Raw genomic sequence first — 113697 nt, 5'->3', positions numbered from 1 at the left:
TGACTGCGCTGGACAGCGCGGGCCACACGATCACCGTCGCGCCGGTGCGGGACGAACACGGCGAGGAACTGGTGCCCGAGCGCACCCTGCCCTTCGACGCCCTGGTGATCGCTGTGGGCAGCACCGCCAATCACTTCAATGTGCCCGGCGCGGCCGAACACACGCTCTCGCTCAACCGCCCGGCCGACGCCGAGCTGTTCCGCCGGCGCATGCTCAAGCTGCTCACCGCCGCCGAACTGCGCAAGAGCGCGGGCAACGAAGGCCAGGTGCGCATCGTCATCATCGGTGGCGGCGCCACCGGCGTGGAACTCGCGGCCGAGCTGCGCGAGGCCAGCGTGGTGCACTCGCGCTACGGATTCCGCCGGCTCGACCCGAACCGGGACGTGCAGATCACCCTGCTCGAAGGCGCCGCGCGCATCCTCGCGCCCCTGCCCGAGAAGGTTTCCACCGCCGCGGCGCAACTGCTCAGGGAACGCCACGTCACCATCGAGACGGACTGCCGCGTCGCGCGCATCACGCCGCAACAGGTGGAGGACGCGAGCGGCCGGGTGTTCGGCGCCGACCTGGTGGTCTGGGCCGCCGGCATCAAGGCACCCGACATGCTGGCCACGCTGGGCCTGCCCACCAACCGGTCGGGCCAGCTGGAGGTGCAGGGCAACCTGCAGGTGAGCGGCCAGGCCAACATCTTCGCCCTGGGCGATTGCGCGGCATGCCCCATGACCGGCGGTGGCTGGGTGCCACCCCGCGCCCAGGCCGCGCACCAGCAGGCCAGCTACCTCGTGACCACGCTGACGCGCCGCGCCATGGGCCAGCCCGCACGCGACAAGCCTTATGTCTACAAGGACCACGGCTCGCTGGTTTCGGTGGGCACGCAGACCTCGGTCGGCAACCTCATGGGCAACCTGTTCCGCTCGACCTGGTACGTGCAGGGCATGCTGGCGCGCACCATGTACGTGAGCCTGCACCTGATGCACCACCAGGCCGTGCTCGGCAGCCTGCGCACCGCCGTGCTGGCCGTGGCACGTTTCCTGGTGAAGCGTGCCACGCCCCTGGTGAAGCTGCACTGATCCTGCCGTCCGACCAGTGGCGGGGGGCCGCGCTCTCAAGAAGCGCGAAGGGATGCCGATACGCAGGTATCAACCCCCACCCCCTGGACCCATGGACGCCCTCAATACCTCCACGCCTGTCGCTTCTTCCCCCAGCGCGGCCACGCGCCGGCATGCCCCCGCCATCGCCAGCGCCGGTGAATTCCTGAGCTTTCGCCTCGGTGGCGAGGAGTACGGCATCGACATCCTGCGCGTGCAGGAGATCCGATCCTACGAGGAGCCCACCCGCATCGCCAACGCGCCCGACTTCATCAAGGGCGTGGTCAACCTGCGCGGCGTCATCGTCCCGGTGGTGGACATGCGCATCAAGCTCGGCTGCGAGAAGGTCGAATACAACGACTTCACCGTGGTGATCGTGCTCAGCGTGCACGGCCGCGTGGTCGGTCTGGTGGTGGACTCGGTCTGCGACGTGATCGAACTCGGCGCCGACCTGATCAAGGAAGCGCCGCAGATCACCACCACGCTGGACGCCGGTTTCATCACCGGCATCGCCAGCGTGGGCGAACGCATGCTGATCCTCGCCGACATCGAAGCCCTCATCGGCAGCGCCGAAATGGGCCTGGTGGCGCCGGCCGCATCTCTCCAGTAAATCCGTCTTCCAGGGTGCGGTGTGCCGGCCATGCCGAGCGCCGCCGTGCCGCCCGTTTCCGAAAAAAACCATGAACCTCTTTCGCAATCTCTCCGTGGGCGCCAAGCTGTGGGCTGGCGTCATCGCCATCATCCTCGCCCTGTTCGTTGTCGTGGGCACCGCCGGCGCCCGCTCGACCCAGCTCAACAAGGCGTCCGAGCAGGCCCTGGCCAAGCTGGCCGAGAAGACCGCCATCGCCACCGAATGGGCCGCGCTGACCGAGCTTGCGGTCACCCGCGTCCAGGCCGCCGTGGTCAGCAGCGACCCCGCCGTGGGCGAGATGTACAAGGACGTGATCCCCGCCGGCATTGCCGCCATTTCCGAACTGCAGAAGAAGCTGCAGGCCACGGAACTCAACGATGCGGAGAATGCGCAGCTGGGCAAGATCGCCGAACTGCGCAAGACCGTGCTGGCCTCGCATGCCGTGGCCAACGACCTGAAGAAGGCCGGCGACGCAGCCGGTGCGGCCGACGAAATCCGCGCCCGCTTCAACCCCGCCGTGGTGCCTTACGTGGCCGCGCTGCGCGAGTTTGCCCGCATGCAGTCCGACATCCGGGTCCAGGCCCAGCAAGAGTTCGACCAGCGGCGCGCCACCAGCCTGACCATTGCCACCGCCCAGGTCGTGGCCCTGATCGCGGGCATCGCCATCGGCGCCTTCTTCCTGATCCGCAACATCCGCAACCCGCTGCGCGAAACCATGGCGTTCGCCGAGCAGATCGCCGGCGGTGACCTCACCGCACAGATCCGCAATGACCGCAAGGACGAGTTCGGCGCCATGATCACCGCCCTGATCGGCATGCGAGACCGCCTCGTGAACGTGGTGGCCGACGTCAAGCGCGGCACCGAAAACATCACCGTCGCGGCCCGGGAAATCGCCACCGGCAACAACGACCTGTCCGCCCGCACCGAGCAGACCGCCTCCAACCTGCAGCAGACCGCGGCCAGCATGGAGCAGATGTCGGGCGCGATCCGCCAGTCGGCCGACTCGGCCCGGGTGGCCAACCAGCTCGCCGACGTGGCCGGCCAGAGCGCGCAAAAAGGTGGCGAGGTGGTCAGCCAGGTCGTCTCCACCATGGAAGACATCAACCAGTCCTCGCGCAAGATCAACGACATCATCGGCGTCATCGACGGCATCGCCTTCCAGACCAACATCCTGGCCCTGAACGCCGCGGTGGAAGCGGCACGCGCGGGCGAGCAGGGCCGCGGCTTTGCCGTCGTGGCCGGTGAGGTGCGCAACCTGGCGCAACGCAGCGCCCAGGCCGCCAAGGAAATCAAGGTGCTGATCGGCGCCAGCGTCGACAAGGTGGCCGCGGGCACCGACCTGGTCAACCAGGCCGGCAAGACCATGGGCGAGATCGTGGAGAACGTGGTGCGCGTGCGCGACATGATCGGCGAGATCGCCAGCGCCTCGGGCGAGCAGGCCGACGGTGTGAACCAGATCAACGCGGCCGTCTCCAACCTCGACCAGCTCACGCAGCAGAACGCGGCCCTGGTGGAAGAAAGCGCCGCCGCCGCCTCCAGCATGAACGACCAGGCCGAGCGCCTGGCCGAGGTGGTGCGCGTGTTCCGCGTGGACGCCAGCGCTGCCGCCCGCAGCAGCATCACCCAGATCCGTTCGGCCGACCTGCACAAGCCGGCGGCCAGCCGCCCCGCCGTCTCGACCGGCGCCGAGCGCAAGGAGCCCTCTCTGGCCCGGCCGACCCCCGCCGCAGCGGGCAAACCCGCGGCGCCCGTGGCCAGCAAGCCCGCGCCGGTCAAGCCCACCGCAGCCCCGGCGGCCGCCACGGCGCCCAGGCCCGTGGTGGCCAGCAAGGCCAGGGAAGTCGCCGGCGCTACGGACGAATGGGAATCCTTCTGAGGAAGCCGCCACCCGGGCGGTGATCCCCACCGCCTCCCCGGGGAACCTGCGCCGTCGCACAATGGCGCGATGACGACCCGTTACTGGCTGATGAAATCCGAGCCCGACGAGTGCTCGATCGACGACGCGCTGGCTGCCCCGCAAGCCACCGTGCCCTGGACCGGCGTGCGCAACTACCAGGCGCGCAACTTCATGCGCGACGCCATGCAGGTGGGCGACGGCGTGCTGTTCTATCACTCGAGCTGCCCGCAGCCGGGCATTGCCGGGATTGCACAGGTGGCTTCGGGCACACGGCCCGATCCCACGCAATTCGATGCGAAGTCGCCCTACTTCGACGCCGCGTCCAAACCCGATGCGCCACGCTGGCTGCTGCTGGACGTGCAGGCGCTGCGCAAGACGCGCCTGATCGGCCTGCCCGAACTGCGCGCCGCGCCCGAACTGGCCGACATGATCCTGCTCAAGCGCGGCAACCGGCTCTCGATCACGCCGGTGAGCGCCGAGCACTGGCATTTCATCACCCGTCAGTTGCTCGACGGCTGATCCCCCTCCGACAGCGCCTCGGCCACGCGCTGGCGCAGCAACGGGATCAGCTCGCGCTCGAACCACGGATGACGGGCCAGCCAGAGGTTGTTGCGCGGACTCGGATGGGGCAGCGGCATGAGCCGCGGGTCGGTTCCATGATCCCGCCAGCGGAGCAATGCTTCGGCGATTGAACCGCTCTCCTCAGGCAAGTGGTGTGCCATCGCGTAACGGCCCACGGCCACCGTCAGCCGCAACTGGCGCAACTGCGGCACCAGAATCGGTCGCCAGGTTTGTGCGCATTCGGGGCGCGGTGGCAGGTCGCCCGAGCGGCCCGTGCCGGGGTAGCAAAACCCCATCGGCAGTATCGCGATGCGCCGGAGGTCGTAGAACACCTCTTGCGACAAACCCAGCCAGTCGCGCAGGCGCGCGCCGCTGGCGTCATCGAACGGCACACCCGAGGCGTGGACCTTGCGGCCCGGCGCCTGGCCAGCAATGAGGATGCGCGCAGCGGGGTGAAACTGCAGCACCGGGCGCGGACCCAGCGGCAGGTGCCCGGCACACAGCGTGCAGGTCCGGACATCTTTGAGGATGGCAGCCACCGAAGCCATGGCCTCATTCTCTCCGTGCTTCAATGAAAATCCCGGCTCACCGTCGACAGGCCGTTGAGCAGTGGCGTGAGGTCTTCCAGGTGACCGGCGATCAGGTTCGTGGCCTCGCCCTCGCGTTGCCACACGCCGCGCACCGCCAGCAGGCGTGCCCCTGACAGCACCGCGCGCTGGCGTTCGCGGATGCGGCGCCACACGATGACCTGCACCACGCCGGTTTCGTCTTCCAGACTCACGAACACCACACCCGATGCGGTGCCCGGCTGCTGGCGCAAGGTGACGATGCCGCAGTGGCGCACGAGGCGGCCGTTGGGCGCGTCCCGGAGTTCCTCGGCGGTCATGAGCCGGCGCTTCTGCAATTCATCGCGCAGCAGGGCCAGCGGGTGGCGGCGCAGGGTGAGGCCGGTGCTGGCGTAGTCCCATACGATGGCTTCGCCTTCGGGTGCGGCGGGCAAGGCCAGCGGGGCTTCGTCCACGGGTGCGCCCTTGAGCAGCGCGGGCGCCGTTCGCAGTGCGGCGGCGTCCCACACCTGCTGGCGGCGGTGGCCGCTCAGGCCCATGAGTGCGTCGGCGGCGGCGAGTGCTTTCATCTGGGGTTGGTCCAGGCCGGCGCGGCTGGCGAGGTCCTGTGCGCCATGAAAGGGCTGTTGTTCGCGCGCGGCCATGATGCGTTGGGCCGCTTGCTTGCCGAGACCGCTGATCAGGTGCAGGCCCAGGCGGACAACAGGCTGGGTGGGCGCGCGGGCCCTCTCCCCGAGGCAGAGGGGGTCAGGCACTTCAATCGTGCTCTCCCATTGGCTGTGGAGCACGTCGACGGGGCGCACTTCCACACCATGGCGTTTGGCGTCCTGCACGAGCTGGCTCGGTGTGTAGAAACCCATGGGCTGGCTGTTGAGCAAGGCCACCAGAAATTCCGCCGGGTGGTGGCATTTGATCCACGCACTTACATAGACCAGCAGCGCGAAGCTGGCGGCGTGGCTTTCGGGGAAGCCGTAGCTGGAAAAGCCCTTGATCTGTTCGAACACGCCTTGCGCGAATTCCAGTTCGTAGCCGCGATCGGTCATGCCGTTGACGAGCCGTTCCTGGTACTTGTGCAGGTTGCCATGGCGCTTCCAGGCGGCCATGGCGCGGCGCAGGCCATCGGCCTCGCCGGGCGTGAAGCCGGCGGCGAGCACAGCGATCTGCATGCACTGCTCCTGAAAGATGGGGACACCCAGCGTTCGCCCCAATGCTTCCTCCAACTCCGGGCCGGGATAGCTCACTGGCACCTTGCCCTGCCGCCGGTTCAGGTAGGGATGCACCGCACCACCCTGGATGGGACCAGGCCGCACCAGCGCCACCTCGATCACGAGGTCGTAGTACGAACGCGGCTTCAGGCGCGGCAGCATGCTCATCTGCGCGCGGCTCTCGATCTGGAACACGCCCACGGTGTCGGCGGCGCAGATCATGTCGTAGGTGGGGTTGTCGCCTTCGGGGATCTCCTGCATCGCGAAGGGTCGCCCCCGGCGCTCACCGATGAGCGCCATGGCCTTGCGCAACGCGGTCAGCATGCCCAGCGCCAGCACGTCCACCTTGAGCAGACCCAGCGCGTCGAGATCGTCCTTGTCCCATTCGATGACGGTGCGGTCCTGCATGGTGGCGTTCTCGATCGGCACCAGGCGCGAGAGCGGCAACTGCGTGAGCACGAAGCCGCCGGTGTGCTGCGAGAGGTGGCGCGGAAAACCCATGAGCGTGGAGGTGTGTTCCAGCAACTGGCGCACCTGGAGCTGTTCCGGGTCGAGCCCGGCCTCCAGCAGCCGCTGCGGCGCGATGCCGTGGCCATCCCACCAGCGCGACTGCCTGGCCAGGACGTCCAGCGTACCTGCCTCGAACCCCAGCGCCTTGCCCACGTCCCGCAAGGCGCTGCGCGGGCGGTAGCTGATGACGGCGGCGGTGAGCGCGGCGCGTTCGCGGCCGTACTTTTTGTAGAGGTACTGGATGACCTCCTCACGCCGCTCGTGCTCGAAGTCCACGTCGATGTCGGGCGGCTCGTCGCGTTCGCGCGAGATGAAGCGCTCGAACAGCAGACCCGTGCGCCCCGGGTCCACCTCGGTGATGCCCAGGCAGTAGCAGACCACGCTGTTGGCCGCCGAACCACGGCCCTGGCAGAGGATGTTTTTCGAGCGCGCGAAGGCCACGATGTCGTACACCGTCAGGAAGTAGTGCTCGTAGGCCTTGTCGGCGATCAGTTCGAGCTCGTGTTCGATCTGCTTCGCGAATTTCGCGGGCGTGCCTTGCGGCCATCGCCTGCGGGCTCCCTCCTCGACCAGTCGACGCAGATGGCTCTGCGGCGTTTCCCCTTCGGGAATCACCTCGCTCGGGTACTGGTAGCGCAACTCGTCGAGCGAGAACCCGCAACGCGCGGCCACCGCGAGCGTCTCGGCCAGCAGTTCAGGGGGGTAGAGGCTGGCCAGCGTCGAACGCAAGCGCAGCCGCTGCTCGGCATTGGGCGCCAGCGCGAAGCCGCACTCGGTGAGCGGCTGGCCGATGCGAATGGCGGTAAGCACGTCGTGCAAGGGCTTGCGCGAACGCACGTGCATCTGCACGTCGCCCACGGCCACCAGCGGCACGGCCGTGAGTTCGCTGCTCTGGCGCAGGCGGTGCAGGCGCACCTCGTCGTCGAAGCGGCACAGCTGCTCCACGCCCAGCCAGCAACGGCCCAGGAAATGCTGCAGCAGCCAGCGCGCGATGGTGTCCACCTGGCCCTGATCGCAGGTGGCGCCGGGCACCGCGATCACCACGCAGTCGACCAGTGCCTCGGCATCGATGGCGCCCAGCGTCAGGCGGTAGGTGCCCTTTTTGGCCGAGGCGCGGCGCAGGCGCGTGATGAACTCGCACAGATTGCCGTAGCCGTTGAGGTTGCACGCCAGCACGACCAGGGTGAAGGGCGCGTCGCACCGCACCTGGAACTGGCTGCCGATCAGCAGCTTGAGTTCATGCTTCTTCGCGGCCACGTGCGCGCGCACCACGCCTGCCAGCGAGCACTCGTCCACCATGGCCAGTGCGCGGTAGCCCAGCACCGCCGCACGCTCCACCAGTTCCTCGGGGTGGCTGGCACCGCGCAGGAAGCTGAAGTTGGAGAGGCACCGCAGCTCGGCGCAGTCGGGCAGGACGGCGGGGGTGCTCATGCGAAATGCCCATGCAGGTACCACGCGGGCGCACCGTCCAGCCGGGTCTGGAACACCCACAGCACGCCCGCCTCGGCCGACAGCGCCACCCAGTAGTCGCGCGCCACGTTGCGGACGAGGCCGGTGTCCTCGACGCGGTCCCACCAGCCACCTTCCACACGCTGAGGCCCGAGCAGCAGCATCAGGCGGCCGTGGTAGACCGGGTGGTCGTCCTGCACCAGCAGGCGCAGCGGCAGCGGCAGCAGAAAGCCGGGCTGGGGCAGTTCGGTGCCCGGCGTCTCCTGGCGCGGCAGCGGCAGTGCCGCGTTCTGCCAGCGGCACATCCATTCGGGCCGGTGGTCTTCGCAGAGCACCGGACGCAGCACGCGCTGCGGCCCCAGCCGCGCAGACAACCGCTCCAGCACCAGGCCGAGCTTTTCGCCCTGGCGCACGGTGTCGGGCAGGAACGAGGCACTCACGTCGTGCAGCGGCCGCACCTCGGTCGCCACCAGCACCAGGTCGCCCACGGGCGCGAGCAGTTGCACCCGCGCCAGGTGCTCGGCCAGCAGGCGGCTGAGGTGTTCGATGTCGCGCGTGGGCTCGGCCGTGCGGATCGTGATCTCGCCACCCTCGCCCGCCGCGCGCGCGCGCATCGCGTCGTGCGCCCACCGCAGCGTGAAGGCGGTGACGCCCGCGCGCCGCGCCGCCAGCCAGCCGCCGAGCACGAGCAGCAGGCGCCGTGCGCCGAACACCAGGGCCGGCGCCTGCTCCACGCGCGCCATGAGCTCGAGCCGTTCCTCGAAAACTTCCGGTAACGCCACCCAGTCGTGCGCCTCGGGCGCAGCCCCATACACCTGATCGAGTGCCTGCAGCAGTTGCGCATCGAAGCGCCGGGCGATGCCACCGCGCGGCAGCGCGCGCACGTCGCCCAGCGTGCGGCAGCCGATGTGTTCGAGCGTGCGCCGGTGCGGGTGCACGGCGCTCAGCGTGTCCATGGGCAGGGTGTCGAGCAGTTCGTCGAGCGGGCGCTGGAAGCCGTTTCCGATGCCGGCGCGCGCCAGCGCGAGCGCGGCCAGGCCATTGGGTGCCCAGGCCAGCCGCGCCACGCCGACTTCGCGGCCTTCGCCCTGCACGCGCTCGCGCAGGGCGTGGCGGCCCCCGAACAGGCGCACGCTGGCCTCCACCTCCATGAGCACAGCCTCGTCGGCCAGGGCCACCCGGGGCGTGAACTGCAGGGCCCAGGTGGCCAGCGCGCGCTGCGGCGCGGGCTCAATGGACGGCGCTGTGCCGGCGCTCGGGCTGGGCAGAAGGGCGGACCACAGCATGGTCGATCGCTTCGCGGTAGAACCACCGGCTGGGCTGGCCCAGCCGGGGTGGAAGAACGGCGGCCAGCGCCCCGGGCACCGAAGCCAGGTGCAGGGCGTCGTCCAGCGGCGGGCCCTTGCGCTTGGCGATGCGCACCTGCAGCGCCCAGTCCAGGCCCACGGCGGCCTGCACACGCAGTGGCGCGGCCGACGACTCGCGCAAGGCGCGCGTGGGCCGGCACACGAACACCGGGGCATCAAAGCCGGCCGCGAGCACCTGCAAACGGCGGATCTGCTCCGCCCGCGCCTGCGGCAGCCAGGCCACGAGCGCCCCGCAGGCCTGGGCCTTGATGAGCTGCTCGGCCGCCCACAGGCGCTCGGCCGCCGTGTCGGCCCGCACCCAGACCAGCTGGCGCGCGGCGATGCCCTCGAAACGCAGGCCCGGCAGATGCGGCGGCAACGGCGGGCCGACCAGCACCACCGGCTGGCCGGCGGCGCAGACACTGCGCAGCGCCGGCCCGAGCAGGCGCCATTCCAGCGTGCCGCTGTGTGGCGTGAGGATTTCGGTCAGCCCATGGCCGGGCCAGCCGCCACCGGGCAACTGCGCGTCCAGCGCGGCAAAGCCGCTGGGCCACACGGCCGAGACCGGCGCACCGAGCTGGTCGGCCCGCCAGAGTGCCGCAGCCACGGCCGCCGGCAGGCCGCCCGCAGGTGGGCGTGGCGGGGGCAAAGGCGTGGAGGCGTGGTGCATGGCAGGAAACGATCGAAATACTGTATTCATGTACAGTATATGAAAGTCGATCTCCTGTCAGGATGAAAAATATTGTGGGGCTCTATCTTTTTCATACAATGTGACCATGGTGCCGACTCGAACAGCTCCCCACGCCACCCCCGCTCCCGGTGGTCCGGGTGTTCCTGCGTCCATGCTCTCGCCAGCCGAGTACGCCAGGGCCCACGGCATCAGCGCCGAGCGCGTGCGGCAGCTGTGCCGCGCGGGCCGAATCCAGGGGGCCACACAGCAGACCCTGGGGCCGATGACGATGTGGCTCATTCCCTCGGATGTGGCCGATCCCAGGTTGCCCAGGGGCAGGCCCACCAAACCCAGGCTCTCGCTCTACCAACCGGATGCGGATGCGCAACGCAAAGCCAGGGAACGTCTGCGCCTGGGCAGGCAAGAGGCGCGCGCGATCATCGCGGCCATGAAAAAGAAGGGGGTGAGGCTCAAGCTCTTCGGTTCGATGAAAACGGGCAAGACCACACCACATTCCGACATCGATCTGCTGATCACCGACCCCGGGCCGCTGGGGGTGATGCGCGCGATCTCCGAAACGCTGACCGAGCGCCTCACCTTGCCACTGGACGTGGTGGCCGAAGAAACCATCGGACGCGATGCCTTCGCCCGCATCCAGGAAAGCTTGCATGCTTAAACGGGATTTCGATGCCGAAATGGCCAAACTCGAAAAGGAACTCGGCGAGTTCGAACGATGGGAAGCGAACAACCCGGACGCTGGAGATTGGGCGTACGTGAAACTGGCGGGCGCCACGGTCAACAGCGTCTATACCGGCATGGAGACCATTCTGGAGGCGGTGCTCAAGCGAACGGACCCGCCCATGGAACAGGATGCGGCCTATCACGCCAGGTTGATCAAGACCGCAGCAGCGGCCACGCCGACACGCGACCCCTTGATCAGCGAGGAACTGCGCGAACTTCTGGATGACCTGCGAGGCTTTCGCCACGTGGGCAGGAAGCGCTACGGCAGCGAAATCGACCCGGGCCGCACCGGGCCCGTACTGAGCAACGCGAAGAAAGCCGCACCGATCTTTCGCAGGGAAATGACCATGGCCATCACGGCGCTGGAAGAAGCCCTGACCATTGCCGCGGCGGAACGGCTGGAAGTGAAAAAGGCCGAGGGCCACACCAAGAAACGGTCTGGCTGACGCCCTGCGGCCACCCGCAGCTCACACCGCCTGCCCCAACCGCCCCACCCCTTCCTCGATCTTCTCCAGCCCCACGGTGGCGAAGGACAGGCGCAGGGTGGACAGATCGGGGTTGCTGGCGAAGAACGGCGCACCGGGCACGAAGGCCACGCCTTTTTCGATCGCGCGTTTCGCGAGTTCGCCGCCGTCCTTCACCTTGCCGCCCGCGCCAGTGAGGCGCGCCCAGACAAACAGGCCACCCTGCGGCTGCACGAAGTCGATCGCGTCGCCGAGTTCGCGGCGCAAGGCGTTGCCCATGGTGGTGGCGCGCTCGGCATACACCTTGCGCACCCTGGCCAGCGTGGCCGGCATGCGGCCAGCCTTGAGGTACTGCGCGGCGGTGGCCTGCGCGAAGGTGCTGGTGTGCGCGTCGCTGAACTGCTTGCACATGGTGGCCTTGGCCAGCAGCTCGGCCGGGCCCACCATCCAGCCCACGCGCAGGCCGGGGCTGAGCACCTTGCTCAGGGAGCCGCAGTGCACCAGCCGCTCGCGGCTGCCGGGCACGGTGGCGCTGAGCGCGAGCAGGCTGGGCGGCGGCGCGGCGCCGAAGTACAGGTCGCCATACGGGTCGTCCTCCACGACCAGCGTGTCGTGCTTCACCGCCATCTGCAGCACGGCCTTGCGCCGCTCCAGGCTGAGCATGGCGCCGCTGGGGTTGCCGAAGGTGGGGATGAGGTAGACGAATTTCGGCTTGTGCTCGGCGATGAGCTTTTCCAGTTCGTCGGTCTTCACGCCGTCGCCGTCCACCGGCGCGCTGATGAGTTCGGCACCATAGAGGCGGAAGCACTGGATGGTGGCGAGAAAGGTCGGGCCTTCGACGATGACCTTGTCGCCGGGCGAGATCAGCGTCTTGCCCAGCAGGTCCAGCCCCTGCTGGCTGCCGGTGGTGACGATGAGGTCGTTCGCGCTCACGTCCTTCGCGCCCTTGCTGGTCATGAAGGCGGCAAGCTGCTCGCGCAGCGGCTGGTAGCCCTCGGTGGCACCGTACTGCAAGGCGCCGCCGGCTTCCTCGGTCAGCGCTGCGTTCACCGCTTCGCGGATGCCGTCCACATCGAACATCGCGCTGTCGGGGAAGCCGCCAGCAAAACTGATGATGCCGGGTTTGCCCAGCAGCTTGAAGAGTTCGCGGATGGCGGAGGTTTCGACGTTGCCGAGGCGGTCGGCGAATGGGATGGCAAAGGTCATGGCGGCGGTTTCCGTGAAGTCGTGATGAACAACGACCGCCATTCTCGCGCACCGGCCGGGCGGCCTCGGCGCCTCGCTCAGGCGCCGCAGGGCCCGGTCACGCAGCGACCGGTGTCGCGCCGCCTCGCGCGCCGCTGCCGCGCAAGCGCTGCGGCCACCAGCGCCAGCGTGGCGCTGGCGCGCGCCGCGTGCACACCACCGGCTCCAGCCGCAGCACCGAAGATTCCAGCGCGTAGGCGATCGCGCGTTGCTGCGGCCGTGTGGTGAAGTGCTCGCCTGGGTTCAGCACCACGTCGCGCTGTTCGTGGTCCAGCGTGATCCAGACGCTGCCTTCGCGGCAGACCAGGCGCAGAGCGCCCTGGGGGATGGACTGCATGGCCTTGTGGGGCATGTTGATGTCGACAGTCAGGGTATCGGTTTTCATGGAACGGTCCTTTCGCATCAGGGATGTGCATGACTGTACGTAGCCGCTCTATACTGCACAAACGTTGTTTTCGAATGCTTCGCATGCCATTCAAGAATGTGAAAACCGTGACCCAGCCGATCCCGCGCTCGCAGATGCTGCGGCTGGACCTGCTGCCCTGCTTCGACGCGGCGGCACGCACGCTGAGCTTCACCCTGGCCGCGCAGGAACTCAACCTCACGCAGTCGGCGGTGAGCCGGCAGATCCAGTTGCTGGAAGACAGCCTGGGCACGGCCCTGTTCGAGCGCGGACACCGATCGCTCTCGCTCACCGAAGCCGGCGAGGTCATGCAGCGCGCCACGCGCGATGCGCTGGAGCGCCTGCGCGACGCCTCGGCGCGCGTGCGCCCCGGCCCGCGCCTGCGCCAGGTCGCCATGACCTGCACGCAAGGCTTTGCCTCGCTCTGGCTCATCCCCCGGCTCGCACGCTTCGCGGCCAACCACCCGCAGGTGGACGTGCGCATCTCGGCTTCCATGGACATCATGGATCTGGAACGCCACCGGCTCGACGTCGCGGTGCGCTTCGTGCCCTCCAGCGTCGGGCGCGGTCAGGCGCTGTTCGAAGAAACCGTGCAACCCCTGTGCTCGCCCGCGCTGCTGCGCGACAAGGCCGCCCCGCTGCGCCAGCCCGCCGACCTCGCCCACCACACGCTGCTGACCGTGGAGAAGCCCGCAGGCTTCTCGCTCACCTCGGACTGGGACCCCTGGTTTCAGGTGATGGGGCTGCAGGACATGCGCATGAAGAACACCATGCATTTCAGCCAGTACGCCGACGCGGTGGCCGCCGCGGTGGCCGGGCAAGGCGTGGTGATCGGCCGGCTGCCGCTGCTGCAGTCACTGGTGAACGAAAAGAAGCTGGTCGCGCCGTTCCGCAGCGGCGCGGCGACACGCCGGGGCTACTACGTGGAGGTGGCGGACCACGCCCATGGCAACGCCGACGCGCTGGACTTCGCGAACTGGCTGCGCACCGAGGCCGAGCGGGGATGAGCGCATGGGACAATCCGCGCCCATGACGCCCGCCCAGATCGAAGCCTTCTTCGCCACCCTCAAGGCCGCCAACCCCAGCCCGCAGACCGAACTCGAATACACCAGCGTGTTCGAGCTGCTCACCGCGGTGCTGCTCTCGGCGCAGGCGACCGACGTGGGCGTGAACAAGGCCACGCGCAAGCTGTTCCCGGTGGCGAACACGCCGCAGGCCATCCTCGACCTCGGGCTCGAAGGGCTGGAGAGCCACATCAAGACCATCGGCCTGTACCGCAGCAAGGCGAAGCACCTGATGCAGACCTGTCGCATGCTGGTGGAGCAGCACGGCGGCGAGGTGCCCGGCACGCGCGAAGCGCTCGAAGCCCTGCCCGGCGTGGGCCGCAAGACCGCCAACGTGGTGCTCAACGTCGCCTTCGGCGAGCCCACCATGGCGGTGGACACGCACATCTTCCGCGTGAGCAACCGCACCGGCCTGGCGCCCGGCAAGAACCCGCTGGCGGTGGAGCTGCAGCTGATGAAGCGCGTGCCGCCTGCCTACGCGGTGGACTCGCACCACTGGCTGATCCTGCACGGGCGTTATGTGTGCCAGGCGCGCAAGCCGCTGTGCCCGAAGTGCGCTGTGGTGGCGTACTGCGATTTCAAGGACAAGACCGTCGCCTGAACGAAAGCGCCGTTTGCGACGGATCTGGCTGAAACCCTGTTTAGAAGGACTGCCGCCGTGACCTCCCATGACCATGACGAACGCCGCGAACTTGAAGCTGCTTGCCACTGTGGGGCCGTGCGCTTTCGTCTGGTGCTGACCAACGGGCTGCGAAGCGCGCGCCGATGCAACTGCTCGTACTGCAGCATGCGCGGCGCCGTGGCCGTCTCTGTCAACCTGGACGACTTGCACGTCACGCAAGGCACGGACAAGCTGACGCTCTACCAGTTCAACACCGGACAGGCGAAGCATTACTTTTGCTCGGTCTGCGGCATCTATACCTTTCACTCCCGACGCTCCGTCCCGGACCAATACGGTGTGAACGTGGCGTGCATGGCTGGCCTGAGCCCGTTTGACTTCGATGAAGTGCCTGTGCTGGAGGGGCGAAGCCACCCCAAGGACCGGAGCGACAGCAGGTCGATGACGGCTGGCTGGCTCAGCTATCGCGCCAACACGGACCCTGAGCGTTGAGGCGAGGTCACATGGCAGCCTACGGCCGAGGCTGAATCCGATTTGACCTGCCAGTTGCTCACCCGGTTCGCGTTGGCACACGGGTCATCCTGCAAGGCAGTGGCCTGTCCGAAGTTGTCGGCGTCTACAGACGCAGCCCGAACGGGGGCGGCAGATCGGGCAAAGAAGTTGAGCTCAGAACGAGAGCGTCAACCACCCACCCGGCGCGGGCGCGTCCTTCGGCCATTCGCTGGCCTCTCGGATGTGCACGCCGCCACTGGCGACGATGTGCTGCACCGCGCGGATCACGCCGGCGTGCGTCACCCAGACCACGTCGTTATGGGTGACCGGGCGCAGGTCGCCCAGGGCGGCGGCCACGCGGTAGAGCAGCATCTGCACACTTTCCACCCCGCCGAAGCGGTGGTGCGCGAAGTCGGCCATCCATTCGTCGAAGGCGTTGCGCGGCACCGCGTCCCAGCGCCGCATCTCCCAGTCGCCGAAGTCCATCTCGTTGAGTCGCGGATCGACGCGCGCGGCCCCCAGGTCGCTGCGCTCGGCCTGCAACGCGCCCGCCATCTGCTGCGCGCGCACCAGACCCGATACCCACACCGGTGTGCCCGAAGGCAGCAAAGGCGCGAAGGCGCGGGCCGCCTTGAGCGTGAGCGCGGCATCGGCCGGCGCGTCGCTGGCGCCGTAGCACAGCCCCGGGGGCAACAGCACCGGGGCATGGCGCAGCAGCCAGAGCTTCATGGCGACCCCATGGGCAGCGACAGGGCCAGGCCCAGGTAGAACAGCACTTCACTCACCTGCTGCGTGGCGCCCAGGCCGTCGCCGGTGAAACCCTGCAGCCGGCGCTGCAGCAGGCGCCACATCCAGGCCAGGCCGATCAACGCGCCCAGCACGGCCTGCGCCCACGGCGCATCAGGCATCAGCCACACCGCCAGCGCCATGGCCAGCGCCCACCACAGCAGGCCCGCGGCCAGGCCGCCGTTGCCGATGCTTTCGGCCAGGGGCTTGCTCTTGCTCTGCGGGGTATCTCCCACATGCGGCAGCGTGCGGATGACGAGCAGTGGCACGGTGCGCGAGCTGACGTGCGCCGCGAACAGCGCCACCACCGCGAGCCAGGCATCCGCCTGCGCGAGCAGCGCGAGCAGCGCCACCTTGCTCAGGAGTGCGAGCACAAGTGCGATGGCGCCGTAACTGCCGATGCGCGAGTCCTTCATGATCTCCAGCGCGCGTTCGCGCTGCGCGCTGCCGCCCAGGCCGTCGGCCAGGTCGGCCAGGCCGTCTTCGTGGAATGCGCCAGTGAGCAGCACGCCGAACACGGTGCTCGCGATGACCGCCACCCAGGGCGCGGCGGGTACCGCCGGCAGGAGCAGCAACAGGCCCCACAACACCACCGCCGTGAGCCCGCCCACGATCCAGCCCACCCCCGGAAAATGCGCCGCGCTCGCGCGCAGCATCGCCGGGCTGAAGCCCACCCAGCCGGCCAGGCGGCCCGTCACCGGGATGCGGGTGAAGAACTGCAGGGCCAGCAGGAGGTGGCGGAAGAACTGGTTCATGCGATCAGGTGTCCGTTCGGGCTGGGCCATCCAGTACCGTTCGGGCTGAGCCTGTCGAAGCCCTCGCCAACTCCGTGGGATGCCCTTCGACAGGCTCAGCACGAACGGTGTCGCGCGACACACCGGCAGCCTCGAAACTCGCCATCTCGCGCAGCAGCGCGCACGCGCTCACCAGCAGCGGCCAGGCCAGCGCCGCGCCCGAGCCTTCACCCAGGCGCAGGCCCAGGTCCAGCAGCGGCTCGGCCTTGAGGTGGGCGAGCATGAGCGCATGGCCGCGCTCGCCGGAGCGGTGCGCGAACACGCAGCGCTGCAGCACATGCGGCTGCAGATGCGCCGCCACCAGCACGGCCGAGGTGGCGATGAAACCATCCACCACGACCACGCGCCGCTCCTCGGCGGCCTGCAGCACCGCGCCGACCAGCGTGGCAATCTCGAAACCGCCGAAGGCCGCGAGCGCGTCCAGCGGGGTTTTCGCGCCCGCGTGGCGTGCCAGCACCTTGCGCAGGATACCGATCTTGCGCTGCACCGCGTCGGCATCGAGCCCGGTGCCCGCACCGGTGACCTCGGCCACGTCCAGCCCGGCCAGGCGCGCCAGCAGCATCGACGCGGCCGAGGTGTTGCCTATGCCCATCTCACCGAGCAGCAAGGCGTTGCCGGGCAGGCCCTGCAGCACCTCGCGGCCGTTGGCGATGGCCTGCGCGCACTGCGCCGCGCCCATGGCCGGGCCTTCGAGCGCGTCGGCTGTGCCGTGCGCAATCTTCTTGATGATCAGGCCGTCCCTGGCCGTGAAGTCGTGCTTCACACCGCAGTCCACCACCGTGAGGCCGATGCCGTGCTGGCGCGCGAGCACGCTCACCGCGGCGCCGCCGGCCAGGAAGTTCTCCACCATCTGCCAGGTCACGTCGCTCGGGTAGGCGGAGACGCCGCGTGAGGCCAGGCCGTGGTCGGCGGCGCACACCAGCATCTGCGGTGCCTGCAGCTCGGGCTGCGTGGTGCCCAGGATCAGGCCGATGCGCAACGCCAGCGCTTCCAGGCGGCCCAGCGAGCCCAGGGGTTTGGTCTTGTTGTCCAGTGCGCGCTGCAGGGCCTGGGCGAGTTCGGGCTGGGTGATCTCGGGGATGTTCGTGTTCGTCATGTTCATGGTGCGATGAGTTGGTCGAGCACGCCGGGCTCGAAATGGGTTTCGATGAAATCGGCCAGGCCGTCGAACACGGTCTCCAGCGTGGGCGCCGTGGCGCCGAACAGGGCGTGCAGCACGCACGGATCTTCAAACAGACCGTGCAGGTAGACGCCGAGCACGTTGCCCGCCGCGTTCTGCCAGCCCAGGCCCTGGGGCAGCACCTCGCGCGCCACGTCGCCACCCGCGGCCATGGCCGGGTGCTGCGCGGTCTGGCCGTGGTGGATCTCGTAGCCGGCGGCGGCCACGCCCGAGAGCGCGGCCCAGGCGCCGCGCAGCGTGCCGAAGGTGGTGTGCGTGTGTCGCACGGTTTTCTGCTCATCGAACTGCGTCACCAGCGGCAGCAGGCCCAGGCCGGGTGCATTCCCGTCGATCCCGTGCGTGTCGATCAGCGCCTCGCCCAGCATCTGCAGCCCGCCGCATACGCCCAGCACCGCCCCGCCCTGCGCGGCGTGCGCGGCAATCGCGCGGTCCAGCCCCTGCGTGCGCAGCCAGGCCAGGTCGGCCGCCGTGGCCTTGCTGCCAGGCAGCACGATCCAGTCCGCGCCGGCGCAGTCGGCCGGCGCGCGCGCCCAGACCAGGCGCACGCCGGGCACGTTCTTGAGCGGCTGGAATTCGTCGAGGTTGCTGATGCGCGGACAGGCGATGACGGCGATGGTCTTGTGCACGGCGCCGGCCGCACGCGTCCTGTCATCGAACACACCGTCTTCTTCGGGCAGGCCGTGTTGCCACCACATCGGCAGGGTCGCGACGGTTGGCACGCCGGTGAGGTCCTGCAACATCTGCGGCGCGGGCGCGAGCAGGCTGGCGTCGCCCCGGAACCGGTTGAGCACGAAGCCCTGGATCAGCGCGCGCTCCTCGGCGGGCAGCAGCGCCCAGGTGCCATACAGGTGGGCGAAGGCGCCGCCGCGGTCGATGTCGCTCACCAGCAGGCAACGCGCCTGCGCATGCAGCGCCACGCGCATGTTCACGATGTCGCTGGCGTGCAGGTTGATCTCGGCCGGCGAACCCGCGCCCTCGATCACCACCACGTCGTTCTCCTCGCGCAGGGCGTCGAGCGCGGCGGCGATCTGCGGCCACACCTGCAGGCTGCGGCCACGCCAGGGCATGCTCGACAAGGCCTGGCTCACCTGCCCCATCAGCACCACCTGGCTGCGCGTGTCGGCCTCGGGCTTGAGCAGCAGCGGGTTCATGCGGACTTCGGGCTCGGCTTGTGCTGCCAGAGCTTGAAAGTACTGCGCAGAACCGATCTCTCCCCCCTCGACGACGCGGGCGTTGTTGCTCATGTTCTGCGCCTTGAACGGCGCCACTTTCAGGCCCATGCGCGCGTAGTGACGGCACAGCGCGGTGGTCAACCAGCTCTTGCCGGCCCCGCTGGTGGTGCCCAGCACCATGACGCAGCGCGCGGTCATGGCGCGGTCTCCCGCTGGGCCAGCAGCGCGGCGCGCAGGGCCGCCTGCGCCTCGGGCGGTTGCGCGCTCAGCCGGAAGTGGCCCGGCAGGCCAAAGGACGTCGTGTCGCGCAGCTTGAGGCCGGCCGTGCGCAGTGCCGGCACGTCCAGCGCGCGCGGCGGTTCGGCGCAGAAGAACGGGGCGTCGCTGGTCAGCACGCGCCAGCCCAGGCTGGCCAGCCCGGCACGCTGCTCGCTGTTCCAGTGCTGCAGGGTGTCCAGGCTGCGCGCCAGCCAGTCCTGCGACGCGGGCGACACCCAGGCATCGAGCAGGGCCACGGCGTGCGCGCCCAGCGGCCAGGACGGCGCGAGCTGATGCAGCGCGCGCGCCGCGTGCTGCGCGCCCACCGGCGCAATGGCGTAGGCACCGCGCACACCGGTCAGGCCCAGCGCCTTGTTGGGCGTCCAGAGTTGCCACACCCGGTTCAGCGCCTGGGGTTCCAGGCTGCAACGCCCGACCAGACGCAGCGGCTCGTAGGCACGGTCGAGCACCACCTGCGCGCCCGAGGCGACAACGCGGCGTGCGAACGGCTCGGCCTCGCCCAGCGGGCTGGACGGCTCGCACAACCAGGCGAGATGGGCACGCGCCGGGTCGTGCACGCGCTCGAACTTCCAGGCCAGCGCGGCCTGCGCGTAGTCGCCGTAGGCCAGCGCCGGAAGCCAGACGCGCTGGCCACCATCGCGGGCCACCCAGGCGGTGAACCGGGCGATGAACTCGCTGGCGCTGCCGGCCAGCACGATGCGTTCAGCGTCCACTGCATGGAAAGCCGCGAGGTGTTCGCGCAAGGCGCTGTAGGCAGGGTCCGGGTAGTGGCGCGCGTCGGCGCGCTGCACGACGGCCAGCGCGCACGGACACGGGCCACAGGCATTGGCGTTGGTGGAGAAGTCCCAGGTGGGAATGCCAAGAGCGTCTGGGCCGCCGTGCAGGGTCATCGACGTTGTCGTTGTCGTCATGGCACCTCCCTCCACGCCAGTGCGGCCCACAGCAACGCGCAGATGGTCAGCGCCGCCACCACCCGCCCGGCCAGGCGCAAGGCCTGCGCGGTATCGGCCGCCTGCGGCGACCGGCCCGCGCCATGCAGTTCGTACACGCCGGGTTTGGCCAGCCGCACATCGAGCGCAAGCGCCATCGCGGCCATCGGCCAGCCGCTGTTGGGCGACGGCGTGCGCCGCGCCTGTGCAGCCAGGGTGCGCCAGCGCGGTGCCGCGCCCAGCAGGCCGAGCAGCGCGCCGGTGAGGCGCGCAGGCAGCCACGACAGCACGTCGTCGGCCCGCGCCGCCCATTTGCCGGCCCAGGTCCAGTCGCGCCCGTTGCGCTCGCCCCGGTAGCCCCACATCGCGTCGGCCGTGTTGGCGAAGCGGTAGAGCGCGGCACCGGGCAGGCCGGCAATGGCGAACCAGAACAGTGGCGCGACCACGGAATCGTTGAGGTTCTCGGCCAGCGATTCGATGGCACTCTCGCGCACCTGCGTGGCGTCCATCGCGCCCACCTCGCGGCTCACCAGCCAGGCCAGGCGCGCGCGCCCGGCGGCCAGCGAACCGCCCAGCGCGTCCTCGACTGCGGACACCTCGTCGCGCAGCATGCGCCAGGCCAGCAGCGGCTTGAGCAGCACACCGGCGGCCAGGGCCTGGATCCACCAGGGCCAGCCTGACATTGCCCACACCAGCGCCTGCGCAACCAGCACCACCAGAGCTGCACCCAGGCACCAGGCCAGCGCACCGCCGGCCAGCGCGCGCGCGGCGTTCGCACGGGTCGTGCCGGCTGGTGGCGCCACGCGCCGGCCCATGAACGACAGGCAGTGCCCGATCCACACCACCGGGTGCCAGCGCGCGGGCGGCTCGCCCAGCGCGCGGTCCAGCGCCAGCGCGACCAGCACCGCGAGCGGTGCAACCCAACCGGTGGACCACAGTTCGGGCATGGCAGGGCTCAGGCGCGGCGCGGCCGCAGGCCCAGTTTCGCGAGCATGTCCATGTCGGCCGCCACATCGGGGTTGCCGGTGGTGAGCAGCTTCTCGCCATAAAAGATGGAGTTGGCGCCAGCCAGGAAGCACAGGGCCTGCACCGCCTCGCTCATCTGCTGGCGACCGGCCGACAGGCGCACGCGGGCGCGCGGCATGGTGATGCGTGCCACGGCGATGGTGCGCACGAATTCGAGCGGATCCAGGTCGGGCTGATCGGCCAGCGGCGTGCCCTGTACCTTCACCAGGTGGTTGATCGGCACAGACTCCGGGTAGTCGGGCGCGAGGTTGGCGAGCTGGGCCACGAGGCCGGCGCGCTGGCGGCGCGACTCGCCCATGCCCACGATGCCGCCGCAGCAGACCTTCACGCCCGCGCCGCGCACGCGTTCCAGCGTGTCCAGCCGGTCCTGGTAGTCGCGCGTGGTGATGACTTCGCCGTAGAAGTCTGGAGCGCTGTCGAGGTTGTGGTTGTAGTAGTCCAGGCCCGCATCGCGCAAGGTCTCGGCGTGGCCTTCGGCGAGCATGCCCAGCGTGGCGCAGGCCTCCAGGCCCTCGGCCTTCACGGTGCGCACGAGTTCGGCCACGGCATCGACGTCGCGGTCTTTGGGCGCGCGCCAGGCCGCGCCCATGCAGAAGCGCGTGGCGCCGGCCTGCTTCGCGCGCTGGGCGGCCTCGCGCACGGCTTCCACACCCATCAGCTTGCCTGCGGTCAGGCCGGTGTCGAAATGCACCGACTGCGGGCAGTAGCCGCAGTCTTCGGGGCAGCCACCGGTCTTGACAGACAGCAGCGTCGCCAGCTCGACCTCGGCCGGGTCGTGGTGCTCGCGGTGCACGGTCTGCGCGCGGTGGATCAGATCGGAAAATGGCAGATCGAACAGCGCGGCCACGGCGTCGACCGACCAGCGCTCCGTGGTGGCCGCCGCAGGGGCAGGACGTGGCACGAGGCGCACGGCGTGTTCGGTCAGGGTGGTGGTTGTCATGGTTCTCCTCTCGCAAACAGGGTCAGTCTTCGATGCCGCGCTGAGCGGGAATACCCGCCTTGAACGCGTGTTTCACCAGGGTCATCTCGGTCACGGTGTCGGCCAGTTCGATGATCTCGGGCGGGCAGCGTCGCCCGGTGACGACCACATGCACGTGGCGTGGGCGATCGCGCAAGGTCTGCAACACGTCATCGAGTGGCAGCCAGCCGTAGATCAGCGGGTAGGTCAGCTCGTCAAGCGTGACCATGAAGTATTCACCACCCAGGATGGCCGCGCGTGCCTTCTGCCAGCCGTCGCGCGCGAGCTGCGCGGAGTGCTCCAGGTCCTGGCTCTTCCAGCTGAAGCCGTCGCCGAGCCCTTCAATGGGCACACCAAGTTGCTCGAAGATGCGGTGTTCCCCGAAACGGGCACTGGGCACCTTCATGAACTGGAAGATCTTCACCAGCTTGCCGTGCACGTGCGTGCGGCCGAAGGCGCGCAGCGCCAGGCCGAAGGCCGCCGTGCTCTTGCCCTTGCCGTCGCCGGTGTGCACGATGAGCAGCCCCCGGCGCTCGCCTTCGGGCTTCTCGTAGCGTTTTTCGGTGGGCGGGGATTCGATCTGCATGAAGATGTCCTTGTCGTCTAACGGGGCAACGCCACCCACTGGTCGCCCAGCGGGTGGATGGCGATGCGGTGGTCGAAGACTTCCTCCAGCGCCACGTGGGTGCGTGGGTCGTTGCACGCGCCCTGGTGGGCCACGCGCCCTTGCGCCATCACCACCATGTCGTCGGCGTGCAGCGCGACGCCGATCTCGTGCAGCACGCTGACCACGGTCTTGCCACGCGCCACGAGTTCGCGCACCAGCAGCAGCCAGTCGGCCTGGTGCGGCGGGTCGAGGTTGGCCAGGGGTTCGTCCATCAGCAGCACGTCGGCATTCACCGCCAGCAGGCGCGCGAGCAGCACGCGCTGGCGCTCACCACCCGAGAGAGCACCCAGCGGGCGTTCGCGCCAGTCCCAGGCCTGGGTGGCGCGCAGCGCCTGTTCGACCGCCGCGCGGTCCGCCTCGGTGGGGGCCGCCAGCCAGGCCTGGTGCGGCAGGCGCCCGAGCATGGCGACGTCCCACACGCTCAGGTCGTCCGCACCGGCTTCGCCCTGCCCCAGCCAGGCCAGACAACGCGCGCGCTCGCGGCCGCGCCATTGCGCCAGCGGCCGGTCCATCAGCCGCACCTCGCCGCTGTGCGGCAGCAGGCCGGCGAGCGCCTTGAGCAGGGTGGACTTGCCCGCGCCGTTGGGCCCGACCACGCTGGTCCAGCGCGCGGCGGGCAGCACCACGTCGATGCCATGCAGCACGGGCGTGCCACCCAGCGCCACGCCGATGCCCCGGGTCTGCAGCGCGGCGCTCACAGGAACCCCCCTGGCCGCCGCCGGTGCATCAGCCACAGGAGGTAGCTGCCGCCAAGCACCGCCGTGAGCACGCCCACAGGCAGTTCCTGCGGCGCGACGATCCAGCGCGCCAGCACGTCGGCGGTCATCAGCAGCAGGCCGCCCATGAGCGCGCTGAGCACGAGCAGGCGGCTGTGCGTGGTCTTCACGATGGAGCGCACCAGGTGCGGCGCGGCCAGGCCGACGAAGGCGATCAGGCCGGTCTGGGCCACGGCCGCGCCGGTGGCCAGCGCGAGCACCGCCACCAGCACCGCACGCACCGCCGCCAGCGGCAGGCCCAGGCTGATCGCGGTGGCCTCGCCCAATGCGAGGCCATCGAGCACACGGCCCAGCGAGGCGGCCACCGCCAGCGCGGCGACCAGCATCACCGCCATCACGCCACACGAAGCCCAGCCCACGAAGCCGGTGCTGCCGAGCATGAAGCCCTGCATGGCCTGCAAGGTGTCGGGCGAGGCGATGGTGATCAGGTCGCGCGCAGCACCCAGCACCACGCCCACGATCACGCCCGCGAGCAGCAGGCGCAGCGTGTGCTGCACGCCTTTGGCCATGGCCAGCGTGAGCACCACGCCGAGCACCGCGCCCGCGAAGGCCGCGCCGGTCAGGCCCAGGCGCACCAGCCATTGCGTGGCGAACGGCGTGGTGCCGAACAAAGCGAGTGCGAGCGCGACACCGAGCGCCGCGCCCGATGCGCTGCCGAGCAGATACGGGTCGGCCAGCGGGTTGCGGAACAGGCCTTGCGCCACGGCGCCCGCCAGGCCCAGCAGCGCGCCGGCCACCCAGGCGCCCAGCGTGCGCGGCAGGCGGATGTCCCACAGGATCTGCCACGCCACCGGGTCGTGCCGCGCGCGCAGCACGCCGTCGAAGCCGGTGCTGCCCACGCCGGCGCCCAGCAGCAGCACGGCCACCGCCGCCAGCAGCAAGGCCGCTCCCAGCCAGAGGCTGTGGCGCGCCCCGCTCATTGCGCACCTTTTTCGGTGATGCAGCGCGCCATGAGCCGCGCCGCCTCGGCCATGCGCGGACCCGGGCGCACCAGCACATCGGATTCGTCGGGCGTGAAGACGCACACGCGCTGCTCGCGCAAGGCGCGGATGCCCCGCCAGCCGGGCCGCAGCTCCATGCCCTGCACATTGCGCGAGCCGATCATGATCAGGTCGGGGTTGGCGCGCACCACGTACTCGGGGTTGACGCGCGGAAACGGCCCGAGCGCGGGCGGGACGATGTTCTGCACACCCAGGCGCGCCATGATCTCGCCGATGAAGGACTGCGTGCCGGCCGCATAGCCCCCGTTGCTGACCTCGTAGTACACGCGCAGCGAACGCGCGCTGGCCGGCAGCGACTGCGCGGCGGCCAGCACCCCGGCGTCGATGGCGCGCCAGATGCGCTGCACGTCGGGCACCTCGAGCAACTGGCCGAGCTTGCCCATCACGCGCTGCGCATCGGCCGAGCTTTTTGGCTCCATCGCCAGCACCTTGAGGCCGAGCGACTCGAGCCGCCGCACACCGCGCGACGAGGTGGCCATGAGCACCACGTCGGGCTTGAGGGCCACGATGGCCTCGATGTTGGGGTCGATGCCGCCACCAGTGACGGGCAGGCTGCGCACCGAGGCCGGGTGGTTGGAATAACGGTCCACCCCCACCAACCGGTGGCACTGGCCCAGTTCGCACACGGTCTCGGTCAGCGAGGGCAGCAGCGAGACGATGCGCTGCGGCGACCGCGCCAGCGTCACCACCACGCCGCGGTCGTCGGTCACACTCACCTCGGCCGCCTGCGGCGCGCCCAGGGTGGCCAGCAGCCAGAGCGCGCACCACCACCGGCCGATCGCCGCATGTCTTTTCATTCGGGGTCCTTCAAGCGCAGGGGCAGACCGGCCGCCATCAGGGTCACACGATCACAGGCCGCCGCCACGGCCTGGTTCAGGCCACCCAGCGCATCCACGAAAGCGCGTGTTTCGCGGCCCAGGGGAATCACCCCCAGGCCGATCTCGTTGCCCACGAGCACCACCGGGCCACGAGCGGCTCCGATGGCGTCGCACAGGGACTTGGTGGGTTCGGAAACGTCTGCCGCGACACCCTCTGCGGGCATCAGCAGATGGGTCAGCCACAGCGTGAGGCAGTCCACCACCACCAGCGTGTGCGGTGTGCCGTGTTCATGCAGCGCCTGCGCCAACGCCAGCGGCTCTTCCACCGTGGCCATGCCGGGCACGCGTTCGGCGCGCTCGCGCCGGTGGCGCGCGATGCGTTCGCACATCTCGTCGTCCAGCGCCTGGCCGGTGGCGATCAACACCGCGCGGTGCGTGCCGGGCGACGCATCCAGCCACTGGCGCGCGAGCCCTTCCGCACGGCGCGACTTGCCACTCTTCTGGCCGCCAAGGATGAATTCGCTGCGCGCCACGGTCTCAGCCATGCCGGGCCATCCAGTCGGTGACGATGCGGTGCATCTGATCCACGCCGTCGGTGAGCGCGGCCGGTCCAGGCTGCAGGATGTCGGCCGACTTGATCTCGAACAGCTGCCCGTTCTTCACGGCGTCCACCTCCTGCCAGCCCGGGCGCGCGGCCACTTTCTCGGGCCGGAACTTCTTCCCGCACCAGGAGCCGATGACGATGTCCGGGTTGCGGCGCACGATCTCGGCGCCCTCGGCAATGATGCGGTCCTTGCCCAGCGGCATGGCGGCCAATTCGGGGAACACGTCGTCGCCCCCCGCGATGCCCAGCAGCTCGGACACCCAGCGGATGCCGCTGATGTGCGGATCGTCCCACTCCTCGAAGAACACGCGCGGGCGGCGCTTGCCGGCGGCCTGCAGCGCCCGCACGGCGGCACGGATGCCGTCGAGCCGGGCGCGCGCGGCGTCTATCCAGGCCAGGCCCGCGTCCGCGCAGCCCACGGTTGCCGCGACCTGGTACAGCATGGACAGGATCTGTTCCACGCTGCGCTGGTTGAACACCGTCACCTGCACGCCCGCGCGGACCAGCTCGGCGGCGATGTCGGCCTGCAGATCGGAGAAGCCGAACACGCAGTCCGGCTCCAGCGCGAGGATCTTGTCGATCTTCGCGCTCAGAAAGGCACTGACCTTCGGCTTCTCCTCGCGCGCACGGCGCGGGCGCACCGTGTAGCCGGAGATGCCGACGATGCGGTGCTCCTGCCCCAGCAGGTAGAGCCACTCGGTGGTCTCTTCGGTGAGGCAGACGATGCGCTGCGGGCCGAGGGCGGTGGTCACGCGGGGCCCCCTGGCAGGAACAGCGACGCCGTGGCCGCGGGGCTGGATGGGAACCAGGCATGGAAGTAACTCGCCTGTATCGACCCCACTCGGTACACGGCTTCGCCGGCACCACGTTCTTTGCCACGCACCGATTCGGTGTGCCCCACCGGCACCAGGGTGGACTCGCAACGCGAATAGTGGAAGGTATGGCCGCGCAGCACACCGGCGGCCAGGGCGAGCTGCTGCGGGCCGAGCGCGGCCAGGCGCTTCTGCATCACGACGCGACCGGGAAACAGGCCCCAGGTGGCCTGGGCCTGTCCATCGGCGGACACAAGGGACTCGAAGAGCGGCATCATGCCGCCGCATTCTGCCCACACGGGGCGATGCGCCCGCACGTGGGCGCGCAGGCTGTCGCACGTGCGTGTGCCCGCCGCCAGCGCTGCGGCATGCAGCTCGGGGTAACCACCGGGCAGCCAGACCGCATCGCAGGACGGCAGCGGCTCATCGGCCAGTGGCGAAAAGAACACCAGCTCGGCGCCGAGCGCACCCAGCACGTCCAGGTTGGCCGGGTAGATGAAACAGAAGGCCGCGTCGCGCGCGACGGCGATGGTCCTGCCCTGGAGCAATGGCGGCTGGGCCGGCTCCGCGGCAGGGGCGTCAAACGACACGGACCAGCGCGCCAGCGCAGCGTCATCCATCCGGCCCAGCGGCGTGTCGGCCAGCGCATCGGCCGCGGCGTCGAGCCGAGCCAGGGCATCGGGCAACTCCGCAGCCACCGTCAGGCCCAGGTGGCGTTCGGGCAGCGAGAAGCCTTCGTCGCGCATCACCGCACCGAGCCAGTCGCCCCGCAAGCCGTCGCGCAACATCTGCGCGTGGCGCTCGCTGGCCACGCGGTTGGCCAGCACACCCGCCCACGGCAGGCCGGGCCGGAAATGCTGCAAGCCGAAGGCCAGCGCGCCGAAGGTGCCCGCCATGGCCGAGGCGTCGATCACCGCCAGCACCGGCAGGCCCAAGCGCTGCGCCAGGTCGGCCGCGCTGGGATCGCCGTCGAACAGGCCCATCACGCCCTCGACCACGATCAGGTCGGCCCGCCCGGCGGCCTCATGCAGCCGCGCTCGCGCATCCGCTTCGCCCGTCATCCACAGGTCGAGGTTGTGCACCGGGTGACCGGTGGCCAGCGCGAGCCAGTGCGGGTCCAGAAAATCGGGACCGCACTTGAACGCCCGCACCCGCCGGCCGGCGCGCGCATGCAGGCGCGCCAGTGCCGCAGCCACGGTGGTCTTGCCCTGGCCTGAAGCCGGGGCCGCCACCAGAATGGCCGGGCAGGTGTGCGTCATCGCTGCGGCGCCCAGTTGAGCGTGACGTAGGCCGCGCGACCCGGCTGGTTGTAGCCATAGGCGGTTTCGTAGAACTTGTCACCCACGTTGTTCAGGCGCAGGGCCAGCGACCAGTCCCTGTTCACGTCGTAGCGGGCATGCAGATCCACCGTGCCGAAACCCGGCAGACGCCGCGTGTTGGCCGCGTTGTCGAAGCGGTCGGACACGAGCTGCATTGAGGTGCCCCAGACCCAGGCGCCGGTCCGGTGATCCAGGCTGGCGGTCAGCACCTCGTCGGCGCGGCGCTGCAGCTTGAGGTTGTTGAGCTCGTTGCGCGCGTCCAGCAGCTCCAGGTTGGTGAACCAGCTCCAGGCGCCCGCCGAACCGGCGTAGGCCAACGACCAGCCATCGATACGCGCATAGGGCACGTTGGCGACCACGGGCTCCCGGGTGATGAACCCGCGCACGCGGTTGTCGAACCGCGTGAGCTTCACTTCATGCCGTCCCTGCGTGTAGGTCAGGCCCGCTTCGCGGTTCTTGCCCCGCTCGGGCTGCGTGCTCGGGTTTCCGTTAAAGAACGCCGACACGTAGTACAGCGTGTTGAACGACGGCATCTTGAACGAAGTACCGTAGGCCACATGCGGGCGCCAGTTGGGCGTGATCTGGAATCCGTAGCTGGCGAAACCGGTGGTGGCGTCGCCGAACTGCGAGTTCTGGTCGCGCCTCAGATTGGCCTGCCAGAGGTGCCGGCCGGCCTGGCCGGTCAGGCCCAGGAAGGCCGCATCGGTGGTGCGCGAGTGCACCGCGTACGCCTGCGTGCCCGACACCGCTTCCTTGATCGACTCCGCGCCCACCAGCAGATTGCCCATAGCGATGTTCCAGTCATGCTGCAGCGTGATCTGTGTCTGCGAGGTGTTGAACACGTCTGGCCGCACCGTCGTGCTGAAGGTGTCCGACATGTCATCGCTGCGCGACACACGCAGCCGCGTGCGCGAACCAGACAACCACTTGCGCTCCAGGCCCACGCCCGCCACGCGGGTGGTGCTCTCCGTGCGCGCGTTGAACGTGCCCGGCCCCTGGTCGAACTGGCTGGTGCCCTCCGCCTGGGTGAAGTTGACGTCGGTCGACCACCCGGGCGCGACGGCCCAGCGCAACGAAGCCGAAAGGCTGTCCTGGTCGAAACCGTCCCGGTCCGGATTGTGGTTGCCAAAGGCCACGTTGCGATTGGTCGACGAGAAGCCGTCTTCGCGCAATGAACCCACGCTCAGGTTGTAGGTGAGGGTGTCGCTGCCGCCACTCAGGCCGGCAGTAACCTCGCGGCGTCCGAAGCTGCCCAATGTCGTGCTGGCCTGCGGGTGCAAGCCCTTCACACCCCGCTTGGTGAAGATCTGCACCACGCCGCCGACCGCATCGCTGCCATACAGCGCCGATGCCGGCCCCTTGAGCACCTCGATGCGATCAATCGCGCTCAGCGGAACGTTGTCCCACACAGCCGCACCGGCGGTGCTGGAGCCGTAGCGCACGCCATCAATCAGCAACAGCACGTGGCGGGTTTCCGTCCCGCGGATGAACAGGCCCGACTGCTTGCCCAGGCCTCCGTTGGCGGACATCTGCAGCCCGGCGTGGCGCGCCAGTACCTCGGACAGCGAACGGCCCACGGACTGCTGGATCACCCTGGCGTCGATCACGACAACGTCGCTGAGCACAGCGTCGGTTCGGGTCTCGATCCGCGTGGCCGTGACCACCGTTTCCGGCAATGAGGATTCGGCTGAGGAAGACGACTGGGCATGGGCGGCTGACGTACCGAAGCCTGCCAGCAATGCCAGCGGAAGCGCGGCCAGTGGCGCACGCAAGATGCGATGTTTCATGATGAAGGAACAAGCGACAAAGCCCTCACCATCTTCCCCGACGGTGCATGGGCGTCACGGTGGCGCAGCCGTTGCCGGACGCACCACCACCTTGTTGGCCGGTATCCGGGCTGACAGAACGACCTCCATCGCCTTCCCAGATGACACGGCGTGTCGTCCAGTGGCTGCGTGATGAAAGCTGAGTGACCGTTCGCGCATGCGCTCATGGCCTCTCGTCTGCTTACCGTTGCGGGGGCAGCGCAGGTTAGGTCCGATCGGGGTGAACGGTCCCTCCTGCTTCCCGTTGAACTGCGGCATGTGAACCACACCGCGAGCACCAACAGCCGGCATTCTAAGCCGCACCGGTCTGGGGCAACCCTACAATGTGAAAACTGCGAACCCGAACATGGCCGATCCCAAGCACCTTGACCAGATCACCGAGCGCGTGGAGCGGCTGCTGCTGCGCCACGAGGAACTGCAACGCACCAACAGCCTGCTGGTGGAACAGGTGCATGCCCTGCAGGCCGAGCGCGATACGCTCAAGTCCCGACTGATGGCCGCGCGCGCGCGGATCGATTCGCTGCTGGAGCGTTTGCCACCGGGCATGGCCGACGCTGTCAACGAAACCCGCAAGGAGCGATCATGAGCAAGCCTGGCAGCAAGCAGATCGAAGTGCAGATCATGGGCCAGAGCTACCTGCTCTCGTGCCCCCCCGGCGGCGAAGCCTCGCTGCTCGACGCGGTCGAGCGCGTGGACACGGCCATGTGCCGCATCCGCGATGCCGGCAAGGTCAAGGCGCGCGACCGCATCGCCGTACTCGCCTCGCTCAACCTCGCCTTCGAACTCTCGCAGAAAGAAGCCGAGAGTTTTCAGGCATCCTCGTTCGCGCAGGCCGAGAACAGCGCCTTCGCCGAAGCCGGCGGCGGTTTCGACAACGACCCGCTGGACCCACAGACGCAGGCGCGCGTGGAAGAACTCATGCGCCGCCTGGACCAGACGCTGGACAAGGACGGCCGGCTGCTCTGATTCGCCGCCCGTCACTGCGCGGATATTTCTTGACCGGTGGTCCTCGTCGGCCGCGGCCAGCACCTACAATTCAAACCGTCTGCGGTGCGCGCCGGGCTTTATATTTCCTTGAACCAATGCTCATAGAGCCCGGGCTTGGTACATTGCGTGGCTGGTGCGAGCGTCTCGCGTCAGACGAACCCGAAGCCACGCTGCCCTCGCCCACCTGAACCCCGGTTCAGGATGCCGGTCCGGCGGCACTTGCAGACACCTTTCATGTCACTTGATCCCCTGTTGATCGCAGAGCTGGCCGCGCTCGGCCTCGGTACCGGTTTCCTCGCTGGCCTGCTGGGCATTGGCGGGGGCATGCTGATGGTGCCCTTCATCACCTTCATCCTTGCGGGGCGCGGGGTCGAAGCAGATCTCGCGGTCAAGATGGCCATCGCCACCTCCATGGCCACCATCATCTTCACGTCCATCTCCAGCGTGCGCGCGCACCACAAACGCGGTGCCGTGCGCTGGGACATCGTCAAGGGCCTGGCGCCTGGCATCGTGCTCGGCTCGGCCGTGGCCAGCCTGGGCATCTTCGCCCTGCTCAAGGGCTCCTGGCTCGCGCTGTTCTTCGCGGCCTTCGTCGGCTTCTCGGCGACACAGATGCTGCTGAACAAAAAACCCGCGGCCACGCGCACCCTGCCCGCCACACCGGGCCTGGTCGGCGCGGGAGGCGTCATCGGCATGCTCTCGGGGCTGGTGGGCGCGGGTGGCGGTTTTGTCAGCGTGCCCTTCATGACCTGGTGCAACGTGAGCATCCACAACGCCGTGGCGACCAGCGCGGCACTGGGCTTTCCCATCGCGCTGGCCAATGCCGTGGGCTACGTCATCGCCGGTCAGGGCCTGCAGAATCTGCCCAGTGGATCGGTGGGCTACATCTACCTGCCCGCGCTGGCCATCATTGCCAGCGTCAGCGTGCTGATGGCGCCGTTGGGCGTGAGGGCGGCGCACGCGCTGCCGGTGCATTCGCTCAAGCGCGTGTTCGCCGGCTTGCTGTACATGCTGGCCGCCTACATGCTCTACAAGGGCATCACGGCCTGATCCCGCCGGTCAGGCCAGCGCGTGGTCGGCGATGACGATGCCGTCCTCGTCGGCATAGAGCCAGTCGCCCGGGCGCACCCACACGCCCTGGATCTGCACCGCCACGTCGCGCTGGCCTTCGTTGCGCTTCTCGGTCGGCAGCGGCATGGATGCCAGTGCGCGGATGCCCACCTGGCACGCGGCGAGTTCGGCCACGTCGCGCACGCAGCCATCGATCACCACGCCCGCCCAGCCGTTGCGCGCGGCCGCGGCCCCCAGGTTGCCACCCAGCAGCGCGCGGCGCAGCGAGGCGGCGCCATCGACCACGAGCACACGGCCTTCGCCCGGGCTGTCCACCGCAGCCTTCACGAGCGAGTTGTCCTCGAAGCATTTGACTGTCACCACCGGTCCCGCGAAACGGCGCAGCGCGCCGAAATCGCGGAACACCGGCGGCAGCACGCGAAACGCACCAGTGCTGTCTCCTTTGTGCGCATCGCACAGATCGCAGGTGGCCAATAGATGGGTGCTTTTCATGGTGAACACTCGCAGAAAAAGCCTGGGGAAATCAGCGCTGGATTTGAGCAGAAACGCGCGGCACGGCAGGCGCTGGGCCGCTCGCAGCGGAGGAAGTGTTGTTTTCCCCGCCAAAAACCTGCATTCCCCCTGCGCAAAGCTTGAAAAAACAGCGCTGCCCACCTTGGATTGCGGGTGCAACTCCTTTAGCATCCGAGACACCCGTGAGAAAGCGCGTTTTCCACGGGGGATTCGTCAACTTCTAGAAGGAAATTCATCATGGCAACTGCGAAAAAAGCGCCCGCTAAAAAAGCGGCTCCGGCCAAAAAGGCCGCTGTGAAGAAGGCCGCTCCGGCCAAGAAGGTCGTCGCGAAGAAGGCCGCTCCGGCCAAGAAGGCGGCTCCAGCCAAGAAGGCCGCTCCGGCCAAGAAGGTCGCTGCGAAGAAGGCTCCTGCCAAGAAGCGCACGCCCAACGCCGCGTTCATGAAGGCACTGACCCCCAGCGCCGCCCTGGCCGCGATCGTGGGCAGCAATCCGCTGCCGCGCACCGAAGTCACCAAGAAGATCTGGGACTACATCAAGAAGAACAAGCTGCAGGACTCGGTCAACCGCCGCATGATCAACGCCGATGCCAAGCTGAAGGAAATCTTCAAGAAGGCCCAGGCGTCCATGTTCGAGATGACCAAGCTGGTCAACGCGCATCTGAAGTGATCCTGACGCTCACGTCCTCCGTGGACGTGGCAAGGAGTCCCGAGCAAGGCCGACGCAAGTCGGCCTTGCCGTTTTTGCGCTGCCCTGTGGCCCGGTTTCGCGCCAGACATGTGAAAATCTGCAACAACCTTTTGATACCCCCCCAGGCATGACCGTCAGCCCCCAACCGACCGACACCGCAGAACCTGCGCAGCAGGACGTCCTGTCGGCCATGCCGCTGCCCCAGCAGCGGCACAAGGTGGTGCTGGTGATCGACCTGGTCGAGTCCGTGCGGCTCATGGCCGCCAACGAAGCCGCCGTGGTCAACCAGTGGCGCGGCTTCATACACCACGCCACCTCGCAAGTCCTGCCCACGTGCCGCGGCCGCCTCGTCAAGAGCCTGGGCGACGGTCTGCTCGCCGAGTTCGACCAGCCCACCGAGGCCGTGCAAGCCGCGCTGGCCCTGCACAAGTACTTCGACCCGCTCAACCAGACCCTGCCCCCCGCACAGCAGCTCCACCTGCGCGCCGGGCTCAACGCCACGAACCTGTACGTGGACGAGAACGACGTGTACGGCCACGGCGTGAACCTGGCGGCGCGTGTGGCCGACCTTGCATCGCCCGGCGAGACCCTGGTCACCACCAGCGTGTTCGACGGCATCGTGGTCGGTGTCGACGCCGAGGTGGAAGACCGCGGCGAGAGCTACCTCAAGCACTGGCCCGAGCCGGTGCGCACCTGGATGCTGTACCCGGTGTCCGGAACGTCGGCTGCCGCGCGCCCACGCGTGCCCGAAGGCCCCGCCACCGATTTCCGCCCGGCGATCGCCGTCGTGCCGTTCGAGACCCGCAGCCACGCGGCAGAACAGTTCGTCATCGGCGAGCTGATCGCCGACGGCGTGATTGCCCAGCTCTCGCGCAGCCAGAACCTGCGCGTGATCTCGCGCATGTCCACCACCGCGTTCCGCGGCCGCAAGAGCAGCGCCGACCAGATCGGCCAGCACCTGGACGCGACCTTCGTGCTGGGCGGCAGCTACGTGACCTACGGCGACAAGGTCGTCATCATGGCCGAGCTGTCCGACCGCAAGCGCGGCGAAGTGATCTGGGCCGAGCGCCTCACCGGCGACACGCGCGACCTGCTCGAAGCCCAGAGCAGCCTGCTCGACGCGCTGTGTTCGGCCTGCGCCAAGGCCCTGCTCAACGACGTGGTGCAGCGCACTCTGGTGCTGCCCGTGCCCCAGCTCGACAGCAACGCGCTCATGCTCGGCGGCATCACGCTCATGCACCGGTCCACACCGCGCGACCTGCAGCGCAGCCACCAGTTGCTCGAAGCCGTGGTGGCGCGCCACAAGCGCGTGGCCACGCCCTGGGCCTGGCTGGCCAAGTGGCACATCATGCAGGTGGTGCAGGGCCTCTCGGGCGAACCTGCGCGCGACTTCCAGCGCGCCATCGACACCGCCGACCGCGCGCTCGACCTGGAGCCCGCGAGCTCGCTGGCCATGGCCATCAAGGGGCATGCGCTGTGCCACCTGGGGGAGGATGTGGACGCGTCGCACCGCCTGCTGCAGGAAGCCACGCAGAGCAATCCGAACGATCCGATGGCCTGGCTGTACAACAGCGTGTGGTCGACGATGTGGGGCACGCCCGAAGACTCGATGACCGAGGCCGAGAACGCCCTGCACCTCTCGCCACTGGACCCGCAGAAGTACTACTTCGAAATGATGCTGGCCAACAGCTATCTGGCCATGGGACGACTGGACGAGGCCGTGGCGCTGTGCCGCTCCTCCCTGGCCAAGAACCGCTACCACCTGCCGACTCTGCGGGCCATGCTGATTGCCCAGTACGAGCTCGGACAGGCGAAAGAGGCGCGCGAGACGTATGACCTGATCCTGGCCCTGCAGCCCGATCTCACATTGACGAAGTACACGGCTGCTGGCAGCCACAGTCGACTGCGACAGCGCGGTGCAAAGGTTTTCGCGGAGCTGGGGCTGCGCCAGCATTGAACTCAACCCGTCAACAGGAGGAAACAACATGAGCGGTGGAGCAAGTGGAGGCGCGAGTGGAGGCGCGAGTGGAGGCGCGAGTGGAGGCGCGAGTGGAGGCGCAAGTGGAGGCGCGAGTGGAGGAGCAAGCGGTGGAGCGAGTGGGGGCGCGAGTGGAGGCGCAAGCGGTGGAGCAAGTGGCGGTGCCATGGTGTCGGCCGATGCCCTGATCCTCAGCCGCGCCGCCATCGTCGGCCCGTTCACCGGCGCATCCCTGCACGTGAACGAACCCGGCTTCGACAAACCGGCCAACCTGGCTCTCTGGGCCGACGGTCCGCGCCTGGAGGCCTGCTTCACGCAGCTCGTCGAAGGCCTGCTGTTCCGCAGCAACAGCGGCACCAAACAGGCGGCGCTGGAGTTCGCCAACCTGCAATCGAACAACATCCAGCGCAAGCCGCTGGTGCGCCTGCGCGCGCCCACCAAGGCGCAGTTCAAGAAACAGCTCGACCTGGTGGCCGCCTACGCGGACCTGCGCGCCGACCGTACCGCCGAGACGGTGGCCCAGCTGGGGCCGTCCATCGAGTTCTGGTCGTCCATGGTCGGCCTCACCGCCCACCGCCACAAGAAGACGCTGCAGCTGATCGACCTGATGTTCTCGCTGTGCGTGCATGTGGAGATGCGCTTCAAGCACATCTTCGCCAGCCTCCGCCCGGTGGCCTTGTCGCCGCAGATCCAGCCCATGATCGAGACGCCAGGGCACGGCAGCTGGCCCAGCGGCCACGCCACCGAGGCCTTTGCCGTGGCGATGCTGCTCGAAGCGCTGCTCAATGCCGCGCCCGGCGCCGGCTCGCCACCCAATGGCACACAAAGCCGCGAACAGCTGCAACGCCTGGCCGCGCGCATTGCCACCAACCGTGTGGTCGCTGGCGTGCACTATCCCGTCGACAGTGCCTGCGGGCGACTGCTGGGCACCGCACTGGCCGAATTCCTGGTGGCGCGCGCCACCGGCACACGCGTGCACGAACGCGGCTTCGACGGCCGGCTGTTCGAAGGCCCCAACGGTGAGCCGCTGGATTTCAGCCTGCACCAGTCGATGGACCACACGAGCGGCCACGCGTACACGCGCTCGGCCAGCTCCACCGGCGTGGGCAACGCACCGCTGCTCAACTGGCTCTGGGAGGAAGCGCTCAAGGAGTGGGCATGAGCGGCGGTACCTGGTCGCCGCTGCCCACCGGCGCCTTCACCGGCATTCACTGGAACGCACCCGGTGCCATCAACGGCGAAGACCCTTACCTGATCTGGGCCGAGGCGGACCATTTCGCGGGCTACCACTTCAAGCGCGGCAGGAAGCTGCCGAAGTGGCTGCCGATCGTGATCGAACTCAGCGCGGGCGCCGATGTGCCGGCGCTGGTGGATGCCTCGTCCACCGCCTGGCTGCAGATTCCGCGCGTCTACCTCAACGTGCCCGGTCTGCGGTTCTGCAGCGCGCGCGTGAAGAAAAAGTTCTTCGACAAGCTGCGCAGCGACGCGCACCTGCGCGGTCTGATCCAGCGCTTCGAACTCGGCCTGCCCGTGGGCCACCACACGCATGCGCTGGTCGACCCCTGCACGCCCGGCAGTGGGCCCGCGCCCGCGCCTGGCTTGCTCGGGGGCAAGGTGCTCGGGCTGATCGATGGTGGCCTGGCGTTTGCCAACGACCAGTTCCTGAACGCGCAAGGCCGCGCGCGCGTGAAGCATTTCTGGCGCCAGGACGAATACCAGAACGGCAACTGGCCCGGCAACCAGCCTCGGCACCCCGTGCCACTCGACCCCGCACGCGCCGGGCCCACACCGCACGACATGGGTTACGGCCACGAACTCTCGGGCGCCGCGATCGACGCGGCCATGGCCGATCACACGCACCACGGCCGGCTGGACGAGGACGCGCTCTACCAGTACCTGCAACTCTGGGACCTCAGCCGCCCGGTGAACCACGGCACGCACGTGATGAGCCTGGCCTGCGGCAAGGGCAACCTGCTCGACCCCAAGGACGACACCGCCAGCCACTGCGACCTGGTGGCCGTGCAGCTCGACTGGTCCAACGTGCTCGACACCTCGGGCGGCGCGATGAATGTGAGCGTGCTCGACGGGCTGATGTACATCCTCGCGCGCTGCGCACCCAGCGCCAATGTGGTGGTGAACATCAGCTGGGGCACGCTGGCCGGCCCACACGATGGCACCTCGGTCCTCGAAGCGGCGATGGACCAGTTGATCGCGCTGTACAGCGGCCAATTGCAGATCGCCGTGCCCGCCGGCAACGCCTACCAGAGCCGCACCCATGCCAACGCCACACTGCCTCCTGGAGGATCGGTGACGCTGCACTGGCGTGTGCAGCCCGACGACCGCACCGAGAGCTACCTGGAAATCTGGCTGCCCGATGACGCTCAGGACGTTCGCATCAGCGTGACGCCACCGAACCATGCGCAACCGCTGCCCGCCATGCCCATGGGCCAGGCGGGCCTGTGGAACGACGCGCAGGGCGCGCCGATGTGCGGGCTGATCTACCCCACGTCCAGCGCGCTTGGCAGCCACGGCACCTGCGCCCTGTTGGCGATCGCGCCTACGTTCAGCCGCCAGGCCTCGGTGGCCACCGCGCCTTTTGGCTCGTGGACGGTCACGCTCACCAACACCGGCGCCACGCCCACGCTGTTCGACGCCTACATCGAGCGCGACGACGTGGCGATCGGCCAGAACACGGGCGCACGCCAGTCGTACCTGGAAGACCGGGACTACGACACCAGCGGCAACCTCGGTGCGTTCGTGGACCATGCCGACAACCCGACCCCGATCCGGCGCAGCGGCACCTTCAACAGCCTCTCGACCGGGCAGCACACGGTGAGCGTGGGCGGCCTGCGCCACCACCCCTCGGCCGGTGGGCTCTTCGCGCTGTACTCGCCACGCAAGCCGGACCCGGATGCAGGCCGGCCACAGCGCCCCGGCGTGAAGAAGGTGCCCGAGACGCTCAAACCCTGCGACGACAACCCTGCCCTGTGGGGGGTGCTCGGCGCGGGCAGCCGCAGTGGCAGCGTGGTGCGGCTGGCCGGCACCAGTTCGGCCGCGCCAGTGCAGGCGCGCGAGCTGATCAACCAGGCCTGATGGGGCTCACCAGCGCGCGGGCAGCGGCTTGCGCAGCACGATCCAGCGCTCGCGCACGGCGATGTAGCCGCCGGTTTCCAGGTCCTTGAGCAGGCGGCTGACCATCTCGCGCGAGCAGGCCAGGTGCTGCGCCAGTTGCTGGTGGGTCACGCGCTCCTTCAGCGGGCGCTCGCCCTGCGCGTCAGGCGCCATCGCCATCTCGTTGAGCAGGCGCACCAGCCGGCCGTAGACGTCGATCAGGGCCACGCTGCGCGCGCTGTCGGTGGCCAGGCGCGCGCGCCGGATCAACCGGGCCATGAGTTCCAGCGCGAACTCGGGGTGCGCGGCAATGTAGTCGAGCAGCGTGGCGCGCGAGACCACCGAGCAGGTGCAGGCCTCGGCAGCCTCCACATTGGCCGATCGTGGCCCGCCATCGAGCGACATTTCACCCACGTATTCGAGTGGGCCGTACATGCCCAGCGTGAGCTCGCGCCCATGGTTGTCGGCCACGAAGGCGCGCAGGCGACCCTGCAACACGATGAAAAGCGTGTCGCCGGTGTCGCCTTCCTGGATCAGCAACGCGCCGCGCCGGTACCGGCGCGATACCCCGAGGGCCGCGAGCGCTTCAATGTGGTGGTTGGTGGGGGAACTGACGAGGGGAACGGCAGAGGCGGGCATCCATGCTCACGGGTGGGAAAACTCCGTGGCATTGTGCGGCATCGGCGTGATGATGCGCAAGGCAGGCACCACCGGTGGCAGGCTGTTGACCCGATGCAGCAGGCTGCGGATGCTGGGCGCGCCGGCTTTTTCGCGCAAGGTCTTGATCTGGCTGCGCACCGTGGACTCGGCCACGCCATGCTGTTCGGCGATCTCGGCAATGGCCAGCCCGCGGCACAGGCCCATCAGCACGGACTCCTCGCTCGGGCTGAGGTTGAGGGCGCGGGCGAACATGCGCACGGCCAGGTTGTCGCAGGTGTTCTGGCGCGACAGCAGCACCAGCACCGACGGTGCATCGGCTTCCAGCGGGTGGCTCAGGGGCGTGAACGCCAGCGCAAGCTCCTTGTCGCCGGCCGACATCATCAACAGCTTGCGCTGCCCTCGGAAAGACGACTCCATGGCCTGCTGGATCCTCGAGGTGTGCTCGGCGTTGCTGCCCAGCAGGCTGTTGCCGTAGGACATGATGACCCGGCCGGCGGCCAGTTCGTGCCGCGCCAGGTGGTTGGCGTGCAGGATACGGCCCTGCGCATCGATGATGAGCATGCCGTAGTCGATCTCGTCGAACACCCGCATGAGGTGTTGCTGCCCGAGGCCCGCGTGCACGCCCGCACCGCCAGCCAGCTCGGTGCCGCCGCTCCACGCCGTATCTGTTGCTTGCCACATGACCAACCCCTGTAGATGGATGAGCCAGTCTAGGCAGCAGCCCCCTCAGCGGGTTGTGCGTGGGTGCCGCGGATCTTGTGACTTTTTTACATCTGTGCGCGCTGGGCGGCCTGCCGGATCGCGCCGAGCGTGCCGCGCGTGGTGATCACGTCGACGTCGAGCAGCACCTCGATCACGGTGCCCGTGGGAGCGGCCAGGGCGCGCTGCAGGGCAGGTTCGAACTCTGCCGTGTGGGTGATGCGCTCGGCCGCATAGCCGTAGGCGCGGGCGAGCGCGCAGAAGTCGGGGTTGGACAGGCCCGAACCGCTCACGTGCGCAGGGTACTCGCGCTCCTGGTGCATGCGGATGGTGCCGAAGCTGCCGTTGTTGAGCAGCAGCACGATGCTCTTCGAACCGTGCTGCACCGCCGTGGCCAGTTCCTGACCGTTCATGAGGAAGTCGCCGTCGCCGGCGATGGTGAATGCGGTGCGCCCGGTGAGGATGGCCGCGCCGATGCCCGCCGGCACGCCATAGCCCATGGCGCCATTGGTGGGCGCAAGCTGGGTCTTGTGGCCCTTGGCCAGGCCGTGGTAGCGAAAGAAGCGGTGCAGCCAGCTCGCGAAATTGCCCGCACCGTTGGTGAGCACGGCATCGGCTGGCAGGTGTTTCTGCAGGGTGTGGATGATGGCCGGCATGTCGATGGTGCCGGGCAAGGTGATGCCGCCGTTGGCAGGGTCGATGTTGGCAAGGTAGTCCGCGTGGCAAGCCTGCGACCAATCCGCCCACTTCACAACGGGAGGTGCGGTGAGCACTTCCAGGCTGCGGGCCGCCGCGTTCATCGTGGCGTTGATCGCCAGCGTGGGCTGGTACACGCGGCCCAGTTCCTCGGCGCTGGCGTGGATGTGCACCAGCTTCTGTGTCGGCAGCGGCGCCTCGATCAGCGTGTAGCCGCCGGTGGTGGATTCGCCCAGGCGCGGCCCCATGGCGATCAGCAGGTCGCACTCGCGCACGCGCCGCGCCAGCGCCGGGTTGATGCCCAGCCCCACATCGCCGGCGTACAGCGGGTGGTGGTTGTCGAAACAGTCCTGGAAGCGAAAGGCGTTGGTCACCGGCAATTGCCAGTTCTCCGCGAAACGCTGCAGCGCGGCTGCGGACTGAGGCGTCCAGCCACCGCCACCAGCGATCACCAGCGGGCGCTCGCTCGCCAGCAGCAGCGTGCGCAACTCGCGCAGCGCACCCGGGTCGCTCCAGGCCTGCACCGGCTCCACGCGCGGCAGCGGCTCGGCGTCCACCTGCTGCGTGAGCATGTCCTCGGGCAGCACCAGCACCACCGGGCCTGGGCGGCCGTTCATGGCGGTGGCGAAGGCGCGCGCCACGTATTCCGGAATGCGGCGGGCATCGTCGATGCGTTCCACGCGCTTGGCCATGCCCTTGGTGGATGGGCCGAAGAACGCGGCATAGTCCACTTCCTGGAAGGCCTCGCGGTCGCGCGCGTCGCTGGCCACGTCACCCACGAAGAGCACCATCGGGGTCGAATCCTGGAACGCGGTGTGCAGGCCGATGGAAGCATTGGTCGCACCGGGGCCGCGCGTCACGAAGCACACGCCGGGGCGTCCGGTGAGCTTGCCCTGGGCCTCGGCCATGAAGGCGGCGCCCCCTTCCTGGCGGTTGGTCACGAAGCGGATGCGATCGGCGTGGGCATGAAAGCCGTCGAGCACGGCGAGGTAACTTTCACCGGGCACGCCGAAGGCGTGGGTCACGCCCTGGGTGATCAGGCATTGCACGAGAAGGTGGCCGGCGATCTGGGGCATGGATTTGACTTTATTAACCAACTAGAGAATTATTGCGGCATGAGCAGCACACCCACACCCGCCGCGGAAGAGCGCCTGCGCGACGCCGACCGCTCGCAGAATACCATCCTGAATGCGGCCCGCGACGAGTTCGCCGAGCACGGCCTGGGGGGTGCGCGCATGGACCGCATCGCCGAGCGCGCGGGCCTGAACAAGCGCCTGATCTACTACTACTTCGAGGACAAGGAGAAGCTGTTCCAGGCCGTCCTGGAACAGGTCTACCGCCACATCCGCGAGGAAGAACGCAAGCTCAACCTGCTGCACCTCAAGCCCGCCACCGCGCTGCGCCGGCTGGTCGAGTTCACCTGGAACTACTACCTGGAGCACCCGGAGTTCCTCACCCTGCTCAACAGCGCCAACCTGCACCGCGCGCGGCATCTCGCGCAGTCCGAACGGGCACGCCAGCTCAACTCGCCGCTGATCGCCACGCTGGGTGAAATCCTCGAACGAGGCCGCGCCGATGGCAGCTTTCGCGGCGGCGTCGATCCGCTGCAGCTCTACGTGTCGATCGCCGGCCTGTCGTACTTCTACCTGTCGAACAACCACACGCTCTCGGCCATCTTCGGGCGCGACCTGATGACCCCCAAGGCGCACAGCGAACGGCTCTCGCACATGTGCGACGTGATCCTAGGGTATGTACTGATGAACTGAGCGGTGCCACAGCTTGACGCTGGCCCGGGCGATTCCTATTATTAACCGCTCGGTGAATTAACCCCTTGGAGACAACAGATGAAATCCGTTCCCGTTCGCCAACTTCTTGTCACCGCCGTGCTCGCGGCTGCCTCGGTCAGCGCCATGGCGCAGTGGAAGCCCGACCGCCCCATCACCCTGATCGTGCCCTGGGCCCCCGGCGGCTCGACCGACCAGGTCTCGCGCGTCACCGCGGCCGAGCTGGAGAAGCACCTCGGCCAGAAGATCGTGATCATGAATCAGCCAGGTGCATCCGGCTCCGTGGGCACCAAGAACGCCATGGCCGCACCGGCCGACGGCTACACCTGGACCGCCGGTGGCGCCAAGGATCTGGGCACCTACAAGGTGCTGGGCATGCTCGACACCTCGGCCAGCGACTGGAACCTGTACCTGAACGTGGCCCACATCGCCGTCGTCGGCGTGAATGCCGACACGCCCTACAAGACCATGCCGGAGCTGCTGGCCGCGATGAAGGCCAACCCGGGCTCGATCTCGGTGGCCACCGCCGGCGTGAACTCCAGCGGGCATTCGGCCATCGAGTCGCTCTCCCGCGCGGCTGGCGTGACCTACAAGCACGTGACCTACGACGGTGGCGCCCCCGCCGCCGTGGCTGCCGCCTCGGGCGAAACCCAGGTGACGACGCAGCTCGCGGCCGAGCAGACCGACATGATCCGCGCCAAGAAGATCCGTCCGCTGGCGGTGGTGGGCGACAAGTCGATCGAGATCGAGGGCTACGGCACCATCCCGCCGCTGTCGCAGTTCATTCCGGGCTACAAGGACCCGATCAACTACTTCGGCATCTTCGTGCCCAAGGGCGTCCCCGCGGAAGTGTCCGCCACGCTGAACAAGATCTGGACCACCGAGATGGTCAAGAGCGAGGCGCTGAAGAAGTACGCGCAGTCGCGTGGCGCCATGTTTGCGCCAATGGCCGGTGAAGAGGCCCAGAAAGCGGTGTTCCCGGCGATCCAGTCCTACGCCTGGACGCAGCAGGCCGCCGGCAAGGCCAAGGTGTCGCCCGACACCGTGGGCATCCCCAAGCCCTGAGCTTCACCACGCACGACGACGGAACACACACCATGACCGAGGGCGGAAAATCCGCCCGCTCCGACCTCTGGGGCGGTGCGGGGTGGGCAGGCTTTGGCCTGTTGATCGTGGGGGAATCCTGGCGCATGGAGCGCTTCGAGTCCATGGGCGCCGAGCTCTACACCATGCCGGGCTTCGTGCCCGGCATGCTGGGCGGCGTGGTGGCACTGCTGGGTGTCGTGCTGATGTTGCGCGGCTGGCGGCGGGCTGCCGCGGGGCACGACGGGCATGCCACCGAGCCGCCGATCAACCGCCGCATCGGCATCATGCTGCTGCTCACGCTGGTGTACGCCGGCCTGCTGATCGGGCGCGCGCCGTTCTGGCTGATGACGGCGCTGTTCGTCACGGCTTTCGTGTGGCTGTTTTCCCCTGAAGACGCTGCGCGCGGCCGTCGCCTGGTGGTGTCCGTGGCGGCGGGAGTGCTGACCTCCGCAGTAGTCACCCTCGTGTTCCAGTACGTGTTCCTGGTCCGTCTTCCCTGAGCCCGCCCGAGTTCCCCCTGCCATGTTTGACGGACTGCTTCTCTTCGGCCAATCCATCGTTCGCTTCGGCACGCCCGAGGTCATCGCCTACGCGCTGCTGGCCTCGCTGGTCGGCGTGATCATGGGCGCCCTGCCCGGCCTCACCGCCACGATGGCGCTGGCGCTGATGACCACGCTCACGCTCAAGCTGCCGCCGAGCCAGGCGCTGCTGATCCTGATCTGCACCTACGTGGGTTCGATCTACGGCGGCTCCCGCTCGGCCATCCTGCTCAACATCCCGGGCACGCCCGCCTCGGCGGCGGCCTGCCTCGACGGCTACCAGCTCGCGCGCCAGGGCATGGCGGGACGTGCCATGGGCATCGCCACCACCGGTTCGGTCCTGGGCACGCTGATCGGCATGTTTTTCCTCGCCACCTTCACGCCCGTGCTCGGCGGCATGGCATTGAAGTTCGGCGCCTATGAATTTTTCTGGCTCGCGCTCTTCGGCGTGATCATTGCCGGCACGCTCACCGGCGACGATCCGCTCAAGGGCTGGATCGCCGGCATCGCGGGCCTGTTCATCGCCACCATCGGCCAGGAGCCCCAGTACGGTTTCGAGCGCTTTGCCTGGGGCGTGCGCGATCTGGCCGGAGGCATCCAGCTCGTGCCCGCGCTGGTGGGCGCCTTCGGCTTCGCCGAGTTGCTCACCGCGATGCGCCGGCGCCAGGCGCCGGTGACGATCAGCGCCTTCGACACCGTGATTCCGAAACTGCGCGACGTGCTCCAGTACTGGCGCACCATCATCCGCTCCGGCCTCATCGGCACCGGCGTGGGCATCGTGCCCGGCGTGGGCGAGGATGTGGCGGCCTGGTCGTCCTACGCCGCCGCCAAGCGCGCGAGCAAGGAAAAGGAACAGTTCGGCAAGGGTTCGGTTGAAGGCCTGATGGCGGCCGAAACCGGTGACAACGCCTGTGTGCCCGGCGCCATGATCCCCGTGCTCACGCTGGCCATTCCCGGCTCGGCACCGGCGGCCGTGCTGATGGCGGCCATGATCATCCACGGCATCAAGCCGGGCCCGCTGATCATGGTGGAGAACCCGTCCTTCGTGTACGACGTGGTGGCCATGATGCTGTTCGCCACCATCGGCATCCTGATCTACGGCCTGGTGCTCACCAAGGCGCTGGTGCAGGTGCTGCGCGTGCCGCAGCATCTGATCGTGCCCATCATCTTCGTGCTCTGCGCGGTCGGCAGCTTCGCCATCTCGGGCCGCCTGTTCGACGTCTACGTCATGCTGGCCTTCGGCCTGATCGGCTTCTTCCTGCGCCACTTCGGCTATCCCATGGCGCCACTGGTGCTGGGCATCGTGCTCGGCGACCTGCTGGAGAAGAACCTGCGCCGCGCGCTGATCCTCTCCGACGGCGACCTCACGCCCTTCTTCACCCGCCCGATCGCGGGTACGGTCGCCGCGCTGATCTTCGCCACCGTGGGCTGGAAGCTCTGGAGCCTGTACATCCGCCCCGCACGGCGCGAGGCCAAAGCATGAGACTGTCCCTGTGCAACGAGGTGCTGCGACCACTGCCGCTGGCCGAGCAGTGCGATGCCGCCGCCCGCATGGGCTACGACGCACTGGAGATCGCACCCTTCACGCTGGCGGACGACCCGTTCACGCTCGACGGCGCCACCGCCCGCGGTGTGCGCGCCACGGCGCTGGCGCGCGGGCTGCGCATCTCCAGCCTGCACTGGTTGCTGGTCAAACCCGAGGGCCTGTCGCTGGTGACGGACGACGCCGCGCAGCGCGGCCGCACGCTCGACCTGCTGCGCCGGCTGATCGATTTCGCCGCCGCGTGCGAGGCCGGCGTGCTGGTGCACGGCTCGCCCGCGCAGCGCTCGCCCGCACCGGGCCAGAGCGTGGCCGACGCCACCGCGCGGCTGGAAGCCGCGCTGGCCGAACTGGCGCCGCATGCGGCCGCAGCAGGTGTCGTCTACTGCCTTGAGCCTCTCGGGCCGTTCGAAACCCCGGTGATCAACACCGTGGCCGAAGCCGCCGCGCTGGTGGACCGCATCGGCTCGCCTGCCATCCGCACCATGCTCGACGTGAGCGCGGCCTCGCACAGCGAAAGCGAGCCGGTGCAAGAGGTCCTGCACCGCTTCCTGGCCAGTGGCCACATCGCCCATGTGCAGCTCAACGACCGCAACCGCCGCGGCCCCGGCCAGGGTGAGACCGACCAGCGCCCGGTGCTGCAGGTCCTCAAGGACATGGACTACGCAGGATGGGTGGCGGTGGAACCGTTCGAGTACGTGCCCGACGGCCCGGGCTGCGCGGAGGCCTCTGCCCTGCACCTGCGCGAACTCTGGAGGACCCTGTCATGAGCGCGCCCGTCACCCTGCACATCCACGAGGTGCAGCTGTTCCAGCGCCCCGTGACCCTGCGCCTGCCGTTCCGCTTCGGCGCCGCCACCGTCACGCAGTGCCCCCAGGCCTTCGTGCAGGTGCGCGCCGAGGTGCAGGGTCGTCTCGTGGAAGGCGCGAGCGCCGAGTTGATGGTGCCCAAGTGGTTCGACAAGACGCCCGCGCTCACGCACGAACAGAATTTCGAGCAGTTGCGCGAGTCGCTGCGCAACGCACGCGATGCCTTGCTGGCCAGCCAGGACGCGCTGAGTCCGCACGCGCACGCGCAGACCGCCGGCGACGCGGCCATCGCCGTCTCGCTCGCGCGCGGCCTGCCACGCCTGGCCGCTCAGTTCGGTCCGGCCCTGCTCGACAAAGCCGTGGCCGACGCCGCGCTGCGCGCCGCAGGCCTGCCCTGGGTGGAAGGCCTGCGCGCCGGCGCGCTGGGCGACCCGTGGAGCACGCGGCTTGAACTGGTGCGCCCGACCCATGTGGTGCTGCGCCACACCGTGGGCCTGGCCGACCGCCTGACCGACAGCGACCCCGGAAACGACCCGCAGGACGGCCTGCCGGCCACGCTCGAAGCGGCCATCCGCCGCCACGGACTGCACCATTTCAAGCTCAAGCTGAGCGGTCAGATCGAAGCCGATGTGGAGCGCCTCACGCGCATCGCCGGATTGCTGCAGGGGCTCGGCATCGACTACCGCGCCACGCTCGACGGCAACGAGACCTTCGCCGATGCGGCCAGCCTCGGCCGCTTCTGGCAGACGCTGCTCGGCACACCCGCGCTGGCCGATCTGCTGCGCCGCACGCTGTTGCTGGAGCAGCCGCTGGCGCGCGCGGTCGCGCTGCACGAGTCCATCGCGTCGCTGGGCATCGGCGTGCCGGTGATCCTGGACGAGTCCGACGACCATCCCGGCGCGCTCGACGAGGGGCTGGCCCTGGGCTACCGCGGCATCTCCAGCAAGGCCTGCAAGGGCATCTACCGCTCGCTGCGCAACGCCCACCGCATCGCCCAGGACCCGCGCCTGCTGCTCTCGGGCGAGGACCTCACCTGCCAGGCCGGCCTGGCGGTGCAGCAGGACACCCTGCTCGCCGCCAGCCTGGGCGTGCGCCACATCGAGCGCAACGGCCACCACTATGTGGACGGCTTCGGCACCGCGCCGGCCGAAGAGGCCCAGGCATTCGCCGATGCCCACCCCAGCCTGTACGACAACACCGCCGGCCGCCCGCATCTGGCAGTACGCCACGGGCGGCTCGACCTGACTTCCCTGCATGTCGCCGGCTTCGCGTCGGCCGCGGCGCCGCAGTGGCGCAGCCTGCAACCCATTCAATGAACCCCCTGCCTTCACGGAGAACCCACATGGCAACACAGACCCTCGGACTCATCATGCACGGCGTGACCGGGCGCATGGGCATGAACCAGCACCTGATCCGCTCGATCTGCGCCATCCGTGCGCAAGGCGGCGTGACGCTGTCCAACGGCGACAAGGTCATGCCCGACCCGATCCTGATCGGACGCAACGCCGAGAAGATGGAAGCGCTGGCCAAGGCCCATGGCATCGCGCGCTGGGGCACCGACCTGGACGCCGCGCTCGCGAACAAGGCAGACACGATCTTCTTCGACGCCGGCACCACGCAGATGCGCCCCACCCTGCTGGCCAAGGCCATCCGCGCGGGCAAGCACGTCTACTGCGAAAAGCCGATCGCCACCAACCTCAACGAAGCGGTGGAGATCGCGCGCCTGGCCCAGAAGTCGGGCCTCAAGCACGGCGCCGTGCAGGACAAGCTCTTCCTGCCCGGCCTGCGCAAGCTCGACATGCTGCGCCGCGCCGGCTTCTTCGGCCGCATGCTCAGCGTGCGCCTGGAGTTCGGCTACTGGGTGTTCGAGGGCGACCTGCAGCCCATCCAGCGCCCGAGCTGGAACTACCGCAAGGAAGACGGCGGCGGCATGATCCTGGACATGATGTGCCACTGGCGCTATGTGCTGGACAACCTGTTCGGCGAGGTCAAGTCGGTCTCCTGCATCGGGACCACGCACATCCCCACGCGCTGGGACGAGGCCGGCCAGCCCTACGAATGCACCGCGGACGACGCGGCCTACGCCACCGCCGAGCTCACCGGCCACAACGGCGAGAACGTGATCGCACAACTCAACATGAGCTGGGCCACGCGCGTGAACCGCGACGACCTGGTGACCTTCCATGTCGACGGCACGCACGGCTCCGCCGTGGCGACGCTGACCGGCTGCAAGGCGCAGAGCCGCGTGAACACGCCGCGCCCGGTGTGGAACCCGGACGTGAAGAACACCATGAATTTCGGCGAGCAGTGGCAGGACGTGCCGGACACGCAGGTGTACGACAACGGCTTCAAGATCCAGTGGGAACACTTCATCCGGCACGTGGTGGAGAACGAACCCTACCAATGGACGCTGCCCGAAGGCGCCAAGGGCGTTCAGCTGGTGGAGGCCGCGCTGGAGAGCTGGAAGGAACGCCGCTGGGTGGATGTGCAACCCCTGAAGGTGTGAACACATGGCGCTCTCTCTCAAACTGCCCACCGCCTCGGGCCGCATCGAGGCCTACACCCTGCGCGGCACCACCCCCGTGAAGCCCGCGCGGGGCGTGCCATTCAACCGCATCGCCTATTCCGCCGCGCACGTGGTGGCCGACCCGCTCGCCGCCATCGACCCCTGGCTGCAGTGCGCGGTGGACTGGGACGCGACCATCGCCTACCGGCAACGTCTGTGGTCGCTCGGCCTGGGCGTGGCCGAGGCCATGGACACCGCGCAGCGCGGCATGGGCCTGGACTGGCCCACCTCGCTGGAGCTGATCCGCCGCTCGCTCGACGCGGCGAAAGACGTGCCCGGCGCGCGGGTGGCCTCGGGCTGCGGCACCGACCACCTCGTGCTGGAGAACGTGAGGACGGTCGACGAGGTCATTGCCGGCTACGAGGAACAGATGGCCGCGATCGAGAAACTCGGCGGCAAGCTCATCGTCATGGCCAGCCGCGCGCTGGCCCGCGTGGCGAAGAGCCCGGCCGACTACGAACGCGTGTACGACCGCATCCTGAGCCAGGCGAAGCAGCCGGTGGTGCTGCACTGGCTGGGCGACATGTTCGACCCGGCGCTCAAGGGCTACTGGGGCAGCAACGATGTCGACCAGGCCATGGACACCGCGCTGGCCGTGATCGCCGCGCACCCGGACAAGGTGGACGGCATCAAGATCTCCCTGCTCGACAAGGACAAGGAGATCGCCATGCGCCGGCGCCTGCCAGCGCGCGTGCGCATGTACACCGGCGACGACTTCAACTACGCCGAACTCATCGCCGGCGATGGCTTTGGCCAGGAGATCACGCACGGCCAGAGCGACGCCCTGCTGGGCATCTTCGACGCCATCGCGCCCGCCGCCAGCGCCGCGCTGGGCGAACTCGCGCAGGGCAACCTGCAGAAGTTCCACGACATCCTTGGCCCCACGGTGCCGCTGTCGCGCCACATCTTCGCTGCGCCCACGCGCTTCTACAAGACCGGCGTGGTCTTCATGGCCTGGCTCAACGGCCACCAGACACACTTCACCATGGTCGGCGGCCAGCAGAGCACGCGTTCGCTGCCGCACTTCGCCGAACTGTTCCGCCTGGCCGACGCGGCCAACCTGCTGGAGCAGCCGGAGCTGGCGCTGCGGCGCATGAGCACCCTGCTGGCCCTGCATGGGGTGGAGGCCTGATGCGCGATTTCTCGCAAGACCACCGCTGGTTGTCCATCAACACCGCCACGGTGCGCAGGAGTCAGGGCCAGGATCTGCCGCTGCCCGACATCCTCGATGCCTGCGCGCGCCACGGCATCCCGGCGGTCTCGCCCTGGCGTGACCAGGTCGCCGCAGCGGGACTGAAGACCATCTCCGCGCAGGTGAAGGCGCTGGGCCTGAAGCTCTCGGGCTATTGCCGCGGCGGCATGTTTCCCGCCACCGACGCGGCCGGCCTGCGGGCCGCACGCGACGACAACCACCGGGCGGTGGACGAGGCCTGCGAACTCGGCGCGCCCTGCCTCGTGCTCGTGGTGGGCGCACTGCCCGGCGCGCTGGCGGGTCAGGCCGCGCACAAGGACATCGGCCGCGCGCGCCAGCAGGTCAGCGAAGGCATCGCCGAACTGCTCGACTACGCCAAAGCCGCCGGCATGCCGTTGGCCATCGAACCCCTGCATCCCATGTACGCGGCCGACCGCGCCTGCATCAACACGATGGAGCAGGCACTGGACGTGTGTGACGCACTGGACCCGACGAAGAGCGGCGCGTTGGGTGTGGCAGTGGACGTGTACCACGTGTGGTGGGACCCGAAGCTGCAGGCGCAGATTGAACGCGCGGGAAAAAGCCGCCTGCTCGCCTTCCATGTGTGCGACTGGCTCACGCCCACCACCGACCTGCTCAACGACCGCGGCATGATGGGCGACGGCGTGATCGACATTCCGTGCATCCGCGGCTGGGTGGAAGCGCAGGGCTTCGCGGGTTTCAGCGAGGTGGAGATCTTTTCCACCGGCAACTGGTGGAAGCGCGATCACGACGAGGTTCTGCAGACCTGCATTCAGCGGCACCGCAGCAAGGTGTGAGGCACGTGCCTACAGCACACGTCCGCGCCACTCTGAAGGCGACGCGCCCTCCACCTGCGTGAAGGCCTTGCCGAAGGCGCTCGTGCTGCCGTAGCCGGCATCGCCGGCCACGATCTTGATCGGCAGGCCCTGGCGCAGCAGGCCCTTGGCGACGTCGATGCGCCAGCGCTTGAGGTATTCGGCCGCGGGCAGGCCCACCACCGCCTTGAAATGTGCAGCGAAGCGCGAGCGCGACATGCCGGCCACCTGGGCGAGCGAGTCCAGCGTCCACGGCTCGGAGGGCTCGTCGTGCATCGCTGTGATGGCCCGCGAGAGACGCGCGTCGGCCAGGCCGGCCAGGCTGCCGCTGTGCACCTGGCCGCGCTCGATGCACCAGCGCAGCAGCTGCACCACCAGCACCTCGGCCAGACGATCAACCACCGCGGCTTGGCCACAGCGACCGGCCAGTGCCTCCTGCGTCAGCAGCGCCTGCGCCACGTCCAGGCCCGGCATGTCGGCCAGTGGCACGCAGACCAGCGCCGGCAGGCCTCGCAGGACGGGATTCTCCTGATCCGAGCCAAACGACACCGAGGCGCACACGACCTGGGCCTGCGCGCCAGGCGCGGCCATCAGCCGGTGCGCAGCACGGCGCGGCAGGTAGACCAGACTGGGCGCTGCCACCGTGAGCCGGCGACGCCCCGGCCCCACGAGCATCACCACGCCCTCGCGCACCAGGTGCAGGTGACCGTCGCTGCCGTGTTCGCCAAAGCTCATTGGCCCGCGCAGTGCCCCTCCGTGGTGAACGTGAGCGCGCAGCGAAAACCGCTGCAAGAGACTGGAGAGCCGATCAACCATGAGACGAATTATCCATCATTGAAGACGAAAAGACACCAATCGTCTCACCGTCAGCGCTACAGTGCAGCATCGTCAATTTTTCTGGAGTTGTTCATGTTGATTCCGCGCCAAGCCGTTCCTGCGTTGCAGGTGCCCACGCTGGCCCATGGTCCGTTCGACCTGGCCCAGGACGCCGCCGAACATTTCACCGTGGTGGTCTTCTACCGCGGGTTGCACTGCCCCATTTGCCACAAGTACCTGCTCGAACTCGGGCGGCTGCTGCCTGAATTCGACAAGCGCGGTCTCAAGGTGATCGCACTGTCAAGCGACGGCGCCGAACGGGCCAAGGCCATGGCGGACAAGCTCAGCACCCCGAACCTGCGAATGGGCTACGACCTGCCGCTGGCGGTGGCGCGCCAGTGGGGCCTGTACGTGAGCACCTCGCGCGGCACGACGTCCATCGGCATCGAGGAACCCGCGCTGTTCTCCGAGCCCGGCGTGTTCCTGGTGCGCCCCGACGGCACCCTCTACTACGGAGCAGTGCAGACCATGCCGTTCGCCCGCCCACATTTCGACGAGCTCCTCGCTGCGGTGGATTTTGCGGTTGCGAAGAACTACCCCGCACGCGGCGAGTACACCGGCGCAGTCTGAGGCGCTGGCTGGAGGGCAGCCCGGATCAGGCCGCTTCGGACTCTGCCCGTCGCGGCTGCTGTGACTCGGCCGCCATGGCCTGCAGCGCCTTCTGCACCACGCCCTGGGCATTGACCGGGCGCAGCAGGCGGCTTGCGATGAGGCGTTCGCAACTGCGCTTGGTCATGGAGTGCGGCCGGCTACCGCGGCTCACGAACATGAACAGCGTGCCCTTGCTGCTGGCCCAGATGAGCTGGGCGCGCAGCCATTCGCGGCGCGAGTACAGATCCACCCAGTCGCCTTCGCGCAGACCGAGCAGCACGGCCGCGGCGTTGATGTCTTCCAGCTCGGCCTCTTCGGCCAGCGCAGCGGCCTGCGAATCGTCTTCGCTGGCGCGGGCCTGCACCTGGGTTTCGATCAGGTCACCGTAGTCGGTCGGCAGCGTGTCCTCGAAGCCCGCGGCCTCGATCTCGCTCTTGCCCAGCCAGGGCTGCGCCTTCGGCCGCGGCTTGCGTTGCTCGGGTGTGGCTGGCAGGGTTTCGTCCAGTTCCATCGACATCGACGCGCTTTCCAGCGGCACCGGGTCGGAGTTGCTCGCGTCGTTTCGGATGCGCGCGCGGCGCAGGCCCAGCACCGGCTGGTGAAGGCGCATGAGCGCGTCGAAGAACGGTTTGGTTTCCTCGCGCGTCTTGCCCAGCATGTCCAGGCCGGCGTGCAGCGTGGCCAGCATGCCCGGCACCATGGCGAACAGCTCCTTGGGACGCTTGAGCGTGACCTCCTTCTTCACGCTCCACAACAGGTTGGAGACCATCTTGCGAAAGCCACCGGGATCGTTCTGGCCCTCGGTATCGCCCAGCTTGGCCGAGGCGATCACCAGCGACCAGGGGCCGTAGAGGAAATCCAGGATCACCCCCGGCGCGTTGTCCACGTCGGGGCGCTGGCTCAGGTCCCAGGCGATCTGGTCGGCCAGCGCCTGGCGCTCCTCGGCGTAGCGGATGGACTGCAGGCTGTTGTCCTGCAGCGCGAGTTCCTTCTGGTCCTGCGCGGCCCAGCCTTCGCGCAGCGCGGCGAGGGCATCGGCAAAGGGACCGGGATCGTTGGTGGCCTGGTCGTTGAGGTCCTTGAACGCCTGCTGCACCGGCTGGAAGAAGCTGTGGAACTCTTCCGCGAATTCGTCGTTGAACTTGAAGCTGCGCTGCGCCACGCTCTCGATCAACCGCCGCGCCGGATGCTCATCTTCATTGAAGAACTTCGGGTTGGCCATGGCCAGGCGCAACAACGCCGGCTCCAGCGCCACCACCGCCTCGCGCACGGGGCCCAGCAGCAGCGGGTCACTCGCCACCTGGCTGACCAGGGTGCGCACCAGGTCAAGGCCCACGGCCTGGCTGACGCGCTGCGCCTTCTGCTTGAGGTGCATGAGCACGCGCGAGCGCTCATGCGCGGCCGCGTAGGTGCCCCAGGCCTTCTGGCTCAACTGGCTGGAGATGCCGATCTCGCGCGCGGGCCGGTCCACCACCGGCAGGTCGCGGTACTGGGTCTGCTGCTCCAGGATCATGGACTCGTCGAGCACGGGGATCGCTGCAAAGGCCTCGATCGCGGCGAGCTCCTCGCTCACCTGCTCGTAGTAGTCCGGGGTCAGGTGGCGGTCGAAATGTTTGCCCCCCTGGTTGAGGAATTCATGAAAAACCTGGTGGTCCACACCGGGTTGCATGCGGCCGAGCGACTGCATGGGCGGCAGGTGTTCGGCGCTGGTCCAGGAGGGCATGTCATGCCCGCTGCCCACGTAGCCCGGCTCCTGCCACTGGCTGTTGGGAGAGACGCCCAACCCGGCAGCGCGCGAGGACAGGCCCAGACCTCCCGAGCGGGTGGACAACCCCCCCGAACGTGTGGAGGCGCCTGCGTCGTCCACCAGGCGCACGCGGTAGCCGGCTTCCTGCACGTTGGCACGCTGCAGGATCAGCGCCACGCGTTCGTAGAGTTTCTGCAGTTCGTGGCCCAGCGCCTTGTCCATGTGGCGCAGCCACAGGGCGCGCACCTCGGGCTCGGACTCGGCCGAGGACATGAGCTCGCGCAGCGCGCGCACGAACACCGACGGCCGCAGCGGGTTGCGCTCTGCCTGCACGGTCTGCAAGCCGATCACCGAGCTCATCAGGGCATCGAGCACCGCGAGCTGCTGCTCCAGCACCGGCATGAGGCCATGCACCAGCCGGGCCGATTCGAGCGACTCGTTGACCGCGTCATCCTCCACCAGTGACAGCAGCGAGGACTCCGACAGCAGGGCCGGGCGCGAGGAGTTGGCCTCGGGCGCGGCCATGAGTGCGTCGCGCAGGTGCTGATGGAACGTCCGGCCCCACTGGATCTTGTTCTGCAGCAGGCCCCACCAGGCCAGCGCAAGGCGGTCGCGCTGCACCACTTCCTTGGAAGCCTTCTCCGCTGCCTGCAGGCTGGCGATGGCCGAGTCGGCGCAGCGCGCCAGCATCTCGGGCGCGCCGGAGAGTGCTTCCTGGAAGCACTGTTGCAGCAAACGGGAAGGCACCGTCATGGGCGGTCTGCGGTGATTCGCCAGCAGGTGGGGGAATGGATCAAGTCGCTTTTATACCTGCTGAGACAGCGCGCCCGCTTGACACCCGACAAATAAACGGCAGCCGGGCGCAACACGGCGCTGGGCGGCGGACGCTCCCGCCGGGCCGCAGAAGAAAGGCCTCAGGCGGCGACCAGGGCCGTGCGCCGCACCCGCCGCACGTTGAAGGCACTGGCGATGAGCACCGCCTGCACCACCGCCAGCCCGATCAGCACGCCGCGGAACTGGCCGTGGTCCATGAGCACGCCGAAGATCAGTGGCGAGATTGCCTGGCCAATGTCCAGACCCGAATACACCACGCCGTACACGCGGCCGGTGGCGTTGTCGGGCGTGGACTTCTTCACCAGAAGATCACGCGACGGCCCTGCGATGCCCGCCGAGAATCCCATGGCACCAAACAGCACCGGCACCGCCGCCGACGGCACATCGGCCAGCGCCAGCACCAGCGCGATGCTGGCGGCCAGGCCGAAACCCACGCCCACCACGCGCTCGCAGCGAGCGGGATCTGAAGCCAGGAAGCCGCCCAGCACCATGCCACCGGCAGCACACAGCATGTAGGTCGTCAGGCACACCGCCACCAGCGCCAGCGGCACGCCGTGCAGCTGGCGCGCGGCCTCGGGCGCGAAGGCCTGCACCACGCTCAACGACATGGCGTAGAAAAAGAAGAAGCCGAAGCACATCCACACCGCCGGAATACGCAGGAAGGCCATCGGGTCCTCGCCCGCTACATGCACCGAGCCGGCCGCGGGCCGGGGAGCGGCCGGCAGGCTCAGGCGCTCACGGTTGAACCACAGCACTGCCAGAACCGCGAAGGCCAGCACGCCCGCGCTGGCGAGCGCCACACGCCAGGAGAATGCGAAGGCGATCGGCACCATCATGGCCGGTGCCAGTGCCCAGCCCAGACTGCCGGTGATGCCGTGCACGCTGTAGGCATGCCCCAGGCGGGGCGCGCTCACCTTGCGGTTGAGCAGTGTGTAGTCCACCGGGTGGAACACGCCGTTGCCGGTGCCGGCCACGATGGCGAAAAAGGCCATCATCCAGTAGCCCGTGCTGGCCGCGAAGCCGAACGCCGCCAGACCCAGCAGCGCCAGCCCGCCGAACAGCACCGGCCGCGGGCCGAAGCGGTCGACCACGAAGCCCGAGGCCGTCTGCACCGCGCAGGAGACCACGAAGAAGATCGTCATCAGGAAACCCAGTTCGGCATAGCTGGCGTTGAGCGCGTCCTTCAACCAGGGAAACAGTGGCGCGAGCAGCAACTGGCTGAAGTGGCTGATCATGTGCGCCAGCCCGACCAGGCCTATGAGGCTGGCGTCCTGGCGCAAAGCCGTGGTGGGCAAGGGATGGGCGGTGCTTGATGAGGACATGGCGGGATCGTAGACTCATGCGGTTCTGCCGGATTGCGACGATCCGACAGCTTTCCACGAATACCCGCCAATCCATGCCCGCGCCGCGCCGCCGTCCCCGCCCAACGCCGCTGGGGGATTCCGACCCCTTCACGCCCGACGAGGGGCGCCCGGTGCGCGTGCGGGCGCGCGCACTCAGCGCCGACACCCACTTCGAACCGCACCGCCACCCCTGGGGCCAGCTCGCCTACTGCGCCACCGGCATCGTGCAGGTGATGACGGTGCCCGACGAAACCAACCTGCAGGCCGTCACCTACATCGTGCCGCCCTCGCGCGCCGTGTGGATACCACCCGGCACGCGCCACGCTGTCACGGTGCGCGAGGACGCCGAGTTGCGCACCCTGTACGTGCATGCCGGGGCCACGCCCGCGGTCTGGCAGAGCTGCCGCATGATCGTGGTCTCGGCCTTGTTGCGCGAGCTGGTGCAGGCCATGGATGCAGACTCGCGCCGTGCCGCCGAGCCGGCGCGCGACCGCCTGCTCACCGGCCTCGTACTGGACGAACTCGCTCACGCTGACACCCAGCCGCTGGGCGTGCCGCTGCCGCGCGACAAGCGCCTGCGCGCGCTGTGCGAGTCGGTGCTCAACGCGCCTGGCGAGCGCGCCACCCTGGCCGAGTGGGCCGCCGACACCGGCGCGAGCGAACGCACGGTGGCGCGGCTGTTCCGCGAAGAGCTGGGCACCACCTACCAGCAGTGGCGCCAGCAGGCGGTGCTGGCGCACGCGCTGCCGCTGCTCGCGCGCGGTGTGCCCATCGGCCAGGTGGCAGCCGCCACCGGCTATGCCAGCGACAGCGCATTCAGCGCCATGTTCAAGGCAGCCATGGGTCAGCCGCCCACGCGCTGGGGCCTGCAGTCCGGCGGCGTGGGCTGACCTGCCCGGCTTCATCCTGCTGTCACATCCGGCGGGCAGCATGGCGTTGCGGCAGGTCACACGCTGCGGCAGGTATCAGGGAGAGCAAGATGACGACGACCATGAGTGGCATTCAGCGCTACGCCAAGACGCCGCGCGCCTGGGAGGCGCTGGCCCGCCCCGAGGTGGTGGGCCGCCAGGCCCACACCCTGCTCCTCATGGCCAACGGGCGGCGCAGCGAGATGGAGTTGTCCCTGCTGCTGGGCGCCGATGTGACCGACCTCGCAGCCCGGTTGCAGCAACGCGGCTATCTGCAGTTGCAGACGCTGTCGCCGGCTGTGGTGGCCGACGACGACACCTCCATGGTGGCCTGAGGCGCGCGGGCCGCGCCTGGTGGCCATTCGATCCGGCAGGCCTCGCTCAGGCGCTCAGACTTTCCCGCTTGCGCGGCGACGCTGGCGGCACAGCCGGTGACGCCGGCCTTTCGGTCAGGCTCATCAGGTCGGTAAAGCGCTGCCCCTGCACCAGCACATGCGCGCGCGCCGCCTCGGCCGCCGCTTCGCTGTCGCCGCGACGCAGGGCGGCCACCACCTGGCGGTGCTCGTCGAGCGACTGCGCGATGCGGTTGCGCATCTGCAGTTGCAGGCGCCGGTATGGTTTGAGCCGGTTCTTCAGGCCCAGTGTCTGCTGCACCAGGAACGGATTGCCGCACGCGTGGTAGATCAGCTGGTGGAAGTGTTCGTTGGCGTAGTAGTAGGCATTGACGTTCCCGGACGCGGCCTCGGCTTCGCACTGCGCCAGCGCCGCCTCGATCTCGCACAGATCGGCCTCGTGCGCGCGGCGCGCGGCCAGCCGTGCGCAGAACGCCTCCAGCTCGGCCATCACTTCGAACATCTGGATCAACTCGGGCATGCCCAAGCGCGACACATAGGTGCCGCGCTTGGGCTGCACCTCGACCAGTCCGCTGGCCTCCAGTTGTTGGAGGGCCTCGCGCACAGGCGTACGCGACACGCCGAAACGCGCCACCAGCTGCTCCACCTGAACCTGCTCACCCGGCAGCAGGCGCCCGTTGACGATGTCGTCCTCGAGTTCCTCGCGCACTCGTTGCACGCGTGAGCGGTTGGGGGGTGTGGCGCTCATGCGGTCGCTCGTTTTCTCGTTGGTGTCGGGGTTTGTCCTAGGCGGGGCCGGTTTTTGTTGCATATAACATTTGGCGTCATTTATACAACAACCCTTACCAACCTGGAGACAAAGATGAAGAACGCAAGCAACCTGGCGCGCAGCGCCCTCGCCGCGGCCCTGCTCGCCGCCGTGTCCACCGGTGCAATGGCCGAGGTGGTGCTCAAGGCCTCGCACCAGTTTCCGGGTGGCAAGGGCGACGTTCGCGACGAGATGGTGCAGATGATTGCCCGCGAAGTCGCGGCCGCCAAGGTGGACATGACGATCAAGGTGTTTCCGGGTTCCAGCCTGGTCAAGGCCACCGAACAGTGGAAGGCCATGCAGACCGGCCAGATCGACATGACCTCGTTCCCGCTGGACTACGCATCGGGCTTTCACCCCCAGTTCGGCGCCACGCTGATGCCGGGACTGGTCAAGAGCCACGAACACGCGCAGCGCATCAACGCCTCGCCTTTCATGACGGACATCAAGGCCATCATCGAACAGGGTGGCGCCAAGGTGCTGGCCGACGCCTGGCTGGCCGGCGCCTTCGGCAGCAAGGACAAATGCATCCGCAAGCCGGAAGACGCCTCCGGGCTGAAAGTGCGCTCCGCCGGCGCGACCTTTGCCCAGATGTGGGCGGGCGCGGGCGCCTCGATCGTGGCGATTCCGTCGAGCGAGGTGTACAGCGCGCTGCAGCAAGGCGTGGCCCAGGCCACCGACACGTCCAGTGGCAGCTTCGTCTCGTTCCGTCTGTACGAGCAGCTCAAGTGCCTCACCGCACCGGGCGACAACGCGCTGTGGTTCATGTACGAGCCGGTGCTGATTTCCAAGAAGAGCTGGGACGGGCTCAACGACGCGCAGAAGAAGGCGCTGACCGCCGCATCGAAGAAGGCCGAGGCCTATTTCAATGCGGAGTCGAAGAAGCTTGACGACACCATGGTCGAGACCTACAAGAAGAACAACGTCCAGGTGGTGACGCTTACCGATGCCGAGGCCCAGGCCTGGCGCGACGTGGCACAGAAGACCTCCTACAAGCTCTTCTCCGAGAAGGTACCCGGTGGCAAGGAGCTCATCGAGAAGGCCTTGAGTGTCAAGTAAAACCGGCCACATGCCGACCTGGGTGGCGCTGGTGCATGGCGCCTCACGCCTGCTGGGCGTGGTGGCCGCCGCGCTGCTGCTGGTGTCGATCTTCGTGGTGTGCCACATGGTATTCGTGCGCGCCGTGCTGGGCGAGTCGTCGATCTGGCAGACGGAGTTCGTCACCTACGCTCTGGTGGCCTCGGCCTTCATCGGCGCGCCCTACATCCTCCTCACCCGCGGCCATGTGGCGGTCGACGTGCTGCCGCTCGTGCTGCGTCCGGCCGCCCGCCGCTGGTTGCATCTCGTGGGCAGCCTGATCGGGGTGACGTTCTGCGGCTTCTTCCTCTATGCCGCCGTGCCCTGGTGGCACGAGAGCTGGGCCACCGGGCTGACCACGGCGTCGATCTGGCGCGCCCGGCTGTGGATTCCCTACCTGGCCGTGCCCGTGGGCCTGGGTCTGCTGTGCCTGCAGTACCTGGCGGAAATCTGGATGGTGTGGACACAGCGCGAGGACCCGTTCGGGCTGACGCCGGAAGACCATCTGTGATCTGCGCGCCTGCCCAGCCCTTGCCTGTCTTCTTCTCCTGTTTGCGGGATCCCTCATGAGTGCCCTTGCCATCGGCCTGTTGATTTTCGTGGTCACGATCCTGGTATTGGCCACCGGCCTGCCGATCGCCTTCGGTCTGGGTGCTGTGGCCCTGCTGTTCATGGTGATGTTCGACGGCTGGAACAGCGTGCACTTCGTGCCCGAGACCATCTTCGCGGGCCTGAGCGATTTCACGCTGGTCTCGCTGCCCATGTTCATCATCATGGGCGCGGCGGTGGCGTCGTCGCGCGCCGGCAGTGATCTGTATGAAGCGCTGTCGCGCTGGCTGCACCGCGTGCCGGGGTCACTGGTGATCTCCAACATCGGCGCCTGCGCGCTGTTTTCCGCGCTCACCGGTTCGTCACCCGCCACCTGCGCAGCCATCGGCAAGATGGGCATTCCCGAGATGCGCAAACGTGGCTACGACGCCGATCTGGCCACCGGTGCCATCGCGGCAGGTGGCACGCTGGGCATCCTGATCCCGCCCAGCATCACCATGATCCTTTATGGCATCGCGTCCGAGACATCGATCGGGCGGCTGTTTCTCGCGGGGGTGATTCCGGGCTTGCTGCTCACCGGTCTGTTCATGGCATGGGCCCTGTTCCTGAGCTGGAAACGCGGGACCGTGCTGCTGGACCACGATCGCATCTACAGCCTGAAGGAAAAGCTCGAGCTGCTGCCCCGTCTGTTGCCCTTCATCGTGGTGATCGTCGGCGTGGTCTACGCGCTCTACGGCGGCATCGCCACGCCGTCCGAAGCCGCTGGCGTGGGAGCCGCGCTGTGCCTGGTGATGGTGATCGTGATCTACCGCGTCTGGAAGCCGATGGATCTGTGGGTGATCCTGCGCGACGGCCTGCGCGAATCCGGCATGCTGCTGCTGATCATCGGCACCTCGATCCTGTTCGGCTACATGATGTCTTCACTGCAGGTCACGCAGTCGGTGGCCGAGGCGATTGGTGAGCTGCAGGTCAACAAGTGGGTGGTGCTGGCGGCCATCAACGTGTTGCTGCTGGTGGCGGGCTGCTTCCTGCCACCGGCGGCCATCATCCTGATGACCACACCCATCCTCATGCCGGTGATCACGGCCGCGGGCTTCGACCCGATCTGGTTCGGCGTGATCCTCACCATCAACATGGAACTGGGCCTGATCACGCCGCCTGTAGGCCTGAACCTGTTTGTCATCAACGGAATCACGCCCGACGTGCGCCTGCCCACCATCCTGAAAGGGGCCATCCCTTTCATGCTGTGCATGGTGCTCGCGATCGTGATCCTGTGCGTGTTCCCTGAACTCGCGACCTGGCTGCCGCAGAAGCTCATGGGTTGAGCCGCGCCACCGCTCAGGCGGGCTGCTGCGCGTCCCCGAACTGGAACACCCCGGGGTCGCGCACCGGGTCCACGTCGACCGGAATCGACGACTTCGGCGGATAGCGCCCCTCCAGCAGAAACTTCGAGAGCGGATTTTCGATGCGCTGCTGGATCGCGCGCTTGAGCGGCCGCGCACCGAACACCGGGTCGAAGCCGACCTTGGCCAGCTCGGCCAGCGCAGCGGGCGACACCTGCAGGTGCAGGTCCATCTTCGCCAGGCGCGCTTCGAGCACCTTGAGCTGGATCGCGGCGATCGACTCGATGTGCTTTGCGTCAAGCGCGTGGAACACCACTGTCTCGTCGATGCGGTTGAGAAACTCGGGGCGGAAGTGGTTCTTCAGCTCGCCCCATACCGCGTCCTTCACATCTTCGTACGACTCGCCCACCATGGCCTGGATCATGTGCGAGCCGATGTTGCTCGTCATGACGATCACAGTGTTCTTGAAGTCCACGGTGCGACCCTGGCCGTCGGTCAGGCGGCCGTCGTCGAGCACCTGCAGCAGCACGTTGAACACGTCGGGGTGGGCCTTCTCCACCTCATCGAGCAGCAGCACGCTGTAGGGCTTGCGACGCACCGCTTCGGTCAGGTAACCGCCCTCCTCGTAGCCCACGTAGCCGGGTGGCGCGCCGATGAGACGGGCCACGGAGTGCTTCTCCATGAACTCGCTCATGTCGATGCGCACCAGGTGGTCTTCGCTGTCGAACAGGAAACCGGCCAGCGCCTTGCACAACTCGGTCTTGCCCACGCCGGTCGGGCCCAGGAACAGGAAGGAGCCGGTCGGGCGGTTCGGATCGGACAGGCCCGAGCGCGAGCGGCGGATGGCATTGGCCACGGCACCGATGGCCTCGTCCTGGCCGACCACGCGCTCGTGCAGCTTGCCCTCCATCAGCAGCAACTTGTCGCGCTCGCCCTGCATCAGCTTGGACACCGGGATGCCGGTGGCACGCGCCACCACCTCGGCAATTTCCTCGGCCCCGACCTGCGTGCGCAGCAACTGCGGGCGGCCCTTGCCGTCCTTGTTCTGCGCCTTGCCGGACTCCACGGCCTGTGCGTCCTTCAGCCGCTTCTCCAGTTCAGGCAGCTTGCCGTACTGCAACTCGGCGACCTTGTTGAAGTCACCCTTGTCGGTGAAGGTCTTGATCTGCGAGCGGATGCGGTCCATCTCTTCCATCACGTCCTTGGAGCCGAGCGCTGCAGCCTTCTCCGACTTCCAGATTTCGTCGTAGTCGGAAATTTCCTTCTCCAGCCGGCCGATCTCCTCCTCGATCAGGCCGAAGCGCTTCTGCGAGGCCTCGTCCTTTTCGCGGCGCACGGCCTCGCGTTCGATCTGCAGCTGGATCAGGCGGCGGTCGAGCCGGTCCATCACCTCGGGCTTGGAGTCGAGTTCGATCTTGATCTTGGACGCGGCCTCGTCGATCAGGTCGATCGCCTTGTCGGGCAGGAAACGGTCGGTGATGTAGCGGTGGCTCAGCTCCGCCGCGGCCACGATCGCCGGGTCGGTGATCTGCACGCCGTGGTGCACCTCGTACTTTTCCTGCAGGCCGCGCAGGATGGCGATGGTGGCCTCCACGCTGGGCTCGCCCACCAGAATCTTCTGGAAGCGACGCTCGAGCGCTGCGTCCTTCTCGATGTACTTGCGGTACTCGTCGAGGGTGGTGGCGCCCACGCAGTGCAGCTCACCGCGCGCCAGCGCCGGCTTGAGCATGTTGCCCGCGTCCATCGCGCCCTCGGCCTTGCCGGCGCCCACCATGGTGTGCAGCTCATCGATGAAGACGATGGTCTGGCCCTCGTCCTTGGCGAGCTCGTTCAGTACCGTCTTAAGGCGCTCCTCGAACTCACCGCGGAACTTGGCGCCGGCCAGCAGCGCAGCCATGTCCAGGCTGAGCACGCGCTTGCCCTTGAGCGAGTCGGGCACCTCGCCGGCCACGATGCGTTGCGCCAGACCTTCGACGATGGCTGTCTTGCCCACGCCGGGCTCGCCGATCAGCACCGGGTTGTTCTTGGTGCGGCGTTGCAGCACCTGGATGGCGCGGCGGATCTCGTCGTCGCGCCCGATCACCGGATCGAGCTTGCCCAGCCGTGCACGCTCGGTGAGGTCCAGCGTGTATTTCTTGAGCGCCTCGCGCTGGCCTTCGGCCTCGGGGCTGTCCATCTTCTGGCCGCCGCGAACCGCGGTGATGGCCGATTCCAGGCTCTTGCGGTTCAGGCCGTTCTCGTTGGCAATGCGGCCGAGCTCGCCCTTGCTGTCCGCCACAGCCAGCAGGAACAGCTCGCTGGCGACGAACTGGTCGCCGCGCTTGATGGCTTCCTTTTCGGTGGCCTGCAGCAGTCTGGCCAGATCCTGGCCCACCTGCACCTGGTCCTGCCCCTGCACCTCGGGCAGGCGTTTGACCGCGGCCTCGGTGGCCTTGGCCAGGCCTGGCATGTTCACGCCCGCGCGCTGCAGCAGCGATTGCGGACCGTCGGCCTGGCGCAGCAGCGCCAGCAACAGGTGGGCAGGTTCGATGTAGGCATGGTCGGCGCCGAGCGCCAAGGTCTGGGCTTCGCCCAGGGCTTCCTGGAACTTGGTGGTGAGTTTGTCGAGACGCATGGATGGGCTCTCCGGGTATTCAGAACTGCATCGCACATGGCGCTGATGCGATCATTTTCAAGGCTCGGACCACGTGCCGGGCCTGACGCAGATCAAAGCTTCGGCGGCTGCGCGCGGCGCCAGTAGGCGTAGGGCCACGCGGTCGTGAAGCCCAGCCGACGGTAGAGCGAGAGCGCGGGCGAGTTGCTGGCGTCCACCTGCAGAAACACGCGCCCGATGCCCCGGTGGGTTGCCTCTTGCGCCATCGCGCCCAGCAGCGCGCCGGCCAGGCCGCGCCCGCGCTGCGCGGCCGCCGTGCGCATGCCGTGCACGCCCAGCCAGCCCTGACCGAACGAGGCGGCACCGCAGGCCAGCGTGAGGCCGTCCTCGCGCACGCTGGCATAGCGCATGTCGGTGGCGCGGCTGAGCATGCGGGAACGGCAGGCACCGTCCTCGGGATCCAGGCCTTCACCCAGGAACATGGCCATCCAGGCGGCGTCCGGTGCCGGGTCCAGTGCCATGCCGGCAGCCGGCACCGGCAGCGTCAGGTCGGCAATGGCGCAGGTCTGCGTCAGCGTGGGGTGCTGGTGCAGAAAGCCCCGGGCGCGCAGTTCGCGTTGCCATGCCTCGAACGGCGGTGCTTCGGGCAGGCGAAACGCGGCCTCGAAACCACGGGCCTCGTAGCGCGCCAGGATGGTGGGCAGCAGCGCCAGATCGGGCTCACCGTGATGCAGCGGCACGGCACTGCGCGCACGGCCCACCGTGCCGTGGTCCATGGGCAGCAACCAGCCGGGCAGTTCTTCCACCACCTCGGGCGGTACCGCCTGCAGCGTGGCGCGTTCGATGGCTTCGATACCGGTGGCGGTGAGGTGCATGAACACGTGCCGCCGGGGCTCAGCCGTTGCGTGCCTCGATGCCCCAGCGTGCGAGCGCGGCATCGTCGCTCACGCGCGCATCGACCCAGCGCGCACCTTCGGGCGTCTGCTCCTTTTTCCAGAACGGCGCCTGGGTCTTGAGGTAGTCCATCAGGAACTCGCAGGCCTGGAAACTCTGGCCGCGGTGCGCCGATGTGACGGCGACCAGAACGATCTGATCCAGCGGTTGCAGGAGGCCCACGCGGTGGATCACGCGCGCGCCATGGAGATCGAAGCGCTTGAACGCCTCGTCGATCATGGCTTCGATCGATTTTTCCGTCATGCCGGGGTAATGTTCCAGTTCCATGGACTGCACACCCTGGCCGTCGTTGCGGTCCCGCACGGTGCCGATGAAGCTGCAGACCGCACCGACGCGAGCGTCGTTCAGCCGCAGCTGCGCCACCTCGGCGGACAGGTCGAAGTCCCCGGTCTGGATCGAAACACGTGCACCCATTTCAGCCCCCGGTGACCGGCGGGAAGAAGCCCACTTCCGCGCCATCGGTGAGCGCGGTGGCTTCTTCGCTCATGGTCTGGTTCAACGCCACGCGCACGGCCCTGCCCGGCGCCAGCGCCTCGGCATAGGCGCCGCCGCGCGCCACCAGTTCCGCGCGCAGCGCGGCAAGCGTGCGGGACTCGGTCTGCAGCGACTCGCTGCCGGTGCCAAGGGCTTCGCGGATGGAGGCAAAATAGCGCAGCTGGATGTTCATGCGAGCAGTTCCGCAAAGGAGATGTAGGACACGGGGTCGCCATGGGCAATGGTGGTGCCGGCGGGGTTGTCGACCAGGCCGTCACCCCAGACCACCGAGGTGAGCACGCCCGAACTCTGGTTGGGAAACAGGTCCAGTCCGCCGGCGGCGTTGCGGCGCACGCGCAGGAACTCGCGGCGCTTGTCGGCGCGCGCCACGGTGAAATGCGCCGGCAGCGTGGTGGCCGGCGGCAAGGCGTGGATGCGGTTGGCGGGCACGCCCTGCAGCCTGAGCAGGAAGGGCCGAACCAGCAGCAGAAAGGTGACGAAACTGGAGACCGGGTTGCCCGGCAGGCCGATGAAGTGGCAGGCCTGCGTCGCCGCGGCCCCGGCCCCGGCATCGCGCCGCACCGTGCCATAGGCAAAAGGCTTGCCCGGCTTCATACCGATCTGCCACAGGTCCAGGCTGCCGAGCTGCTGCACCGAGGGCTTGATGTGGTCCTCCTCGCCGACCGAGACACCGCCGCTGGTGAGGATCAGGTCGTGGTGATCGGCGGCGGTCTTGAGCGCGGCCAGCGTCGCACCGCGCTGGTCGGGCACGATACCCAGGTCGCTCACCTCGCAGCCCATGCGCCGCAGCAGCGCGCGCAGGAAGAATCGGTTGGAGTTGTAGATGGCACCGGGCTTCATGGCCTCGGGCGGCACCTCGCCGGGCATGACGAGTTCGTCACCGGTGGAGAAAAGGGCCACACGCGGACGCGCCAGCACGCTCAGTTGCGCCAGGCCCAGGCTGGCGGCCAGGCCCAGGCTGGTGGGCGAGAGGCGCTCGCCCCGGGCAAGCACCACCGCGCCACGGGTCACGTCTTCCCCCGCGCGCCGCACCCACTGGCCGGCCTCGGGAACGGCGTGGATATGCACGGCGTGGATGTCGCCACCGACTTCGACCGTGTCCTCCTGCATCACCACGGCGTCGGCGCCGGCCGGCATGGGTGCACCGGTAAAGATGCGCGCGCAGGTGCCTGGCTCCAGCGGTGCGCTCGCGTGGCCGGCCGCGATGCGCTGGCTCACCCGCAGCACCTGCCCGGGCTCGGTCACATCGGCGGCGCGCACCGCATAGCCGTCCATGGACGAGTTGTCGTGCGGCGGCACCTGCAGCGCGGAGACGAGATCCTGCGCGAGCACGCGGCCGTCGGCATCGAAGGTCGCGACCGTTTCAATGGAGGTGAGCGCCTCGACACGGCCGAGCAGGTCGGCCATGGCGTGGTCCAGCGACATCAGGGGCGCGCGACCGACGGGGGAGTTCGGGACGGCATTCATGGCAGGGCGGGACGCGTGACGGCCCGGTATTCGAATCGGCCTGCATTGTCGAGCAACCAGACGGCCACGTCATCGGGTCGGTTCAAATCCAGCACCGGCAATGGGGTGGCCTGGGGCAATGCCTGCGCGCTGTCGGTGGCGATGGCGGTGATGCGTTGGTCAACGGGATAACGCACCGGCTTGCCACTGGCTTCACGCCACACCTCCACCTTGGGCAGGTCGCTTTCCTTGAAGCCTTCGACCAGCACCCAGTCCACCGCCGGATGCAGTTCGGCGAGCAGGTCGTGCACGGAATGCGTGGTCTGCTCACGCAGCTCGCGCATCACGACAAGCCGGCGCGACGAGGCGGCCAGCACCTCGAAGGCACCGGCCTCACGGTGGCGCCAGGTGTCCTTGCCCGGGTGGTCGATGTCGAAATCGTGGTGTGCGTGCTTGACCACCGAGACACGCAGTCCGCGCAACTGCAGTGCTGGGATCAGCTGTTCCACCAGCGTGGTCTTGCCCGATCCGGAGAAGCCCGCGAACCCGACGACCTTCATGTGGCGCGGGCGCAATGCCCGGCGATGAACTGCTGCACGGCCGCTGTGCTGGCGGCCATGACCGTCACACGCCTGGGCAGGGACTCGATGCCCTCGAACTGCGCCGGCCGTTCGGGTTGACGGCCCAGCGCCTCGACGATGGTCTCGGCAAACTTGATGGGCAACGCCGTCTCCAGCACGATCATCGGCGTGGCCTCGCTGCGGTGGTCGCGCGCCACCTTCACGCCGTCGGCGGTGTGGGTATCGATCATCACTCCATGGCGCTGGAACACGTCGCGAATGGTGGTCAGCCGATCGTCATGGGTGCTTTTTCCGCTACGAAATCCATAGCGATCTGCGGCATCAGGAAATGCCGGATCGGCCCCCAGATCGAAGCGCCCGTCGCGCGACAGCGCGTCGCCGAACAGTGCCTTGACGCGCGCACCGTCGCGGCCCAGCAGGTCGAACACAAAGCGCTCGAAATTGCTGGCCTTGGAAATGTCCATCGACGGACTGGAGGTCTCGTGAGTGTCTGCGCTGGCGCGCACGCGGTACACACCGGTGCGGAAGAATTCGTCGAGCACATCGTTCTCGTTCGTCGCAACCACGAGCCGGTCGATGGGCAACCCCATCTGGCGCGCCACATGGCCCGCACATACATTGCCGAAGTTGCCGCTCGGCACGGCGAACGAAACCTGCTCTGTGTCCTTCGTCGTCGCCTGGAAGTACCCGGCGAAGTAATACACCACCTGGGCCAGCAGGCGCGCCCAGTTGATCGAGTTCACCGTGCCGATCCTGTGGCGGCGCTTGAAGTCGAGGTCGTTGCTGACGTTCTTGACGATGTCCTGGCAGTCGTCGAACACGCCTTCAATGGCGATGTTGTGGATGTTGTGATCCATCAGGCTGAACATCTGGGCCTGCTGGAACGGACTCATGCGACCATGCGGGCTGAGCATGAACACACGCACGCCCCGTTTGCCGCGCATGGCGTATTCGGCCGCGCTGCCGGTGTCCCCCGAGGTGGCGCCCAGGATGTTGAGCTCCTCGCCGCGTCGTGCCAGTTCGTACTCGAAAAGGTTGCCCAGCAACTGCATGGCCATGTCCTTGAAGGCCAGCGTGGGGCCATTGGACAGGGCTTCCAGATAAAAGCCGTCTTCAAGCCTCTTCAGCGGAACGATCTGCGCCGTGCCGAACACCGCCTCGGTGTAGGTCTTCTCGCACAGTGCGCGGAGGTCGTTCGCCGGGATGTCGTCGATGTAGAGCGAGAGGATCTCGAACGCCAGTGCCGCATACCCACCCGGCGCGCCCCCGTTGAAGGCGGCGCGCAAGCGTTGCAGTCCGGCGGCATCCACCCGCGGGTACTGCTCCGGCAGGTACAGCCCGCCATCGGGTGCCAGACCTTCGAGCAGGATCTCGCAGAAGCGCTTGCGGTCAGCGTGGCCGCGGGTCGAGAGGTAGCGCATCAGTTCAGCTCTTCCTTGCGAATGCGCACGATGGGTTCGAGCACCGTCGGCAACTGCTGCAGCTGCGCGAGCGCATCGTTCATGGTGCCTTCGCGGGTATCGTGCGTGAGGATGATCAGATCGGTGGAGGTGCCCCCTTCGCCGCTGATTTCATCGGCCTCGCGCTGCATCACTGCGTCGATGCTGATGCCCAGGCCAGCCAGCAGGCCGGTAACGTTGGCCAGCACGCCGGCCTTGTCAGCCACGCGCAGGCGCAGGTAGTAGCTCGTGATCACCTCGCTCATGGGCAGCACCGCCAGGTCGCTCATGGCATCAGGGTGAAAGGCCAGGTGCGGCACGCGATGGTGCGGGTCCGCGGTGTGCAGGCGGGTGATGTCCACAAGATCGGCAATCACGGCGCTGGCGGTGGGTTCGCTGCCCGCACCCTTGCCGTAGTACATCGTGGCACCCACCGCATCGCCTTGCACCAGCACTGCATTCATCGCACCTTCGACATTGGCGATCAGGCGCTTGCCCGGGACCAGGCTGGGGTGCACGCGCAGTTCGACGCCCTGTGGCGTGCGCTTGGTGATGCCCAACAGCTTGATTCGGTAGCCCAGTTGCTCTGCATACCGGATGTCGGTGGCTCCCAGTTGCTTGATGCCCTCGACGTGAGCCTTGTGAAACTGCACGGGAATGCCGAAGGCGATCGCGCTCATGATCGTGACCTTGTGCGCTGCGTCCACACCCTCGACGTCGAAAGTCGGGTCCGCCTCGGCATAACCCAGGCGCTGCGCCTCCTTGAGCACGGTGTCGAAGTCCAGCCCCTTGTCGCGCATCTCTGAGAGGATGAAGTTCGTGGTGCCATTGATGATGCCGGCGATCCACTGGATGCTGTTGGCCGTCAGCCCTTCGCGCAGCGCCTTGATGATGGGGATGCCACCGGCCACCGCGGCCTCGAAGGCCACCATCACGCCCCTGGCCGACGCGGCGGCGAAGATCTCTGTGCCGTGCACCGCAAGCAAGGCCTTGTTGGCCGTGACCACATGCTTGCCCGCCGTGATGGCCTCCATCACCAGATCCCTGGCAACGCCATAGCCACCGATGAGCTCGATCACGATATCGATCTCCGGGTTGGCGATGATGGCGCGCGCGTCGTTCACCACGGCAACGCCGGCGCCCACGATCGCCTGGGCGCGCGCGGTGTCCAGGTCGGCCACCATGGTGATTTCAATGCCGCGACCGGCGCGCCGGCGAATCTCCTCCTGGTTGCGGCGGAGCACATTGAACGTGCCACTGCCTACGGTGCCTATGCCCAGAAGGCCTACTTGGATCGGTTTCATGTCGGTCATGGTTGCGGAACGGGGAAATCAGGTGCCGTGGCGTTTGCGCCAGCCTTCGAAGAAGCGGGCCACGCGGCCGATGGCCTCGCGCAGGTCGTCTTCGTGCGGAAGAAACACGATGCGGAAATGCTGGTTGTCAGGGTAGTTGAAGCCAGAACCCTGCACCAGCATCACGCGCGTTTCCTGCAGCAGTTCGAGGAACATCTGCTGGTCGTCCTCGATCGGGTAGATCTTCGGATCGAGCCGGGGAAACATGTACAGTGCAGCCGAGGGCTTGACGCAGCTCACACCCGGTATCGCGGTGATCAACTCGTAGGCCATGTCGCGCTGACGGCGCAGGCGGCCACCCTCGCACACCAGATCGTTGATGCTCTGGTAGCCGCCCAGCGCGGTCTGGATCGCCCATTGGCCAGGCACGTTGGCGCACAGTCGCATGTTCGAGAGCATGTTCAGGCCCTCGATGTAGTCCCTGGCCGGCTTCTTGTCGCCCGATACGATCATCCAGCCAGCGCGGTAGCCACATGAACGGTAGCTCTTGGACAGCGAGTTGAAGGTCAGCGTGAGCACGTCGTCCGACAGGCTGGCAATGGCCGTGTGGTGCACGCCGTCATACAGCACCTTGTCGTACACCTCGTCGGCAAAGATCACCAGCCCATGCTCGCGTGCGATCTCCACGATGGCCTTGAGCAACTCGTCCGAGTAAAGGGCTCCGGTGGGATTGTTCGGGTTGATGACGACGATGCCCTTGGTGGCCGGCGTGATCTTGCGGCGGATATCGTCCAGGTCGGGCATCCAGCCGTTGGACTCCTCGCACATGTAGTGCACCGGCGTGCCGCCAGAGAGGCTCACCGCGGCCGTCCACAGCGGATAGTCGGGCGCGGGCAGCAGCAACTCGTCACCATCGTCGAGCAGCGCATTGGTCGCCATCACGATGAGTTCGCTCGCGCCGTTGCCGAGGTAGATGTCCTCCAGCGCCACGCCCTTGATGCCCTGCTTCTGCGTCTCGTGCATCACCGCCTTGCGCGCGGCGAAGATGCCCTTGCTGTCCGAGTAGCCCGCCGAGTTCGGCAGGTTGCGGATCATGTCCTGCTGGATTTCCTCGGGTGCATCGAATCCGAACACCGCCAGATTGCCGATGTTGAGCTTGATGATCTTGTGGCCCTCTTCCTCCATCTGGCGCGCCGCATCCATGATGGGTCCACGGATGTCGTAGCAAACGTTGGCGAGCTTGGCGGATTTCTGAATCGTTTTCAAAGGCCCTCCAGAGGCGATTGGGATCATGGCCGGCACATCCCGGCCAGATGGCACCGGGCGTAATATTCGGTCCCATCAGCAGGGAAAACCTGCAATTTGACCACAGTTCCCCAGCCCCCCAACCTATCCGCCACCCCATGAAACTGCATGCTGACAAGCCGGACTCGCTGGCCATCACCTCGTATGGAGAGGGATGGGTCGCGGTCAATGGTCAGCGCCATGCGGGCAGCCTGGTGCTGGCCTCTGGCGGCCAGTTGCATCCCTGGGGCTGCGAGCGATTCGAAGACCTTACGTCAGCACATTTCGAGCACCTGGCCGGCGTCATGGACGAGGCACCCGAACTGGTGCTGTTTGGCAGCGGTTCGCGCCTGCGTTTCGTGCGACCGGCCTTGCTGCAAGACCTGATGGCCCGACGCATCGGTGTCGAGACCATGGACTCGGCGGCGGCCTGCCGCACCTTCAACATCCTTGCAGGCGAAGGTCGGCGGGTGGTGCTCGCCCTCTTGATGTAGGCCTGATGCCTCTGCGCGCGCGGGTTGGCAATACTGCCGCGTCCGTGACGGAGTACCCCTTTCAGGGTAAAATGGCGGATTGTTTCCTGCCGCGTCTTCCTTGCATCCTGTATGCCAGGCATGCCGCGATGCAGCCGGGAAGCCAACGCATCACCACCAACTCACGTCAGGGGTCCACGCAGTATGGCAGTCGTTGTCAACAAACCCATTCCCGAATTCGAATCGCTGGCCACCGGCGGCATCAAGGTCAGCAATCAGACCCATCTGGGTCAGACCATCGTGCTGTACTTCTACCCCAAGGACAACACCCCCGGTTGCACCACGGAGGCCATGCAGTTCCGCGACAAGTACAAGGACTTCGTGAAGGCGGGCGCCCAGGTGTTCGGCGTGTCACGCGACAACATGAAGTCGCACGACGACTTCAAGACCAAGCTGGAACTGCCCTTCGAGCTGATTGCCGACACCGAAGAAAAGATGTGCCACATGTTCGGAGTGGTCAAGAACAAGATCATGTACGGCAAGAAGGTCAAGGGCATTGAACGCAGCACCTTCCTGATCGGCCCCGACGGCGTGCTCAAGCAGGAATGGCGCGGGCTCAAGGTGCCTGGCCACGTGGAAGATGTTCTCAAGGCCGTCAAGACCCTCAAGAAGGCGGCCTGAAGGCACATGCGCGACGGTGGGTGGCGAGCCTGCGTTCGCGCCAGGATTCCGCCGTCACCTGACTCGTGCATAATGAATTCATGACACCGGGAAGCTACCCAGCCCCACCCTCTTGCAACCTGCTTTGCAGCTCTCAAAGCCGCCCGGTTCTCCAGGCGGCTTTTTGTTTTCCGGCCTTGCGCTGAACCCACACGCCATCCATGCCACTGCCTCCCGCTCCTTCCAAACGCGCTGCCCTTCTCGCCCCCGACGCCTACTCCCTTCGAGCTGCGGAAGAGCCGCTGGAACTGCTTTCCGCTCCCGAAGCGCCGAAGCCGGCTGCGGCCAACGAGCCTGTCGTGCGCGAGGCGCCCAGCAGAACCCGCTCCAACGGACGGGGTCGAAAAACTGGATCGCCACAGCCGGTGGTGGCCCGGGACGAGGCACCTCAGGCGCCTGTCGCACCGGCACCGCAGGCACGACAGTCGCGCGGAGACGTACCCGCAGCCGGCGCGCCCGCCAGCAACGCCGCGCCGATGGCGAGTAGCCGCCGGCGCAATGGCGGCAAGTCCACCCACACTGGACCTGCGCGGCTTTTCGTACTGGACACCAACGTCCTGCTGCACGATCCGATGAGTCTGTTCCGCTTCGAGGAACACGACATCTTCCTGCCGATGATCGTGCTGGAAGAGCTGGACGCACACAAGAAAGGCATGACCGAAGTGGCGCGCAACGGGCGCCAGACCAGCCGCACGCTGGACGCCCTCGTGGCGCAGCAAGGCGGGGACATGACCAAAGGGCTCAAGCTCTCGGCCACCGGACATCAATCGGCCCGAGGCCTGTTGTTCTTCCAGACAGAGCCGCTGGACAACGCCCTGCCCTCCAGCCTGCCCCAGGGCAAGGCCGACAACCAGATCCTGGGTGTGGTGCACGCCCTGCGCGAGCACCATCCGCAGCGAGAGGTCATCCTGGTGTCGAAAGACATCAACATGCGGGTCAAGGCCCGGGCTCTCGGACTGAACGCCGAGGACTACCAGAACGACAAGACGCTGGACGATGGCGAGTTGCTGTATGCCGGCGCGCTGGCACTCCCGCAGGACTTCTGGACGCGGCAGAGCAAGACGATCGAAAGCTGGCAGAGCGGCAGCCACACCTTCTACCGCGTGAGTGGCCCGGCGGTGGGCCAGTTCTACATCAACCAGTTCGTCTATTTCGAGGCCCCGGGAGAGCCCTCACTCTATGCCCGCGTGACCGAGATCCGCGACAAGACCGCAGTGCTCAAGACGCTCAAGGACTTCACTCACCTGAAGAACGCGGTGTGGGGCGTGACCAGCCGCAACCGCGAACAGAACTTCGCGCTCAACCTGCTGATGGATCCGGAGATCGACTTCGTGACGCTGGCCGGCACGGCCGGCACCGGCAAGACCTTGATGGCGTTGGCCAGCGGCCTGACACAGGTGCTCGACGACCGGCGCTACACCGAGATCATCATGACCCGCGCCACCGTGAGCGTGGGCGAGGACATCGGCTTCCTGCCGGGCACCGAGGAAGAGAAGATGGGCCCCTGGATGGGCGCCCTTGACGACAACCTCGAATTCCTGGCCAAGGGCGATGGCGGCAACGCAGGCGAATGGGGGCGGGCCGCCACCAACGAACTCATCCGCAGCCGGATCAAGGTCAAGAGCATGAACTTCATGCGCGGCCGCACCTTCATGAACAAGTACGTGATCATCGACGAGGCGCAGAACCTCACGCCCAAGCAGATGAAGACGCTGATCACCCGCGCGGGCCCGGGCACCAAGATCATCTGCATGGGCAACCTGGCGCAGATCGACACGCCCTACCTCACCGAAGGCTCTTCGGGCCTGACTTTCGCGGTCGACCGCTTCAAAGGCTGGCCGCACGGTGGACACATCACGCTGGCGCGCGGCGAGCGTTCGCGCCTGGCCGACTTCGCCAGCGAAGTGCTCTGAATCCCACATCGCTGCGCCACTAAAAAACCCGGCCATGGCCGGGTTTTTTGTGGGCGGACCACGATTCAGAAGTCGCCGCCACCGGCCAGGCTCTCGAAGCGCGTGAGCATGTTCAGGAACGCCAGCTTGACCGTGCCCGTGGGGCCATTGCGCTGCTTGCCAATGATAATTTCGGCAACGCCCGGCTCCTTGCACGCGTCCTTGGTGTAGTACTCGTCGCGGTAAATGAACATGATGATGTCCGCATCCTGTTCGATGGCCCCAGACTCGCGCAGATCGCTCATCATGGGGCGCTTGTCGGTGCGCGTCTCCACGCTGCGGTTGAGCTGCGACAGCGCGATCACCGGGCACTGCAGTTCCTTGGCCAGCATCTTCAGGCCACGCGAAATTTCTCCCAGCTCCGAGGCGCGGTTGTCCCCATCGCTGCCACTGCCGCTCATGAGCTGAAGGTAGTCGACCACGATCAACCCGAGCTTGCCGCACTGGCGTGCCAGGCGCCTGGCATTGGCGCGCAGCACGCTGGGATTGAGCCCGGGGGTCTCGTCGATGTGCAGTGACACGTTGCGCAGCTTCTCGATGGCCTCGGTCAGGCGCGGCCACTCGTCATCGGTCAGCTTGCCATTGCGCAGGTGGGACTGGTTGATGCGTCCGATCGAACCCACGATACGCACTGCGAGCTGCGAGGCACCCATTTCCATGGAAAACACCGCCACAGGCAAGCCCTCATTGAGGGCCACGTGTTCGGCGATGTTGATCGCGAACGCGGTCTTTCCCATGGAAGGCCGCGCGGCCAGCACCACCAGGTCACCGGCCTGCAGGCCGGAAGTCATGCGGTCCAGGTCGACAAAACCCGTGGGCACGCCGGTGATGTCGTTGGGGTTGTCCGCCATTTCCTGCACGCGGTCGAGCAGCTCGACCACGAGCTTGTCCATGCCCTGAAAGCCCTCCTTCATGCGCGAGCCTTCCTCGCCAATGTGGAAGATCTTCTGCTCGGCCTCGTCGAGGATCTTGTCCACCGGCTTGCCCTGCGTATTGAAAGCCGCGGTGGCGATCTCGTCGCTGGCGGCCACCAGCTTGCGCAGGATGGCGCGCTCGCGCACGATCTCGGCATACCGGCGGATGTTGGCCGCGCTGGGCACGTACTGCGCCAGCGAATTGAGGTAGGCCAGGCCGCCGGCCTCTTCCGCCTTGCCCAGGTTCTGAAGATGTTCGAACACCGTCACCACGTCGGCCGGCTTGCTGGCATTGACCAGCGTGGCGATGGCCGAATAAGTCAGCCGGTGTTCATATCGGTAGAAATCCGAGTCGTTGACCAGATCGGCGACGCGGTCCCAGGCACCGTTGTCGAGCAGCAGGCCGCCGAGCACGCTGGACTCGGCTTCGATCGAATGCGGGGGCACCCGCAACTGCGCAAGCTGGCGATCACCAGCGCCATCCAGGGCGGGATCGAAGTCGGGAAACGGGTTGGAAAAGACAGCGGACATGGGGTCTTGTAGCTAAACGATTATGGTACGCCCCAGGGCGCTGTTGCGGGGTGGACAAACCTGTGGACATCCGGTGCGAATCGCGTGCAGAACCCGGGACAAATGCCATGGCAGAAAAAAAAGCCGCTGCCCGGAGGCAGCGGCTTCTGGCAGCCGGAGCTGCGAGAGGCTCAAGCGGTTTCGCCGAGCACCGAGACGTTGACGTCCACCGTCACGTCGGTATGCAGGTTCACGCTAACCGTGTAGTCACCCACATTCTTGAGCGGGCCGTTGGGCATGCGCACTTGCGACTTCGACACGGTAAAACCTTGCTTGTTCAGCTCTTCGGACACGTCGTGGTTGGTCACGGAGCCGAACAGACGGCCGTCCACGCCGGCCTTTTGCGACAGCTTGACCGTCACGGCGCTGAGCTTCTCGCCCAGGGCTTGCGCTTCGGCGTGGCGCGCAGCCGCCACCTTCTCCAGTTCGGCACGGCGCGCCTCGAATTCGGCGATGGCGTTCTGGGTGGCACGGCGGGCACGGCCGGTGGGGATCAGGAAGTTGCGGGCATAGCCGTCCTTGACCTTGACCACATCGCCCAGGGCGCCGAGATTGACAACTTTGTCGAGCAGGATGATTTGCATGTCAGTCTCTCTTTCAGACGCGATGCTGGTCGCTGTAGGGCAGCATGCCCAGGAAACGCGCGCGCTTGATGGCGGTGTTGACCTGGCGCTGGTAGAACGCACGGGTGCCGGTCAGGCGCGCCGGGATGATCTTGCCGTTCTCGGCAATGAAGTCGCGCAGGACATCCACGTCCTTGTAGTCGACCTCTTCCACGTTCGCTACGGTGAAGCGGCAGAAACGCTTGCGCTTGAAGAGCAGTGATTGGGTGTTGCGCTTGGGGCGCTTGTCTTTGTTGAATCGCTTGGGTGCAGCCATGATGGGCCTTCCTATGTTTTGCTGAAATCCTGGATGTGGAACACCACGCCTTTGCCATTGCGCGCATTCGTCATGAAGCCGTGAAACTCACAGACCGCGTCAAGTCCCTGTCGGGAGAGGATCTCGGCCTGGGCACCGAAGGCCACGGCCCTCAGCTGCAGTTTCACCTGTCTCGGGGTGTCCATCTCGACGACCTGGGACTCGTGTTCAAGCACGAGGTTGACGGCCGGGACGCCTGCCGGTGTGTATCGCAGGCTCTGAACCTGCACCACCACGGCCGACAACTGGAGACGGTTCACCCGATGACGACGTCGCGCCGCGGGCTTATGCGGCGGCCTGTTCCTGCGATTGATGCGACGCCGGCTGCTGAAGCTTGCGGGCTTCCTCGCGCTCGACAGACTTCATCATGGCCGACGGACCGGTATCGGCCTTCTTGCGCAGCACCGTGAGGTGACGAAGGACCGCGTCGTTGAACCTGAACGCGTGCTCCAGTTCGGACATCACGGCCTGATCGGCTTCGATGTTGACGCACAGGTAATGGGCCTTGGACAGCTTGTTGATCTGGTAGGCCATCTGGCGACGACCCCAGTCTTCAACACGGTGGATCTTGCCGCCGCCGGCGGTGATCATGCCCTTGTAGCGTTCCAGCATGGCCGGAACCTGTTCGCTTTGATCCGGATGGATCAGCAAGACGATTTCATAGTGACGCATGGACTCTCCTTGTGGATGACAACGCCATCCTGACAGGATGGCGTTTTCGGTGAAAGCTACCCCCAGCGTCGGTTGGGGTGCAGCAAGGCAAGCCCGCGATTCTAGCAAAAAACCCGGCGCGTCGCAAAACGGGCCGGGTCGGGGACCCACCGGGCGGCGCTGCGCCGGGTGGGTCGAACAGGGAAAAATGCCTGGGAATCAGGACATCTTCAGGCTCGGGTAGCGCACATGCTCCACCAGCTCCTGCACCTTGCGGCTGGGGGCCGGGGTCACGAAGCTGAGCAGGATGATGATGGCAAAACCCACCGGCACGCCGAACAGGCCTGCCGAGATCGGCTGGATGCCCCACCAGAGTTCGACGGGCGAGGTCACGCCGAAGACACCACGCAGCCAGGGTTGGGTCGTCACCATGTAGTAGAACGTCACGCCCAGACCGGCGGCCATGCCGATCGAGGCGGCCGTTCCAGTGGCTCGTTTCCAGAAGATTCCCAGCACCAGCGCCGGGAAGAACGCCGCCGCCGCGAACGAGAACGCCGCGGAGACCAGGAACAGGATGTCCGCTGGCTTCTGGGCCGCCACGTACGCCGCGCACAAGGCCACGATCAGCAGCAGGACCTTGGAGATGGTCACGCGGCGGGCCGTGGAGGCGTTGGGATCGATCATCTTGTAGTACAGGTCGTGCGAAAGCGCGTTGGCGATCGTCAGCAGCAGGCCGTCGGCGGTGGACAGCGCGGCGGCCAGGCCGCCTGCGGCCACCAGACCCGACACCACGTACGGCAGGCCACCAATGGCGGGCGCGGCCAGCACGATGATGTCGCCGCCGATGCTCATTTCATTGAGCTGCAGCAGGCCGTCCTTGTTGATGTCGGTCACCGACAGCAGGCCCGGGTCCACCTTGTTCCACGCCGCTATCCATTCCGGCAGGTTGTTGAAAGGCGTGCCCACGAGCACGGTCAACACCTCGTACTTCACCAGCACGGCCAGGGCCGGCGCGGTGAAATACAGCAGGAAGATGAAGAACAGCGACCAGGTCACCGACTGGCGCGCCTCTTTCACACTGGGCACCGTGTAGTAGCGCATCAGGATGTGGGGCAGCGCCGCCGTACCGATCATCAGGCAGAAGATGAGGGCCAGGAAATTTCGCCGCGAGGTGTCGAAAGCAGACTTTGCAGCCTCGTCGCCATTCGGATCTCCGGCGAACTGCTGCGCGTGACGCGGCATACCGTTGAGCGGCCTGCTCTTGGCATCGGCAGCGGCCTTGGCCTTGGTCCAGGCGGTCCTGGCGGCTGCCGCATCGCCCGGCAGGCCGCTGAGCGCCTTCTCGGCTGCGGTGATGTCGGCAGACGGTGCGTTGGCCGCGCGCAGTTCTGCCAGCTTGGCCTCTGCAGCGGCCTTGTCCGCGGCGAGCGCAGTAGCCGGGTCCTTGAGCTTCTCGGCCAGCTCTGCGGAACGCTGTTTGTAAATGTCGCGAACCTCGATCTCTTTCGGGTCGGCGATCAGCTTGGCCTCGGCCTGCGTCACCTTCTGCAGCTGCTGGCCGTAGATGGCCTGCGGCACGGGCACGCTGGTCTGCTTCACCGAAAGCCACACCACCGGGATCATGTACGCAATGATCAGGATGATGTACTGCGCCACCTGCGTCCACGTCACCGCGCGCATGCCACCCAGGAAGGAGCACACCAGAATGCCACCCAGACCCAGGAACACACCGAGCTCGAACGCCACGCCGGTCAGGCGCGAGGTGATGAGACCGACACCGTAGATCTGCGCCACCACATAGGTGAACGAGCACAGGATGGCGGCAAAGATGCCGATGAAGCGGGGCAGGTTGCCACCGTAGCGCTCACCCAGGAAGTCAGGAATGGTGAACTGGCCGAACTTGCGCAGGTAGGGCGCCAGGAACAACGCCACCAGGCAATAGCCACCCGTCCATCCCATGATGAAGGCCAGGCCGCCGTAGCCGGTCAGGTACAGCGTGCCGGCCATGCCGATGAACGACGCGGCGGACATCCAGTCGGCGCCCGTGGCCATGCCGTTGTACACGGCTGGCACCCGACGCCCCGCGACGTAGTACTCGGCAGCATCGGTCGTGCGGCTCATGATGCCGATGCCCGCGTACAGGCCGATCGTGGCCAGGAGGAAGATGAAGCCGATCCATTCGCGTGACAGCCCCATCTGCTCGAGGATGGCCAGGGCCACGACGAAGACGAAGAAGCCGCCCGTGTACCACTTGTACACCTTGTTGAGTTGTTGCTTGAAGGCCTTGTTGGAGCCTCCGCCCGCGCCTGCAGTTTCAAACATGCCAGCCATGGTGTTACTCCTCGGTCTCTTCGACACCGTGCTCGATGTCGAGTTTGTTCATGTACCAGGCGTAGTAACCGATGATGGCCACATACACCACCAGGGCCCCTTGCGCGCCCACCCAGAAGCTGAACGGCCAACCAAAGAAGTTGAAGTTCAGTTCGCGGGCGAAGTAGCTCACGACGAATGTGACCACGAACCATATTGCGAGCAATGTGGCCGTGATGTTCAGGTTCTTCCGCCAGTAACGGCGGTGCTTGTCTGTCAGTTCCATGCGATCGACCTCCATCAACAACACCCTTTCGGGCACGTCACGAACACCGCCCATCTCCTCCAGACGGCCTGCAACCGGTCCGCGTTTTTCGGTCGACAGCTGGCGCCATAGACCCCTTTTTCCAGCCACATGGCCGTTGCGCGATTCAGGCCCGGGATGTACCCAGGCCGGTCTCACGCTCCAGCTGCGCAGCCACTTTGGGCTCGAACCCGCGCAGGTGGCGAATGATCTTCGCCGCCTCCTCGGGTTCTTGCCGGTCGACATGAACCCGGGCCAGCTGGTACCAGCCGTAGGGGCTCATGGGTTGCAGTTCTGTGTTCTTGCGCAGCGCGATGACGGCTTCGTCGAAGCGCCGCTGGCGGATGAGGCTCAACGCCAGGCCGTACCAGGCGCGATCGAGCCTGGGATCGATGTCGAGTGCGCGCCGGAACGCGTCTTCTGCCTGCTCCAGCAGGCCCATTTCTTCGCTGAGGAATCCGAGGTTGAACCATCCGGGCGCTGCTTGCGGCTGCAAGGCCACCTGGCGCTGAAGGGCCAGCAAGGCTCTGGGCTTGTCCCCCATCTCCGCCAGAAGATGGGCCTGCGTCGCGAGGGCGTACACGTTGGCGGAGTCGTTCTGCAGCCACGCGTCCAGGCGGTCAAGCGCTGCCTGGCGCTGGCCAAGCAGCACCAGGACACGAATCTGCCAGCGCGCGAACATCTGATTGAGGGATCGGTTCACTGACACAGCGCCACCCCGATCTTGAGACAGTGGTTGATCTTGGCCCAGGTCGCCGCCAGCCAGATGAAGGCCAGAAGCAGGAACGCCACCAGAGGGAGGTGGCGTTCGAGCACGAGCCTGGGGGTCAGGAAGCGGGCAACTTTCACAAAAGGCAGGCCCACCTGCTGCAGCACCTGATAGAACAGGTTCTGGTTCTTTTGTTTGCCGGCCAATAGACCCAGCACCCACTGGCCGAACAGGGCAAGCAGGGCAATTTCGGCAACGAGTTTGACAGCGGAGACAAACAGCAGCATGAAGCCCTCGGGTAGCTTGGCGCCATTCTGGAGCGCTACCTTACCGAGTTCTTACAAAAGCTTGCGCCAACCGCCAAGGCGAGGCGAAACCCTCTAGGGGTATACCCGCAAAGTCGACGGGGGGCGCTTCGCGGGATGACCAAAGTACTCGTTCATGACACCATTGCGGTGCCATGACGCCACCTTCAGATGCCACCGATACCGCCCCCGACATTCTGGCCACGCCGCTGCGCGCCCTGATCCAGCGTGCGCCCGTCGCGCTGCCCGCGACCGCCAGCATCCGCGACGCGGCTCAACTCATGAGCGAGCAGCGTGTGTCCTCGGTGTTGATCGTCGAGCAGGGGGTGCTGTTCGGCCTGGTGACCGACCGCGACCTTCGCAACCGGGTCGTGGCCACCGGCATCGACACACAGCGCCCGGTCATGGACGTTGCCACGCTCGCGCCGGTGTGCGCCGACGTCGAGGGCATGGCCTTCGACGCGCTGCTGGTGATGGCACGGCACAACGTGCACCACATGCCGGTGCTCGATGGGCAGCGCGTGGTCGGCATGCTTACCGCCAACGACCTGACCGAGCACAACAGCGGTTCGGCGGTCTACATGGCCGGCGAGATCCACAAGCAGACCACGATCGAGGGCCTGCAGAAGGCGGTCGCCAAAGTACCGCAGCTCCAGCAAAGCCTTGCCGCCGCTGGCGCCTCGGCCTACGGCACGGGCCACATCATCACCACCATCACCGACGCCGTCACGACCCGGTTGCTGCATCTCGCCGAGAGCCAGTTGGGGCCTCCCCCGGTCGACTACGCCTGGGTAGCGGCCGGCTCCCAGGCGCGCAGCGAGCAGACCGCAAAGACCGATCAGGACAATGCCCTGGTGCTGGACGACAGCTATGACGAAGCGCGCCACGGCGAGTACTTCAAGGCGTTCTCGAGACAGGTCTGCGACGGCCTGCATGCGTGCGGCTACGTGCACTGCCCCGGAGACATGATGGCCATGAACGACGCCTGGCGGCTGCCACGGCGGCGTTGGGCCGATCTGTTCGCGCGCTGGATTGACGAACCCGATCCGAAGTCCCTGATGCTGACCTGCGTGTTCTTCGACATGCGGGCTGTGCACGGTCGCAGCGAGTTGCTGGGCACATTGCGCCGCGATGTGCTCGAACGCACCCGCAAGCAAAGCATCTTCCTGGCGTACATGGTGGGCAACGCCTTGAGTCACCAGCCCCCCCTGGGCATGTTCAACCAGCTCACGCTGCTGCGCAGCGGCGAGCACAAGGGCACGGTGGATCTCAAGCACAACGGCATCGTGCCCATCGTCGATCTGGCCCGGGTATGCGCCCTGGGCGGTGGGGACGAATCCGTCAACACGCATGACCGGCTGCTGCACGCTGCCAGCGGCGGCATCCTGAGCGAAAACAGCTCGCGGGATCTGCGGGACGCACTGGAGTTTCTGGCCGCTACGCGCATCCGGCACCAGGCGCGCCAGATGGCCCAGGGCCAACCGCCTGACAACTTCCTGAGTCCAACAGAGGTAAGCAATTTCGAGCGCTCCCAGCTCAAGGACGCGTTCCGCGTCGTCAAGACCTTGCAGGAGGTTCTGGGCCAGCGTTTCCAGGCCGGACGCTTCTGAGCGTCCCACTCAACGCACTTCAGTACTTCAGGCGCGCGTAGTAGGTTCGCTGCGAGGCCTCGCGTGCCTGCCCCAGCGTGTGGATGCCGCGCTCGGCCAGCAGCGGCAACAGCTTGAGGAATATCTCGGCGGTCACCATGGCGTCGCCCATGGCGGTGTGCCGCCCGATCACGGGCACGTCCAGGCGCTCAGCAATCGCCTCCAGCCGGTGCGAATCCTGGTTCGGGTGCAGCACGGCCGACAGCAGCAGCGTGTCGAGCACCGGCTGATCGAACACCACGCCGGTCTGCTTCTCCTTGAGCTGCAGAAAGCGCATGTCGAAGGCCGCGTTGTGCGCCACCAGCACCGTGTCCTGCGCAAACGCCCGGAAGGCCGGCAGCACCTTGGCGATGGTGGGTTGGTCGACCACCATGGAAGGCTGTATGCCATGGATCGGGATCGAGGCGGCCGGAATCGAACGGCGCGGGTTCACGAGTTGTTCAAAGCATTCGTGGCGCAGCAGTTTGCCATTGACAATGCGCGCCGCGCCGATCTGGATGATCTCGTCCCCCTGCGCAGGGTCCAGGCCGGTGGTTTCGGTGTCGAACACGGTGTAGGCCAGATCGCTCAGGGGACGGTCGTCCAGCGACCGGGTCTGCTCGGTGGTGCGAAAGAGGTCGAAATCGTAGTACTCAGGCCGGCTCTCGCCCCGCAGGTACAGCGTCGTGTCCAAGCGGTCCTGCGGATCAGCCAGTGGCACCAGCAGCCGGAAGAAAGCCTGGTGGCGCGTGCGCTCGCGCTCGAACCAGAACGCGCCGCCATGGCGCTCGACCACATCACGCACCGTCAGGCCGGAGGTATCGGCACCGGCCGTTTTCATCGGATCGAGCTCCCAGCTCATCACGGTCTCGGTGCTCATGGCCTGGCCCGACCAGATGAGGTCGAGCTGCGCACGGCCGCTGGCCGCCGGTGCGGGTGTGAGCCGCAGTTCCACGAAGCGCACGCCGAACTCATCTGACAGCCGGCCCGCCAGATACACCAGCACCTGCAACAGCGAAAAGCTCTCCACACGCAACCACAGCGAGGCGTCGATCTCCAGCGTGGTGGCCGACATGCCGGTCACCGTCTCGATGCGCCGCATCGCGGCGTTCAACAGATCGGCTCCCAACATGTCCTCGAGCGGCCAGCGCGCCTTGAAGCTGCGGGCTGCATCCGCGTCCAGCGCGGCAATGCGCTGGCTCAGCGTCCGTGTCTCCTCGCGGATCACGCCGAGAAAACGCTCGCGCGCCGACACTTCCAGATCCGGAAGGTCGAGCACATCGAGCGCTGCCTGCATGTTGGCCAGCGCGGACCGGCTGCCTTCGGTCAATGCGTGCAGCGCGTGGTCGCGGTGGGAAGCCTGCTCGTAATCGCGGGTGATGTTGTCCAGCATCAGCACGAAACCGCTGAGCTCGGCGCGGTCGGCCACCAGTTCGGCGGTATCGGGCAGGCTCATCGCCTGGGGCGATCGAACGGGTGCCATCTGCACACGCAGCAGCTGCCCGGTGGCGGTCGTGGTGACGAACTGGGCAGAGGGCTGCCCGATGCCGCGCAGCATGCGCTGCTGGATGTTCTCAAGCGCATGCGCCACCAGCTTGCGGTCGAACACCGTGTAGATGGAACGCCCCAGGCCGAGCAACTCCGCGCCGCCGCCCACGCCCGAGGTTTGCGAGAGCGCCTGGAATTGCTGGCGCGCGCGCTGGTTGTACAGCAACACACGCCCGTCCAGGTTGCACACCACCACGCTCTGCGTGAGCTCGGCCATCAGCGCGGCCAGGCGGCTCTTTTCCTGCTCGATGTCCCGGCTGGTGTCCCGCACGCGCGCGTCCATGTCGCGACGCAGCAAGGCGCGCTGCGCCACAAGGCGGTTGACCAGATCGGTGAGCGCCCGTGTTTCGGCACTGCCCCGCACCGGCAACTCGCGCTCGACCTCGGCACTGGCCAGCACCCGCCCCTGCTCGACCAACTGTGCCGCCGGCTCCACAAAGTGCGCCAGCAAGGCGCGAACGGCCATGGTCGCACCCGCCGCGAGCACCAGGCCCATGAGCACGAGCAAGGGTACGCGCGACCCCAGCAGCGACGCCACCTGGGCGCGTTGTGGCACGTCCAGCGTGGCCCAAAGAACCACCGCGGTGAGAGCCAGCCACAGCGCCACCCCCGCGCACAGCACGATCGCTCCCGCGGGCCAGCGTCGGTCGATGGGGCGACGACGGCTCATCGAACCCGCCCCGGTTGGCACGTCACGGTCATCCGCTTTCCTGCCCCAGCATCTCGTGCACCTTGTCCACCAGCTCACGGGTGGAGAACGGCTTGGTCATGTAGGCGTTGGCACCCAGGGCCAGCCCTTTGGCCACGTCGGTGTCGCGCCCCTTGGCGGTGAGCATCACGATGCGCGTGTCCTGCAGCGCGTCGTTGGCGCGCACCTCGCAGCAGACGTCGAAGCCGGTCTTGACCGGCATCATCACGTCCAGCAGCACCAGCGCCGGGCGCTCGCGCAGGATGGCATCGATGGCCTCCTGGCCGTCGCGCGCGAGCACCACCTCGAAACCCTCGCGTTTCATGAGGAACTCCAGCGAGATCAGGATGTTCGGTTCGTCGTCGGCAATCAGGATTTTTTGGCCCATGCGATGTCTCCGTGGTCAGATGGCCGAGGCCGGCGGACGTGGCAGGAAGAAGCCGAACGTGGCGCCCTGGCCAGGCGTGGAATGCAGCCACATGCGTCCACCAAAATGGGCCACGATCTGGCGGCTGATCGGCAGTCCCAGGCCGGTGCCCCCTGGCCGGTAATGGGCATCACCCTCCACCTGCCGAAACCGCTCGAACACCATGTCCTGCTGTTCCAGCGGAATGCCAGGCCCGTTGTCCTGCACCTGCACCTCCACGCCTTCTTCGGTCTCCTCCAGCTTCAGCACAACGTGCCCGGTGTCCCGAGGGGCGTATTTTGCGGCGTTCGACAGCAGGTTCAAAACCACCTGCGTGAGCCGGTCCGCGTCGGCACGGATCGGGCGCACCCGCGCGGGCAACACGCGCTCCAGCTCCACGCCCCGCTCGCGGCAGGTTTCCTCCATCGTGCGAGCCGCCTGTTCGAGCAGTTCGCGAATGTCCAGCGTGGTCGTGTGCCACTCGGCATGGCCGGCTTCGATCTTGGCCATGTCCAGCACCTGGTTGACCAGCCGGCTCAGGCGCTCGGTCTCGGCCACGATGATGCCGACAAACTGCTGACGCTGCACAGTGTCCATGTTCGCATCGTCGCGCATGAGTTCGGCCAGCGCCCTGATCGATGTCAAGGGTGTGCGCAGTTCGTGGGTCACCGAGGACATGAAGTCGTCCTTGAGCCGGTCCAGGCTCTTGAGTTGCTCATTGGCCGTGCGCAGTTCGGCCGTCGCCCGTTCCAGCGAACGCGACTTGTCTTCCAGCGCATGCGAATAGGCACGCAGTTGCGAGGCTTCGTCCAGGATGCGCATCACGTCATCCAGATCGAGCGCCTCCTCCTCCACCACCGACGAGACCATCACGCGCGCCGAAGCGCTGCCGATGGCGCCGGCCAGCTGGGTCTCGACGAAATGCACCAGGCGCGCGTCGGCCGGAATCTGATCGATGCGCCCGACCCCCACCAGGCGCGCGTAGTCGGTGAACAGGCGCTGGGCCGTGTCGACGCCCAGGAACCGCCCGACCAGCGGCAGCAGGGCCGACACCTGGGCCTTGCCCTGCCAGAACACCGGCCGCGTCCCCGCAGTGCGGTGGAACACATCGACGAACAACAAGGCCTGGCTGGTCTCGCGCGCCGACGGCGGGCGCCACAGGGACACGCCCACATAGCCGGCGATGTTGGCCAGCAGGCTCCAGAACAGCGAGTGCGTGAGGTTGTCCAGGCCCTTGAGGCCGAGGAAAGCCTCGGGCATCAGCCAGGCCTGCCCCCAGGGGCCGAATTCCAGGAAGCCACCGGGCAGCCAGCCCGACTTGGCCAGCGAGGGCAGCATGAGGGTGTAGGCCCAGAAGCCGAACCCCAGCAGCAGACCGGTCAGCGCCCCGCCCCGCGTGCCGCCCTTCCAGTACATGCCGCCGAGCAGGGCGGGCGCGAACTGCGCCACCGCCGCGAAGCTGATGAGACCGATGCTCACCAGCGCATACGCTTCGCCCGCGAGGTGGAAATACAGGTAGCCCAGCAACAGGATGCCCAGGATCGCCAGCCGCCGGATCAACAACAGCAGGCCCGTCAGGTCGCCGCTGGCGCGCGCGCCGAAGCGGTGCATGCGCAGCAGCAGCGGCATCACCAGGTCGTTGCAGACCATGGTGGACACCGCGATGGCCTCGACGATCACCATGCCGGTGGCGGCCGAGAGCCCGCCAACAAATGCAAACAGCGCCAGCGCGTACCAGCCTTGCGACAGCGGCAGCGAGAGCACGAAGGTCTCCGGGTCCATGCGGCCGGCGCCGAAGTGCAACAGGCCACCGACGGCGATCGGCAGCACGAACAGGTTGATCAGCAGCAGGTACAGCGGGAACGCCCAGACCGCGCGTCGCAAGTGCTGCTCGTCGACGTTCTCCACCACCATCATCTGGAACTGGCGTGGCAGGAAGATCACCGACAGCATGGCCAGCAAGGTGAGCCCCAGCCACTGGGCGTAGGCAAACGGCTGGCCCTGGTCGAACTGCAGCAGGAGGCGCAGTGCCTCGATCTCGCGGGCACGCTCGAACAGTTCAGCCGGGCTGCCGAACAGGCCGAAGCTCACGAACAGGCCGACCGCGAGAAACGCCACCAGCTTGACCACCGATTCGAACGCGATCGCCGCCACCATGCCCTCGTGGCGCTCGGTGCTGTCGAGGTGGCGCGCGCCGAAAACGATCGTGAAGCCCGCCAGCGCAATGGCCACGTAGAGCGTGCTGTCGCTCCACCAGTCCGCGCTTTGCACCGCCGGCTGGCCCAGCGGCGAGGTCAGCACCGCGTAGCCGCTGGCGATCGCCTTGAGCTGCAACGCGATGTAGGGCACGATGCCCACCACCGTGATCAGCGTCACCAGCCCGGCCAGCAACTGGCTCTTGCCGTAGCGGCTGGCGATGAAGTCGGCGATGGAGGTGATGCGCCAGGTCTTGGCGATGCGGATCATCTTGCGCACCACCATCCAGGCCAGGATCATGGCCAGCATCGGACCCAGGTAGATCGGCAGGAACCACACGCCCGACGTGGCCGCGCGGCCGACGCTGCCGAAGTAGGTCCAGGCGGTGCAGTACACCGCCAGCGACAGAGCATACACCCAGGGGCTGGCTATCACCGAACGCCCCTGCAGGGCGCGCAGATCGGCCCAGTAGGCCACCGCGAACAACAGCAGCAGGTAGGCGAAGGAAACGCCGATGACCAGTGGGGCGGACAGCATGGTCGGCGGCTCGGTTGCTCAGTCGGTCCGCTCGGCGTCGATGCCGCGCTCGGCCACCCAGGCCAGCGCAGCGATCAGCGCGGCCCACACCACGAACAGCGCGAGCGGAAACAGCGGCAGCCCCCACAAGGTGACATCGTGGTCCCACAGTGCCAGCAGCGGAAAGTTGAACAGGGCCCAGCCGGCAAAGAACAGGGCCACCAGACGTTGAGCAGCAAGGCCTTGAAACATGCGGGTCTCCTCGACAGCGTGGGCCGGGCGGTCACCCACGCTTCGGTCGATTGTGCCCCAGCCCCCTCGCCTGCCCCTGTTGCGGGTGCACATGAAAAAAGGCGGCAGGCCTTTCGCCCTGCCGCCTTCATTGCCATCGAGGGAAACCGGAACCTACACCGGGTTCGTCGACAACAGTTGCCAGGTGTCGACCACGGAGTCCGGGTTCAGCGAGATCGAGCTGATGCCCTCGTCGCGCAGCCACTGGGCGAAGTCGGGGTGGTCGCTGGGGCCCTGGCCGCAGATGCCGACGTACTTGCCCTCGGCCTTGCAGGCGCTGATGGCCATCTGCAGCAAGGCCTTGACGGCCGGGTCGCGCTCGTCGAAATCGTGCGCGAGCAGTTCCAGGCCGGAGTCGCGGTCCAGACCCAGGGTGAGCTGGGTCAGGTCGTTCGAGCCGATGGAGAAGCCGTCGAAGAACCGCAGGAAGTCACGGGCGAGCACCGCGTTGCTCGGGATCTCGCACATCATGATGACCTTGAGTTCGTTCTCGCCACGCTTCAAGCCCTTGTCGGCCAGCAATTGCGTGACGCGCTCGGCCTGCGCGAGCGTGCGCACGAAAGGCACCATCACCTGCACGTTGGTCAGGCCCATGTCCTCGCGCACGCGCTTGAGCGCCTCGCACTCCATGGCGAAGGCCTCGCGGAAGTCCTCGCTGATGTAGCGCGCGGCGCCACGAAAGCCCAGCATCGGGTTCTCTTCCTCGGGCTCGTAGCGCGAGCCACCCACCAGCTTGCGGTACTCGTTGCTCTTGAAATCGGACAGGCGAACGATCACCGGCTTGGGCCAGAAGGCCGCGGCGATGGTGGCCACGCCCTCGGCGACCTTGTCCACATAGAAGGCTCGCGGCGAGGCGTGGCCGCGGGCCACCGACTCCACCGCCTTCTTCAGGTCGGCGTCGATCTGCGGGTAGTCCAGGATGGCCTTGGGGTGCACGCCGATGTTGTTGTTGATGATGAATTCCAGCCGCGCCAGGCCCACGCCGCTGTTGGGGATCTGCGCGAAGTCGAAGGCCAGTTGCGGGTTGCCCACGTTCATCATGATCTTCACGTCCAGCGCCGGCATGTCGCCGCGCTGCACCTCGGTGATCTCGGTCTCGAGCACGCCGTCGTATATGTTGCCGGTGTCGCCTTCGGCGCAGCTGACGGTGACCAGGGTGCCGTCCTTGAGCAGGTCGGTGGCATCACCGCAGCCCACCACGGCCGGAATGCCGAGTTCGCGCGCGATGATGGCCGCGTGGCAGGTGCGCCCGCCGCGGTTGGTCACGATGGCGCTGGCGCGCTTCATCACCGGCTCCCAGTTCGGGTCGGTCATGTCGGTCACCAGCACGTCGCCGGGTTGCACCTTGTCCATCTCGCTGATGTTGTGCACCAGGCGCACCGGGCCGGTGCCCACCTTCTGCCCGATGGCGCGACCGCTGGCCAGCACCGCGCCCTTGCCCTTGAGCTTGTAGCGCACCTCGGTCTTGCCCGCGCTCTGGCTCTTCACCGTCTCGGGGCGTGCCTGAAGAATGTAGAGCTGGCCGTCGGTGCCGTCCTTGCCCCATTCGATGTCCATCGGGCGGCCGTAGTGTTCCTCGATCACCAGCGCGTACTTCGCGAGTTGCTCGACGTCGGCGTCGCTCAGGCTGTAGCGGTTGCGCTGCTCGACCGCCACATCCACCGTCTTGACCAGCTTTCCACTGCTGGCCTTCTCGTCTGGCGTACTGAACACCATCTGGATGAGCTTGCTGCCCAGGTTGCGGCGAATCAGCGCGCGCTTGCCCGCCTTGAGCATGGGCTTGTGCACGTAGAACTCGTCGGGGTTCACCGCGCCCTGCACCACCGTCTCGCCCAGGCCGTAGCTGCTGGTGATGAAGACCACGTCCTCGAACCCGCTCTCGGTGTCGATGGTGAACATCACGCCGGCGGCACCCAGGTCGGAGCGCACCATGCGCTGCACGCCGGCCGAGAGCGCCACGTCGGCATGGGCAAAGCCCTTGTGCACCCGGTAGCTGATGGCGCGGTCGTTGTAGAGGCTGGCGAACACCTCCTTCATCTTGTGCAGCACGTCCTCGATGCCGACCACGTTGAGGAAGGTCTCCTGCTGGCCGGCGAACGAGGCGTCGGGCAGGTCTTCCGCCGTGGCGGACGAACGCACCGCGAACGAAGCCTTGGGGTTGCCGGCGCTCAGTTTCGCGAACTCGTCGCGGATCGCCTGCTCCAGGTCGGCCGGGAACGGCTGGTTTTCCACCATGGCGCGGATCTCGGCACCGGCCTCGGCCAGGGCGCGCACGTCCTCGGTGTCGAGCGCGTCCAGGCGGGCGTTGATGCGTGCGGTCAGGCCGTCGTGTTGCAGGAACTCGCGAAACGCGTGGGCCGTCGTGGCAAAGCCCGTGGGCACCTTCACACCGGTGGGCAGTTGCGAAATCATCTCGCCGAGGCTGGCATTCTTGCCGCCGACGGCCTCGACGTCGCTCATTCGCAATTTCTCGAACGGCACGACAAGATCGGTCGCTCCAAACAGCTGGGACATGGGAAAGCTCCTAAGGTTGAAAAACCGGGGGTTCCATGCGCCAGCGGGCGACCTGTTGTTCTGTTGTGGGTCTGGCACCGGGCAGGGAAGCAGATGCGGGGGCCGGCGACTGATAATGGCCCCGGCACAACACCCAGCATTGTAAGGACGCGGCCTCATGCCCAACAGAACGGCCTTCTTCATCTCGGACGGCACCGGCATCACCGCCGAAACCTTCGGCAACGCCATCCTCGCCCAGTTCGAGGCAACCGTGCGCCGTGTGCGCCTGCCGTTTCTGGACAGCGTGGACAAGGCCCACCAGGCGGTGCGCCAAATCAACCACACGGCCGAACTCGAGGGCCAGCGCCCGCTGGTGTTCACCACCGTGGTCAACATGGATGTGCTCTCCGTCTTCCGCGAACACTGCCGGGGCATGATGCTCGACATGTTCGGCACCTTCGTTGCACCGCTGGAACACGAACTGGGCATCAAGTCCAACCACCGCGTCGGCCGATTCTCGGACGCATCCAAGAGCAAGGCGTACAACGACCGCATCGAAGCCATCAACTTCTCGCTGGCGCACGATGACGGCCAGAGCCACAAGGACCTGGAGGGTTCGGACGTGATCCTGGTCGGCGTGAGCCGCAGCGGCAAGACGCCCACCTCGCTCTACCTGGCGATGCAGTACGGCCTGAAGGCCTCGAACTACCCATTGATTCCGGAGGACTTCGAGCGCCGCAAGCTGCCGCCGGCGCTGGTGCCGCACCGCAAGAAGATCTTCGGACTGACGATCGCGCCCGAGCGCCTGAGCGAGATCCGCAACGAACGCCGGCCCAACTCGCGCTACGCCAACCTGGACAACTGCCGCATGGAGGTGAGCGAGGCCGAGGCCATGATGCGGCGCGAGGGCATTCGCTGGCTCTCGACCACGACCAAGTCGATCGAGGAGATCGCCACCACCATCCTGCAGGAAATCCGGCCCGAGCGCCTGGAGTACTGACCGCTCGCGCAAGGCCCTGCACGGCGCGGCTCAGCGCTCCGGTGCGGACTTCTTCTTGCCGATGCCGTGCGCCTGACGGCTCAGGGCAAACGAAGCAAACAGCTTGAGCCACAGCGTCACGCCGGCCACGGCGATCCACTGGTCGGAGGCCAGGGCCTGAAAGCCCAGCACTGCCACGAGCAAGCCCACCATCACCACTCCCCCGATCAGGTTGAAGACCATCTCGTAGGGCGCGTAGCGCTCGGCATCGGGCGGAGGAAAACCCTTCTTGAGTGCGACCTCGGAGAAGTCGCGCCTGACACCAATGCGCCAGGCACGGCGCAGCCAGAAGAACGCCACGGGGAACAGGGCGAGCAGGAAGATCCAGTTGAAAATGAAGACGCTGGGCAGTTGCATGGTGTGGTGTTCCTCACGCCGGATTGTCCTCCAGCGGCGGCCAGAAGCGCGAAACCCCGTCAGCAAGCCAACGGGGTTTCGCATCAGGTGCCGACCCGACCGTTGCCGGTCTGATCGGCGCTCAGTGGCTCAGTGGCCGGTGGCGGCACCCGCGCCTCGGGGCACGCGCACCGACTCCACCAGCTCCTGGATGTGTTTCGGCGCTGGGGCCGACATCTTGTTCACCAGGAAGGCTACCGCGAAGTTGACGATCGCGCCCACGGTGCCGAAGGCCTCGGGGGTGATGGTGAAGAAGCCGTTGGCGCCGCCCACCACGTCAAGGTACTCGGTGCCCTTGATGAAGAAGATGCCCTTGTGCGCAAACACGTAGAACAGCGTCACGAACAGGCCTGCGAGCATGCCGGCCACGGCGCCCTTGTCGCTCATGGTGCGGCTGAAAATGCCCATCATCAGCGCCGGGAAGATCGTGGAAGCTGCGATACCGAAGGCCAGCGCCACGGTACCCGCCGCGAAACCCGGTGGATTCAAGCCCAGCCAGCCCGCCACGAAGATGGCCACGGCCATGGCAATCTTGCCCGCCATGAGCTCACCCTTCTCGCTGATGTCGGGCTTGATGGCGCCCTTGATCAGGTCGTGCGAGACCGCCGACGAAATCGCCAGCAGCAGACCCGCGGCAGTGGACAGCGCGGCGGCCAGGCCACCGGCGGCCACCAGCGCGATCACCCAGTTGGGCAGCAGCGCGATCTCCGGGTTGGCCAGCACGATGATGTCGGCGTTCACGGTCAGCTCGTTGCCCTTCCAGCCCGCAGCTTCGGCCTTGCCCTTGACGACATCGCTCTTGGTCTTGTCGTTGTAGTACTGGATGCGGCCATCGCCGTTCTTGTCTTCCCACTTGAGAAGGCCGGTCTTCTCCCAGCGCTTCATCCACTCAGGACGCTTCTCGTACACCAGACTGGCTTCGGTGGCGTACAGATCGCCATTGGCCTTGACCGCGTCCGAATTGACGGAAATGCGGCCGTCTTCGTCCTTGGTCAGGCCGACAGCAGCGTTGACCGTGCCATGCAGGTTGAGCTTGGCCATGGCACCCACGGCGGGAGCCGTGGTGTACAGCAGGGCGATGAAGACCAGCGCCCAGCCGGCGGACAGGCGAGCATCGGACACTTTGGGCACGGTGAAGAACCGCACGATCACGTGCGGCAGGCCGGCCGTGCCGATCATCAGCGACACGGTGTAGAAGAACATGTTCAGCGTCGAACCCGCAGCAGTGGTGGTGTACTGGCCAAAGCCCAGGTCGGTCACCACCTGATCGAGCTTGCTCAGCAGCGACACGTCGGTACCCGCCATGTCCGAGCCCAGGCCCAGCTGCGGCAGGAAGTTGCCGGTCAGGTTCAACGAGATGAAGAAAGCCGGCACCAGGTAGGCCAGGATCAGCACGATGTACTGCGCCACCTGCGTGTAGGTGATGCCCTTCATGCCGCCGAACACCGCGTAGGCGAACACGATGGCCATGCCGATGTAGATGCCTTGCGCGCTGCTCACGCCCAGGAAGCGCGCGAAGGTCACGCCCACGCCCGTCATCTGGCCAATGATGTAGGTCAGCGAAGCAACCAGCAGGCACAGCACGGCCACGTTGCGCGCCGTCTTCGAGTAGAACCGGTCACCGATGAACTCGGGCACCGTGAACTTGCCGAACTTGCGCAGGTACGGTGCGAGCAGCATGGCCAGCAGCACGTAGCCGCCGGTCCATCCCATCAGGAACACGGCGCCGCCGTAGCCCATGTTGGAGATCAGGCCGGCCATGGAGATGAAGGACGCAGCGGACATCCAGTCCGCAGCGGTGGCCATGCCGTTGGTGATGGGGTGCACCCCGCCGCCGGCGACATAGAACTCGGACGTGCTGCCCGCGCGTGCCCAGAAGGCGATGCCCAGGTACAGCGCGAAGCTGGCCCCGACAAAGAGGTAGGTGGTGGTTTGGAGATCCATGGGAATGTCCTGTTGATCAGTCTTCGTGCACGTCGAACCGGCGGTCGATCTGGCTCATCTTGCGGGCGTACCAGAAGATCAGCGCGATGAACACATAGATGGAGCCTTGCTGGGCGAACCAGAAGCCCAGGGGATAGCCGCCCAGCGTGATGCCGTTGAGCAGCGGAGCGAACAGGATGCCCGCTCCGTAGGACACCAGGAACCAGATGACCAAAACCTTGGTCAGCAGGCCCAGCGTGGCAGACCAGTAGGCCCTTGCGTTGCTGTCGCTATTCATAAAAGTCATCTCCTGAAGAAGTGATGCCTGTCGATCGGACGGCATGGGCCGCCACACTTGTGCACGCCACGAACACACGGCCCGAGGCACTACGCGGCGGACTTTGTTTGCGCTTGCTTACAGAAAAATTGCGCGTCACGGCCTTTCTTCCCAAAGCTAGGGAATGCCCCTAGAAGAAAGCCGCGAAGCTGACGCGCAGCTTTCAAATCGAGAGCGTCGAAGGGATTGGAGGGATGCACTGGAATTCCTTGCGACAGCGGCGACCAACCATGCCGCCTTCCGATCACGCACAAGCTGCCGCGCGGGCGGCACTCAATTACTGACAATCACTTACACATTGCGGTTTGCGCGCACCCAACGAAGCATCCAGAATTTGTGACGAATCTCACATCTGGAAGCTTTCACCCGGGGGATCCATGACCCGCAAGGCAAGCACCGCGTCGACGCGCAGACCCCAGGCCCATGCACTGCACATCGGCATCAACGAGGTCAGCGCGGCCCACTACGCCGGCTGGACCGGCCCGCTGGCGGCATGTGAGTTCGACGCTCACGACATGGCGGCGATCTCGAAGTCCGCCGGGATGAAGAGCACCGTTCTGCTGACGAGGAAAGCCACGCGCGCCAGCGTGCTCGCGGCCCTGCGCAAGGCGGCCAGGGCCCTGGGCGCAGGCGACCTGTTCTTCATGAGCTACTCGGGCCACGGTGGCCAGGTGCCTGACGTCAGCGGCGAGGAGCCCGACAAGCTCGACGAAACCTGGTGCCTGTTCGACGGCCAGCTGATCGACGACGAGCTCTATTACGAACTCAGCCTTTTCAAGGCCGGCGTGCGCGTCCTCGTGCTCTCCGACAGCTGCCACAGTGGCACCGTGGTGCGCGCCGCGCGCCCCGCGCCGGGTACGCCCGAACAGCGCCCGCGCATCATGCCCCGTGCCGTGGGACTGCGCGTCTATGCCGAGCACAAGGCCTTCTATGACAAGTTGCAGGCCGACGTGGCCAAAGCCGCCGGTGGCGCGGTGGACGACCCCGACACCGCGCTGGCCAACGTCACCGTGAGCCCCCGGCTCACCGCGATCGTCAAGGAATTCCATCCGGCGGTGATCCTGATCTCGGGCTGCCAGGACAACCAGTTCTCGATGGACGGCAACCACAACGGCGCCTTCACCGAGCAACTGCTCGGTGTGTGGAACAACGGCAGCTTCAAGGGCAGTTACGCGAGCCTGCATGCGCGCGTGCGCGCCGGCCTGCCGCCCACGCAGTCGCCCAACCTGTTCACGCTCGGACCCGCTGCGGCGTTCCTCAAGCAGCAGCCCTTCTCGGTCTGAACGCCGTTCGCCTTCGGTCCCGTCTCCGCATTGCTGTCAAGAGAGGGTTTCATGCTCGGCATCCAGAACCACCGCCTCACCGGCCCCGACGTGAGCTTTCGCCAGACGCCCAACGTCGGCGGCGCGCTCAAGCCCCGCTTCGTGCTGCTCCACTACACGGCCGGGCGCAACCTGGAGAGCTCGGTCGAGTCGCTGTGCACGAAGAAGCCCCAGGGCAATGCCTCGGCCCACCTCGTGCTAGGGCGCGACGGGCGCATCGTGCAACTGGCCGCCTTCAACGCCGTGACCTGGCATGCGGGTGCCAGCCAGTGGGGCGGCTTCGACGGCCTCAACCACCACGCCATCGGCATCGAGATGGACAACGCCGGCCTGCTGCATCTCGAGGGCGAGCGCTATGTGTCCTGGTTCGGCAAGACCTGCCCCGCAGACGAAGTCCATGTCGCCGAGCACCGCCATGGCGGCGGCCCGCGGCCCTGGCACGGATTCACCGAGGCGCAGATCGGCCGCGCGCTCGAACTGTGTGAACTGCTGGTGGCGCACTACGGCCTGGAGGACGTGCTCGGCCACGAGGACGTGGCGCGCGGGCGCAAGGTCGATCCGGGCCCTGCGTTCCCGCTGGCTGCCGTGCGCAGCCGCGCCCTGGGGCGAGGTGCCGATGTGATGCCGCGCCTGCTCGTCAACGCCAGCAGCCTGAACATCCGCAGCGGGCCGGGCGCGGAACATCCCAAGGTCGCGCCGGCATTGCGGCGCGGCGCCGAACTCGTGCTGCTCGAACCGCGAGACCGCTGGAGCCGGGTCGCCGTGGTCGGCGCCACCGACCTGGAAGGCTGGGTCTGCAACGACTTCGTTGTCCGCCTGCCGGCCACGCGAGCCGGCGCCGGGGCTCCCCCGCTCTCGCGCAGCCAGCGCGCTCTGGTGCCCGCACCGCGTCAGCGGGCCGCGACCACCACGGCCACACTGCGGCCGGCGCGCAAGAGCACGGCGAAAGAGGCCCGCGCATGAACGCACCCATCACCTTCATCGTGCGCGGCCAGCCGCAGCCGGTGGCACCCGCCACGCGCGGTGCCAGCGGCATCGCCGACGCCACATCCTCGTTCGGTGGCCGGCCCACTGTCACGCAGCGCGTCAGCGTGGGCGCACTGCGGGGCACCAGCGACGCCGTGCACGTGAGCGCGCGCCCCGGCCTCGACGCCGTGGTGCTGCACATCAGCAACGGCCCCTCGCTGATGCTGCACCCGGAAACCGCGCGCGACCTGATGCTGGCGCAGTCGGGCCTCACGCGCAGTGCCGCCACCAGCCGCTCGCGCGGCGGTGCGGCGCTGCCTGATGAGGTGAGCGTGCCCGCGCAACTCACCTGGCAAGGCCTGGAGCAGGCCGGCGCGGTCTCGCGCGGCGCGCCGCGCGGGCGCATGGGCGAAGTGCTGCTCTCGGCCATCGAAGTCGTCACCGGACTGCTCAAGGAACCGGCGGCGCGGCTCACGGCCGCGAAGATCGGCGCGCGCGTGGACGGCCAGGTCGACCCGGGCGTGTACCGTCTGCCGGCCGAGGCCTTTGCCGCGCCGCTCAAGGGGCAACCGAAACTGCAGCGGATTCCCCTGCCCGGACAGCGCGGAGACCCTGTGCTGGTGTTGCTGCACGGCACCTTCTCCAACACGCAGGGCACCTTCGGCAAGCTGTGGCAGGAGCACCCGCACAAGGTGCGCGAACTGTTCGCGCACTACGGCGGGCGCGTCTATGGCTGCGACCACCCTACCTTGCTGGCCAGCCCGATCGACAACGCGCTCATGCTCGCCAGGACCCTGCCCGATGGCGCGCGCGTGCACCTGCTGACCCACTCGCGCGGCGGCCTGGTGGCCGAGGTGCTGGCGCGGGTGTGCGCACGGCCCGAACTGACCGAGCACGCGCTCGCGCCGTTCAAAGCCCCGGCGCAGCGGGCGCAGCTGAGGGCACTGCGCGAGCTGGCCGCCGAGCTCAAGGGGCGCGACATCCGCATCGAACGGGTGGTGCGCGTGGCCTGCCCGGCGCGCGGCACGCTACTGGCCTCGAAGCGGCTCGACGCCTATGTGTCGGTGCTCAAGTGGTCGCTCGAACTCGCGGCCATTCCGGTGGCGCCGCTGCTGCTCGACTTCATCGCCGAGGTCGCCAGCCAGCGCACCGACCCGGCGCTGCTGCCCGGGCTGGAGGCGATGACGCCGCAAAGCCCGCTGGTGCAGTGGCTGCATGCAAGCGAGGGCGAAGGCGGCGGCCCACTGCCGGGGCAACTGCGCGTGGTGGCGGGCGACATCCAGGGCGACTCCATCATGTCCTGGGTCAAGACCCTGCTGGCCGACGCGTTCTACTGGACCGACAACGACCTCGTGGTGCAGACCCGCTCCATGTACGGCGGCACGCCGCGCGCGCCGGCCGGCGGGCATGCGGCAGCCACCTTCGTGCTCGAGCGCGGCGGCAAGGTCACGCACTTTGCCTACTTCAGCCATCCGCGCACGGCCGAGGCCATCTGCAGCGCGCTGCTGGAGGAATCGCCTGCGGGCTTCCGCCCCATCGGCCCGATGTCCTGGGCCGGCAGCACCAGCGACGGCCTTCGCGGCCGCCTGCGCGGAGACACCGGGGCACCGGCGGCCGACCGGCCTGCTGTGATCCTGTTGCCCGGCATTCTCGGCAGCCACCTCAGCGTCGACGGCAAGCGGATCTGGCTGAGCATGCGCATCCTCGGCGGGCTGAGCCGGCTGACCTACCGGGAGGGCGCCAGCAACGTGCAGCCCGATGGCCCGATCGGCATGGTCTACGACGACCTGGCCGAATTCCTCGCGGCCACGCACCAGGTGATCGAGTTCTCCTTTGACTGGCGCCGCCCGATCGAAGAAGAAGCGGGGCGCCTGGCCGGCGTGATCGACCAGGCCCTGAGCGCGCGCGCCACCACCGGCCAGCCGGTGCACCTGCTGGCGCACTCCATGGGCGGTGTGGTCGCGCGAACGGTGCAGCTCGAACGCCCCGACGTGTGGCAGCGCTGGCTGGAACGCCCGGGTTCGCGCCTGCTGATGCTGGGCACGCCCAATGGGGGCTCCTATGCGCCCATGCAGGTGCTCACGGGCGACGACCGCATGGGCAACGCGCTCTCGTCGTTCGGACTGCCGTTCCAGGACCACAAGGCGCGCAGCCTGATGGCGGCCATGCCGGGCCTGATCCAGTTGCAGGCCGGTCTGCTCGACCCGGCCACGGGCCTGGGCCAGAGCTCACGCTGGCAGGCGCTGGCCGATCAGGACGCGCAGGCGCTGGAACAGGCCAACTTCTGGCACGGCGCGGAGGGCCAGCAGGCCATCTACCGCTGGGGCATTCCCTCGCAGGCCGTGCTCGACCGCGCCATCGCGCTGCGCCAGCGGCTCGATCGCCAGCGCGACGAGGCCCTGGCCGCTTTCCGCGACCGGCTGGTGATGGTGGTGGGCCATGCGCGGTCCACCCCGGCGGGTTTCGAGTTCGATGCGCGCGAGGGCCTGGTCTACCTGAACCAGCCCGAGGGCGGCGACGGGCGGGTCACGCTCTCCAGCGCCCTGCTGCCAGGTGTGCGCGCCTGGAAGGTCGACTGCTCGCACGGCGACCTGCCCGACGCAGAGCAGGCCTTCGAGGCCTACCTCGAACTGCTGCAGCACGGTGACACGCAGCGGTTGCCCATGGTGGCCGAGACGCCCGCCACGCGCGGCGCTGGAGCACGTGCCGAGGCGCCTGCGCTGGTGCGCAGCCGGCCATCGCGCCAGCGCGGGCTGCCCGGCGAACCCCCAGCCGACGCGGCCGAACTGTTCGGGCTCCCTGAGGAAATCCCGACCGGGGACGCACCCACACACAGCGCCCTGCGCATCAGCGTGCACAACGGCAACCTCAAGTTCATCAGCCATCCCCTGCTGGTGGGCCATTACGTCGCCTCCGCGCTCACGGGCACCGAAGGCGTGGTGGACCACTTCATCGGTGGCGCCATGTCGGCCTCGCTGACCGCCGGCCTGTACCCCGAGGCACCCGGCACGCACCAGATCTTCACCAACAACCGGCAGGATCCCGACAGCCCGCTGGCCCTGCCCAGGCCGCCGCACGTGGTCGTGGCCGGCCTGGGCGAGGAAGGCAAGCTGCGCAGCCTCTCCCTCACGGCGACCGTGCGCCAGGCCACGCTGGCCTGGGCCCAGCGGGTGGCCGAGACGCCGGGCCAGGGCACGGCCCGGTTCGAGCTGGCCGCCACGCTCATCGGCAGCGGTGGCAGCGGCATCAGCGTGACGGCCTCGGCGCAGGCCGTGGCGCAGGGCGTGCGCGAAGCCAACCAGAAGCTCGCGGCCGGTGGCTGGCCCCAAGTGGGCCACCTGCGCCTGATCGAGCTCTACCTGAGCCGTGCCACCGAGGCCTGGAGCGCCCTGCGACTGCTCGCGCAGGCCGCACCCGAACACTTCGCGCTCACGCCCACCGTCGTCTCGGGCATCGGTGCGCTGCGCCGCCCGCTCGACAGCGGCTACCGCGGCACCGCCTACGACTTCATCAGCGCCGTCACCGAAACCGACGAGGCCGGAGAACCCAGCATCGTCTACACGCTGGACACGCAGCGCGCGCGCGCCGAGGTGCGCGCGCAGGCCACGCAGGCCCAGCTGGTCGGCGAACTGGTGCGCCGCGCCTCGAATGACGCCAACCGGGACCCGCAGATCGGGCGCACCCTGTTCCAGCTGCTGGTGCCGGTGGAGATGGAGGCCAGTCTGGGCGACACCAGCGAACTGCTGCTCGAACTCGACGACGGCACCGCCGCCATTCCCTGGGAGCTGCTGGACGCGCCGCACGACGGACGCGGTGGACCGCGGGCGCCCTGGGCCATCCGCAACAAGCTGCTGCGCCGCCTGCGCACGGTGGAGTTCCGCAGCCAGGTCAGCGACGCCCGGCGGGAGGACGCGGTGCTGGTGATCGGCGAGCCGCGCTGCGATCCGGCGCTCTACCCGCCGCTGCCAGCGGCCCGCGCCGAGGCCGAGGCGGTGCGCGACGCGCTGCGCGCGGTGCTCGACGGCGAGCGCATCAACGCGCTGATCGCACCCGACGAAGGCCTGGGGCCGGACGCGGCCGCCGTCACCACCGCCCTGCTCGCCCGGCGCTACCGCATCGTGCACATCGCCGGCCACGGCGAACCCGAGCTGGAGCGACCCGGCCTGCCGCCACTGCTGCGCGGCGTCGTGCTCAGCGACAACACCTTCCTGGGACCGCGCGAGGTGCAGGCCATGCGCGTCGTGCCCGAGCTGGTGTTCCTCAACTGCTGCCACCTCGCGGCCGATCCCGGCAAGCTGCTGCGGCACGGCTACGACCGCGCGCGCTTCGCCGCCGGGGTGGCCAAGCAACTCATCCGCGTCGGTGTGCGCTGTGTCGTGGCCGCCGGCTGGGCGGTGGAAGACGACGCGGCCAACCAGTTTGCCGCCGCGTTCTACAAGGCGTTGCTCTCGGGTCAACGCTTCATGGACGCGGTGCAGGCTGCACGCGTGGCGGCCTACGCCGCAAACCCCGGCGGCAACACCTGGGCCGCCTACCAGTGCTATGGCGACCCGGAATGGGTCTGGCAGCGCGACGAGGCCGACCGGCGCCGCACCCCGGCCCCGCTTTCGCAGGTCTATGCCGGCATCGCCTCGCCCGTGGCGCTGGCGCTGGCGCTTGAGACGCTGGCGGTGCAAAGCGCGACGCAGGGCGCTGCCCCAGAGGGCCAGCGCGAGCGGATCCGCTACCTGCAAGCCCGCTTCGAGGCCGACTGGGGTGGCATGGGCGCGGTGGCCGAGGCCTTTGGCGTGGCCTGTGCGGCGGCCCACGACATCGAGCACGCGCTGCAGTGGTACCGCCGCGCCGTGGCCGCCAACGACGGCAGTGCATCCGTCAAGGCCAGCGAGCAACTCGCCAACCTGATGGCGCGCCACGCCTGGGAACGCGCCGACGTGGCCTGGCGCGCGCAAGCCGATCCCGCGCAGCTCGAAGCCCTGCTGGCGCTGGGCCGCGACGACATCGGGCACGCGCTGCGCACGCTGGAGGCACTGGTGGCCGTGGCGCCCACGGTGGAACGCGAAAGCCTGCTCGGTTCGGCCTGCAAACGCCTGGCCCTGCTCGAAGGCCTGGCGCGGCAGGACGGTGCCCGGCGACAGGCCGCCGCCCGCATGGCAGAGCACTACGCCCGCGCCGAGGCCCTGGCGCTGCAGGCCGGCCTGAGCGACGCCTTCTACCCCGCGCTCAACCTGCTCGCGGCCGAACTCGTGGCGCACGGCAACTCACCGCGCTGGCCGGGCTTCGATGCCGAACGCCTGCGGCGCGTGCGCGAGAACCTGGAGCGCAAACGCCGCGACGACCCCGACTTCTGGAGCGTGGCGGGCCTGCCCGAACTCGGCGTGTACGAAGCGCTGGCCGCGCGCAACCTGCACACGCAGCTGCCCGGACTGCTGGCGGCCTACGAGGAATTGCACCGGCGCGCGGGCACACCCTGGATGTGGGCCTCGGTGGCCGATCAGCTCGACTTCGTGCTGTCGCAGCAAGTCTCTGGCGGCAGCGCGCATGCCAGGGCTGCGCAGGAACTGCAGCGGCGGCTGCACCAGTACGCAAGGCGCCTGGATCCGCCCGGCAGCGCCCCCGCGGGGCCATGAGCCGCATCTTCATCAGCTACCGGTCGTCCGACGGCAAGAAGGACGCAGACCGCCTCTGCGCGGACCTGAGCCGGCTCTACGGCGATGACCAGGTGTTCTTCGACAAGCAGGACCTGCGCGGCGGCACGGCGTGGCGCAGTGCCATCGTGGCCGCGCTCGGTGGCAAACCGGTGGTGCTGCTCCTGTTCACGCCCGACCTGCTGGGCATGCAGCACCCCGAGGGCGGGCGGCGCATCGACCACGAGGACGACCCGATTCGCAACGAGGTGCTGAGCGCGCGCCAGCACGGCGCGCTCATCGTGCCGCTGTTCACCGAGGGCATGGTGGCACCGACCGGCGCCGAACTGCCCGAGCCGCTGCGCTTCCTGAAGGACGCGCACGGACTGAAACTGCGCACAGAAGACTGGGCCACCGATCTCGCGAAAATCGTGTCCGACCTGCGAGGCCACGGCATCGCGCCGCGCGACGACCTCAACGGTGCCGCTGTGCCACGGCGCACGTTCACCCAGCGCGTACAGCGCGGCCTGATGTGGGTGGGGGCCTTCTTCGTGTCGCTGTTCGTGCTCGGCCTGCTCGTGTCGGCCTTCGAGGACGATGACGAACCCGCTTCGACACTGGCGTCGGACGCTGCCACGGCCGAAGCCCTGTTCAGGGCGCTGCAGGCGATCGCGCCGCCCGCCGGCCCGGTGGCGACACCGCGGTTGCCGGCCCCGCCCGACATCGCCGGCCTGTGGTGGTCAATCGACCCCGAGAACCGGCGCCTGCGCGTGCTGTTCACGGTGGTGGGCACGACGGTGGAACTGCAGACCGACCCCTTCCCCGTGAGCTGGTACCCCAACTGGCAAGCCTATGCCCAGGGTGTGCGCAGCCAGGGACTGGTGGTCAACGAGGTGCGTTACGTGGGCAGCGGCGTGCTGAGCCACGTGATGGGCGTGCCGCGCATCGAGGTGCCGTACCGGGCCGTCACCGGCGACGGCCGCGGCCCGCTGGACACCGGCAGCGTGGTGCTCGACGCCAGTGCCGACGGCCGCGAACTCACCGGCCAGCTCTGGAGCAATGGCGAACAGGCCGGGACACCGCTGCGCCTGGTGCGCAGCCCATGAACTTTGCGCTCAGGCCGCGACGGCTTCGGCTTCCACCACCGGCTGGCGGATCAGGTAATCGAAGGCGCTGAGCGCGGCCTTGGATCCGTCGCCCGCGGCAATCACGATCTGCTTGTACGGCACCGTGGTGCAGTCGCCGGCGGCGAACACGCCCTCCACACTGGTGTGGCCCCTGGCATCGACTTCGATCTCGCCAAAGCGGCTCAGCGCAACCGTGCCTTTGAGGAACTCGGTGTTGGGCACCAGGCCGATCTGCACGAACACGCCTTCGAGCTCGACGTGCTGTGCTTCGCCGCTCACGCGGTCCTTGTAGCCCAGGCCATTGACCTTGCCGTTGGCGCCGGTGATCTCGGTGGTCTGCGCGTTCACATGGATGCTCACGTTGGGCAGGCTCTTGAGCCTGCTGACCAGCACCGCATCGGCCTTGAGGGCGTCGGCGAATTCGATCAGCGTCACATGTTGCACGATGCCGGCCAGGTCGATCGCGGCCTCCACGCCCGAGTTGCCACCACCGATCACCGCCACGCGCTTGCCCTTGAACAGGGGGCCGTCGCAGTGCGGGCAGTAGGCCACGCCCTTGTTGCGGTACTCGGCCTCGCCCGGCACGTTCACGTTGCGCCAGCGCGCACCGGTGGACAGGATCACGCTGCGCGCGCTCAACGTGGCGCCGTTGGCCAGCTGCACCTGCACCAGCCCTCCCGGCTCGCTGGCCGGGATGAGTTTTTCGGCGCGCTGCAGGTTCATGATGTCCACGTCGTAGTGGCGCACCTGCGCCTCGAGCGCGGCGGCAAACTTCGGGCCGTCGGTCTCGAGCACGCTGATGTAGTTCTCGATCGCCATGGTGTCGTTGACCTGGCCACCGAAACGCTCGGCGGCCACGCCCACGCGGATGCCCTTGCGCGCGGCGTACACCGCCGCGGCCGCACCGGCAGGGCCGCCACCGACGATGAGCACGTCGAACGGGTCCTTCGCGTCGAGCTTCGCGGCTTCACGCGCATCGGCGTTCACGTCCAGTCTGGCGACGATTTCTTCGGCCGTCATGCGGCCCGAGCCGAACACCTCACCGTTGAGGAAGACAATGGGCACGGCCATGATCTCGCGGGCGTTCACCTCGTCCTGGAAGGCCCCGCCTTCGATGACGGTGGTCTTGATCTTCGGGTTCAGGATCGCCATCAGGCTCAGGGCCTGCACCACGTCCGGGCAGTTGTGGCAGGTCAGGGACATGAAGACTTCGAAGTTGAAGTCACCATCCAGGGCCTGGATCTGTTCGATCAGGTCCTGTTCCACCTTGGGTGGATGGCCACCCGTCCACAGCAGCGCCAGCACCAGCGAAGTGAATTCGTGGCCCAGCGGCAGGCCGGCAAAACGCAGCGCGGCCTCGCTGCCGGCGCGCTGGAGGGTGAACGAGGGCCGGCGCGCGTCCTGGCCATCGGTGCGCAGCGTGATCTTGTCACTGCGCAGGCCTTGAATGGTATCGAGCAGTTCGCGCGTTTCACGGGAGCTCTCGGAGTCGCTCAGCGAGGCAACGATCTCGAAGGGTTGCGTCACGCGCTCCAGGTAAGCGCCGAGTTGGGCCTTGAGGGTGTCGTCCAGCATGACTGTTTCCTTTTCTACAAGCGACTTCGGGAGCCGGCCACCTGCTGCACGTCGGCAGGCGGCCAGGGAGGGGCCCGCGGGTCTCGTGGACCCGCGGGCATTTCAGCATCGAACGGGGTCGATCAGATCTTGCCGACCAGGTCCAGCGACGGGGCGATGGTCTTGGCGCCTTCGTTCCACTTGGCCGGGCAGACCTGGCCGGGGTTCTTGGCCACGTACTGCGCGGCCTTGAGCTTGCGCAGGGTTTCCTTGACGTCGCGGGCGATCGCGTTGTCGTGGATCTCGGCGGTCTTGATCACGCCATCGGGGTTGACGATGAAGGTGCCGCGCAGCGCCAGGCCTTCTTCCTCGATGTGCACGTCGAAGGCACGGGTCAGCTGGTGCGTGGGGTCGCCGATCAGCGGGAACTTGGCCTTGCCCACGGCGGGCGAGGTCTCGTGCCACACCTTGTGCGAGAAGTGGGTGTCGGTCGTGACGATGTAGACCTCGGCGCCGGCCTTCTGGAACTCGGCGTAGTTGTCGGCCGCGTCTTCCACTTCGGTCGGGCAGTTGAAGGTGAATGCGGCGGGCATGAAGATCAGCACCGACCATTCGCCACGCAGGCTGGCGTCGGACACGGGCACGAACTTGCCGTTGTGGAAGGCGGTCGCGGCGAAGGGTTTGACGGTGGTGTTGATAAGGGACATGGTTTTCCTTGGTGGAGTTGAAAAAAGAGGGGCTTCGGGAGGAAGCGATGGGCAAACTATAGGCACTCTCTATCGATGTGTCGAATTGATAGCGCCAATGTGCATCATAGCTTTTGTTGCTGTGCAGCATGCCCGTGCACCACGACAAGCCCGTGCAAACGCATCTTTTCGCTATGAATTTTTACAATTTAATGCGAATCGTTCTTGTTTGATTTATGATCACGGGCTCCAGCCAGCCAGGCGCTTCGTGCGTTGCAGCCAGCCGAAAACCTCTGTTTAAAGCCCGTTGCCACCATGTCCCAACGCAAGAAGAACGCCAAGCACCCTGTCCGGACCCTGCCCCGATCCCATGTACCCGCCCTCAAAGCCAGCCCGAACACCTTGTTGCCTTTGGGCGCGATGCTGCTGGCCGGCTCCATGAGCGCCGGGGCACAGACGGTACCAGCCGGACCTGCCAACACGTTGCCCACGGTGGAAGTGCGTGATCAGGCCGAGGTGCCGCAAACCAAGAACACCTTGCGGACCAGGGAAACCGGTATCGGCAAAGGCAATCAGGCCCTGCGAGACATCCCGCAGTCGGTCACGGTGATGACCGAGCGACTGATCGATGACCGCAACCTTGATGACTTCCGCGAGGTGCTGCGCACCACTGCCGGCGTGACCTTCCAGGCCGGCGAGACCGGCGAGGAAGACGTTCGCCTGCGCGGTTTCTCACTCGGTCAGGCCGGCGACATCTATACAGACGGCATCCGCGACGGCGCGCTCTACGAGCGTGACACCTTCAACAACGACCGCGTGGAAGTGCTCAAGGGCTCGGCATCCATGCTGTTCGGCAAGGGCTCCACGGGAGGCGTGGTCAACCAGGTCAGCAAGCAACCATTCCTGCTGGATCAGCACGAGGTCGACTACACCATCGGAACCGGCAACGAGCACCGCGTCACGGGCGACTTCAACTTCATGCTCAGCGAGGACTCGGCCCTGCGGCTCAATGCCATGCTCCATGAAGCCGACAACGACGGCGCCGAGGTGAGCAAGCGCGGCATCGCACCCACCTACCGCTGGGGCATCGGCACCCGCAACGAGTTTTCGGTCGGGCTGTATCACCTCGAATCCGAGGGCCGCCCGCTGTACAACCACCCCTGGTTCATCCAGAACGGCGTGATCGTGCCGACGCTGCCCGCCGGGAACTACTACGGGTTGGCCAGCGACCACCTTGACACCTCGGCAGACTACCTGACCTTCAGCCACACACATCGCTTCGACCGACAGAACTCGCTCACCACCCGGGTACGCCATGGGCGCTACGAGCGCGATCTCTGGGCCAGCGTGATCCGCTTTGGCACCACCAACGGTGCGCCCACCACGATCGACAACCTGGGGCCGGAAACCCTGCTCAGCCGCACCGCCAAGGGCCGTATCGGGATCAGCGAAACGACACAGGTGCAGAGCGACTACGTCGGCACCTTCACGGGTTGGGGCATGAAGCATGACCTGCTCGCCGGTCTGGACCTCTACAAGGAAAGCGCTCGCCGGGCCAACAACTTCTCGGGTGGCAACAGTGGCCTGGGCACCACGGTGGGCACACCCAATGACGGCGCTTCGCGAGAAGACACGCGGGGCGCGCCGCCGTTCAACACCTTCGACGCGCGCGACGTCGGCCTGTATGTGCAGGACACACTGCATCTGAACGCGAACGTCAAGCTCATCGGTGGCCTGCGCTACGACCGCTTCAGCGCGTCTTACCTCACCAATGCAGGCGTGGCCAGCGACGTCTCGGAGAACCTCTGGAGCCCCCGCCTGGGCGCCATTTTCCAGCCCGACGAGAACTCGTCGTACTACGTCTCGTTCGGCACCTCGTACAACACCTCGGGTGACACCTACCAGTTCACCCCGGGCAGCCCGAACACCCGGGACGCGAACACACCCGCAGAGAAAAGCCGCAACCTGGAGATTGGGGGCAAGTTCGAGTTGTTCGAGCAACGCGCTTCATTGGGTGCGGCTTTGTTCTACTCGGAGAAGTACAACGAGCGCAACACCGACCCGGACACCGCCAGCATGCAGCAACTGCTGTCGGGCAAACGCCATGCGGCCGGCATGGAGTTCAACCTGGCCGGCCGCATCACGCCGAAGTGGGAAATCTTCTACAACCACACCTGGATTCCCTCCGCGAAGATCGACAAGAGCAACGTGGCGCTCAATGCCGCGGGCACCGGTGCGCAAGTGCAGGGAGACCGCCCAGGCCTGACGCCCAAACACAGCGCCAGCCTGTGGACCACCTACAAGGTCACGCCCCAGTTGCGCGTCGGCGGCGGCTTGACCTACCGGGGAAAGCAGAACCCGGAAGGCGCGCGCCATGTGCTGGCCGACAGCTTCACCACCTTCGATGCCATGGCCGAGTACGCGATCAATGACACCACCATGCTCAAACTGAACGTCACCAACCTGACGGACGAGCTCTACGCCGACGCGCTGTACCGTGGCTTCTATGCTCCCGGCGCGGCCCGTGCCGTGCAGCTCACGCTGAAGAAGCTGTTCTGATCCACCGACGTCCGCACTGCCACACCATGCTCATGCATCTGAAGAACATCCTCCAGCCGGAGGAAGTCGCCGAAGCGAGATCGCTGCTGGGCGATCAGGCAGCATGGATCGATGGCCGCAGCAGTGCGGGCTCCCAGGCGCAATCGCGCAAGAACAACGAGCAGCTGGCGCAGGACAGCGCGGGCTCCCGCACCTTGCAGGAGCTGGTTCGCGCCGCGCTGCGCCGGGATCCGCTGTTCTTCTCCGCGGCGCTGCCGCGCAAGATATTCAATCCGCTGTTCAACCGGTACAGCGGCGAATCCAACGCCTATGGCAGTCACGTCGACGGCGCCGTGCTCCACTCCAGGTCCACCGACGAATGGGTCCGCAGCGACGTCTCGTGCACGCTCTTCCTGAGCGATCCCGCCAGCTACGACGGGGGCGAACTGGTGGTACAGGACGCCATGGGTGAACAACGCATCAAGTTGCCCGCGGGCGATCTGGTGATGTACCCCGGAACCCGAGTGCACAGAGTCGAGCCAGTGACCCGTGGCGCACGGCTCGCCTGCTTCTTCTGGGTGGAGAGCATGGTCCGCAGCGAGGAGCACCGTCGCCTGCTGTTCGACCTCGACATGAACCTGCTCGCGCTGCGCCAGCGCCATGGCGAAACGCCCGAAACCACGGCCCTTACCGGCACGTACCACAACCTGCTGCGGCTGTGGGCCAATACATGACGCGGGACCCTGCGCGCGCCGCTCCGGCCACGCTGCCCGAAGGCGTGGTGAGTCTGGCCGACCACGAGCGCCACAGCGCGCTGCTGCTCGACGAGGCGGCGCAGGCCTACTTCAACGGCGGTGCGGCCGACGAGATCACGCTGCGCGCCAACATCGCGGCGTGGCAGCGCGTCGAGTTGCTGCCCCGCGTGATGCGCCGGCTGGAAGGCGGTCACACCCGCGTCGATCTGCTGGGGCGCACCCTGGCACACCCCATTCTGGTCGCGCCCATGGCCTACCAGCGGCTGGCGCACCCGCAGGGCGAACAGGCCACCGCGCTGGCCGCGGCAACCTTGGGCGCGGGTCTGGTGCTGAGCACGCAGGCCACCGCACTGCTCGAGGACGTGGCGCGGCTCGTCCTGCCCGAGCCCATGCGGGGACCTCTGTGGTTTCAGCTCTATCTGTTGCCGGACAGAGCCTTCATGCGCGAGCTGATCCACCGCGTAGAGGCGGCCGGTTTCGAGGCGCTGGTGCTGACGGTGGACGCGCCGGTGCAGGGCGCGCGCGACCGCGAGCGTCGTGCGGGCTTTCGCCGCCCGGCCGACGTCACTGCTGTCAACCTCGCCGCTCGCCTCGCACCGAAGCCGTTGGTGCTGCAATCCGGCCAGAGCGCCCTCTTCGACGACCTGCTGACCCATGCGCCCACCTGGGACGACCTGGGCTGGCTGCGCTCCATCACGCACCTGCCCATCCTGCTCAAGGGCGTGGTCCATCCGGACGACGGGCGCGAGGCAGTGGCACAGGGAGCGGCCGGCCTGATCGTCTCCAACCACGGCGGCCGCACGCTCGACACGATGCCCGCCACGGCCACCCTGCTGCCGCCCATGGTGCAGGCGGTGCAGGGTGCCGTGCCGGTGCTGGTGGATGGTGGCATTCGCCGCGGCACCGACGTGCTCAAGGCGGTCGCGCTGGGTGCTTCGGCGGTGCTGGTGGGCCGCCCGGTGCTGCACGGACTCGCCAACGCAGGCGCCGTGGGCGTGGCGCATGTGCTGCGCCTGCTGCGCGACGAGCTCGAGATCGCCATGGCACTGAGCGGCTGCCGCACGCTTGCCGACGCGCCGGGTGCGCTCGCGCCCGTCGGGCGCTGAACCGCCACCCCCGGAGGCGAGCGCCGACCGGTTCAGGACAGCGGCGGCGGCTCGACCCAATCGCCGCCCAGGGCCTTGTACAGGTCCAGGGCGGCCGTCAGGCGCGACAGGCTCTGCGTTGACAGCGCATCGAGCGCGGCGAACAGCGTGCGCTGCGCGTCCAGCACGGACAGCAGGTCGCCGCTGCCCTCGCGGTAGCGCAGTTCGGCGAGCTGCAGCGAGCGCCGCGCCTGCGCCACCACCTCGCGCTGCAGGGCTTCCTGCCGCTGGCTGCGCTCGATGCTGCCCAGGCCGTCATCGACTTCCTTGAGCGCGGTGCGGATGGCCTTGCCGTAGTTCTCGATCAGCACCACGCGCTGCGACTCGGTGCCGCGCACCTGCAGGCGCTGGCGTCCGCCGTCGAAGATCGCCTGCGCCAGCGACAGGCCCAGCGAGACGCTGCGCGTGGGGTCCGCCAGGCTCAGCAGCGCCGAGCTGCCCAGGCTGCCCGAGGCGGACAGCGACAGGCTGGGCAGCAGCGCCGCGCGCGCGGCCTCCACGTTGGCGTCGGCGGCGGCCAGCTGCGCCTCGGCCGAGGCCAGGTCGGGCCTGCGCGTGAGCAGCGTCGACGGCAGGCCGGCCGAGAGTTCGGGCACACGCAGCTGGGCGAAGTCGCCCGCCTCGGGCGCATAGCCCTGCGGCACGCGGCCCAGCAACAGGGCCAGCGCGGTGGCGGTCTGGCGCTGCTGCAGTTCCAGCGGGATGAGCGCAGTGCGCTGCGACAGCACCGTGGTGCGCTGCTGCGAGACCTCCAGCGCCGTGGCCACGCCGTTGCGCTGGCGCGCTTCGACAATGCGCAGCACGCGCTCGGCGATGGTCAGGTTCTCGCGTGCGATGCGCAGGCGCTCGGCCGTGTTGAGCCACAGGAAGTAATTGTTCGCCACGCTCGTGAGCAGGGTCAGGCGCGCGGCCTTCCAGTCGTACCGGCTGGCCTGGAACGAGGCCTCGCCCGCGCGCACGCCCGCCGCAATGCGGCCCCAGAGGTCGACCTCGTAGCTCACGGACAGCCCGGCGCTGCTCGATTCGCGCGAGGTGGCTGGCGTGCCCGGAGCGTCGGAGCGGCTGGCGCTGGTGCCCAGGCTGCCGCTGACCGACGGCAACCGGGCAATGCCGGCCTGCTGCAGGGCGATGTCGGCCTGGCGCATGCGCTCCACGGCGATTCGCAGGTCGGCGCTGCCGGCCTGGGCTTCATCGATCAGCCGCTCCAGCGGCGCCGAGCCGAACGACTGCCACCAGGCGGTGGAGAGCTGCGCGGCCTCGGTCGCTGGCGTGTCCGGCAACCAGGCCGGGGGCATTTCGACCACCGGCGCACGCGCCGGCTCGCGGGTGACGGCGCAGCCTTGCAGCAACAGCGCGCACGCCAGCGCCACCAGTTTCAGGGCCGCGGATGGAGCTTGCTTTTTCATCGGATTCATTCAGAAGACAGGGCCACCACCGGGTCCAGCCGCGCGGCCTTGCGCGCGGGCAGGTAGCCGAAGATCAGCCCGGTGGCGAAGGCGCAGCCAAAGGCCAGCACCACGGGCAGGACGGAGAACTGCACCGGCGTGCCGGTGGCGCCGATCACGCCGGCCACGCCCAGGCCGGTCGCGACACCGATGACGCCACCCAGCGCGGAGACCACCAGCGCTTCGATCAGGAACTGCTGCAGGATGTTGCGCATGCGCGCGCCGGTGGCCATGCGGATGCCGATCTCGCGGGTGCGCTCGGTCACGCTCACCAGCATGATGTTCATTACCCCGATGCCGCCCACCAGCAGCGAGATGGCGGCGATCGAACCGAGCAGGATGGTCAGGGTGTTCTGGGTCTCGGTGACCGAGTCGATGATGGACGCCATGTTGCGGATCTGGAAATCGATCACGCCATGACGCTCGGCCAGCAGCGACTCCACCGCCGACTGCGTCTCGTCGATGCGGCTCACGTCGTCCACCGCCACGGTCACGTTGCGCAGGAAACGCTGACCCGACAGGCGCAGCTGGCTCGTCGCGTACGGCACCATCACCACGTCGTCCTGGTCGTCCCCGTTGGGCGAGGCGCCGCGCGTGCCCATCACGCCGATCACCTGGAAGATCAGGTTGTTCACCAGGATGTACTGGCCCAGCGGCTCCTGCCCGTCGGGGAACAAGGCTCTGGCCACGGTCTGACCGAGCACCGCCACGGTGGCGTACTCCGACTCGTCCTCCTCGCTGAAGAAGGTGCCGCGCGCCACCGGCCACTGGCGCGCGATCGGGAACTTCGACGAGGTACCGCGCACGCTGCTGGCGTAGTCGGACTCGCCAAAGCGCAACGTGGCATTGCTGCTCTGCTCGGGCACGGCCGCGAGCACGTTGGGCACTTCCTTGTCGATCGCCTGCACGTCGGCCAGCACCAGTGTGGCGATGTTCTGGAAACCGCGCTGGTTGGGCGCGCCCGGACGCACCAGCAGCAGGTTGGAGCCCATGGCACTGATGCGATCGATCACCACCTGCTTGGCGCCGTCGCCGATGGCCAGCATGGCGATCACCGAGGCCACCCCGATCACGATGCCCAGCAGCGTGAGGATGGCGCGGAACACGTTGGCGCGCAGGGCGCGCACGGCGGTCCTGGTGGCCTCCACCACATCGCCCAGGTGCGAGATGCGCCCGGCGCGTGGCGTCCAGTCCCGCGCGGCCTGCGCCGCCGCGCCCTCGGGTGGGCGTGGCCCGGGATCGGACACGATCTCGCCGTCCTTGATCTCGATCACGCGGTGCGCGTGCGCGGCCACCTCGGCGGCGTGGGTGATCAGGATCACCGTGTGGCCCTGCTCGGCGAGCTGCTTGAGCAGCACCATCACGTCGGCACCGCTCTTGCTGTCAAGCGCGCCCGTCGGCTCGTCGGCCAGGATGACGCGGCCACCGTTCATCAGCGCGCGCGCGATCGACACGCGCTGCTGCTGGCCGCCCGAGAGCTGGTTGGGCCGGTGGTGCATGCGGTCACCCAGGCCGAGTGAGTCCAGCAACCCGGACGCGCGCGCGTGGCGCTCGGCCGGCGGTATGCCCGCGTAGATGGCGGGCACCTCCACGTTGTCGGTGGCCGTGCCGGTGGCGATGAGGTTGTAGCTCTGGAACACGAAGCCGAAGGCGTCGCGGCGCAGTTCGGCGAGCTCGTCGCGCTCGAGCTCGGACACGTCACGCCCCATGAAGCGGTAGCTGCCGGTGGTGGGCTTGTCCAGGCAGCCCAGGATGTTCATGAGTGTGGACTTGCCCGAACCCGAGGCGCCCATGATGGCCACCAGTTCGCCCGGGTAGATCTTCAGGTCGATGCCGTGCAACACCTCGACGGAGAGATCACCGTTGTGGTACGTCTTGGTGATGCCGACCAGTTCGATCAGCGGCACCCCGGCGGCGGTGGCCGCCGGCGCGGCGCGCAGCGCGACCGCGTCGGGCGGCGTGGGCAAACGGCTCATCGGCGCGCCCCGGCCGCCATACCGGCGGGCACAGGACCTGCACCACCCCGCTGCGGGTTGGTGCCGCGGCGCTGCGCCGATTCGTCTTCGCGCGTGCCGGCGATCAC

Annotated in this window: 102 protein-coding genes, 1 other RNA gene and 1 riboswitch (1 of these 104 only partly in view); of the genes, 44 read left to right on the top strand and 59 right to left on the bottom strand. The window is 67.6% G+C overall.

What is annotated here, in order from left to right; translation table 11 throughout:
• The 4 genes from K5880_RS16780 to K5880_RS16765 all read left to right on the top strand — a co-directional run.
• Window positions 1–1067 carry the 3' portion of an NAD(P)/FAD-dependent oxidoreductase gene (locus tag K5880_RS16780; protein ID WP_297654855.1) on the top strand. Its footprint begins 232 nt before the window's first position, so the window shows 1067 of its 1299 coding nt (coding positions 233–1299); its start codon lies beyond the left edge, outside the window; it ends in the stop codon at window positions 1065–1067.
• Between the two features lie 91 nt (window positions 1068–1158).
• Window positions 1159–1695, top strand: coding sequence for a chemotaxis protein CheW (locus K5880_RS16775; protein WP_297654852.1), 537 nt, complete (start codon window positions 1159–1161; stop codon window positions 1693–1695).
• A 70-nt stretch (window positions 1696–1765) separates the two neighbouring features.
• Window positions 1766–3592: a methyl-accepting chemotaxis protein gene (locus K5880_RS16770; protein WP_297654849.1), complete on the top strand. Its 1827-nt coding sequence runs from the start codon at window positions 1766–1768 to the stop codon at window positions 3590–3592.
• Between the two features lie 69 nt (window positions 3593–3661).
• A complete protein-coding gene (locus tag K5880_RS16765) occupies window positions 3662–4132 on the top strand; it encodes an EVE domain-containing protein (protein ID WP_297654846.1) in 471 nt (156 codons plus the stop codon).
• Here the strand turns inward: K5880_RS16765 and K5880_RS16760 are convergent.
• The 4 genes from K5880_RS16760 to imuA are packed head-to-tail and all read right to left on the bottom strand — an operon-like array spanning window position 4114 to window position 9950.
• Window positions 4114–4722, bottom strand: coding sequence for a uracil-DNA glycosylase family protein (locus K5880_RS16760; protein WP_297654843.1), 609 nt, complete (start codon window positions 4720–4722; stop codon window positions 4114–4116). The genes K5880_RS16765 and K5880_RS16760 overlap by 19 nt on opposite strands.
• A 20-nt stretch (window positions 4723–4742) precedes the next feature.
• Complete coding sequence (locus K5880_RS16755; RefSeq protein WP_297654840.1) at window positions 4743–7886, bottom strand: error-prone DNA polymerase; 3144 nt, start codon at window positions 7884–7886, stop codon at window positions 4743–4745.
• Entirely contained in the window at window positions 7883–9190 is a 1308-nt protein-coding gene (locus K5880_RS16750) for a DNA polymerase Y family protein (RefSeq protein ID WP_297654837.1), read from the bottom strand. Before K5880_RS16750 ends, K5880_RS16755 begins: the two co-directional genes overlap by 4 nt.
• The gene (gene imuA / locus K5880_RS16745; RefSeq protein ID WP_297654834.1) at window positions 9135–9950 is read right to left on the bottom strand and encodes a translesion DNA synthesis-associated protein ImuA; all 816 of its coding nucleotides are present in this window, start codon (window positions 9948–9950) and stop codon (window positions 9135–9137) included. Before imuA ends, K5880_RS16750 begins: the two co-directional genes overlap by 56 nt.
• A 76-nt stretch (window positions 9951–10026) precedes the next feature.
• On the opposite strand from imuA, the gene K5880_RS16740 reads away from it, so the two are divergent.
• Both K5880_RS16740 and K5880_RS16735 read left to right on the top strand, forming a co-directional pair.
• Window positions 10027–10596: a nucleotidyltransferase domain-containing protein gene (locus K5880_RS16740; RefSeq protein WP_297654832.1), complete on the top strand. Its 570-nt coding sequence runs from the start codon at window positions 10027–10029 to the stop codon at window positions 10594–10596.
• The gene (locus K5880_RS16735; protein WP_297654830.1) at window positions 10589–11107 is read left to right on the top strand and encodes a hypothetical protein; all 519 of its coding nucleotides are present in this window, start codon (window positions 10589–10591) and stop codon (window positions 11105–11107) included. The genes K5880_RS16740 and K5880_RS16735 overlap by 8 nt, the downstream gene beginning before the upstream one ends.
• Window positions 11108–11128: 21 nt before the next feature.
• Here the strand turns inward: K5880_RS16735 and K5880_RS16730 are convergent, their stop codons facing one another.
• Both K5880_RS16730 and K5880_RS16725 read right to left on the bottom strand, forming a co-directional pair.
• Entirely contained in the window at window positions 11129–12319 is a 1191-nt protein-coding gene (locus K5880_RS16730) for a PLP-dependent aminotransferase family protein (RefSeq protein ID WP_297654876.1), read from the bottom strand.
• A 109-nt stretch (window positions 12320–12428) separates the two neighbouring features.
• Entirely contained in the window at window positions 12429–12755 is a 327-nt protein-coding gene (locus K5880_RS16725) for a DUF2917 domain-containing protein (RefSeq protein WP_297654828.1), read from the bottom strand.
• Between the two features lie 83 nt (window positions 12756–12838).
• Here K5880_RS16725 and K5880_RS16720 point away from each other — a divergent pair, with 83 nt between their 5' ends.
• From K5880_RS16720 to K5880_RS16710, 3 genes are read left to right on the top strand one after another with little or no spacing between them, the layout of a single operon-like run.
• The gene (locus K5880_RS16720; protein WP_297654826.1) at window positions 12839–13780 is read left to right on the top strand and encodes a LysR substrate-binding domain-containing protein; all 942 of its coding nucleotides are present in this window, start codon (window positions 12839–12841) and stop codon (window positions 13778–13780) included.
• 22 nt (window positions 13781–13802) lie between these two features.
• A complete protein-coding gene (gene nth / locus K5880_RS16715) occupies window positions 13803–14438 on the top strand; it encodes an endonuclease III (protein ID WP_297654824.1) in 636 nt (211 codons plus the stop codon).
• 57 nt (window positions 14439–14495) lie between these two features.
• The gene (locus K5880_RS16710) at window positions 14496–14948 is read left to right on the top strand and encodes a GFA family protein (RefSeq protein WP_297654821.1); all 453 of its coding nucleotides are present in this window, start codon (window positions 14496–14498) and stop codon (window positions 14946–14948) included.
• A gap of 174 nt (window positions 14949–15122) precedes the next feature.
• Here the strand turns inward: K5880_RS16710 and K5880_RS16705 are convergent, their stop codons facing one another.
• The 15 genes from K5880_RS16705 to K5880_RS16635 are packed head-to-tail and all read right to left on the bottom strand — an operon-like array spanning window position 15123 to window position 29856.
• Window positions 15123–15677, bottom strand: a complete 555-nt coding sequence (locus K5880_RS16705; RefSeq protein ID WP_297654819.1) for a histidine phosphatase family protein — start codon at window positions 15675–15677, stop codon at window positions 15123–15125.
• Window positions 15674–16489 (bottom strand): adenosylcobinamide-GDP ribazoletransferase, encoded by an 816-nt coding sequence (locus K5880_RS16700; RefSeq protein WP_297654817.1) that lies wholly within the window; start codon window positions 16487–16489, stop codon window positions 15674–15676. Before K5880_RS16700 ends, K5880_RS16705 begins: the two co-directional genes overlap by 4 nt.
• Before the next feature lie 4 nt (window positions 16490–16493).
• Window positions 16494–17630: a nicotinate-nucleotide--dimethylbenzimidazole phosphoribosyltransferase gene (cobT, locus tag K5880_RS16695; RefSeq protein WP_297654816.1), complete on the bottom strand. Its 1137-nt coding sequence runs from the start codon at window positions 17628–17630 to the stop codon at window positions 16494–16496.
• Entirely contained in the window at window positions 17627–19078 is a 1452-nt protein-coding gene (locus K5880_RS16690) for a cobyric acid synthase (RefSeq protein WP_297654814.1), read from the bottom strand. The genes cobT and K5880_RS16690 overlap by 4 nt, the downstream gene beginning before the upstream one ends.
• Window positions 19075–20070, bottom strand: a complete 996-nt coding sequence (locus tag K5880_RS16685) for an aminotransferase class I/II-fold pyridoxal phosphate-dependent enzyme (RefSeq protein WP_297654811.1) — start codon at window positions 20068–20070, stop codon at window positions 19075–19077. The genes K5880_RS16690 and K5880_RS16685 overlap by 4 nt, the downstream gene beginning before the upstream one ends.
• Window positions 20067–21035 carry an adenosylcobinamide-phosphate synthase CbiB gene (cbiB, locus tag K5880_RS16680; protein WP_297654808.1) on the bottom strand — a complete coding sequence of 323 codons (969 nt, stop codon included), beginning with the start codon at window positions 21033–21035 and terminating at the stop codon, window positions 20067–20069. The genes K5880_RS16685 and cbiB overlap by 4 nt, the downstream gene beginning before the upstream one ends.
• Window positions 21036–21043: 8 nt before the next feature.
• Window positions 21044–22054, bottom strand: a complete 1011-nt coding sequence (bioB, locus tag K5880_RS16675; RefSeq protein WP_297654805.1) for a biotin synthase BioB — start codon at window positions 22052–22054, stop codon at window positions 21044–21046.
• A 22-nt stretch (window positions 22055–22076) separates the two neighbouring features.
• Window positions 22077–22658: a cob(I)yrinic acid a,c-diamide adenosyltransferase gene (gene cobO / locus K5880_RS16670; RefSeq protein WP_297654803.1), complete on the bottom strand. Its 582-nt coding sequence runs from the start codon at window positions 22656–22658 to the stop codon at window positions 22077–22079.
• Window positions 22659–22675: 17 nt separating this feature from the next.
• On the bottom strand, window positions 22676–23437 hold the full coding sequence (locus tag K5880_RS16665; protein ID WP_297654800.1) for an ABC transporter ATP-binding protein: 762 nt from the start codon (window positions 23435–23437) through the stop codon (window positions 22676–22678).
• A complete protein-coding gene (locus K5880_RS16660) occupies window positions 23434–24435 on the bottom strand; it encodes an iron ABC transporter permease (RefSeq protein ID WP_297654798.1) in 1002 nt (333 codons plus the stop codon). Before K5880_RS16660 ends, K5880_RS16665 begins: the two co-directional genes overlap by 4 nt.
• Window positions 24432–25313 carry an ABC transporter substrate-binding protein gene (locus K5880_RS16655; RefSeq protein WP_297654795.1) on the bottom strand — a complete coding sequence of 294 codons (882 nt, stop codon included), beginning with the start codon at window positions 25311–25313 and terminating at the stop codon, window positions 24432–24434. The genes K5880_RS16660 and K5880_RS16655 overlap by 4 nt, the downstream gene beginning before the upstream one ends.
• A complete protein-coding gene (locus K5880_RS16650; RefSeq protein WP_297654791.1) occupies window positions 25310–25879 on the bottom strand; it encodes a bifunctional adenosylcobinamide kinase/adenosylcobinamide-phosphate guanylyltransferase in 570 nt (189 codons plus the stop codon). The genes K5880_RS16655 and K5880_RS16650 overlap by 4 nt, the downstream gene beginning before the upstream one ends.
• Entirely contained in the window at window positions 25872–26690 is an 819-nt protein-coding gene (locus K5880_RS16645; RefSeq protein WP_297654787.1) for a cobalamin-binding protein, read from the bottom strand. Before K5880_RS16645 ends, K5880_RS16650 begins: the two co-directional genes overlap by 8 nt.
• A complete protein-coding gene (locus K5880_RS16640; protein WP_297654784.1) occupies window positions 26687–28009 on the bottom strand; it encodes a cobyrinate a,c-diamide synthase in 1323 nt (440 codons plus the stop codon). The genes K5880_RS16645 and K5880_RS16640 overlap by 4 nt, the downstream gene beginning before the upstream one ends.
• On the bottom strand, window positions 28006–29856 hold the full coding sequence (locus tag K5880_RS16635; RefSeq protein WP_297654782.1) for a TonB-dependent receptor: 1851 nt from the start codon (window positions 29854–29856) through the stop codon (window positions 28006–28008). The genes K5880_RS16640 and K5880_RS16635 overlap by 4 nt, the downstream gene beginning before the upstream one ends.
• Before the next feature lie 78 nt (window positions 29857–29934).
• Window positions 29935–30192: riboswitch (cobalamin riboswitch) on the bottom strand.
• Window positions 30193–30241: 49 nt separating this feature from the next.
• On the opposite strand from K5880_RS16635, the gene K5880_RS16630 reads away from it, so the two are divergent.
• The 4 genes from K5880_RS16630 (at window position 30242) to K5880_RS16615 (ending at window position 31932) form a co-directional block, all read left to right on the top strand.
• On the top strand, window positions 30242–30481 hold the full coding sequence (locus K5880_RS16630; protein ID WP_297654779.1) for a DUF904 domain-containing protein: 240 nt from the start codon (window positions 30242–30244) through the stop codon (window positions 30479–30481).
• Window positions 30478–30861, top strand: a complete 384-nt coding sequence (locus tag K5880_RS16625; RefSeq protein WP_297654776.1) for a cell division protein ZapA — start codon at window positions 30478–30480, stop codon at window positions 30859–30861. The genes K5880_RS16630 and K5880_RS16625 overlap by 4 nt, the downstream gene beginning before the upstream one ends.
• Window positions 30862–30934: 73 nt before the next feature.
• A non-coding RNA gene (ssrS, locus tag K5880_RS16620) (6S RNA) lies at window positions 30935–31114 on the top strand.
• 2 nt (window positions 31115–31116) lie between these two features.
• Window positions 31117–31932 carry a sulfite exporter TauE/SafE family protein gene (locus K5880_RS16615; RefSeq protein WP_297654771.1) on the top strand — a complete coding sequence of 272 codons (816 nt, stop codon included), beginning with the start codon at window positions 31117–31119 and terminating at the stop codon, window positions 31930–31932.
• A 9-nt stretch (window positions 31933–31941) separates the two neighbouring features.
• Here K5880_RS16615 and rraA read toward each other — a convergent pair whose 3' ends face one another.
• Window positions 31942–32445 carry a ribonuclease E activity regulator RraA gene (rraA, locus tag K5880_RS16610; RefSeq protein ID WP_297654768.1) on the bottom strand — a complete coding sequence of 168 codons (504 nt, stop codon included), beginning with the start codon at window positions 32443–32445 and terminating at the stop codon, window positions 31942–31944.
• Window positions 32446–32703: 258 nt separating this feature from the next.
• On the opposite strand from rraA, the gene K5880_RS16605 reads away from it, so the two are divergent.
• The 4 genes from K5880_RS16605 (at window position 32704) to K5880_RS16590 (ending at window position 38227) form a co-directional block, all read left to right on the top strand.
• A complete protein-coding gene (locus K5880_RS16605) occupies window positions 32704–33135 on the top strand; it encodes an SWIB/MDM2 domain-containing protein (RefSeq protein ID WP_297654766.1) in 432 nt (143 codons plus the stop codon).
• Window positions 33136–33283: 148 nt separating this feature from the next.
• Window positions 33284–35113: a tetratricopeptide repeat protein gene (locus tag K5880_RS16600; RefSeq protein WP_297654763.1), complete on the top strand. Its 1830-nt coding sequence runs from the start codon at window positions 33284–33286 to the stop codon at window positions 35111–35113.
• Window positions 35114–35300: 187 nt separating this feature from the next.
• On the top strand, window positions 35301–36296 hold the full coding sequence (locus K5880_RS16595; protein ID WP_297654759.1) for a PA-phosphatase: 996 nt from the start codon (window positions 35301–35303) through the stop codon (window positions 36294–36296).
• The gene (locus K5880_RS16590) at window positions 36293–38227 is read left to right on the top strand and encodes a S8 family serine peptidase (protein ID WP_297654756.1); all 1935 of its coding nucleotides are present in this window, start codon (window positions 36293–36295) and stop codon (window positions 38225–38227) included. The genes K5880_RS16595 and K5880_RS16590 overlap by 4 nt, the downstream gene beginning before the upstream one ends.
• Before the next feature lie 6 nt (window positions 38228–38233).
• On the opposite strand, the gene K5880_RS16585 is transcribed toward K5880_RS16590, so the two are convergent.
• The 3 genes from K5880_RS16585 to K5880_RS16575 form a co-directional block, all read right to left on the bottom strand.
• A complete protein-coding gene (locus K5880_RS16585; RefSeq protein WP_297654753.1) occupies window positions 38234–38884 on the bottom strand; it encodes a Crp/Fnr family transcriptional regulator in 651 nt (216 codons plus the stop codon).
• Between the two features lie 6 nt (window positions 38885–38890).
• Entirely contained in the window at window positions 38891–39586 is a 696-nt protein-coding gene (locus tag K5880_RS16580; protein ID WP_297654751.1) for a LuxR C-terminal-related transcriptional regulator, read from the bottom strand.
• An 86-nt stretch (window positions 39587–39672) separates the two neighbouring features.
• Window positions 39673–41376 (bottom strand): thiamine pyrophosphate-binding protein, encoded by a 1704-nt coding sequence (locus K5880_RS16575; RefSeq protein WP_297654748.1) that lies wholly within the window; start codon window positions 41374–41376, stop codon window positions 39673–39675.
• Window positions 41377–41415: 39 nt separating this feature from the next.
• Here K5880_RS16575 and K5880_RS16570 point away from each other — a divergent pair, with 39 nt between their 5' ends.
• The 9 genes from K5880_RS16570 (at window position 41416) to K5880_RS16530 (ending at window position 50634) form a co-directional block, all read left to right on the top strand.
• Window positions 41416–42066 (top strand): TetR/AcrR family transcriptional regulator, encoded by a 651-nt coding sequence (locus K5880_RS16570; protein ID WP_297654745.1) that lies wholly within the window; start codon window positions 41416–41418, stop codon window positions 42064–42066.
• Window positions 42067–42144: 78 nt separating this feature from the next.
• On the top strand, window positions 42145–43149 hold the full coding sequence (locus tag K5880_RS16565; RefSeq protein WP_297654743.1) for a tripartite tricarboxylate transporter substrate binding protein: 1005 nt from the start codon (window positions 42145–42147) through the stop codon (window positions 43147–43149).
• A 32-nt stretch (window positions 43150–43181) separates the two neighbouring features.
• Entirely contained in the window at window positions 43182–43670 is a 489-nt protein-coding gene (locus K5880_RS16560) for a tripartite tricarboxylate transporter TctB family protein (protein WP_297654740.1), read from the top strand.
• 22 nt (window positions 43671–43692) lie between these two features.
• Window positions 43693–45192: a tripartite tricarboxylate transporter permease gene (locus K5880_RS16555; RefSeq protein ID WP_297654738.1), complete on the top strand. Its 1500-nt coding sequence runs from the start codon at window positions 43693–43695 to the stop codon at window positions 45190–45192.
• Window positions 45189–46019 (top strand): sugar phosphate isomerase/epimerase family protein, encoded by an 831-nt coding sequence (locus K5880_RS16550; protein ID WP_297654735.1) that lies wholly within the window; start codon window positions 45189–45191, stop codon window positions 46017–46019. The genes K5880_RS16555 and K5880_RS16550 overlap by 4 nt, the downstream gene beginning before the upstream one ends.
• On the top strand, window positions 46016–47374 hold the full coding sequence (locus tag K5880_RS16545) for a hypothetical protein (RefSeq protein WP_297654732.1): 1359 nt from the start codon (window positions 46016–46018) through the stop codon (window positions 47372–47374). Before K5880_RS16550 ends, K5880_RS16545 begins: the two co-directional genes overlap by 4 nt.
• Before the next feature lie 26 nt (window positions 47375–47400).
• Window positions 47401–48564, top strand: a complete 1164-nt coding sequence (locus K5880_RS16540; RefSeq protein WP_297654728.1) for a Gfo/Idh/MocA family oxidoreductase — start codon at window positions 47401–47403, stop codon at window positions 48562–48564.
• Window positions 48565–48568: 4 nt separating this feature from the next.
• A complete protein-coding gene (locus K5880_RS16535; protein ID WP_297654724.1) occupies window positions 48569–49756 on the top strand; it encodes a dihydrodipicolinate synthase family protein in 1188 nt (395 codons plus the stop codon).
• Window positions 49756–50634 (top strand): sugar phosphate isomerase/epimerase family protein, encoded by an 879-nt coding sequence (locus tag K5880_RS16530; RefSeq protein WP_297654722.1) that lies wholly within the window; start codon window positions 49756–49758, stop codon window positions 50632–50634. Before K5880_RS16535 ends, K5880_RS16530 begins: the two co-directional genes overlap by 1 nt.
• A 9-nt stretch (window positions 50635–50643) precedes the next feature.
• On the opposite strand, the gene K5880_RS16525 is transcribed toward K5880_RS16530, so the two are convergent.
• Complete coding sequence (locus tag K5880_RS16525) at window positions 50644–51468, bottom strand: AraC family transcriptional regulator (protein ID WP_297654719.1); 825 nt, start codon at window positions 51466–51468, stop codon at window positions 50644–50646.
• Window positions 51469–51561: 93 nt separating this feature from the next.
• Here K5880_RS16525 and K5880_RS16520 point away from each other — a divergent pair, with 93 nt between their 5' ends.
• The gene (locus tag K5880_RS16520; protein ID WP_297654715.1) at window positions 51562–52098 is read left to right on the top strand and encodes a peroxiredoxin-like family protein; all 537 of its coding nucleotides are present in this window, start codon (window positions 51562–51564) and stop codon (window positions 52096–52098) included.
• 25 nt (window positions 52099–52123) lie between these two features.
• Here K5880_RS16520 and K5880_RS16515 read toward each other — a convergent pair whose 3' ends face one another.
• A complete protein-coding gene (locus K5880_RS16515) occupies window positions 52124–54619 on the bottom strand; it encodes a DUF1631 family protein (RefSeq protein WP_297654713.1) in 2496 nt (831 codons plus the stop codon).
• Window positions 54620–54780: 161 nt separating this feature from the next.
• On the bottom strand, window positions 54781–56022 hold the full coding sequence (locus K5880_RS16510; RefSeq protein WP_297654710.1) for an MFS transporter: 1242 nt from the start codon (window positions 56020–56022) through the stop codon (window positions 54781–54783).
• A 74-nt stretch (window positions 56023–56096) separates the two neighbouring features.
• On the opposite strand from K5880_RS16510, the gene K5880_RS16505 reads away from it, so the two are divergent.
• A complete protein-coding gene (locus tag K5880_RS16505; protein ID WP_297654708.1) occupies window positions 56097–56933 on the top strand; it encodes a helix-turn-helix transcriptional regulator in 837 nt (278 codons plus the stop codon).
• Window positions 56934–57022: 89 nt separating this feature from the next.
• Window positions 57023–57286 carry a hypothetical protein gene (locus K5880_RS16500; protein WP_297654705.1) on the top strand — a complete coding sequence of 88 codons (264 nt, stop codon included), beginning with the start codon at window positions 57023–57025 and terminating at the stop codon, window positions 57284–57286.
• Between the two features lie 46 nt (window positions 57287–57332).
• On the opposite strand, the gene K5880_RS16495 is transcribed toward K5880_RS16500, so the two are convergent.
• A complete protein-coding gene (locus K5880_RS16495; protein WP_297654703.1) occupies window positions 57333–58052 on the bottom strand; it encodes a GntR family transcriptional regulator in 720 nt (239 codons plus the stop codon).
• A 114-nt stretch (window positions 58053–58166) separates the two neighbouring features.
• On the opposite strand from K5880_RS16495, the gene dctP reads away from it, so the two are divergent.
• Genes dctP through K5880_RS16480 form a run of 3 tightly spaced genes read left to right on the top strand, consistent with a single transcriptional unit; the run spans window position 58167 to window position 61063 of the window.
• Window positions 58167–59171, top strand: a complete 1005-nt coding sequence (gene dctP, locus K5880_RS16490; protein WP_297654700.1) for a TRAP transporter substrate-binding protein DctP — start codon at window positions 58167–58169, stop codon at window positions 59169–59171.
• A gap of 10 nt (window positions 59172–59181) precedes the next feature.
• Entirely contained in the window at window positions 59182–59700 is a 519-nt protein-coding gene (locus K5880_RS16485) for a TRAP transporter small permease (RefSeq protein ID WP_297654694.1), read from the top strand.
• A gap of 55 nt (window positions 59701–59755) precedes the next feature.
• Window positions 59756–61063, top strand: coding sequence for a TRAP transporter large permease (locus tag K5880_RS16480; protein ID WP_297654691.1), 1308 nt, complete (start codon window positions 59756–59758; stop codon window positions 61061–61063).
• Window positions 61064–61076: 13 nt separating this feature from the next.
• Here the strand turns inward: K5880_RS16480 and clpB are convergent, their stop codons facing one another.
• From clpB to K5880_RS16435, 9 genes are all read right to left on the bottom strand, one after another.
• Window positions 61077–63695, bottom strand: coding sequence for an ATP-dependent chaperone ClpB (gene clpB, locus K5880_RS16475; RefSeq protein WP_297654688.1), 2619 nt, complete (start codon window positions 63693–63695; stop codon window positions 61077–61079).
• Window positions 63696–63787: 92 nt separating this feature from the next.
• Entirely contained in the window at window positions 63788–64549 is a 762-nt protein-coding gene (locus tag K5880_RS16470; protein ID WP_297654685.1) for a GNAT family N-acetyltransferase, read from the bottom strand.
• Window positions 64550–64568: 19 nt separating this feature from the next.
• Window positions 64569–65042 carry a molybdenum cofactor biosynthesis protein MoaE gene (locus K5880_RS16465; RefSeq protein ID WP_297654682.1) on the bottom strand — a complete coding sequence of 158 codons (474 nt, stop codon included), beginning with the start codon at window positions 65040–65042 and terminating at the stop codon, window positions 64569–64571.
• Window position 65043: 1 nt separating this feature from the next.
• Window positions 65044–65295 (bottom strand): molybdopterin converting factor subunit 1, encoded by a 252-nt coding sequence (moaD, locus tag K5880_RS16460; protein ID WP_297654679.1) that lies wholly within the window; start codon window positions 65293–65295, stop codon window positions 65044–65046.
• Window positions 65292–66590 carry a gephyrin-like molybdotransferase Glp gene (gene glp / locus K5880_RS16455; RefSeq protein WP_297654676.1) on the bottom strand — a complete coding sequence of 433 codons (1299 nt, stop codon included), beginning with the start codon at window positions 66588–66590 and terminating at the stop codon, window positions 65292–65294. The genes moaD and glp overlap by 4 nt, the downstream gene beginning before the upstream one ends.
• The gene (mobB, locus tag K5880_RS16450; protein ID WP_297654673.1) at window positions 66587–67129 is read right to left on the bottom strand and encodes a molybdopterin-guanine dinucleotide biosynthesis protein B; all 543 of its coding nucleotides are present in this window, start codon (window positions 67127–67129) and stop codon (window positions 66587–66589) included. Before mobB ends, glp begins: the two co-directional genes overlap by 4 nt.
• A complete protein-coding gene (thrC, locus tag K5880_RS16445) occupies window positions 67126–68571 on the bottom strand; it encodes a threonine synthase (RefSeq protein WP_297654670.1) in 1446 nt (481 codons plus the stop codon). The genes mobB and thrC overlap by 4 nt, the downstream gene beginning before the upstream one ends.
• Window positions 68571–69893 (bottom strand): homoserine dehydrogenase, encoded by a 1323-nt coding sequence (locus K5880_RS16440; protein WP_297654667.1) that lies wholly within the window; start codon window positions 69891–69893, stop codon window positions 68571–68573. Before K5880_RS16440 ends, thrC begins: the two co-directional genes overlap by 1 nt.
• A gap of 27 nt (window positions 69894–69920) precedes the next feature.
• Window positions 69921–71147: a pyridoxal phosphate-dependent aminotransferase gene (locus tag K5880_RS16435; RefSeq protein ID WP_297654663.1), complete on the bottom strand. Its 1227-nt coding sequence runs from the start codon at window positions 71145–71147 to the stop codon at window positions 69921–69923.
• A gap of 137 nt (window positions 71148–71284) precedes the next feature.
• On the opposite strand from K5880_RS16435, the gene K5880_RS16430 reads away from it, so the two are divergent.
• The 3 genes from K5880_RS16430 (at window position 71285) to K5880_RS16420 (ending at window position 74271) form a co-directional block, all read left to right on the top strand.
• On the top strand, window positions 71285–71659 hold the full coding sequence (locus K5880_RS16430; protein WP_297654660.1) for an Mth938-like domain-containing protein: 375 nt from the start codon (window positions 71285–71287) through the stop codon (window positions 71657–71659).
• 183 nt (window positions 71660–71842) lie between these two features.
• Window positions 71843–72319, top strand: coding sequence for a peroxiredoxin (locus K5880_RS16425; protein WP_297654658.1), 477 nt, complete (start codon window positions 71843–71845; stop codon window positions 72317–72319).
• Between the two features lie 200 nt (window positions 72320–72519).
• The gene (locus tag K5880_RS16420; protein ID WP_297654656.1) at window positions 72520–74271 is read left to right on the top strand and encodes a PhoH family protein; all 1752 of its coding nucleotides are present in this window, start codon (window positions 72520–72522) and stop codon (window positions 74269–74271) included.
• A 65-nt stretch (window positions 74272–74336) separates the two neighbouring features.
• On the opposite strand, the gene dnaB is transcribed toward K5880_RS16420, so the two are convergent.
• The 9 genes from dnaB to K5880_RS16375 all read right to left on the bottom strand — a co-directional run bounded on the left by dnaB (window position 74337) and on the right by K5880_RS16375 (window position 80973).
• Entirely contained in the window at window positions 74337–75755 is a 1419-nt protein-coding gene (gene dnaB / locus K5880_RS16415; protein WP_297654653.1) for a replicative DNA helicase, read from the bottom strand.
• Window positions 75756–75925: 170 nt separating this feature from the next.
• Complete coding sequence (gene rplI, locus K5880_RS16410; RefSeq protein ID WP_297654650.1) at window positions 75926–76378, bottom strand: 50S ribosomal protein L9; 453 nt, start codon at window positions 76376–76378, stop codon at window positions 75926–75928.
• A gap of 13 nt (window positions 76379–76391) precedes the next feature.
• On the bottom strand, window positions 76392–76673 hold the full coding sequence (rpsR, locus tag K5880_RS16405; protein ID WP_086119488.1) for a 30S ribosomal protein S18: 282 nt from the start codon (window positions 76671–76673) through the stop codon (window positions 76392–76394).
• 11 nt (window positions 76674–76684) lie between these two features.
• The gene (gene priB / locus K5880_RS16400) at window positions 76685–76972 is read right to left on the bottom strand and encodes a primosomal replication protein N (protein ID WP_297654643.1); all 288 of its coding nucleotides are present in this window, start codon (window positions 76970–76972) and stop codon (window positions 76685–76687) included.
• 25 nt (window positions 76973–76997) lie between these two features.
• Window positions 76998–77384 carry a 30S ribosomal protein S6 gene (rpsF, locus tag K5880_RS16395; RefSeq protein ID WP_297654640.1) on the bottom strand — a complete coding sequence of 129 codons (387 nt, stop codon included), beginning with the start codon at window positions 77382–77384 and terminating at the stop codon, window positions 76998–77000.
• Window positions 77385–77582: 198 nt separating this feature from the next.
• On the bottom strand, window positions 77583–79694 hold the full coding sequence (locus tag K5880_RS16390; RefSeq protein ID WP_297654637.1) for a sodium:solute symporter family protein: 2112 nt from the start codon (window positions 79692–79694) through the stop codon (window positions 77583–77585).
• A 4-nt stretch (window positions 79695–79698) separates the two neighbouring features.
• Window positions 79699–79959, bottom strand: a complete 261-nt coding sequence (locus K5880_RS16385; RefSeq protein ID WP_297654635.1) for a DUF4212 domain-containing protein — start codon at window positions 79957–79959, stop codon at window positions 79699–79701.
• A gap of 145 nt (window positions 79960–80104) precedes the next feature.
• Window positions 80105–80680, bottom strand: coding sequence for a tetratricopeptide repeat protein (locus K5880_RS16380; RefSeq protein ID WP_297654632.1), 576 nt, complete (start codon window positions 80678–80680; stop codon window positions 80105–80107).
• On the bottom strand, window positions 80677–80973 hold the full coding sequence (locus K5880_RS16375; RefSeq protein WP_297654629.1) for a hypothetical protein: 297 nt from the start codon (window positions 80971–80973) through the stop codon (window positions 80677–80679). Before K5880_RS16375 ends, K5880_RS16380 begins: the two co-directional genes overlap by 4 nt.
• Window positions 80974–81146: 173 nt before the next feature.
• Between K5880_RS16375 and K5880_RS16370 the strand changes: the two genes are divergently transcribed.
• On the top strand, window positions 81147–82601 hold the full coding sequence (locus K5880_RS16370; RefSeq protein ID WP_297654626.1) for a DUF294 nucleotidyltransferase-like domain-containing protein: 1455 nt from the start codon (window positions 81147–81149) through the stop codon (window positions 82599–82601).
• Window positions 82602–82620: 19 nt separating this feature from the next.
• Here K5880_RS16370 and K5880_RS16365 read toward each other — a convergent pair whose 3' ends face one another.
• From K5880_RS16365 to ppsA, 5 genes are all read right to left on the bottom strand, one after another.
• On the bottom strand, window positions 82621–84837 hold the full coding sequence (locus K5880_RS16365) for an exonuclease domain-containing protein (protein WP_297654623.1): 2217 nt from the start codon (window positions 84835–84837) through the stop codon (window positions 82621–82623).
• A 28-nt stretch (window positions 84838–84865) separates the two neighbouring features.
• Window positions 84866–85243, bottom strand: a complete 378-nt coding sequence (locus tag K5880_RS16360) for a response regulator (RefSeq protein WP_297654620.1) — start codon at window positions 85241–85243, stop codon at window positions 84866–84868.
• Window positions 85244–85258: 15 nt separating this feature from the next.
• Entirely contained in the window at window positions 85259–87994 is a 2736-nt protein-coding gene (locus K5880_RS16355) for a sensor histidine kinase (RefSeq protein ID WP_297654617.1), read from the bottom strand.
• A gap of 18 nt (window positions 87995–88012) precedes the next feature.
• On the bottom strand, window positions 88013–88225 hold the full coding sequence (locus tag K5880_RS16350) for a hypothetical protein (RefSeq protein ID WP_297654614.1): 213 nt from the start codon (window positions 88223–88225) through the stop codon (window positions 88013–88015).
• 153 nt (window positions 88226–88378) lie between these two features.
• Window positions 88379–90778, bottom strand: a complete 2400-nt coding sequence (gene ppsA, locus K5880_RS16345; RefSeq protein ID WP_297654611.1) for a phosphoenolpyruvate synthase — start codon at window positions 90776–90778, stop codon at window positions 88379–88381.
• Window positions 90779–90935: 157 nt separating this feature from the next.
• On the opposite strand from ppsA, the gene K5880_RS16340 reads away from it, so the two are divergent.
• Window positions 90936–91757, top strand: coding sequence for a pyruvate, water dikinase regulatory protein (locus K5880_RS16340; RefSeq protein ID WP_297654609.1), 822 nt, complete (start codon window positions 90936–90938; stop codon window positions 91755–91757).
• 30 nt (window positions 91758–91787) lie between these two features.
• Here K5880_RS16340 and K5880_RS16335 read toward each other — a convergent pair whose 3' ends face one another.
• The 3 genes from K5880_RS16335 to K5880_RS16325 all read right to left on the bottom strand — a co-directional run bounded on the left by K5880_RS16335 (window position 91788) and on the right by K5880_RS16325 (window position 94413).
• Complete coding sequence (locus K5880_RS16335; protein ID WP_297654607.1) at window positions 91788–92153, bottom strand: hypothetical protein; 366 nt, start codon at window positions 92151–92153, stop codon at window positions 91788–91790.
• 129 nt (window positions 92154–92282) lie between these two features.
• On the bottom strand, window positions 92283–94136 hold the full coding sequence (locus tag K5880_RS16330) for a sodium:solute symporter family protein (protein WP_297654605.1): 1854 nt from the start codon (window positions 94134–94136) through the stop codon (window positions 92283–92285).
• A gap of 16 nt (window positions 94137–94152) precedes the next feature.
• Complete coding sequence (locus K5880_RS16325; RefSeq protein ID WP_297654602.1) at window positions 94153–94413, bottom strand: DUF4212 domain-containing protein; 261 nt, start codon at window positions 94411–94413, stop codon at window positions 94153–94155.
• A 416-nt stretch (window positions 94414–94829) separates the two neighbouring features.
• On the opposite strand from K5880_RS16325, the gene K5880_RS16320 reads away from it, so the two are divergent.
• From K5880_RS16320 to K5880_RS16305, 4 genes are read left to right on the top strand one after another with little or no spacing between them, the layout of a single operon-like run.
• Window positions 94830–95735: a caspase family protein gene (locus K5880_RS16320; RefSeq protein ID WP_297654599.1), complete on the top strand. Its 906-nt coding sequence runs from the start codon at window positions 94830–94832 to the stop codon at window positions 95733–95735.
• Window positions 95736–95786: 51 nt separating this feature from the next.
• Complete coding sequence (locus tag K5880_RS16315; RefSeq protein ID WP_297654596.1) at window positions 95787–96737, top strand: N-acetylmuramoyl-L-alanine amidase; 951 nt, start codon at window positions 95787–95789, stop codon at window positions 96735–96737.
• The gene (locus K5880_RS16310; protein WP_297654593.1) at window positions 96734–102367 is read left to right on the top strand and encodes a CHAT domain-containing protein; all 5634 of its coding nucleotides are present in this window, start codon (window positions 96734–96736) and stop codon (window positions 102365–102367) included. Before K5880_RS16315 ends, K5880_RS16310 begins: the two co-directional genes overlap by 4 nt.
• Window positions 102364–103470 carry a toll/interleukin-1 receptor domain-containing protein gene (locus K5880_RS16305; protein WP_297654591.1) on the top strand — a complete coding sequence of 369 codons (1107 nt, stop codon included), beginning with the start codon at window positions 102364–102366 and terminating at the stop codon, window positions 103468–103470. Before K5880_RS16310 ends, K5880_RS16305 begins: the two co-directional genes overlap by 4 nt.
• Window positions 103471–103479: 9 nt before the next feature.
• Here the strand turns inward: K5880_RS16305 and ahpF are convergent, their stop codons facing one another.
• Window positions 103480–105066 (bottom strand): alkyl hydroperoxide reductase subunit F, encoded by a 1587-nt coding sequence (ahpF, locus tag K5880_RS16300; RefSeq protein WP_297654588.1) that lies wholly within the window; start codon window positions 105064–105066, stop codon window positions 103480–103482.
• A 122-nt stretch (window positions 105067–105188) separates the two neighbouring features.
• The gene (gene ahpC / locus K5880_RS16295; protein ID WP_297654587.1) at window positions 105189–105752 is read right to left on the bottom strand and encodes an alkyl hydroperoxide reductase subunit C; all 564 of its coding nucleotides are present in this window, start codon (window positions 105750–105752) and stop codon (window positions 105189–105191) included.
• Window positions 105753–106046: 294 nt separating this feature from the next.
• On the opposite strand from ahpC, the gene K5880_RS16290 reads away from it, so the two are divergent.
• The 3 genes from K5880_RS16290 to K5880_RS16280 are packed head-to-tail and all read left to right on the top strand — an operon-like array spanning window position 106047 to window position 110130.
• A complete protein-coding gene (locus tag K5880_RS16290; protein ID WP_297654583.1) occupies window positions 106047–108290 on the top strand; it encodes a TonB-dependent siderophore receptor in 2244 nt (747 codons plus the stop codon).
• Between the two features lie 26 nt (window positions 108291–108316).
• Window positions 108317–109003 (top strand): Fe2+-dependent dioxygenase, encoded by a 687-nt coding sequence (locus K5880_RS16285; RefSeq protein WP_297654581.1) that lies wholly within the window; start codon window positions 108317–108319, stop codon window positions 109001–109003.
• On the top strand, window positions 109000–110130 hold the full coding sequence (locus K5880_RS16280) for an alpha-hydroxy acid oxidase (protein ID WP_297654578.1): 1131 nt from the start codon (window positions 109000–109002) through the stop codon (window positions 110128–110130). The genes K5880_RS16285 and K5880_RS16280 overlap by 4 nt, the downstream gene beginning before the upstream one ends.
• 32 nt (window positions 110131–110162) lie before the next feature.
• Here K5880_RS16280 and K5880_RS16275 read toward each other — a convergent pair whose 3' ends face one another.
• Together K5880_RS16275 and K5880_RS16270 are read right to left on the bottom strand one after the other, a co-directional pair.
• Window positions 110163–111575: an efflux transporter outer membrane subunit gene (locus tag K5880_RS16275; protein WP_297654575.1), complete on the bottom strand. Its 1413-nt coding sequence runs from the start codon at window positions 111573–111575 to the stop codon at window positions 110163–110165.
• Between the two features lie 5 nt (window positions 111576–111580).
• Window positions 111581–113590 (bottom strand): MacB family efflux pump subunit, encoded by a 2010-nt coding sequence (locus K5880_RS16270; RefSeq protein ID WP_297654573.1) that lies wholly within the window; start codon window positions 113588–113590, stop codon window positions 111581–111583.
• Window positions 113591–113697 lie beyond the last annotated feature (107 nt).

Source organism: Hydrogenophaga sp., from assembly GCF_025699295.1.
In the GTDB taxonomy this organism is placed as follows: domain Bacteria; phylum Pseudomonadota; class Gammaproteobacteria; order Burkholderiales; family Burkholderiaceae_C; genus Hydrogenophaga.
This window is presented reverse-complemented; position numbering and strand designations above follow the sequence as displayed.

Coding starts and splice junctions, on each gene's coding strand:
- K5880_RS16725 (WP_297654828.1), bottom strand. CDS start 12,755: ATGAAAACCGATACCCTGACTGTCGACATCAACATGCCCCACAAGGCC.
- K5880_RS16605 (WP_297654766.1), top strand. CDS start 32,704: ATGGCAACTGCGAAAAAAGCGCCCGCTAAAAAAGCGGCTCCGGCCAAA.
- K5880_RS16600 (WP_297654763.1), top strand. CDS start 33,284: ATGACCGTCAGCCCCCAACCGACCGACACCGCAGAACCTGCGCAGCAG.
- K5880_RS16390 (WP_297654637.1), bottom strand. CDS start 79,694: ATGGCTGGCATGTTTGAAACTGCAGGCGCGGGCGGAGGCTCCAACAAG.
- K5880_RS16585 (WP_297654753.1), bottom strand. CDS start 38,884: ATGCCCGCCTCTGCCGTTCCCCTCGTCAGTTCCCCCACCAACCACCAC.
- thrC (WP_297654670.1), bottom strand. CDS start 68,571: ATGCGCTACCTCTCGACCCGCGGCCACGCTGACCGCAAGCGCTTCTGC.
- cbiB (WP_297654808.1), bottom strand. CDS start 21,035: ATGCCCGAACTGTGGTCCACCGGTTGGGTTGCACCGCTCGCGGTGCTG.
- K5880_RS16305 (WP_297654591.1), top strand. CDS start 102,364: ATGAGCCGCATCTTCATCAGCTACCGGTCGTCCGACGGCAAGAAGGAC.
- K5880_RS16325 (WP_297654602.1), bottom strand. CDS start 94,413: ATGAATAGCGACAGCAACGCAAGGGCCTACTGGTCTGCCACGCTGGGC.
- K5880_RS16485 (WP_297654694.1), top strand. CDS start 59,182: ATGCCGACCTGGGTGGCGCTGGTGCATGGCGCCTCACGCCTGCTGGGC.
- K5880_RS16280 (WP_297654578.1), top strand. CDS start 109,000: ATGACGCGGGACCCTGCGCGCGCCGCTCCGGCCACGCTGCCCGAAGGC.
- K5880_RS16595 (WP_297654759.1), top strand. CDS start 35,301: ATGGTGTCGGCCGATGCCCTGATCCTCAGCCGCGCCGCCATCGTCGGC.
- K5880_RS16535 (WP_297654724.1), top strand. CDS start 48,569: ATGGCGCTCTCTCTCAAACTGCCCACCGCCTCGGGCCGCATCGAGGCC.
- K5880_RS16690 (WP_297654814.1), bottom strand. CDS start 19,078: ATGACCGCGCGCTGCGTCATGGTGCTGGGCACCACCAGCGGGGCCGGC.
- K5880_RS16480 (WP_297654691.1), top strand. CDS start 59,756: ATGAGTGCCCTTGCCATCGGCCTGTTGATTTTCGTGGTCACGATCCTG.
- K5880_RS16365 (WP_297654623.1), bottom strand. CDS start 84,837: ATGAGCCGTCGTCGCCCCATCGACCGACGCTGGCCCGCGGGAGCGATC.
- K5880_RS16425 (WP_297654658.1), top strand. CDS start 71,843: ATGGCAGTCGTTGTCAACAAACCCATTCCCGAATTCGAATCGCTGGCC.
- K5880_RS16470 (WP_297654685.1), bottom strand. CDS start 64,549: ATGCACCTCACCGCCACCGGTATCGAAGCCATCGAACGCGCCACGCTG.
- K5880_RS16630 (WP_297654779.1), top strand. CDS start 30,242: ATGGCCGATCCCAAGCACCTTGACCAGATCACCGAGCGCGTGGAGCGG.
- K5880_RS16360 (WP_297654620.1), bottom strand. CDS start 85,243: ATGGGCCAAAAAATCCTGATTGCCGACGACGAACCGAACATCCTGATC.
- clpB (WP_297654688.1), bottom strand. CDS start 63,695: ATGCGTCTCGACAAACTCACCACCAAGTTCCAGGAAGCCCTGGGCGAA.
- K5880_RS16515 (WP_297654713.1), bottom strand. CDS start 54,619: ATGACGGTGCCTTCCCGTTTGCTGCAACAGTGCTTCCAGGAAGCACTC.
- glp (WP_297654676.1), bottom strand. CDS start 66,590: ATGAATGCCGTCCCGAACTCCCCCGTCGGTCGCGCGCCCCTGATGTCG.
- ahpC (WP_297654587.1), bottom strand. CDS start 105,752: ATGTCCCTTATCAACACCACCGTCAAACCCTTCGCCGCGACCGCCTTC.
- K5880_RS16285 (WP_297654581.1), top strand. CDS start 108,317: ATGCTCATGCATCTGAAGAACATCCTCCAGCCGGAGGAAGTCGCCGAA.
- cobT (WP_297654816.1), bottom strand. CDS start 17,630: ATGAACATGACGAACACGAACATCCCCGAGATCACCCAGCCCGAACTC.
- ahpF (WP_297654588.1), bottom strand. CDS start 105,066: ATGCTGGACGACACCCTCAAGGCCCAACTCGGCGCTTACCTGGAGCGC.
- K5880_RS16350 (WP_297654614.1), bottom strand. CDS start 88,225: ATGTTTCAAGGCCTTGCTGCTCAACGTCTGGTGGCCCTGTTCTTTGCC.
- mobB (WP_297654673.1), bottom strand. CDS start 67,129: ATGAAGGTCGTCGGGTTCGCGGGCTTCTCCGGATCGGGCAAGACCACG.
- rraA (WP_297654768.1), bottom strand. CDS start 32,445: ATGAAAAGCACCCATCTATTGGCCACCTGCGATCTGTGCGATGCGCAC.
- K5880_RS16740 (WP_297654832.1), top strand. CDS start 10,027: ATGGTGCCGACTCGAACAGCTCCCCACGCCACCCCCGCTCCCGGTGGT.
- K5880_RS16505 (WP_297654708.1), top strand. CDS start 56,097: ATGCCCGCGCCGCGCCGCCGTCCCCGCCCAACGCCGCTGGGGGATTCC.
- K5880_RS16575 (WP_297654748.1), bottom strand. CDS start 41,376: ATGCCCCAGATCGCCGGCCACCTTCTCGTGCAATGCCTGATCACCCAG.
- K5880_RS16340 (WP_297654609.1), top strand. CDS start 90,936: ATGCCCAACAGAACGGCCTTCTTCATCTCGGACGGCACCGGCATCACC.
- K5880_RS16330 (WP_297654605.1), bottom strand. CDS start 94,136: ATGGATCTCCAAACCACCACCTACCTCTTTGTCGGGGCCAGCTTCGCG.
- K5880_RS16370 (WP_297654626.1), top strand. CDS start 81,147: ATGACGCCACCTTCAGATGCCACCGATACCGCCCCCGACATTCTGGCC.
- K5880_RS16530 (WP_297654722.1), top strand. CDS start 49,756: ATGCGCGATTTCTCGCAAGACCACCGCTGGTTGTCCATCAACACCGCC.
- K5880_RS16615 (WP_297654771.1), top strand. CDS start 31,117: ATGTCACTTGATCCCCTGTTGATCGCAGAGCTGGCCGCGCTCGGCCTC.
- K5880_RS16760 (WP_297654843.1), bottom strand. CDS start 4,722: ATGGCTTCGGTGGCTGCCATCCTCAAAGATGTCCGGACCTGCACGCTG.
- K5880_RS16765 (WP_297654846.1), top strand. CDS start 3,662: ATGACGACCCGTTACTGGCTGATGAAATCCGAGCCCGACGAGTGCTCG.
- K5880_RS16555 (WP_297654738.1), top strand. CDS start 43,693: ATGTTTGACGGACTGCTTCTCTTCGGCCAATCCATCGTTCGCTTCGGC.
- bioB (WP_297654805.1), bottom strand. CDS start 22,054: ATGACAACCACCACCCTGACCGAACACGCCGTGCGCCTCGTGCCACGT.
- K5880_RS16625 (WP_297654776.1), top strand. CDS start 30,478: ATGAGCAAGCCTGGCAGCAAGCAGATCGAAGTGCAGATCATGGGCCAG.
- K5880_RS16440 (WP_297654667.1), bottom strand. CDS start 69,893: ATGAAACCGATCCAAGTAGGCCTTCTGGGCATAGGCACCGTAGGCAGT.
- K5880_RS16570 (WP_297654745.1), top strand. CDS start 41,416: ATGAGCAGCACACCCACACCCGCCGCGGAAGAGCGCCTGCGCGACGCC.
- K5880_RS16335 (WP_297654607.1), bottom strand. CDS start 92,153: ATGCAACTGCCCAGCGTCTTCATTTTCAACTGGATCTTCCTGCTCGCC.
- K5880_RS16565 (WP_297654743.1), top strand. CDS start 42,145: ATGAAATCCGTTCCCGTTCGCCAACTTCTTGTCACCGCCGTGCTCGCG.
- imuA (WP_297654834.1), bottom strand. CDS start 9,950: ATGAATACAGTATTTCGATCGTTTCCTGCCATGCACCACGCCTCCACG.
- ppsA (WP_297654611.1), bottom strand. CDS start 90,778: ATGTCCCAGCTGTTTGGAGCGACCGATCTTGTCGTGCCGTTCGAGAAA.
- K5880_RS16700 (WP_297654817.1), bottom strand. CDS start 16,489: ATGAACCAGTTCTTCCGCCACCTCCTGCTGGCCCTGCAGTTCTTCACC.
- K5880_RS16375 (WP_297654629.1), bottom strand. CDS start 80,973: ATGCTGCTGTTTGTCTCCGCTGTCAAACTCGTTGCCGAAATTGCCCTG.
- K5880_RS16495 (WP_297654703.1), bottom strand. CDS start 58,052: ATGAGCGCCACACCCCCCAACCGCTCACGCGTGCAACGAGTGCGCGAG.
- K5880_RS16465 (WP_297654682.1), bottom strand. CDS start 65,042: ATGGGTGCACGTGTTTCGATCCAGACCGGGGACTTCGACCTGTCCGCC.
- K5880_RS16315 (WP_297654596.1), top strand. CDS start 95,787: ATGCTCGGCATCCAGAACCACCGCCTCACCGGCCCCGACGTGAGCTTT.
- K5880_RS16310 (WP_297654593.1), top strand. CDS start 96,734: ATGAACGCACCCATCACCTTCATCGTGCGCGGCCAGCCGCAGCCGGTG.
- K5880_RS16500 (WP_297654705.1), top strand. CDS start 57,023: ATGACGACGACCATGAGTGGCATTCAGCGCTACGCCAAGACGCCGCGC.
- K5880_RS16525 (WP_297654719.1), bottom strand. CDS start 51,468: ATGGTTGATCGGCTCTCCAGTCTCTTGCAGCGGTTTTCGCTGCGCGCT.
- K5880_RS16355 (WP_297654617.1), bottom strand. CDS start 87,994: ATGCTGTCCGCCCCACTGGTCATCGGCGTTTCCTTCGCCTACCTGCTG.
- K5880_RS16290 (WP_297654583.1), top strand. CDS start 106,047: ATGTCCCAACGCAAGAAGAACGCCAAGCACCCTGTCCGGACCCTGCCC.
- K5880_RS16320 (WP_297654599.1), top strand. CDS start 94,830: ATGACCCGCAAGGCAAGCACCGCGTCGACGCGCAGACCCCAGGCCCAT.
- K5880_RS16685 (WP_297654811.1), bottom strand. CDS start 20,070: ATGACGACAACGACAACGTCGATGACCCTGCACGGCGGCCCAGACGCT.
- K5880_RS16635 (WP_297654782.1), bottom strand. CDS start 29,856: ATGAAACATCGCATCTTGCGTGCGCCACTGGCCGCGCTTCCGCTGGCA.
- dctP (WP_297654700.1), top strand. CDS start 58,167: ATGAAGAACGCAAGCAACCTGGCGCGCAGCGCCCTCGCCGCGGCCCTG.
- K5880_RS16275 (WP_297654575.1), bottom strand. CDS start 111,575: ATGAAAAAGCAAGCTCCATCCGCGGCCCTGAAACTGGTGGCGCTGGCG.
- K5880_RS16550 (WP_297654735.1), top strand. CDS start 45,189: ATGAGACTGTCCCTGTGCAACGAGGTGCTGCGACCACTGCCGCTGGCC.
- K5880_RS16510 (WP_297654710.1), bottom strand. CDS start 56,022: ATGTCCTCATCAAGCACCGCCCATCCCTTGCCCACCACGGCTTTGCGC.
- K5880_RS16590 (WP_297654756.1), top strand. CDS start 36,293: ATGAGCGGCGGTACCTGGTCGCCGCTGCCCACCGGCGCCTTCACCGGC.
- K5880_RS16705 (WP_297654819.1), bottom strand. CDS start 15,677: ATGAAGCTCTGGCTGCTGCGCCATGCCCCGGTGCTGTTGCCCCCGGGG.
- K5880_RS16650 (WP_297654791.1), bottom strand. CDS start 25,879: ATGGCTGAGACCGTGGCGCGCAGCGAATTCATCCTTGGCGGCCAGAAG.
- K5880_RS16545 (WP_297654732.1), top strand. CDS start 46,016: ATGAGCGCGCCCGTCACCCTGCACATCCACGAGGTGCAGCTGTTCCAG.
- K5880_RS16660 (WP_297654798.1), bottom strand. CDS start 24,435: ATGAGCGGGGCGCGCCACAGCCTCTGGCTGGGAGCGGCCTTGCTGCTG.
- K5880_RS16640 (WP_297654784.1), bottom strand. CDS start 28,009: ATGACGCACACCTGCCCGGCCATTCTGGTGGCGGCCCCGGCTTCAGGC.
- K5880_RS16540 (WP_297654728.1), top strand. CDS start 47,401: ATGGCAACACAGACCCTCGGACTCATCATGCACGGCGTGACCGGGCGC.
- K5880_RS16270 (WP_297654573.1), bottom strand. CDS start 113,590: ATGAGCCGTTTGCCCACGCCGCCCGACGCGGTCGCGCTGCGCGCCGCG.
- K5880_RS16580 (WP_297654751.1), bottom strand. CDS start 39,586: ATGTGGCAAGCAACAGATACGGCGTGGAGCGGCGGCACCGAGCTGGCT.
- dnaB (WP_297654653.1), bottom strand. CDS start 75,755: ATGTCCGCTGTCTTTTCCAACCCGTTTCCCGACTTCGATCCCGCCCTG.
- rpsR (WP_086119488.1), bottom strand. CDS start 76,673: ATGGCTGCACCCAAGCGATTCAACAAAGACAAGCGCCCCAAGCGCAAC.
- moaD (WP_297654679.1), bottom strand. CDS start 65,295: ATGAACATCCAGCTGCGCTATTTTGCCTCCATCCGCGAAGCCCTTGGC.
- K5880_RS16720 (WP_297654826.1), top strand. CDS start 12,839: ATGCCATTCAAGAATGTGAAAACCGTGACCCAGCCGATCCCGCGCTCG.
- K5880_RS16385 (WP_297654635.1), bottom strand. CDS start 79,959: ATGGAACTGACAGACAAGCACCGCCGTTACTGGCGGAAGAACCTGAAC.
- nth (WP_297654824.1), top strand. CDS start 13,803: ATGACGCCCGCCCAGATCGAAGCCTTCTTCGCCACCCTCAAGGCCGCC.
- K5880_RS16735 (WP_297654830.1), top strand. CDS start 10,589: ATGCTTAAACGGGATTTCGATGCCGAAATGGCCAAACTCGAAAAGGAA.
- K5880_RS16775 (WP_297654852.1), top strand. CDS start 1,159: ATGGACGCCCTCAATACCTCCACGCCTGTCGCTTCTTCCCCCAGCGCG.
- K5880_RS16520 (WP_297654715.1), top strand. CDS start 51,562: ATGTTGATTCCGCGCCAAGCCGTTCCTGCGTTGCAGGTGCCCACGCTG.
- K5880_RS16430 (WP_297654660.1), top strand. CDS start 71,285: ATGAAACTGCATGCTGACAAGCCGGACTCGCTGGCCATCACCTCGTAT.
- rplI (WP_297654650.1), bottom strand. CDS start 76,378: ATGCAAATCATCCTGCTCGACAAAGTTGTCAATCTCGGCGCCCTGGGC.
- rpsF (WP_297654640.1), bottom strand. CDS start 77,384: ATGCGTCACTATGAAATCGTCTTGCTGATCCATCCGGATCAAAGCGAA.
- K5880_RS16560 (WP_297654740.1), top strand. CDS start 43,182: ATGACCGAGGGCGGAAAATCCGCCCGCTCCGACCTCTGGGGCGGTGCG.
- cobO (WP_297654803.1), bottom strand. CDS start 22,658: ATGCAGATCGAATCCCCGCCCACCGAAAAACGCTACGAGAAGCCCGAA.
- K5880_RS16655 (WP_297654795.1), bottom strand. CDS start 25,313: ATGAAAAGACATGCGGCGATCGGCCGGTGGTGGTGCGCGCTCTGGCTG.
- K5880_RS16420 (WP_297654656.1), top strand. CDS start 72,520: ATGCCACTGCCTCCCGCTCCTTCCAAACGCGCTGCCCTTCTCGCCCCC.
- K5880_RS16755 (WP_297654840.1), bottom strand. CDS start 7,886: ATGAGCACCCCCGCCGTCCTGCCCGACTGCGCCGAGCTGCGGTGCCTC.
- K5880_RS16750 (WP_297654837.1), bottom strand. CDS start 9,190: ATGCTGTGGTCCGCCCTTCTGCCCAGCCCGAGCGCCGGCACAGCGCCG.
- K5880_RS16770 (WP_297654849.1), top strand. CDS start 1,766: ATGAACCTCTTTCGCAATCTCTCCGTGGGCGCCAAGCTGTGGGCTGGC.